This window comes from Kineococcus anabasis (assembly GCF_054590795.1).
Genome location: NZ_BAAIHU010000009.1, coordinates 337,384 through 449,669, shown reverse-complemented (window position 1 = coordinate 449,669; position 112,286 = coordinate 337,384). Strand labels below are relative to the sequence as shown.

The following is a 112,286-nucleotide window of genomic DNA, read 5'->3' as shown; positions in this document are numbered from 1 at the left end:
GCGGGCGCCCACCTGCTGGGGCCCAGCGGGATGATGGACGGGCAGGTCGGGCACCTGCGGGCCGTGCTGGACGCCGGCGGCTACGCGGGGACGGGGATGCTGGCGTACGCGGTGAAGTACGCCTCGGCGTTCTACGGGCCCTTCCGCGAGGCCGTGGACTCCCAGCTGACCGGGGACCGGCGCACGTACCAGCAGGACCCCGCGGCGAACGTCGCGGAGGCGCTGCGGGAGGTCCGCCTGGACCTGGCCGAGGGCGCGGACCTGGTCATGGTGAAGCCGGGGCTGCCGTACCTGGACGTGGTGCGCGCCGTGGCGGACGTCGCGGACGTGCCGGTCGCGGCGTACCAGGTGTCGGGGGAGTACGCGATGGTCGAGTTCGCGGCGGCGGCCGGTGCGATCGACCGGGAGCGGGCGGCGCTGGAGAGCCTGCTGGCGCTGCGCCGGGCGGGTGCGCAGGTGGTCCTGACGTACTGGGCGCTGGAGGCCGCGCGGCACTGGCTGGGCTGACGCCCGCACGCAGCGTTCCCCGTCGCCCTCTTTCCTGCCGTCCCCGGGTCCTGCCGTCCCCGGTTCCTGCCGTCCCCGGTTCCTGCCGTCCCCGGGTCCTGCCGTCCCCGGTTCCGGGTGGGGCTCGGGCTCCTCATCCCGCCCTTCTCCGGGTTCGGGCGCGTTTGAACGACGTCTCCGCGCCCGAACCCGGAGAAGGGCGGAGGGAGCGGGTGTCTGCGCGCCCGAACCCGGAGAAGGGCGGAAGGGAGGGGGTGTCTGCGCGCCCGAACCCGGAGATGGGCGGGGGGGAGGGGGTGTCTGCGCGCCCGAACCCGGAGAAGGGCGGGGGCGCTCAGGCCCGCAGGGCGGTGACGAGGCGGGTGAGGACCTCCCCGGCCTCGGCGAGGGCGGCCGCGGGGTCCTCGGCGGCGGCGGTCCACAGGGCTGCCTCGTTGAGCGCGCCGGAGAGCAGGGCCGCCGCGGCGTCGGGCGAGCGGACGGTGAGCCGGCCGGCGGCAGCGAGCTCGCGCATCGCGCCGGTGAGCAGCCGGGCGGAGTTCTCGGCGTCGTGGCGGCGCCACACGTCCCAGCCGAGGACGGCGGGGGCGTCCACGAGCACGATCCGCCGCGCGCCGGCGGTGGAGCTGGCGGTCAGGAAGGCGCGGCAGCCGGCCTCCAGCGCCCGCCACGGGTCGCTCTCCTGCGCGGCGGCCTGCTCGACGGCCGCGGCGACGGTGCGCTGGACGTCGGCGAGGACGGCCTCGAACACCCCGAGGCGGCTGGCGTAGTGGTGGTAGACGGCGCCGCGGGTGACGCCCGCCGCAGCGGCGACCTCTTCCAGGCCGACGGCGGCGTAGCCGCGGGTGGCGAACAGCTCGCGTGCGGTGGCGAGCACGCGGGCCGCGGTCTCCTCGCTCTGCGCCCTCGACGCCCGTGGCACCGCCCCTCCCCGATCCCGTGGATCCCACCCTGGCTTTTACATACAGACTGTACGTATCGTGGTGCCGACCGCCACCCGCGAGGAACGGAGCCGACCGTGGCCCTCACCAGCGTCTACCCCGTCCTGCTCAGCGACGACGTCCCCACCGCCGCGGAGTTCTACCGCACCCACCTCGGCTTCGAGCCGGTGTTCACGTCCGACTGGTACGTCAGCCTCCGCCGCGACTCCTGGGAGCTCGCCCTCGTCGACGCCCAGCACCCCACCGTGCCCGGGTGCGCCCGCCGCCCCACCGCCGGCCTGCTCCTCAACCTCGAGGTCGACGACGTGGACGCCGAGTACCGCCGCCTCGTCCTCGACGGCCCGCTCGAGGCCGTCCTGCCGCTGCGCACCGAGCCCTTCGGGCAGCGGCACTTCATCGTCGCCGCACCGGAGGGCGTCCTCGTCGACGTCATCACCCCCGTGGACCCCGCGCCGGAGTTCGCGGCGGCGTTCGCGGCGGGGCCCGCGGCCGGGAACCCCTGACCCCCGGGGCGGTGACCTCAGGCGGGGCCGAGCAGGTCGTACGCCTCGGGGGTCACCAGCTCCTCCAGCACGTCCCAGCTCACCGTGTACTCCCGCACGCCGTGCCCGCCGAGCTGGAAGTCCTGGAACGAGACGGCCATCCCCTCCGGCGTCGTCTGCCAGGCGCCCCAGTTCTCCGGGTCCGGCGCGAGCCCGGCCGCCTCGACGTCCTCACCGCGCTCGCCGGCGAGGCGCTCGACCTCCATCGCCAGCGTCGACAGCGCGGAGCCCTCGTCCTGGAACAGCTCGCCGAGGGTGATCGGGGAGCCGTCGTCCGCGCGCAGCGCCACGGTGCGCACCGAGCCGGTGGGGTGCGCGGTGCCCTCCGTGAAGTCGGTGAGCCCGTAGCGCACCTGCACGGTGCGCCCGTCGTCCGTGGTGACCGTGCCGGTGCCCTCCAGCCGCCGGGGCGCATCGCCCGCCCGCACGCTCGCGCGGGCCTCGTCGACGGCGTGCTGCGCGGAGGTCCGCACCCGGCGGTCCACCTCCGCGGGCCGGCCGGGGAACCGGGGGACCCGCACGTCCCAGGTGAAGGAGCCGGCCGAGCCGCGCAGGGACGTGGTCGTCGCGGCAGGCGCGGGGGTGCCGGTGGTCCCGGGGGTGCCGGTCGGGGTCGGGGTCGCGGTGGCGGTCGGGGTGGCGGGGGCCGTCACCGTCACGGTCTCCGCCGGCACCGCCCCGGGACCCTGACCGCACCCGGCGAGCACGCACGCCAGGGCCACCACCGCGAGGCGTCGTCCGTCCACGGGCGCACGCTAGTGCGCCCGGCCCGCGGTTTCCGGGAGTTCGGCGGATCCGCTCCCGGACCGGTCGCGGCGGGAGGGGATCATGTGCGCCATGACGACTCCCGAGAGCGCTCCCGCGACCACCGACCCCTACGCCGGCCGCCCGGTCCGCTGGGGCATCGCCGCCACGGGCGGGATCGCCTCCAGCTTCGCCGCGGACCTGCCGCTGGTGGGGGGCAGCGAGCTGGTCGCCGTCGGCTCGCGCAGCGCCGCGCGCGCCGCGGAGTTCGCGGCGAGCGTCCCGCGCCGCGACGGTGCACCCGCCCCCCGCGCCCACGGCAGCTACGCGGAGCTGTTCGCCGACCCCGACGTGGACGTCGTCTACGTCGCCACCCCGCACGCCCAGCACCACGAGGTGGCGCTCGCGGCGGTCGAGGCCGGCAAGCACGTCCTGGTGGAGAAGGCGTTCACCCTCACCGGCGGGCAGGCCCGCGAGGTCGTGGCCGCGGCGCGGGCGCGCGGGGTGTTCGCCTGCGAGGCGATGTGGGCGCGCTGGCAGCCGGGGGTGGTGCGCCTGCGGGAGCTGCTGGCCGCCGGGGAGATCGGCGAGGTGCGGCACGTGAGCGCCTCGTTCGGCTTCCCCCTGCCGTTCGACCCGGCCCACCGGCTGCTCGACCCGGCACAGGGCGGTGGGGCCCTGCTGGACCTGGGCGTCTACCCGCTCTCGTTCGCCTCGATGGTGCTCGGGGTGCCGCAGGAGGTCCGCGCGACGGGGACGGTGGGGAGCACGGGGGTCGACGAGGCCGTCGCGTTCACCGCCGCCCACCCCGGCGGGGGCCTCTCCACGGGGCTGGCCACGCTGCAGGCGTCCGTCCCGGCGGCCGCCGTGGTGGCCGGGACCCGCGGGCGCGTCGTGGTGGAGGAGCTGTTCTTCCGGCCCTCCAGGCTGCGGGTGGAGCGCTCGGGGCAGGACGCGGAGGTCCTGGAGTTCACCTGGGAGGGCAGCGGCTACCAGTTCGAGGCCGCCGAGGTGGAGCGCTGCCTGCGGGCCGGGCTCGCGGAGAGCCCGGCGATGCCGCTGGAGGAGACCGTGGCGCTCATGGAGGCGATGGACGCGATCCGCCACCAGGTCGGGGTGCGCTACCCCGGGGAGTGAGCGGCCGCCCCGCCGGTGGTCAGCAGCGTCTCCAGCTCCCCGGCGGGCATCGGCCTGCCCAGCAGGAAGCCCTGGGCGTGGGCGCAGCCCAGGCCCGTCACGGCCTCCAGCTGCGCGCGGGTCTCCACGCCCTCGGCGATGCTGCGGATGTCGAGGCGCCGGGAGAGCTGCGCCAGGGCGTGCACCACGGCGCTGGCACCCTCCGCGGGCAGCCCCACGACGAGGGAGCGGTCCAGCTTGAGGGTGTCGAAGGGCAGCTGCTGCAGCCACGCGATGGCCGTCTGCCCGGCCCCGAAGTCGTCCAGGCTCACGTGCACCCCCGACTCGCGCAGCCGGTGCAGGGTGCGGACGAGGGCCGGCTGGTCGTGCGCGAGCAGCCGCTCGGACACCTCCAGCTCGATGCCGTCGGCGGCGGGCCCGAGCTCGGCGAGCAGGTCCTCCACGTCCCCGGCGAAACCGGCCTCGTGGAGCTGGCGCCCGGCGACGTTGAGGCTGACGCGGGGGGCGCCGGGGACCTGCCGCTGCCAGCGCGCGGCCTGCTCGAACCCGGTGCGCAGCACCCAGCGGCCGATCTCGACGATGAGGCCGGTCTCCTCCGCGACGGGCAGGAACTCCCCGGGCTGGACCAGCCGCCCGTCCGGCTGCTGCCAGCGCAGCAGCGCCTCGACGTGGCTCGTGCGCCCGTCGCGCAGGTCGATGATCGGCTGGTAGTGCAGGCACAGCTCGTCACCGGCGAGGGCGCGGCGCAGGCTGGCCTCGGTGTCCAGCCGGTGCCGCCACTGCTGGCGCATGCGGGGGGTGAAGGCCTCCACGCGGGCCCGGCCGGCGCGCTTGGCCTCGAACAGCGCCGCGTCGGCCTCGGACAGCGCGTCGGGTGCGGTGCTGCCGGGGTGCAGCACGGTCACGCCCATCGAGGTGGTGACCGCGGCCGCCCGCCCGTGCAGGTGGTAGTCGCCGTGCAGGGCGTGCTGCAGCCGCTCGGCGACGGTGAGGGCGTCGCTCTCGTTCTCCAGGTCCTCGCAGAGCACGACGAACTCGTCGCCGCCGAAGCGGGTGACGACGTCGCTGGGGCGCAGCGCACCGCGCAGCCGCTGGGCGACGTCCCGGATCAGCGCGTCGCCGGCGTCGTGGCCGAGGCTGTCGTTGACGACCCCGAAGTGGTCCACGTCGCAGAACAGCAGGGCGCTGGCGTGGTCGGCGCGGTGGGTGCGGGCGATGGCGCGGGTGAGCAGCTCGTCGAGGAACTGCCGGTTGGGCAGGCCCGTGAGGGGGTCGTGCAGGGCCTCGTGGGCCAGCCGGCGCTCCAGCGCGCGGTGCTCGGTGACGTCGCGCCAGTTGGCGAGGACCCCGGCCACGGAGGGCTCGTCGAGGCGGTTGCTCAGCTGTGCCTCGATCCAGCGCGGCTCCCCGGTGGCCGTGAGGACCTGCAGCTCGACGGTGGTGACGGTCTCCGGGCCGGCGGCCAGGACGGTGGCGAAGGCCCCGTCGGCGGTGGGGTGCTGGTCGGGCACGACGAGGTCCCGGTAGTGCCTGCCGGTCGCGGACCCGGCGGGGTGGCCGAGGATCCGCTCGAAGGACGGGCTGACGTAGGTGGTGCGGCCCGCGGCGTCGAACACCGCGACGACGTCGGTGGCGTGCTCGACGAGGGCGCGGTAGCGCCGCTCGCCGGCGGCCAGCGCCTGCCGGGCGTGCTCGCGGGCGGTGACGTCGTGGAAGAGGAGCACGAGCAGGCCGTCCGCGCCGCAGGCCTCGACCTCGAAGTCGTGCTCGTCGACGGCGGGGTGGCCGGGGGAGGCGAGGCGCACGCGGCCGGAGCGGGTGGTGCCGGTGGCGAGCGCCTCGCGGTAGAGGGGGTGCAGGTCGCCGGAGCGTCCCGCCTGGGCGGGGAACACCTCGTGCAGGCGGCGGCCGAGGAGGGAGCCGACGGGCAGCTGGGCGCGGGAGGCGGCGTTCTCGTGGACGACCTCGAAGTCGGTGGTGGGGCTGCCGGGCTCGACGGGGCGGCAGACGAGCAGCGCGGTGCTGCTGCGGGCGGTGGCGGCGAGCACGGCGGCCGCCACGTCGGGGCCGGGATCCACGCCGGGACCCACGCCGGTGCCGGTGCCGGTGCCGGGGTCCGGGTCGGGGAGCCGGGTCGCCGTCACCGCTCCTCCCCGTCCACGCCGCCACGTTACGTCATCTTCATGTGACTCTGCGGAATCGAGTGGGGGTCCGCGGTGGTCCGGGCGCGGAGGTGGTGCTCCACGGCCCGATGCGCGAGGCTCGTGCCGTGAACCGACCTGCGGTGGCGCCCGGGACCGTCGTGCTGCTGGCCGGGCCCTCGGGGTCGGGCAGGTCCACCCTCGCCACCCGCTGGTGCGCCACCCGCGAGGTCGCCGCCCACGTCCGCGTCGCCGACGTCTGGGGCCTGCTGTGCTCCGGCCGGGTCGACGCCCGGGACGTGCGCGACCCCCGCCAGCCTGTGCAGTGGCTCGCCGCCGTGCGCGCCACCTGCGCCCTCGTGCGCTCCCTCGCCACCTCCGGGCTCGACGTGGCCGTCGACGACGTGCTGCGGCCCAGCGACGCCCGCGGCCTCTGGGAGCCGGAGCTGCGCGGCCTGGGCGTGCGGCTCGTCACCGTGCTGCCCTCCCTCAGCACCTGCCTGGAGCGCGGCGCCGCCCGGGCGCGCGCGGGCGGGGAGGACGTGCCGGAGGCCGTGGTGCGGCTGCAGTACGAGGCCTCCCGGCGCTGGGAGTCCGAGCGGCAGCTCGACACCACCGGGCAGGACGTCGAGCACAGCCTCGCGGCGCTGCTCGCCCTGCTGGCGGACCCCGCCTCGGCCTGGCTGGAGCCGGCCTCGGCCTCGCTGGAGCCGGACGGGACGTGAGGGCGCGCACGTCGGCGGCGTGGGGGAGCGCGGCCGTCCTCCTCGCCGCGCTCGCCGTGTCGCTGTGGCGCAGCACCTCCCTGGTCCTGGCGCAGGTGGCGGCCGGGCAGCCGGAGAGCCCCGGGCAGTACGTCCAGGGCTGGCCGCTGTCGCAGTACTGGCTGGACCACGGGGACGGGTTCGTGCGCCGCGCCCTGCCCGGGGAGCTGCTGGCGCGGGCCACCGGGGGCGTGCCGACCCTGGAGCAGGCGCAGCGGACGGGCCTGGGGCTGACGCTCGCCGGTGCCGCCGGGGTCCTCGTCCTGGTGGCGCTGCTGGTGGCCGCGGCCAGGGGCGCGTGGCGGCGCGCGGCGCTGGCCGCGGTCCTGCTCACCTCGCCGCTGACGCTGTCCCTGCCCGCGCGCGACCTCGGCCGCTACGACGCCGTGGCGCTGGTGGCCCTGCCGCTGCTGGCCCTGCTGCCGTGGCGGCGCGGGCGCGCCGGGGCGTGGGGGTCGGCCGCCGTGGCCGGGGTGGTGGTGGCGGCCGCCGCGGGCAGCCAGGAGTTCCTCGTCGCGGTGCTCGCCCCCGTCGTGGTCCTCGGGCTGCTCCGCGCGCCGCTGCCGCGGGCCGCGCGCGCCGCCGCCGCGCTCGTCGCGCTCGGGCCGGGGCTGGCCGTGGCGGGAGCCAGCGCGCGGCTGCCGGTGCCGCCGGGTGCGGTGGCGGGCGCGGTGGCCGAGGGGGAGCGCGCCGGGGCGTTCCTCGGGGCGGTCAACGCGGTCACCGTGATCGGGCAGCCGTGGGACGCGCAGGTGCAGATGGTGCGCGGCCTGCACCCGGCCACCGTCGCGCTGAGCCTGCTGGTGCTCGGCGGCCTCGCGGTGCTCACCGGCCTGCTCGCCTGGGTCCTCACGGGGCGCCGCCGCGGCCGGGCGGCCCTGGCGGCGGGGGCGTGCTGCGCGGCGGTGGCCCTGGCGCTGGGCGCCGTCGGGGTGGACCACCGCCGCTGGTGGATGCTGGGGCTGCTGGCGTTCCTGGCGTGCCTGGTCCGCCTCGTGCGCGACGCCGCCGGGAGCCCCGCCGGGACCCGGGGGGCCGCGCCGGGGCTGCGGCTGCAGGCGGCCGCGGTGCTGCTCGCGGTGGCGGGCCTGCCCGTGCAGGACGCGCCGCTGTACCCGCGGTGGGACCCGGGCGTGCCGGGCACCACCGCCGCGCAGGACGCCGCCGACGGCCTGTCGGTGCCGCGCGCGGCGCTGCACCACCTGCTCGGGGAGGGCCCGGCGCACCCCCTGTTCGGCCGGGGCCTGCTGCGCGGCGCGTGAGACTGGACACACGCACCGTCGCAGGGTCCCCCGGGCGCGCCCGCACACCCCGCGGCTTGCGACACTGGAGGACGTGAGCGCCGCGCCGCACGTGCCCCCCGCCGAGGTCTACCCGTCGTCCGCGCCCGCCTCCGAGGCGCTGTTCGAGCGGGCCGGGCGCGTCATCCCCGGCGGCGTCAACTCGCCCGTGCGCGCGTTCCGGGCCGTCGGCGGCACCCCCCGCTTCGTCGCCGGCGCCTCCGGGCCGTACCTGCGCGACGCCGACGGGCGCGAGTACGTCGACCTCGTCTGCTCCTGGGGCCCGATGATCCTGGGCCACGCCCACCCCGACGTGCTCGCCGCCGTGACGGCCGCGGCCGCCGGCGGCTTCTCCTACGGCACCCCCACCGAGCGGGAGGTGGTGCTCGCCGAGGAGATCGTCGCGCGCGTGGAGCCGGTGGAGATGCTGCGCCTGGTGAACTCCGGCACCGAGGCCACGATGAGCGCCCTGCGCCTGGCGCGCGGGTTCACCGGCCGCCCCGCGGTGGTGAAGTTCGCCGGGCACTACCACGGCCACGTCGACGCGCTGCTCGCCTCCGCCGGCTCCGGCCTGGCGACGTTCGCGCTGCCCGACACCCCCGGTGTGCCCGCGGCCGTGGCCGCCGACACCCTCGTCCTGCCCTACAACGACGTCGAGGCGCTGGAGGCGGTGTTCGCCGCCCACGGCGAGCGCATCGCGTGCGTCGTGACGGAGGCCGCCGCGGGCAACATGGGCGTCGTGCCGCCCGCGCCCGGCTTCACCGCCGCGCTGCGCCGGGTCACCCGCGAGCACGGCGCGCTGCTGATCTCCGACGAGGTCATGACGGGCTTCCGGGTCTCCGCGGCCGGCTGGTACGGCCACGAGGGCCTGGGCCGCGAGCACGCCCCCGACCTGATGACGTTCGGCAAGGTCATGGGCGGCGGCTTCCCCGCCGCGGCCTTCGGCGGGCGCGCCGACGTCATGGCGCACCTGGCCCCGGCCGGGCCCGTCTACCAGGCGGGCACCCTGTCGGGGAACCCCGTGGCCACCGCCGCGGGCCTGGCCACGCTGCGGGTGTGCACCCCCGAGGTGTACGCGGCGGTCGACCGGGCCGCGGACGTCGTCGCCCGCGGTGCCTCCGACGCGCTGGCGGCGGCCGGTGTGCCGCACCTGCTGTCCCGGGCGGGCAGCATGTTCAGCGTGTTCTTCACCACCCGCGACGAGGTCGCCGACTACGACGGCGCAAAGCAGCAGGACCTCGCGGCGTTCCGGGCCTTCTTCCACACCATGCTGGAGCGCGGGGTGCACCTGCCGCCCAGCGCGTTCGAGGCGTGGTTCCTCTCCGCCTCGCACGACGACGCCGCGCTCGACCGCGTCCTCGACGCCCTGCCGCACGCCGCGCGCGCCGCCGCCGGGAGTCTCGCGTGAGCGCCGCGCCGACGACCACCGTCCACCTCGTCCGCCACGGGGAGGTCCACAACCCCGACGGCGTGCTCTACGGGCGCCTGCCCGGCTTCCGGCTCTCCGAGCGCGGCCGGGCGATGGCCGAGCGCCTCGGGGAGCACTTCGCCTCCCGGGACGTCGCCAGCGTCACCGCCTCGCCGCTGCAGCGCGCGCAGGAGACCGCCACCCCCATCGCCGCCGCCCACGGCCTGCCCCTCGGCACGGACGAGCGGGTCCTGGAGGCGGAGAACTCCTTCCAGGGCAAGGTCCTCGGGCAGGGCTTCACGGCGTTCCGCGACCCCCGCACCTGGCTGGTGCTGTGGAACCCGCTGCGCCCCTCGTGGGGCGAGTCGTACTCCCGGCAGGTGCGGCGGATGACCGCCGCGGTGCGCGACGCCCGCGACGCCGTGCCCGGCCGCGAGGCGGTCCTCGTCAGCCACCAGCTGCCGATCTGGGTGACGCGCTGCACCGCCGAGGGCCGCAGGCTCTGGCACGACCCGCGCCGGCGGGAGTGCGCGCTGGCGTCGGTGACGTCCCTGCGCTTCGAGGGGCAGCGGCTGGCCGGCGTGTCCTACTCCGAGCCGTGCGCCGACCTGCTGCCCGCCGCCCCGCAGGTGCCGGGGGCGTGATGCACCGACCCGCCCGCCGCCCCCTCCTCCGCCTCGCCCGCGCCCTGGCCGCCGCCGTCCTGCTCGCCGGCTGCGGCGGTGACGACCTGCCGCCCGCGGGGTACGCCGCCGCCGGTGAGGCGGTCGTGGAGCGCGCGCCGGGCGAGCGCGGGGAGCCCCTGGAGCTGTCGGGCACCAGCGCCGAGGGCGAGCGGGTCGACCTCGCGGACCTGCGCGGCTCCGTCGTCGTGCTGAACACCTGGTACGCCGACTGCCCGCCCTGCCAGAAGGAGGCCCCGGTGCTGGCCGCGGCGGCCCGGGAGCACGCCGACGAGGGCGTCCGCTTCGTCGGCGTCAACGTCCGCAACGACAGCGCCGAGGCGATCGCCGCGTTCCAGGACGGCCACGGCATCGACTACCCGAGCATCCGCGACGGGGACGGCAGCGCCCAGCTCGCCCTGCGCGGCGTCGCGCCGAACGCCACCCCCTCCACGCTCGTGCTGGACACCGCCGGGCGGGTCGCGGCGGTCGTGGCCGGCGAGGTGGAGGGGTCCACCCTCACCGCCCTGCTCGCCACGGTGCTGGCCGAGGGGGCCGGGGCGTGATCGGGGAGCTGCAGGCCACCGTCCTGACCGGCTCGCTGGCCCTGGCGCTGCCCGTGGCGCTGCTCGCGGGGCTGGTCTCCTTCCTCTCCCCGTGCGTGCTGCCCCTGGTGCCGGGGTTCCTCGGCTACGTCAGCGGCATGTCGGGCGTGGACCTGGAGCAGCAGCGCCGCGGCCGGCTGGTGGCCGGTGCCGCGCTGTTCGTGGCGGGGTTCTCCGCCGTGTACGTGCTCATGGGCTGGAGCTTCGGGGCCGTCGGCGGGGTGCTGGCGGCCCACCAGTGGGCGCTGCGCCGGGTGCTGGGCGTCCTCGTCGTCGCGATGGGCGTGCTGTTCCTCACCGCGCCCACCTGGGCGCAGCGCGACGTGCGCTTCCGCTGGCGCCCGCGCGCGGGCCTGCTCGGCGCGCCGCTGCTGGGGGCGGTGTTCGGGTTCGGGTGGCTGCCGTGCTCCGGGCCCGTGCTGGCCTCGATCGGCCTGCTGTCCGTGGACAGCGGCACGGCCGGGCGCGGTGCCGCCCTGGCGGTGGCGTACTCCGCGGGCCTGGGGGTGCCGTTCCTGCTGGTGGCGCTGGCCTTCGCGCGGGGCATGCGCGCCCTCGACGTGCTGCGCCGGCACCGCTTGGCCGTCAACCGCGCCGGCGGTGCGCTGCTCGTCGTGGTCGGCCTGCTGCTGGTGACCGGCACGTTCGACGCCGCCACCGGCTCCCTGCAGGGCTGGATCGGCTCCTTCGAGACGGTGATCTGAGGTGGGACCGGCCAGAGCCGACGCCACCCACCTGGACCGGCTGGGCGCGGACACCGCCGCGGAGACCGAGCCCGCCGCCGGCGAGCCCCGCGCGCTGGGCCCGGGGGAGCTGCTGCGCTTCGCGTGGCGGCAGCTGACGAGCATGCGCACCGCGCTATTCCTGCTGATGCTGCTGGCGGTGGCGGCGGTGCCCGGCTCGCTGTTCCCCCAGCGCGGCATCGACCCCGTCGCGGTGCGCGCCTACCTCGCCGAGCACGAGAGCGCCGGGCCGTGGCTGGACCGGCTGCAGGTGTTCGACGTGTACTCCTCGGTCTGGTTCTCCGCGATCTACCTGCTGCTGTTCGTCTCCCTCGTGGGCTGCGTGCTGCCGCGGGCCAGGGTGCACTGGCGCGCCGTGCGGGCCCGCCCGCCGCGCACCCCCGCGCGGCTGGCGAAGCTGCCCGAGCACCGGGAGCTCGCGCTGCCCGGCGCGCCGGGCGAGGTGGCCGCCGCGGCGCGGGAGGTGCTGCGCGGGGCCCGCTACCGGGTGGACGTGCGCGACGACGGCGCCGGCGTCGAGGTCGCCGCGGAGCGCGGGCACCACCGCGAGAGCGGCAACCTGCTCTTCCACCTCTCCCTCGTGGGGCTGCTGGTGTCCGTGGCGTCCGGCTCCCTGCTCGGCTACGAGGGCCAGCGCCTCGTCGTGGAGGAGGAGACGTTCGTCGGTGCGGGCACCGCGTTCGACTCCTTCTCCTCCGGCCCGTGGGCCGGCCGGGACGACGTGCCGCCGTTCTCCCTGCGCCTGGACGACATGCGCGTGCGGTTCGAGGCCCGCCAGACCAGCCAGATCGGCCAGCCCCGCCAGTTCGAGGCGGACGTGACGTTCACCCCCGCCCCCGGGGAGCCCCCGCGCCGGCAGACCGTGCGGGTCAACCAGCCCGTGGAGGAGGACGGGGTGCAGATCTCCCTGTCCGGGAACGGCTACGCGCCCGTCCTGACCTTCCGCGACGGGCAGGGCCGGGTCGTGAAGACGGGTGCGGTGCCGTTCCTGCCGCAGAACGCCAACTACGACTCCCGCGGCGTGCTGAAGGTCCCCGACGCGCGCGACGCCGCCGGGGAGCCGGTGCAGCTCGGCTTCCAGGGCGTGTTCCTGCCCACGATGACGACCGGCGCGGACGGCGTCGCGGTCTCCGGCTTCCCCGACGCCGCCAACCCCTTCCTCGCCCTCGTCGCCTACACCGGCGACCTGGGCCTGCGCGACGGCGTGCCGGAGTCCGTGTACGTCCTCGACCTCGGCGCGATGAACGCCGTGCGCGGGGAGGACGGCCGCCCGCTGCCGCTGCGCCTGACCCCCGGGCAGAGCGCCACCCTGCCCGACGGGCTGGGCACCCTCACCTTCGAGGGCGTGCGCCGCTTCGCCTCCTTCGACGTGCGGCACACCCCCGGCCAGCGGGCCGCGCTGACGTTCTCGCTGCTGGCGACCCTCGGGCTGACGGCGTCGCTGTTCCTGCCCCGCCGCCGCGTGTGGCTGCGGGTGCGCCCCGTGGCCGGCGGGATGGCCGGCGGGGTGGGCGGCTCGGCGCTGAAGGTCGCGGGTCTGGCGCGCGGCAACGACGCCGGCCTCGGCGCGGAGGTCGACGCCGTCGTGGACCGCCTCCGCGCACGGCTGGGGGACGATGGGACGGCACACCCCCCGACAGGTCCCACGACAGGCCCCACGACAGGCTCCACGACAGGCTCCACGACGGATTACCCAACGGGTTCCGCACCAACGGCAGGCAGCAGGGAGACGACGTGACCGTCGACGAGAACCTCGCAGGGCTCAGCAACGTCCTGCTCTACGGCGCCATGACGGCCTACCTGGTCTCGCTCGTGGCGTTCGCCATGGACCTCGCCGACGGGCAGCGCACCGCCAAGGGCGAGGCCGCCCGGCAGGCCCGCCTGGCGAAGGAGGCGCAGCGCACCGGCGGCTCCGTCGCCCTCGCCCCGCCCGCCCCGCCCGTCCGGGGCCGGCGCCGCTCCGCCGCCATCGCCACCTCGGTGCTCGCCGCGGCGTTCGTGCTGCACCTGGCCTCGGTGCTGGCCCGCGGTGTCTCCGTGGGCCGCGTGCCGTGGGGCAACATGTTCGAGTTCGCCGTGACCGGCGCCGTCGTCGTCACCGGCGTGTACCTCGCGGCGCTCGTGCAGGCCCGCCGCAGCGGCATCGGCGGCGGCCGGGACCTGCGCTACCTCGGCACCTTCGTCGTCGGTCCCGTCCTGCTCACCCTCGGGCTGGCGCTGCGCACCTTCTACGTCGAGGCCGCCGAGCTCGTCCCCGCCCTGGACAGCTACTGGCTGATCATCCACGTGGCCGTCGCGTTCCTCGCCAGCGCGCTGTTCACCATCGGCTTCTCCACCACGGTGCTCCAGCTCGTGCAGGACTCCCGGGAGACGAGGCGCCGGGAGGGCCGCACCGTCGGCGCCTCCTTCATGGACGCGATGCCGAGCGCGCAGGAGCTGGAGCGCACCTCCGCCCGCCTGCACGCCGTGGCGTTCGTGCTCTGGACGTTCACCCTCATCGCCGGCGCCATCTGGGCGCAGAAGGCGTGGAGCCGCTACTGGGGCTGGGACGCCAAGGAGGTGTGGACGTTCGTCATCTGGGTCGTCTACGCCACCTACCTGCACGCCCGCGCCACCCGCGGCTGGGACGGGCGCCCCGCCGCGTACCTGTCGATGGTGGGCTTCGCCTGCCTCATCGCGAACTTCACCCTGGTGAACCTCGTGTTCGACGGCCTGCACTCCTACGCGGGGGTGTGAGCGTGAGCCGCCAGGGTGTCAGCCCCTACCTGAAGTACACCGTCCTGCGCCTGAGCGTCTTCGTCCTCGCCCTCGTGGTCCTCACGTGGGCGGGGGCCCGCAGCTGGCTGGCCCTCGGGCTGGCCGCCGTCATCTCCGTGCTGCTGTCCCTGGTGCTGCTGCGCCGCCAGCGCGAGGAGATGGCCGCCGACATCCAGCGGCGCATCGAGGCGCGCACCTCCGCGCCGCGCCCGAGCCGCTTCGGCAAGGCGTACGACGCCGACAACGACGCCGAGGACGCCGAGGTCCGCGGGGACGGCACGCACCGGGACGGCACCCAGCGCTGACGCGGGGGTGCCGACCGGGGTGCTCGCCGTGGTTGCCGGCCGCTCCAGCGGTGCCGGTCGCTCCAGGGGTGCCGGTCGCTACAGGGTGGCGCGCAGGCGCACGGAGCGCATGAGCTCCGGGTGCTCCTCGTGCAGCCGGGCGAGGTCGATGACCTCCGGCAGCTCCCCGCGCGGGGCGCCGATGGCAGCACCGCCGCCCGCCGAGACGACCAGGTGCTCCAGGGTGCGGCGGACGAACAGCGGCTCCTCCACGGGGCCCAGACCGAGCTCCGCGAGCAGGTCGGGGTCGCACAGCACCGTGTGCTCGGTGCTCGTGCCGTCGGACAGGGTCGCGGTGGCGGCGTAGCGGTGCTCGCCGGCCGCGCGGACGTCGAGTGCGCTCATGGGCGCCGATGCTAGGACGGCGGAGCGCTCCCGGCAGCCGGAGAGCGCTTGCGACACGCCCCCCGCGCCCGTCCCGCGCCCGTCCCGCGCCCGTCCCGCGCCCGTCCCGCGCCCGTCCCGCGCCCGCCCATCTCCGGGTTTCGGCGTCCAGCAATCGGTTTCCGGTCGCCCGAACCCGGAGATGGGCGGGCTGGGGGAGGGTGCCGGTCGCCCGAACCCGGAGATGGGCGGGCTGGGTCAGGACACCGCCAGGCCCACGCCCAGCAGCACCCCCACCGCCAGCTCGAGCAGCCCCGTGCCCTGCAGCACCGGCACCAGGTCCCGGCCCGCGGCGCCGCCCAGGACCGTCCGCACGGGCCGCACCGCCAGGGGCGCCGCGAGCAGCACCAGCGCCGCCGCCGGGTGCACCACCGCCGGCGCCAGGGCCGCCGCGAAGCCCACCCCGACGAGCCCCGCGAACAGCGCCCTCGTCCGCGCCGCGCCGAGGCGCACCGCCAGGGTCCGCTTGCCCGCGACCTCGTCGGTGGGCACGTCGCGCAGGTTGTTCGCCACGAGGATCGCGCAGGCCAGCGCCCCCACCGACACCGCCGCCGCCAGCGCCGGCCAGCTCGCGCGCCCCGCCTGCGTGTACGTCGTGCCCAGCACGGCCACCAGGCCGAAGAAGACGAACACGAAGACCTCGCCGAGCCCGGCGTAGCCGTAGGGGCGCCTGCCGCCGGTGTAGAACCAGGCCGCGAGGATGCTCGCGGCGCCCACCGCCAGCAGCCACCACGCCTGCGACCACGCCACCAGCGCCAGGCCCGCCGCCCCCGCCACGGCGAAGGCCGCGAACGCCGCGCGCCGCACCGCCCGCGGCTCGGCGGCCCCGGAGCCCACGAGCCGGAACGGACCGACCCGGTCGGCGTCGGTGCCGCGGATGCCGTCGGAGTAGTCGTTGGCGTAGTTCACGCCCACCTGCAGCGCCAGGGACACCGCCAGCGCCAGCAGCGCTCGCCCGGCGTGCGCCCCGCCGAGGGCGGCGGCCGCGCCCGTGCCGGCGGCGACGGGTGCCAGCGCGGCGGGCAGGGTGCGCGGGCGGGCACCGGCCAGCCACTGCGCCGCAGTGGGGCGGGCGGTCGGGCGGGCGCCGGGGCGGGCGGTCGGGCGGGTGCCGGGGCGCTGCGGATCGGGGGCTGCCACGGTCGGCAAGTCTCCCAGCCGCGCGCGGTGCCCGGGTGCCGCCGTGCTCCCGCCGTGCGATCGAGGAGCCCGGCCCCGAGACTGGGACCTCACCCCGGAAGTCAGGAGCACCTCCCCGCGTGGACCTCGCCCCCGTCCTGTTCGCCCTCGCCGGCGGTAGCGCCCTCCTCGCCGCGGTCCTGCCCCGGTTCCTGCACGACAAGCCGTTCAGCCTGCCGATGGCGTTCCTCGGCGTCGGTGTCCTCCTCGGCCTCGTGCCCGGGCTGCCCGACGTCGACCCGATCGCCCACGACACCGTCACCAAGCACGTCACCGAGATCGTCGTGATTATCTCGCTGATGGGCGCCGGCATCGCCCTGGACCGCCCCGTCGGGTGGCGGCGCTGGGCCACGACGTGGCGGCTCATCCTCATCACGATGCCGGTGTGCATCGTCCTGGTCGCGCTCGCCGGGTGGGCGGTCGCCGGGCTGCCGCTGGCCGCGGCGGTCCTGCTGGGTGCGGTGCTGGCGCCCACGGACCCGGTGCTGGCCAGCGACGTCCAGGTCGGCGAGCCGGCCGGGGACGAGACCACCGAGGACGAGGTGCGCTTCGCGCTGACCAGCGAGGCGGGGCTCAACGACGGCGCGGCCTTCCCCGTGGTGCACCTGGCCGTCGCGGCCGCGGCGGCGGGGGCCTTCGGGCTGTCCGAGCTGGGCTCGTGGGCGCTGGAGGACGTGCTGTGGCGCGGGGTCGTGGGCGTCCTGGTGGGCTGGGGGATCGGCAAGGTACTCGGCAGGCTGTTCTTCCGCGCGCGGCTGCGGGTGCTGCGCCTGGCCGACGACGTGGAGGGCTTCACGGCCCTGGCGGTGACGTTCCTCGCCTACGGGGTGGCGGAGCTGCTGCACGGCTACGGGTTCGTCGCCGTGTTCGTCGCCGCCTGCACCATCAAGGCCTCGGAGCGCTCGCACGACGCGCACGAGGTCGCCCACGGGTTCATCGAGCAGGTCGAGCGGATGCTCACCGCGTGGCTGCTGCTGCTGCTGGGCGCGGCGATGGCCGACGGGCTGCTGGCGGCGCTGACGTGGCAGCTGGCGCTCGTGGGGGTGCTGCTCGTCGTGGTGATCCGCCCGGTGGTGGGGGTGCTGAGCCTGGCGGGGACCTCGGCGGGGCCGTGGGAGCGCCGCGTCATCGGGGCGTTCGGGGTGCGCGGCATCGGCTCGCTGTACTACCTGGCGTACGCGCTGGGGGAGGCGGACTTCCCGGCGGAGCCGCTGTGGGCGGTCGTCGGGTTCACGGTGGCGCTGTCGGTGCTGCTGCACGGTCTGAGCGCCACCCCGGTCGTCGCGCGCCTCGACGCGGCCCGGGAGAGCCGGCTGCACCGCGTCGCGCACGACGACGTGGGCCGCATCAACCTCTGAGCCGGCCCGCGGGACCCGGGCCGGGCGGGTCTGGCGGGTCCTAGGCCGGGCGGGTCTGGCGGGTCGCGCCCGCGGTGCGGCAGGCTGGGGCACCCGCCCGGAGGTGCCCGCGATGGCCCGCTTCCTGCTCGCCTCGATGCCCGGTGCCGGGCACGTCGCCCCGCTGCGGCCGGTCGCCCGGGCACTCGTCGCCGCCGGGCACGACGTGCACTGGTACACGGGCCGGGGGTTCCGCGCCTCCGTGGAGGACACCGGCGCCGTGTTCGAGCCGATGACCGCCGAGATCCCGATGGTCCGCGAGGCGGACGACACCCGGCAGGGGCTGGCGCAGATGACCGACAGCCTGAAGAAGATCTTCCTCGACCCGGTGCCGGGGCAGGTGGCGGACCTGCGCGGGATCACCGCGCGGCTCGGCACCGAGGTCGTGGTGGCCGACATGACGGTGCTCGGCGCGGGCGCGTGGGCCGAGGTCACCGGCGGGCTGTGGGCGAGCGTGGGCGTCTCGCCGCTGCCGCTGTTCAGCCGGGACGTCCCACCGTTCGGGCTGGGCCTGCCGCCGTCGTCGACCCCGCTGGGGCGCCTGCGCAACCGGGCCCTGCAGCAGCTCGTGACGAAGGTGGTGTTCCGGGGGGTGGGCCGCCACGACGCGCAGGTCCGCGCCGCCGTCGGGCTCCCCCCGCGCGCGGACTTCCTCATGTCCGGCATCTCCCCGCACCTGCACCTGCAGAACGGCGTACCCGAGCTGGACTACCCGCGCAGCGACCTGCCGCCCCACGTGCACTACGTGGGCAACCTCGCCGATCCGCCGCGCACCGCGGACCTGCCGCCGTGGTGGGCCGACGTCGTCCCCGCGGGGCGGCCCGTCGTCCACGTCACGCAGGGCACCGTGGCGAACGCCCGGCTCGGCGACCTCGTGGTGCCGACCCTGCGGGCCCTGGCGCGGCGCGACGTGCTCGTCGTGGCCACCACCGGCGGCGCGGACCCCTCGGCGGTGGGGCCGGTGCCCGCGAACGCCCGCGTCGCCCGGTTCGTCGACCACGACGCGCTGCTGCCGCACGCGGCCGCGATGGTGACCAACGGCGGGTACGGAGGGGTGCAGAAGGCGCTGGCCCACGGGGTGCCGCTGGTGGTGGCGGGGACCACGGAGGACAAGCCGGAGGTGGCGGCGCGGGTGGCGTGGGCGGGTGCGGGGATCCGGCTGCGCACGCAGGCCCCCTCGGAGGCGGCGCTGGACCTGGCGGTGGGGCGGGTCCTGCACGAGCCCTCGTTCCGGGCGGCGGCGCGGCGGCTGGCCGGCGCCTACGCCGCCGTCCGCCCCGGTGAGGTCGTGCTGGACCTGCTGGAGCGCCTCGCGGGAACCCGCCGCCCCGTCGTGCGCGCCTGAGCCGTGCGCGCCCGGGCGGTGCTCACCTCCCGCCGGGGGTGGTCGCGGCGCGCGGGTGGGGGAAGCCCGGGGCCGGCCGCCACGACCAGATCCCGGCCGCCTGCCGGGACGCCAGGCGGGCCGGCGTCAGCCGCAGCGCCGCGTCGCGCGCGGCCACGGCGAGCGGGGTGCGCAGCAGCGTGAGGCGCCCCACCTGCCGCGAGCGCGCCAGCAGGGCGGCCACGCGGGGGCGGCGCTCGCGGTCGTAGGCGGCGAGGGCGGCGCCCACGTCCCCGCCCGGGTGGGCCGCGGACAGGTGGTGGGCGAGGACGGCGGCGTCCTCCAGCGCCAGGCAGGCGCCCTGCCCGAGGTTGGGCTCCAGGGCGTGGGCGGCGTCCCCGAGCAGCACGAGGCGGCCGGTGTGCAGGCGGGGCACGGCCGGCAGGGCGGCGACGCGGTCGTGGTGCCACGGGCCGGCCGCGTCCAGCAGCGCGGGGAGCGGGTCGTGCCAGCCGGAGAAGCGGGTGCGCAGGTCGGTCCCCGCACCGTCGCCGGGCGCGGCCGGGGCGGTGGCGTAGACGTAGGCGGCGGTGGGCCCGAGGGGGACGGCGCCGACGCGCTCGCCGTGGCCCCAGGTCTCGCTCGCGCCGCCCAGCGGACCGGGCAGGTCCTCGGCGAGGGCCCGCCAGGCGCTGTAGCCGGCGGAGCGCGGGATGGCGTCGGGGTCGACGAGGGCGCGCAACGGGGAGGCGATGCCGTCGGCGGCGACGACGAGGTCGGCGGTGAGGGTGCCCGTGGTGGTCCCGGTGCTGGTCGCGGTGGTGGTCGCGGTGGTGGTGCGGACGAGGGCGGGCCGGCCGGGGCCGCCGGGGTGGGCGCCGGTGACGGTGGTCCCGGTGCGCAGGGTGCCGGCCGGCAGCGCTGCGGCGAGCAGTGCGGACAGGTCGGCGCGGCGCAGGCAGCGCAGGGGCGTCCCGGCGGGTGCGGGGCGGGTGAGCCGCGAGCCGTCCGGCCGGCGCAGGCTCATCGTGCCGACGGCGGAGCCGAGGGTGCGCACCTGCCCGCCGACGCCGAGGGCGTCGAGGACGGCCAGGGCGTTGGGGGACAGCACGAGTGCGGTGCCGCCCGCGAGGGGGTTCGTGCGCCGCTCCAGGACGTGCACCTCCCACCCCGTGCGGTGCAGCGCGAGCGCGGCGGCCAGGCCGCCTGTCCCGGCGCCGCAGACGATGGCCGTACCGGTCACGGTGTCCCCTCCCGATGTACCTCTACATCTGTAGAGGATCGAGGAGCACTCTACACCTGTAGAGTGCCGGGGTGGCAGAGGTGTCCCGCACGGAGCGCATCGCCGACGCCGCGGTCGGGCTCGTGGCCGCCGGCGGCACCCGTGCCCTCACCCACCGCGCCGTCGACACCGCCGCGGGCCTGCCCGCAGGTTCCACCTCCTACTACCTGCGCACTCGCAGCGCCCTCCTCGGCGCCGCCGTCGACCACCTCGTCCGGCTCGACCTCGACGAGCTGGCCGGCGCACCCGCCCCGGCCGGGCCGCCCACCCGGGAGCACGTCACGGCCTGGCTGGCCGCGCTGCTCGCCCGCTGGAGAGGACCCGGCCGCGACCGGCACCTCGCCCGCTGGGCCCTGTCCCTCGAGGCGCGCTCCGACCCGGACCTGCGCCGCCGCCTCGACGCCGCCGGCACCCTGCTGCGCGAGCACCTCGCCGCCACCCTCGCCGCCCTCGGCGCCGACGAGCCGCAGCGCCGGGCCCGCTGGCTCGCCGCGGCCTGCGACGGGCTGCTCCTCGACGAGCTCGCCGGGCACGGCAGCACCCGCCCCCTCGACGCCGCGGGCCTGCACGCCGCCGCCGCCGACCTCGTCGCCGCCGTCCTCGGCCCGCCGGGCTGACACCCCGCACCGGCACCCGCGACGGGCACCGCTGCGATGCTCCTCGCCGTGGACGCCCCCCGCCCCGCCCCCGTCGACGTGGAGCTGGCCTTCCGCCCGCCCCTGCACCCGGGCAACCTGTTCGGGCACCTCGCCGCCACCGCCGTGCCCGGCGTGGAGGAGTGGCGGGACGGCGCCTACCGCCGCACCCTGCGCCTGCCGCACGGGCCGGCGGTCGTGGCCCTGCGGCCCCCCGCGCCCGGCGCCGTCGCGGTCCCCGCCCGCCTGCTGCTCGCCGACGCCCGCGACGCGCCCGCAGCCGTGGCGGCCTGCCGCGACCTGCTCGACCTGGACGCCGACCCCGCCGCCGTCGACGCCGGCCTGCGGGCCGACGAGGTGCTGCGCCCGCTCGTGGACGCGGTCCCCGGCCGCCGCGTGCCGGGCGCCGCGGACGCCGCCGAGCTCACCGTGCGCGCCGTGCTCGGCCAGCAGGTGTCCACGGCCGCGGCGCGCACCCACGCCGCCCGGCTCGTGCACGCCCACGGCGAGCGGGCCGCCGACCCGGAGGGCGGCCTGACCCACCTGTTCCCCCCGCCGCGGGCGCTGCTGGAGCTCGACCCCGCCGCGCTGGCGCTGCCGGCCGCGCGGCGCGCCACGCTCCTCACCGTCGTGCGCCTCCTCGCGGACCTGCCCGACCCGGCCGCCGACCCCGCCCGCACCCTGGCGCTGCTCGGCGGGCTGCCCGGCGTCGGCCCCTGGACCACCGGGGTCGTGGCGATGCGGGCGTTCGGGGACCCGGACGCGTTCCTGCCGACCGACCTGGGCGTGCGTGCCGCCGCCCGCCGCCTCGGCCTGCCCACCACCCCCGGCGCACTCACCCGCCGGTCCGCGCCGTGGCGGCCCTGGCGTGCGTACGCCGTGCAGCACCTGTGGGCGACCGGGGAGCACCCGGTGAACTCGCTGCCCGCAGCCACCCCGGGAGGGTGAGTCCCCGGAGAACCGGGCTGCGCCGCGCGGCCGTCCCTCTACGCTTCGGCCCGTGGGAGCGCCTGGTCCGGAGCCCGGCGGCACGAGCGTGCCGCCGGGCTCCCGCCCGCGCATCGCCTGCCTCACCAGCAGCCTGCAGAGCTGCCACCAGGAGCACTGGCTCGGTGTGGTGGAGGAGGCCGAGCGCCTCGGCGTGGACTGCCTCACCGTCGTCGGCGGCGAGCTGGGGGTGCCCGGCCGGCCCGGCTCGGAGGCGAACACCGCCTACGACCTGCTCGGCCCCGGCGCCTTCGACGCGTTCGTGCTGTGGACGACCAAGCTGGAGCTGAGCGCCGGGCGCCCCGCCGTGGAGGAGCTCGCGCGGCGCTTCGCCGGCCGCCCCCTCGTCAGCGTCGAGGCGGTCCTGGACGGCGCGGTCACCGTGTCCGTCGACGAGGAGGGCGCCACCCGCGACCTCGTGCGCCACCTCGTCGACGTCCACGGCAAGCGGCGCATCGCCTACGTGCGCGGTCCCCTCGCCCACAGCGGCGGGGTGCTGCGCTTCGCCGGGTACCGGCGGGCGCTGCGGGAGGCCGGCCTGCCGGAGGACCCCCGCCTCGTCGTCGGCCCGCTGCCCTCCTTCCACCCCCTGGAGACCTCCGCCCTCGGCGGCCTGCGCGAGCTGCTGGCCGGGCTGGACGGGCCGCCCGACGCGATCGTCGCGGCCAACGACAGCCTCGCCCTGGGCGCCGCGTCGGCGCTGCTGCGCGCGGGGCTGCGCGTCCCGGAGGACGTGGCCGTCGCGGGTTTCGACGACTTCGCGAACCTCGACCACTTCGACCTCGGCACCGTCGACGGCTCGGGCGGCGGGGAGTCCCTGCACATCGGGGCGGCCGGCATCCCGCTGACGACGGTGCGCTCGCCGTTCCGCGACATCGGTGCCCGGGCGGTGCGCGCGGCCGTCGGCCTGGTCACCGGCCGTCCCGTCCCCGAGCGGGAGGTGCTGGGCTGCGAGGTGGTGGTGCGCCGCTCCTGCGGGTGCCCCGCCGTGCTGCCGCGGCTGCCCGCGGCCGACGACTCCGCCCTCGCCGCGGCCCTGCGCAGCACCACGGGACGCAAACCGGTGGACCCGGGCAACCTCGACTGGGCGGAGGACCTCGTCACGGGCCTGCGCACCGCCCGCGCCGGCGGCGGGGAGCGGCTGCTGGCCGCGGCGGAGCGGCTCTTCCGGCACACGGTCGCCCTCGGTGAGGCGCTGCACGTGTGGGGCGAGGTGATCACCGTGCTGCGCGCCGCCGCGGGCGACGACCCGGCCACCGCCCGCGCGGTGCTCGACGTGGAGCAGCTGTGGCTGCACATGCGCCGCCTCGTGGAGCGGCAGGTCGCGGTCGTGCGCGAGGTCGGGCAGGAGGTCGTCTCCGCCAGCGCCCTGCAGCGCTGCATCCCCACGCTCGCCGAGCAGCTGCCGCGCCTGGGCATCGACACCTGTTTCGTGGCGGCGTACGAGGCGTCCGCGGAGGCGCTGGACGACGGCCCGGACCGGGGCCCGGCGCCCACGTCCCGGCTGCTGCTGGGCTACGAGCGCGGCCGCCGCACCGACCTGCCCGGCCGGGAGGAGTCCTTCCGCACCGCCGACCTGCTGCCCGCCGCCCGGTGGGAGCCGCTGGCCGGGCGCAACACGGTGCTGCTGCCGCTGCACGTGACGTCGCACCACCTGGGGTACGCCCTGTTCACGGTGGGGCCGCGCTCGGGGGCGGTGTACGAGTCGGTGGCGCACCAGCTCTCCACGGGCCTGCACACCAGCCTGCTGCTGGAGCAGCAGGGCCGCGCCCGCAGCGAGCTGGAGCGCCGCGTGGCCGAGCGCACCGCCGAGCTGGCCCTGGCCAACGCCGAGCTGCGCGAGCAGATGGCCGAGCGGACCCGCGCGGAGCTGGCGCTGGCGCACCAGGCGATGCACGACAGCCTCACGGACCTGCCCAACCGGCGGCTGCTCCACGAGCGGCTGGAGGCGGCCGTGGGCAGGCTCGCGGCCACCGGCACCCCCGTGGCGGTGCTGTTCTGCGACCTGGACAACTTCAAGTGGATCAACGACCACCTCGGGCACGCGACCGGTGACGAGCTGCTGCGGCAGGTGGCCCGGCGCCTGCGCCGCGCGACCCGCCCGGAGGACGTCGTGGCCCGCTTCGGCGGCGACGAGTTCGTGGTCGTGGCGACCGGCCTGCCGGGTGCGGCGGAGGTTGAGGTGGTCGCCGAGCGGGTCCTGGCGACCTGCGGGGGCGCCTACCAGGTCCAGGGCCGGGAGGTGTTCGTGAACGTGTCCATCGGCGCGACGGTGGCGGTGGGCGGCACGACGTCGGCGGACCAGCTGCTGTCCGAGGCGGACTCCGCGCTGTACCTGGCCAAGCGGCGCGGGCGGGGCGTGGTGGCGATGTTCGACGCCGACCTGCAGGCGGAGATCAGCCGCCGGGTGGCCGTCGAGACGGGCCTGCACGACGCGCTGCGGCACGACGCCCTGGAGCTGTACTACCAGCCGAAGATCGACCTGGCGACGGGCCGGATGCGGGCCGTGGAGGCGCTGCTGCGCTGGCGCCACCCGCGCCGGGGGCTGCTGACGCCGTCGGCGTTCCTCGACATCGCCGAGGAGTCCGGCCTCGTCGTGGAGATCGGCACGTGGGTCCTGCACGAGGCGTGCCGGGCGGCGCGGGAGTGGGAGCTGACGTGCGAGGACCCGCCGGAGGTGCAGGTGAACCTGGCGGCCCGCCAGCTCACCGACCCGCACCTGCTGGACCACGTCGACGCGGCGCTGGCGACCACGGGCCTGGACCCGCGCCACCTCGCCGTGGAGATCACCGAGAGCCGGCTGCTGCCGGACCTGGCGCACACCCGCTCGGTGCTGCGCCGGCTGGCCGAGCGCGGCATCCGGGTGTCCCTGGACGACTTCGGCACCGGGTACTCGTCCCTGAGCTGGCTGCAGCAGCTGCCGGTGCAGGAGGTGAAGCTGGACCGCAGCTTCATCGCGCAGATCGTGGACGACGACCACGACCAGCGCATGGTGCGCTCGGTGATCGACCTGGCCCACGTGCTGGACCTGGTGGTGGTGGGGGAGGGCATCGAGACCCCGCAGCAGCAGCGGCTGCTGACGGCCGCGGGCTGCGACTACGGGCAGGGCTTCCACCTGGGGCGGCCGATGCCGCGGGAGGAGCTGCGGCGCAGGCTCCGGGCGGCCGCGCTCGTGCCGGCACAGCCGTCGCCCGCGCACGAGGGCCAGGGCCGCAGGTAGGTCGGGGCCGCAGGTAGGTCGGGGTCGCCCGTAGGTCGGGGTCGCCGGTAGGTCAGGGCCGCAGGTAGAGGCGCCGGGTGTGCAGCAGGCACGCCAGCGCCGTCCACGCCACCACGGCCAGCACCGTCCAGGTGACCTGTGGGTGCCCGGCGACGGCGACGGCCGCCGCGGCGCGCTCCACGGGCGCCGGGCCCCTGCCCGCGCCGCCGTCGGCGCCCTCCGGCCGGCGCAGCAGCAGCGCCGTGACGACGTGGGAGCCGAAGTACACGAGGAGACTGTTGCGGCCCAGGGCGAGCAGCGGCCAGGACGCCGCACGCAGCGCCCGGGAGGTCCGCTCCCGGTCCAGCAGCAGGTGCCCGGCCAGCAGCGCGACGGCCACGGCGGCGGCGACGGGCAGCGCGAAGGGCGCCGTCCACAGCCGCTTCATCGCGGGCACGGGGCCGCCGCCGAGCAGGGGTGGCAGGACGGCGGCGAGCAGGCCGGCCGCCGCGAGCGCCACGGCCAGCGCCAGCACCGGCCCGGCCGCCGCGGCCGGTCCCGCCGCGCGCTTCCGCACGGTGCCCGATGCGCGCTCCCGCACGGACAGCAGCAGGTGACCCACCGCCGCCCCGGCCGCCGCGGAGACGAACGCCCCCAGCAGCGCCACGACGCCCTCCGGGTCGTGCCCCGCCGCCCCGCCGCCGTAGACGTGCGCCGCGCCGAACAGCACCGGGTCCACCGCCCCCGAGGGGTTGCACCCCCGGGTGAGCACCCCGCCGGGGCAGCCTCGCGCCCAGCCCGACAGCAGGGCGGTGTGCGCGGCTGCGGCGAGCGCGGCCAGCAGCGCCCAGCCCCGCCACGTGCGGGTGAGCAGGTGCCCCAGGGAGACGAGGACGACGAGCCCGGCGTACAGCTGCAGCACCCCGGTCACGCGCCACGTCGCCGGGTCCCACGCGCGGGGGTCCGGCCCCGAGGTGGTGACGGCGTTGTACAGCAGGCCCGCGGCGAGCAGCACGAGGAAGCGGCGCAGCAGGGGGCGGGCCCGCACGCGCCGGTGCATCGCGAACGCCAGGCCGCAGCCGGAGAGCGTGACGAACACGGGGAAGACCAGGTCGACGGGGTGTACGCCCTCCCAGCGGGCGTGCCCGAACCACTCCGGGGCGGCCCACAGGCTGTTCACGGCGACGCTCACGACGAGCATCCAGCCCCGCGCCCAGTCCAGGCTCGCGAGGCGGGGGAGGGAGGAGGTGCCCGCGGCGGCCCGGCCGGGGGCGGTGTCGGCTGCCCCGGGAGGGGTGTCGGCTGCCACGGGGAGGGCGGGACGCCGGGTCAGGCCTGCGGGCGCCCGCCGTCGGAGCCGGGGGCGCTGTCCCCGTCGGTGCGCTCGCGGCGCTCGCGCTCCACGTTGAGGTTGCGCAGGAAGTCCGGGTCGTCGTCCGGGCCGCGCGGGGCCTGCTTCAGCCGCCGGGGCGGCGTGGTGCCGGAGGCGCGCAGGGGCCGGCCGGCGATGAAGTAGGCGAGCGGTCCCGCGACGGGCATGACGAACATCAGCAGGATCCACGCCCACTTGGGCAGGTGCCGGACACCGCCCTCGGCGGCCTGGATGCAGTGCACCAGGCCGTACACCAGCAGGGCGAGCTGGAGCAGCGACATGAGGATCACGACGCGGGGCACGGACCACCTCCTCGGGGCGCTCCCAGCATCTCAGGAGCGCCGGGTTCTCGCTGTCACAACGACCGGGCCGGCCCTCGAGTGCCCGAGGTGCCCGCAGCACCCGGGGTGCCCGGGGCGCCGGGGGCGTGGCGGGCGAGCTCGCGCAGGGCCCGGCGGTCGGGCTTGCCGGGCCCGCGCAGCGGGAGGCCGCGCAGCACCACGAGCTGGCGGGGTGCGGCGTGGGCGGCGAGGCGGGCGGTGACGAAGGCCCGCAGCTCCCCGAGGGCCGGCTCCCCGGCGCCCTCGGCGGGCACGACGACGGCGACGAGCCGCTGGCCCCAGCGGGCGTCCTCCACCCCCACGACGGCGGCCTCCGCGACCCCGGGGTGCTGGACGAGGACGCCCTCGACCAGCGCGGGGGCGACCTTCAGCCCGCCGGTGGTGACGAGGTCGTCGAGACGGCCGAGGACCTCCAGGCGGACGGGGCCGCCGGGCCCGGTGGACAGCACCCCCGCGTCGTCGGTGGTGAAGGTGCGCCGGCCTGCGGGGTCGGTGCCGAACGCGGGGTCGCCGGGCCGGGCGCGGTAGCCGCGGGCCACGACGTCCCCGGCGAGGGTAAGGCGGGAGGTGGTGGGGTCGGCGCTGACGTGGACGCCGTCGAGGGGGACGCCGTCGTAGACGCAGCCCCCGCAGGTCTCGCTGGCCCCGTAGGTGGTGACGACCCGCACCCCCGCCTCCCGGGCGCGCTCCAGCAGCACCGGCGGGGTGGCCGCGGCCCCCACGAGGACGGCGTCGAAGGAGGCGAGCGCCTCGGTGGCCGCGCCCCCGGCCTCGAGCAGCCGCAGCAGCTGGGTGGGCACGAGGGAGGTGAACCGGCGGGAGGCGGTGCAGCGGGCCGCGGCGGCGGCGAAGGCGGTGGGGGTGAAGCCGCCGGTGAGGTCGCACACGGCGGGCTCGGTGCCGGCCGGCAGCGAGCGCAGGAGGACCTGGAGGCCGGCGACGTGGTGCGCGGGCAGGGCGAGCAGCCACCGCACGTCCCCGCCCTCCCCCGCGCCGTCGCCGGGGCCGGCGCCGAGCCGGGCGTGCGTGGCGATCCCGGAGGCGCGCAGCGCGGCGGCGGGCAGCAGGGCGCCCTTGGGGTCGCCGGTGGAGCCGGAGGTGGCGACGACGACGGCGGTGGGGTCGGACTCCTCGTCCTCCCCGGGCGCGAGCGGCTCCCCGGGCCGCAGGGCCGCGGGCGGGGCGGCGTCCGCGGCGTGGGGCAGCAGGGCGGGGCCGGAGCCGTCGAGGGCGGCGCGCAGGGCGGGCAGGGCGCCGAGCACCGCGGTGCCGGGGGGCAGGGGCAGGGGGCGCAGGAGCCGGGCGGCGCTCACCGCGCCACTGTGCCACCGTCCGCGGGCGGAGGGCGGCATCGCCCGGCAGCGCCGTTCGGCGGAGCCGGTCACCCCGCAGGGTGGACGCGCCGCGAGGGACCGGCTACCTAGCGTCGCGCCATGTCCACGATCTCCGCGGGTCCTCCCGCATTCCCCCCACCCGGCGCTCCCGTGGACGGCGCCCCGTCCCGGAACGCGGTCCGCGCCGTGCCGCTCGCCGAGCGCTCCCTCGCCCCGGACGTCGCCCGCGGGTCCATGCTGCTGCTCATCGCGCTGGCGAACGTCCACCTGTACCTGCGCGGGACCCCGCTCGGGCCGCGCGGCTACCCGATCCCGGACGGCGCCCTGGACCGGGTGGTCACCGCCGCGCAGCTCACCCTCGTCGACGGCCGGGCGTACCCGCTCTTCAGCCTGCTGTTCGGCTACGGGATCGTGCAGCTGACGCGGCGCCGGGTGCGGGCGGGGGACACGCCGCAGGCGGTGCGGCGGCTGGTGCGCCGCCGCGGCTGGTGGATGCTCCTCATCGGCGGCGCCCACGCCCTGCTGCTGTTCTCCGGCGACATCATCGGCGCGTACGGCCTGGTCGCGGTGCTCTTCGCGGGGGTGCTGGTGCGGCAGCGGCGCGGGCGCGGGGTGCTCATCGGGGTGGGGCTGGTGCTCCTGGCGCCCCTGGGCCTGCTGCTCGGGGGCGTGGACGGGACGGGTGCGACGGCGGTGATGCCCTCCGGCGCGCAGGGGTCGTACCTCCTCTCGCTCGGCCTGCGGGCGCCGGAGTGGGTGGTCGGGCTGCTGCTGGCCCCGTTCGCGGTGGCGGTGACCGTCGCGATCGGCGCGTGGGCGGCGGAGCGCGGGCTGCTGGACGAGCCGGGGCGGCACCTTCCGCTGCTGCGGCGCACGGCGGCCGCCGGCCTGGGCCTGGCCGTGGCGGGCGGCCTGCCGACCGGGCTCGCGGCGGCGGGGGTGTGGGAGCCGGCGGCCGGCTGGACCGCCGGTGCCGTGGCCTCGGCCCACCTGGTCACCGGCTACGCGGGCGGCCTCGGGTACGCGGCGCTGTTCGGGCTGGTGGCGGCACGGGCGGCGGGGCGTCCCGCGGGCGGCCGGGGACCGGTGCTGCGGGTGCTGGCCGCGGGCGGGCAGCGGTCGATGTCCTGCTACCTGGGGCAGTCGGTGGTGTTCTGCGCGCTGCTGCCGGCGTGGGCGCTGGGGCTGGGCGACGACCTCGGGGTCGCGGCCGTCTCGGGGCTGGCGGTGCTGACGTGGGCCGTGCTGCTGGCGGGGGCGGGCGTCCTGGCGCGCGCGGGTCGGCGGGGCCCGGCGGAGGTGCTGCTGCGGCGCCTCACCTACGGGAGGTGACCGCGGCGGCGTCCACCGGACGGTGGAGGTGTCCGCGGGTGGCGCGGACCTAGCGTCGGGCCATGATCGAGACCTCACCCCTCCACGCACCGGCGGGCACGCCGGTCTCGCAGCGGGCGCCGGGCCCCGACGTGGCGCGCGGCGCGATGCTGCTGCTCATCGCCCTGGCCAACGCCCACGTCTACGTCACGGGCCACGACATCGGTTTCCGCGGCTACCCGGAGGCGGAGCTGATGGGCACGGGGGAGCGGGTGCTCACCGCCGCCCAGCTCCTCCTCGTCGACGGCCGGGCGTTCCCGATGTTCTCCCTGCTGTTCGGGTACGGGATCGTGCAGCTCGCGCGCCGGCACGAGGCCGCGGGAGCCGAGCCCGGGGCGGTGCGGCGCCTGGTGCGCCGGCGCGGCTGGTGGATGGTCCTCATCGGCGCCGTCCACGGGGTGCTGCTGTGGCCGGCCGACATCATCGGCGCCTACGGCCTCATCGCCGTCCTGTTCGCCGGGGTGCTGCTGCGCGGTCGGATCCGCCGGCTGGTCGTGCCCGGTCTGCTGCTGCTGGCCCTCACGGGTGCCGGGCAGGGGTTCCGCGACCCGAGCGACGCGACGACGCTGCTGCCCTCGCTGGGGCAGGACTCGGCGCTGCTGGCGCTGGCGTACCGCGTGCCGGAGTGGCTGCTCCTCGGGGTGCTGCTGCAGGTCCTGCTCCTCGTGGCGGCGGTGGCGGTGGGGTCGTGGGCGGCGCGGCGGCGGCTGCTGGAGGAGCCGGAGCGGCACCACACCCTGCTGGTGCGCGTCGCGGCCGGCGGCCTCGGCGCGGCCGTGCTGGGCGGGCTGCCGCTGGCAATGATGGCGACGGGCGTGTGGGCGGAGCCGGGGATCGTCGCCCAGCCGGTGGCGGGGCTGCTGCACGCCCTGGGTGGTTACGCCGGCGGGGCGGGGTACGCGGCGCTGTTCGCGCTGGTGGCCTCGCGCGCGGCGGCCCGGCGGGGGCCGGTGCTGAGGGCGCTGGCGGCGACGGGACAGCGCTCGATGACGAGCTACCTGGCGCAGTCGGTGGTGTTCTGCGCGCTGCTGGCCTCCTGGGGCGGGGGCCTGGGCCCGCGGCTGGGGATGTCGTGGGCGGCGCTGATCGGGGTGGGCACGTGGCTGCTGACGGTGCTGGCGGCGACGTGGATGGCCTCGGCCGGCGTGCGCGGCCCGGCGGAGGTGCTGCTGCGGCGCCTCACCTACGGGCGCCGACCCGCGACGGCGACCACGGAGCGTGCGTGAGCGTGCGCGGATCCACCAAACGGTTGAGGCGGCCGCGGCACCCGCGCCCCTAGCGTCGGATCGTGGTCGAGACCTCACTCGCGCAGGCACCGGCGGGCACGCCGGTCTCGGAACGCGCGCCGGGCCCTGACGTGGCGCGCGGCGCGATGCTGCTGCTCATCGCCCTGGCCAACGCCCACCTGTTCGTCACCGGCCGCGACGTGGGGTTCCGCGGCTACCCGGAGCCGGGGCTGCTCACCGGTGCGGAGCGGGCGGTGACCACGGCCCAGCTCCTGCTGGTGGACGGCCGGGCGTTCCCGTTGTTCTCCCTGCTGTTCGGCTACGGGATCGTGCAGCTCGCACGGCGCCGGGAGGCCGCGGGGGCCGAGCCCGGCGCGGTGCGGCGGCTGGTGCGCCGGCGCGGCTGGTGGATGGTCCTCATCGGCGCCGTCCACGGGGTGCTGCTGTGGCCCGGCGACATCATCGGCGCCTACGGCCTGATCGCGGTGCTGTTCGCGGGGGTGCTGCTGCGGGGCCGGATCCGGGCGATGGTCGTGGTGGGCCTGACGCTGGTGGTGCTGGCGGGGGCGGGGCAGGGGTTCCGCGAGACCGCCGGCGCGACGACGCTCATGCCCTCCCTGGGGCTGGACTCCCCGCTGCTCGCGCTGGCGTTCCACGTGCCGGAGTGGCTGCTCATCGGGCTGCTCCTGCAGACGACGGGGCTGCTGGCGGCGGTGGCGGTGGGTTCCTGGGCGGCGCGGCGGCGGCTGCTGGAGGAGCCGGAGCGCCACTCCGGCCTGCTGGTGCGGGTGGCGGCCGGCGGCCTCGGGGCGGCGGTGCTGGGCGGGCTGCCGCTGGCGCTGATGGCCTCCGGTGCCTGGTCGGACCCGGGGCCGGGCGCGCAGGCGTCGGCGGGGGTGCTGCACTCGCTGGGCGGTCACGCCGGCGGGGCGGGGTACGCGGCGCTGTTCGCGCTGCTCGCCGCCCGGGTGGCGCAGCGGCGGGGCCCGGTGCTCACGGCGCTGGCGGCGACGGGGCAGCGCTCGATGACGAGCTACCTGGCGCAGTCCGTGGTCTTCTGCGCGCTGCTGGCCTCCTGGGGCGGGGGCCTGGGCCCGCGGCTCGGCCTGGGGTGGACGGCGCTGGTCGCGGTGGGCACGTGGCTGCTGACGGTGCTGGCCGCGTCGTGGATGGCCTCGGCCGGGCGGCGCGGCCCCGCGGAGGTGCTGTTGCGGCGGCTGACGTACGGGCGCCGGCCGGCCTGAGGGCCCTCCCACCTCCCCGCCGCGCGGGAGGACCCCCTCCGGGCCGTCAGGCCGCGGCGCGCACGACGTCGTCGAGCGGGGTGAGCGGGCGCCCGAGCAGTTTCTCCAGGTCGGCGCTGCGGTCGTCGAGGGCCCCGGCGGCGATGCCGGCGTCGAGGGCGGCGACGAAACCGGCGGTGCCCTCGTCGAGCCCGGCGGCGGTGAGGGCGGCCACGAGCCCGGCGCTGTCCACGGTGCGGTGGGTGACGGGGGTGCCGGTGACGCGGGTGACGGCCTCCGCGAGGGCGTCGAGGGTGAAGCCGGTACCGCTCAGCTCGTACACCGCGCCCTCGTGGCCCTCGCCGGTGAGGACGGCGGCGGCCGCCCCGGCGTAGTCGGCGCGGGCGGCGGCGCCGAGGTGGGCGCCGCCGGTGGCGGAGAGGATCTCGCCGGTGGCGAGGAATTGGGCGAGGCGGCCCGTGTAGTTCTCGGTGTACCAGTTGTTGCGCAGCACGGTGGCGGGGATCCCGCTGTCGCGCAGGGCGGCCTCGGTGGCGACGTGCTCGGCCGCCAGCGGCAGCGGGGAGGTGTCGGCGTGCACGAGGGAGGTGTAGACGACGCGGCGGACGCCGGCGGCGCGGGCTGCGGTGAGGACGTTGGTGTGCTGCTCGAGGCGGTGGCCGACCTCGGAGGCGGAGACGAGGAGGAGCCGCTCGACGCCGTCGAGGGCCGCGGGCAGGCTCTCCGGTTCGGAGTAGTCCCCGCGGCGCACCTCGACCCCGCGGGCGGCGAGGTCGGCGGCCTTCGCGGGGGTTCGGACCACGGCGACGACGTCGGCGGGGGCGACCCCGCGGGCGAGGAGCGAGCCGACGGCGAGGCGGCCGAAGGGTCCGCTGGCTCCGGTGACGGCGTAGGTGGGCACGGGGTCTCCTCCGGGTCTGCGCACAGCGGGCACTGTGCGTCCGGAGGGCACTAACCGATCGAAAGCGCTGTGTGTTCCGCCGGTTCGTATGCTGGTCGCGTGACCACAGGTGCTGGGCCCTCCGCCGCGTTCGTCGCGGACGTCTTCGCCCGCGCCTGCACCTCCCGCTCGGCCTTCGAGGACGTCACCTCGAAGTGGGCGGGCCTGGTCCTGCTCGCGCTGGGGGAGGGGGACCACCGCTTCAACGCCCTGCGCCGCCGCGTCGACGGGGTCAGCGAGAAGATGCTCTCGCAGGCCCTGCACACCCTGGAGCGCGACGGCCTGGTGGTGCGCACCGTGGTCAGCGCGATCCCGCCGAGGGTGGAGTACTCGCTCACGCCGCTGGGGTCGCAGGTCGCCTCCCGGCTGCGGGACCTGGCGGACCTGCTGGAGCGCTCCGCGCCCGCCGTCGCCGCGGCCCGCGAGGAGTACGCCCGCCGGCAGGGGTGAGGCCCGGCCCCGCCGTCCTCCCGCGGCGGGCTCAGAGCCGCGCGGTGGCGGCGAGCAGTTCCGTGAACGCCGCCGCCAGCGGGTCGGGGTCCTGCCGGGTGAACGCGCAGACCTCCCGCCGCACCGGCGGGTCCGGGCGCCGCACGTGCCCGCCGAAACCCCCGGGGACGACGTTCGCGGGCAGCAGTGCGGGGCCCAGTCCCGCCGCCACGAGGGGCGCGGCGGCGGCGGTCTGCTCCAGCCGGACGGCCGCCACGGGTGAGAAACTTTCCCGGGCGCAGGCCGCGTCGAGCACCGCGGACAGGCCGTTGTCCGGCGCGAAGTGCACCCACGGGCGGTCGGCGAGGTCGCGCAGGCGCACGCTCCCGCCGCCGGGAGGCGCCTGGCCCGGTGGCAGCAGCACCACGAACTCCTCCGTCCCCAGGGTCCGCACGGTCCCCTCCCAGCCGGGTGGGGGCGGTCCGAGGCCGACGTCGGCCCGGCCGGCGGCCATCCCGGCGTGCAGCTCGCCCGCGGAGCGGTGCTCGTGCAACCGCACGCGCACCTGCGGGTGCGCCTCGCGCCAGGTGTGCAGCACGGCGGGCAGCACGCCGAGGACGAGGGAGTACAGGGCCGCCACGTGCAGCTCGCCGCCGTCGAGGCCGAGCACGCGCCGCGCCGCCGCCCGCACCCGCCCGGCGTCCGCCAGCGCCGCGCGCGCGTGCGGCAGCACCTCCCGGCCCAGCGGGGTCAGGTGCACGCCCCGGGGCAGGCGCTCCAGGAGCCGGCCGCCGAGGGCCCGCTCCAGCGCCTGCACCTGGGAGGACAGGCCGGGCTGGGTGACGTGCAGCAGTTCGGCGGCCGCCGTGAACGAGTCGGTGTCCACCACGGCGGTGAGGTACTCCAGCTGCCGCAGCGTCGTCATGGGCGCAGCTTATGGAAACCAGAGCACCTAGGAGTTGGACTTCTGGGATGCCGGCGCTGCAGGCTCCCGGTACCACCGCACCCGACCACGGAGGAGTTCCCGTGTCCACGCTCACCGCCGACCTGCGCGGGCAGCGCCTCGTCGTCCTCGGCGCCGGGTCGAACACCGGCCGCCGCATCGCCGAGGTGGCCTCCGCCGCCGGCGCCGACCTCGTCCTCGCCGGCCGGGACCCGCGCACGCTGGAGGAGACCGCGGCGCGCCTGCCGGGGGCGGTGGGGACGGTGCGCGCCGACATCACCGACGAGTCCTCCCTCGCGGACCTCGCCGGGCAGGTGGGGGACGTCGACCACGTCGTCTCCACCGCGGCGGTCCCCGCGAACGGCCCGCTGGCGGAGCTGGACCCGGGGTCGGTGCACCGCGCGTTCGCCGCGAAGGTCGTCGGGCCGCTGTTCCTCGTCAAGCACCTCGCCCCGCAGGTGCGCCCGGGGGGTTCCTTCACGTTCTTCGCGGGGGTGGCGGCGTGGCGTCCCGTCCCCGGCCGCACCGTCATGGCCGCCACGAACGGCGCGCTGGCGTTCGCCGTGCAGGCCCTCGCGGTGGAGGTCGCGCCCGTGCGGGTGAACGCGGTGTCCCCGGGGGTCGTGGACTCCGGCGCCTGGGACCGCCTGGGTGCGGGCAAGGAGGAGTTCCTGCGCGGTGTGGCCGCCGAGAACCCCGCCCGGCGCGTCGGGTCGGCCGACGACCTGGCCGACGCGGTGCTGTTCGCCACCCAGAACCCCTACGTCACGGGAACGGTGCTACACGTCGACGGTGGCGGGCGCCTCGTCTAGGTCATCTCGCTGGATGAGATGACCGTTTCGCATCGTGGACACTTCTCGCTACGGTGGCGGCCCGCCGAGAAGGAGGAGACGGCCATGACCGCACCCGCCCGGTACCTGCACGGCCACGCCCCGGCCGTGCTGCGCACCTACGACACCCGCACCGCGCAGAACTCCGCCGCGTACCTGCTGCCCCACCTGCGGCCCGGGACGTCCGTGCTCGACGTGGGCTGCGGGGCGGGTTCCGTCACCGCCGACCTCGCCGCGCTGGTGGCCCCCGGCAGGGTGGTCGGCGTGGACACCTCCGCCGGGGCGCTCGGCCTGGCCCGCGACCTGGCCGCCGCGCGCGGCCTGGGGAACGTCACCTTCGCCACCGGCGACGTCGGCGCCCTGGACTTCGCCGACGGGGAGTTCGACGTCGTCCACGCCCACCAGGTCCTGCAGCACCTGCCCGACCCCGTGGCGGCCCTGCGCGAGATGCGCAGGGTCTGCCGCCCCGGCGGTCTCGTCGCCGCCCGCGACGCCGACTACGCGGCCATGACGTGGTTCCCCGCGGTGCCCGCGCTGGAGGAGTGGCGGACCCTCTACACCACCGTCGCCCGCGCCGCCGGGAACGAACCCGACGCCGGCCGCCGCCTGCTGTCCTGGGCGCGCGCGGCGGGTTTCGAGGACGTGCAGGCCGGCGCCTCGACGTGGTGCTACGCCGACGACGGGGGCCGGGAGCTGTGGGGCGGTTCCTGGGCGCGGCGCGTCCTGGAGTCCGGCACCGCCGAGGAGGCCCTCGCCACCGGCGTCGCCACCCGCGCCGACCTGGAGCGCATCTCCGCGGGCTGGCGGGAGTGGGCCGCCGACGAGGACGGCTGGTTCACCATCCTGCACGGCGAGGTCCTCTGCCGGGCCTGACGTCCACCCCCTGCGGCGATGATGTCCCGGTGCGCGCGGAACGGCTGGTGGCCCTGCTCTTCCTCCTGCAGCGGCGGCGCTCGGCCACGGTGGGGGAGCTGGCCCGCGAGCTGGGGGTCTCCGAGCGCACCGCGCACCGGGACGTCGCGGCCCTGCGCGAGGCCGGCGTGCCGCTCTGGACGGAACCCGGCCGCCACGGGGGCGTGCGGCTCGTCGACGGGTGGCGCTCGCACCTGGACGGGCTGACGTCCCGCGAGGCCGTCGCGCTGTTCGCGATGGGCGTGCCGCGGGCCCTGGCGGACCTCGGCCTGGGCACCGCCGTGTCGGCCGCCCACGCCAAGGTCGCCGCGACCCTTCCGGGGGAGCTGCGCGAGCACGCCCGGCTCGTCGGCCAGCGGTTCCACCTCGACGCCCCGGGGTGGTTCCGCCGGGAGGAGGACGCGGAGCACCTCGCCCCCCTGGCCCGCGCGGTGTGGGCGCAGCGGCGGGTCCGCGTCACCTACCGGCGCGACGGCGGTGGGGTCGAGCGCGTCCTGGAACCGCTCGGCCTCGTCCTGAAGGCCGGGACCTGGTACCTCGTGGCCCGCCCCGCGGATCCCGACTCCGCGCAGGAGCCGGCGCAGGAGCCGGCGCGGAACCCGCGCACCTACCGCGTGGCGCGGGTGGTCGCCACGGCCGAGCTGGACGAGCGGTTCCACCGGCCCGCGGGTTTCGACCTGGCCTCGTGGTGGGAGCGGTCCTCCGCGGAGTTCGAGCGGACCCTGCAGCAGGTACCGGTGCGGGTGCGGCTCAGCCCGCGCGGGTTCCGGGCCCTGCCCGCCGTCCTCGACGAGGACGTGGCCGCCGCCGCGCTCGCCGGCGCGGGGGCACCGGGCGCCGACGGGTGGCGGGAGGTGGAGCTGCTGCTGGAGGACCCCCTCGTCGCGGCCGGGCGGCTCCTCGCCCTCGGGGCGGAGGTGGAGGTCCTCGCGCCACCCGCCGCGCGCGCCGCGTTCGCGGACACGGCGCGGCGGATGGCCGGGCGTCACCGGTAGCCGGCCGGGTCCCCGGGCCTCCCCGCGGCCACCACCTCCCTCATGTACCGCCAGCCGTCGGGGCGGCTGCCGTCGACGTCGTCGATGCCGTACTCCCGCGCCAGCCGGCCGCTGTCGAGGGTCTGTCCCGCGAACCTCGCCCGGTCCGGGTCGGCCGCCAGCGCCGCCACGGTGCGGCCCGTGAACACCGGCGACTCCGAGATCGCGAAGTGCGGCTCCTGCGCGATCGCGTCCCGCCAGTTCTCCTCGCGCACCCCGAAGGTGTCCAGCATCGCCTCCGAGCGCAGCCAGCCCGGGGTGAACGCCACCGCGGTGCAGCCGTGCGCGCGCAGCTCCGCGGCCTCGGCGATCGCGAGGGAGTGCGCGGCGGTCTTGGCGACGTAGAACGCCAGCGACGTGCCCTCCCGGAACCGCGCGTTGTACTCGGCGGTGCCGTCCGTCAGCTCCACGACCAGCCCGCCGGGGCGGCGGACGAGCAGGGGCAGCAGGTGGTGGCTGGTGATGACGTGCGCGTCGATCCCGAGCCGGATCATCCGCAGGCTCGCCTCCAGGGAGTGCTCCCAGACCGGCCTGCCCCACTGCAGGTGGTGGTCGCCGCCCCAGAGCCCGTCCACGAGCACGTCGAGGCGGCCGTGCGCGTCGTCGACGCGGCGCGCCAGTGCGGCGACCTGGCCGGGGTCGAGGTGGTCGACCCGCACGGCCGTCGCCGTCCCCCCGGCCGCACGCACCAGCTCGGCGGTCTCCTCGATGGTCTCGGGGCGGTCCACCTCGGAGCGCGAGCCCCGGGTGGAGCGGCCGGTCACCCAGACCGTCGCCCCTCTCCTGCCCAGCTCCACCGCGATCGCGCGGCTCGCACCGCGCGTGGCGCCGGCGACCAGCGCCACCGTTCCCGCCAGGTCCCCTCGCCCGTTCCCCTGCACGTCCCGTTCCATGCGGCCACCGTGCCGCCGAACCCTGTCAGGACGCGGCAGGGTTTCCGCCGACCGCTCCCCACCTGGCCGGCACGGTCTGCGGTGCCGGGCCGGCCGGCACGCACCCCGTGCCCGCGTCGCGCGCCAGGGGTTCCAGGGCCGCCCCGTCACGGCCGGCGCGCTTGGCGCGGTAGACGGCCCGGTCGGCGGCGGCGAGCAGGTCGGCCACCTCGCACGGCCGGTCGGTGGAGGCCGCCCCGACGCTCACGGTCAGCCCGTGCGGGCGGACCTCGGCGGCGACGCGCTCCGCCACGCGCAGGACCTCCGCCGGTCCGGCGCCGGGCAGCAGCAGGGCGAACTCGTCCCCGCCCAGGCGCCCGGCGAGGTCGCCGTCGCGGCCGGTGCCGCGCAGCAGCCCGCCGATGAGGGCGAGGGCGGCGTCACCGGCCTGGTGCCCGGAGGTGTCGTTGACCTGCTTGAAGTGGTCCACGTCCACGAGCAGCAGGCCCACCGGGGCCCCGGGCGCCGCCGCGGCCACCGCCCGGTGCACCTCCTCGTGGAACGCGCGGTGGTTCAGGCAGCCCGTCAGCCCGTCCCGCTCCGCCAGCACCGCGAGCTGCTGCGCGATGGCGGCGGTGCGCCGGTTGAGGCGGACGTGGTTGGAGGAGGCGAAGGCGCAGGTCGCCGTGGCGACGACGAGCGTCAGGACCACGGGCAGCACCTCGTGCGTGCCGCCGTGGCCGCCGAGCCCCGCCACCACCAGGTAGCCGAGGACGTTGCCGCAGCCGGCGATCACCATGCCCAGCGGCGGGTAGGCCAGCGCGGCGTGGGCCAGGCACACGAAGAACGACATCACGAACGGGCTGCCCACCCCGCCGTCGAGCAGGCAGAACGCCGTGATCAGGGCGATGCCCAGGGCCTCCCAGGCGTCGAAGAACCAGTGCCCGCGCGGGGAGCGCACCAGGCGCTCCACCGGCACCCGCAGCAGCAGCGGGGACAGGCCGGCCACGGCGGCGGCGAGGACGTACACGGCGAGCGGGTGGGCGGCGTCCGGGGACAGCCACGTGCTCAGGGCGAACAGGGCGGGCAGCACCACGCACAGGGCGACGCCGGACCACAGGTGGCGGCGCCAGAACCGCACCTGCTCCTCGGCCTCGTCGGGGATCCGCACATCCTCTGATCGGGCCGGAGTGGTGCCTCCTTGAGGAGGCGGTGCGGTCCCTCCGCCGGGAGGGGCACCGCACCGCCTCCCGGGGGAGGGCCGCTCAGGCCGTGCCGGTGCCCGCGGTGGTCGCGCCGCCGGAGGCCAGCAGGAAGTCCCGCAGCCCGGCGAGGTCGTCGGTGTTGACGTGGTCCACGCCCGCGGCGAGCAGCTCGCGCCACACCGCCTCCCGCTGCGCGCCGGGCGCGTCGGGCGTGGCCCAGAACCGCACCCGGCGGCCGTCGAGGTGCGCGGTGCGGACGATCTGCCGCAGCCGGGCGCGCTCCGCCTCGGGCATCGGGCCGGTGCCCGTCCACGTGAAGTTCCGCGTCCAGTTGTCGCTGACCAGGGGCATGAAGTCCGCGTCCGCGCCGCTCGTCAGGTCGCCGAGGCGCCCGTCGTAGCCGGCGTAGCGGACCCGCTGCAGCGCCATCAGGTCCATCGGGCGGTTCCCGGAGACGACCGCCGTCACGGCGCCCTCGCTGGCCCGGTACCCCTCGCCCTGCACCCGGAAGGTGGTCAGCACGTCGCGGTAGCGGGCGAGCACCCGGTGCAGCGCGGCGTAGGTGGCGCGGCCCTCGGTCTTGATGTCGACCAGGAGCTGGAAGTCCGCGCCGGAGTGCGGGTACACGCTGCCGCCGTTGCGGCGCACCCGCTCGGCGAGGGGGTCCAGGTACAGCGACTGCAGGGTGCGGTCCGGGCGCAGGTCCTCCGGGTCGTGCGCCACGAGGAGCTCTCCGCCGACGAGGTAGATGTCCGCCTCGACGCTCGTGAACCCGTGGTCCAGCGCGTCGAGCAGGGGGCGGGGGTGCTCGTAGTCGTTGTGCGCGTGGGCCTGCGGCAGCGGCCGCACCCCGGCGGGGGCGGGGGCGGCGGCGGAGGTCGTGCCGGAGGTGGTGAGCAGGCCGGCGGTCAGCAGCGCGGCCAGCACGGTGCGGCGGACGGGGCGCACGGGGGCTCCTCGGGTCGGGTCGGCGGGGTCCCCGCGACGCTAGGCGCCGGGGGTTGCCGGGCCCTGAACGGCGGGCGACGCGGGCACGGCGGTGGACGGCCCCGGCGGGTGGCCCTCGACGGCGGCCTGCGGGCGGCGGGACGATGCGGCAGGAGCCGTTCGGAGACCGTTCGCGAGGACCGGGAGCCAGCCGTGAGCCAGCACACCGCCACCACCGCGCACCCGGCCGGCCCGTCGACGGCCGCTGCGCTGCGGCGGGCCGCCGGGACACGCCGCCGGGTGCTGCTGCTCACCACGACACCGCTGCTCGGGGCGCTCGCCGCCGCCGCCCTGGCCGCGGGGCTCCCCGCCGGGCAGCGCACGTTCGCCGCCGTGTCCGCGACCGTGCAGCTGCTGATGTCCGTCCCGCTGCCGTTCACCGGGGTGCTGCTCGCCACCGACCTGCGCCGCTCACCCGGCGCGGCACCCGGCGGGGTGCTGCCCACCCTGGCGGCGGCGGTGCTGCTCGCCGGGGCCGTGGGCCTCGCCGGTGCGCTGCTCGCCGCCCTCGCGCTCCTGGCGGCCGGTTCCGGCGCCGCCGACCCGTGGGCCTCCGCGGTGCCGCTCGTGGCGGGCGGGGTGCTGGTGCAGGTCGTCGCGCAGCTCGTCGGGACCGGGCTGGGCCTGCTGGTGCGCCGTCCCGCCCTCGCCTCGCTCGGCACCGTCGTGCTGCCGCTGGGCGTGTACGCGCTGCTCGGAGCGGTCGAGGTCCTCCGCCCCGCCCGGGAGTGGCTCACCCCCTACGCCACCTCCCAGGACCTGCTGTCCGGGCGGGCGGGCCCGGTGGACCTCGCGCGGGAGGGCGTCGTGGTCCTGCTGTGGTGCGCGGGGCTCAACGCGCTGGGCGCGGCGCGCCTGCGGCGGGACGCCTCACCGCGGCCCTCGCCCGCGCTCCCGCAGGGGTAGCAACCGGACCCCGGCGGCCGCCCCGAGGGCACCGCCCAGGGTGTTCAGCAGGACGTCGTCCACGTCCGCCGCCCGGCCCAGCACCGACTGCACCACCTCCACCGCGATCGAGAGCCCCGCGCAGGCCGCGGTGGAGGCGGCGAGGCGCCGGCCCGTCGCCGGGGGCAGCAGCAGGCCGATCGGGACGAACATCGCGATGTTGCCCAGCAGGTTCAGCGCCCCCACGCCGGGGGACACGTTCAGCCACGCGCTGCGGATCCCCGCCCCGGGCACCAGGTTCACGCCGCTGCCCCCGTAGCCGGTGACCAGCGTGACGCTCAGCGCCGCCAGCACCGCACCGGCCAGCAGCACCCGCACCACCGCGAGCGCCGCCGCGGCCCGGTCCCCGCGGCGCAGGCCCGGTACCGCCGCACCGGCCGCGGCGAGCAGCGCCGCCCCCACCGCGAGGGCCAGCAGCTCCACGGGCACGTAGCGCAGCAGGGACACCGGCGCATCGTGCCGCACCGGCGGTCACCGCGCTCCGGTTGCCGTACCGGCAACAGAACTTGGTCCCCCCGTCTCCCGCGCCGCACGCTTCTCCCGTGACCGCACCCGTGGACCGGACCCCTGACGCCGACGAGTGGGACGAGCGCTACGGCGCCTCCGACCGCATCTGGAGCGGCGAGCCGAACGGCGCCCTCGTCGCCGAGACCACCGACCTGCCGCCCGGCCGTGCCCTGGACGTGGGCTGCGGGGAGGGCGCCGACGCGGTGTGGCTGGCCCGCCGCGGCTGGCGGGTCACCGCGCTGGACGTCTCCGGGATCGCGCTGGAGCGGGCGCGGCGCCACGCCGACGACGCTGGCGTGGAGGTGGGGTGGGTGCACGCCGGGCTGGTCGAGGCGGACCTGCCCGCCGGGGGTTTCGACCTCGTCTCCGCGCAGTACCCGGTGCTGCGGAAGACCCCGGGCGCGGTGGCCGAGCGCGTCCTGGCCGGCCTCGTCGCGCCGGGCGGCACGCTGCTGTTCGTGCACCACGACCTGTCGGGACACGACGCGGCGCGTCACGGTGCGCTGCAGCACGACCCGGCGCACTTCGCGTTCCCCGCGGACGTCGCGGCGGTCCTCGGCGAGGAGTGGGTGGTCGAGGTCGACGAGCGCCGCCCCCGGGTCGTCCACGGCGGTGCCGGGGCGCACCACGTGGCCGACCTGGTGCTGCGCGCCCGGCGGCGGTGAGGGCGGGGAGCCGTCGCCCCGCGGGGCGCCGGCTCCCGGTCGTGCCCCGCGCGGCACCGTCCGGACGGCCGCCCTCAGCCGGAGCGGTCCGCCGGCCGGTTCTCCCGGTGCCACAGGACGGCCCCGCACACCCGGTAGGCGATCCAGGCCGCCGCACCCGTGAGGAGCAGGGTCGAGCCGAGGGCCAGCAGCAGCACGCCCACCGCCCCGCCCTCGCCCTGGCCCACCAGGAGGGCGGCGACGAGGGACAGCAGGCCCCCGGCGCCGAGGCCGAGCGCGGCTCCCGAGCTCAGCGACTCCAGGTGCGGGTTGCCCATCGCCGCGTCCTCGTCGGCGGCCGGGTCGTCCACGTCGGTGCGCTCGCTCACCGGGACATCATGGCGGTGCGCCGCGGCTCGCGGGGCCGGTCCGGGGGAACGGCCCCGCCCGCCGGGGGGTCCGCTCAGGCGCCGACGTAGGCCGCGAGGTGCTCGCCGGTGAGGGTGGAGCGGGCGGCGACGAGGTCGGCGGGGGTGCCCTCGAACACGATCCGGCCGCCGTCGTGACCGGCGCCGGGACCGAGGTCGATGATCCAGTCGGCGTGCGCCATGACCGCCTGGTGGTGCTCGATGACCAGGACCGACGTGCCGGAGTCCACGAGCCGGTCGAGCAGGCCGAGCAGCTGCTCGACGTCGGCGAGGTGCAGGCCGGTGGTGGGCTCGTCGAGGACGTAGACGCCGCCCTTGCCGACCATCTGGGTCGCCAGCTTGAGGCGTTGGCGCTCGCCGCCGGAGAGCGTGGTGAGCGGCTGGCCGAGGCTGAGGTAGCCGAGCCCCACGTCGGCGAGGCGGCCGAGGATCGCGTGCGCGGCGGGGGTGCGGGCCTCGCCGGAGCCGAAGAACTCCACGGCCTCGCTCACCGGCATCCCGAGGACCTCGCTGATGTTCTTCCCGCCGAGCAGGTAGGTGAGCACCTCGGCCTGGAACCGCCTGCCCTCGCACTCCTCGCACGTGGTGGCGACGCCCGCCATCACCACCAGGTCGGTGTAGATGACGCCCGCGCCGTTGCAGGCGGGGCAGGCGCCCTCGGAGTTGGCGCTGAACAGGGCGGGTTTCACCCCGTTGGCCTTCGCGAACGCCTTGCGGACCGGCTCCAGCAGCCCGGTGTACGTGGCCGGGTTGCTGCGCCGCGAGCCGCGGATCGCGCTCTGGTCGACCGAGACCACCCCCTCCCGCCCGGACACCGAGCCGTGGACGAGGGAGCTCTTGCCGGAGCCGGCGACCCCGGTGACGGCGACGAGCACCCCGAGGGGGATGTCGACGTCGACGTCGCGCAGGTTGTGGGAGTTCGCGCCGCGGACCTGCAGCGTGCCGGTGGCGGTGCGCACCCGCGGCTTGAGCGAGGCGCGGTCGTCGAGGTGGCGGCCGGTGAGGGTGCCGCTCGCCCGCAGGCCCTCGACGGTCCCCTCGAAGCACACGGTGCCGCCCGCCGTGCCGGCGCCCGGGCCGAGGTCCACGACGTGGTCCGCGATGGCGATGGTCTCGGGTTTGTGCTCCACGACGAGGACGGTGTTGCCCTTGTCCCGCAGCCGCAGCAGCAGCTCGTTCATCCGCTGGATGTCGTGCGGGTGCAGCCCGATCGTCGGCTCGTCGAAGACGTAGGTGACGTCCGTGAGCGAGGAGCCGAGGTGGCGGATCATCTTGGTGCGCTGCGCCTCGCCGCCGGAGAGGGTGCCGGCGGGCCGGTCGAGGCTGAGGTAGCCGAGGCCGATCTCGACGAAGGAGTCGAGGGTCTCCCGCAGCGCCGTCAGCAGCGGCGCCACCCCCTCGGTCACCCGGGGGGCGCCGTCGGCGCGGGCGCCGCGCCCACCCCGCCGGGGGGCGCCCAGGTCGCGCACCCAGCCGGCCAGGTCGCTGATCTGCATCGCGCTGGCGTCGGCGATGCTGATGCCCGCGATCTTGGAGGAGCGGGCCGCCTCGCTGAGCCGGGTGCCGTCGCACTCCGGGCAGACGGTGAACGTCACCGCCCGGTCGACGAAGGCGCGGATGTGCGGCTGCATCGCCTCCCGGTCCTTGCTGAGGAACGACTTCTGGATCTTCGGGATGACGCCCTCGTAGGTGATGTTGATGCCGTCGACCTTGATCTTCGTGGGTTCCCTGCGGAGCAGGTCGTGCAGCTCGCGCTCGGTGTACTCCCGGATCGGCTTGTCCGGGTCGAAGAAGCCGCAACCCCGGTAGATGCGGCCGTACCAGCCCTCCATCGTGTAGCCGGGGATCGTCAGCGCCCCCTCGTTGAGCGACCTGGAGTCGTCGTAGAGCTGGGTGAGGTCGAAGTCGGTGACCGAGCCCATGCCCTCGCAGCGCAGGCACATGCCGCCGGTGATGCTGAAGCTGCGCTTCTCCCTGACCGTCTCCCCGCCGCGCTCGATCGCGACCGCGCCCGACCCGCTGATGGAGGCGACGTTGAAGGAGAACGCCTGGGCCGAGCCGATGTGCGGCTCCCCGAGCCGGCTGAACAGGATGCGCAGCATCGTGCTGGCGTCGGTGGCCGTGCCGACCGTGGAGCGGGGGTTGGCCCCCATGCGCTCCTGGTCGACGATGATCGCCGTCGTCAGCCCCTCGAGGACGTCGACGTCGGGCCGGGACAGCGTCGGCATGAACCCCTGCACGAAGGCGCTGTACGTCTCGTTGATCATCCGCTGGGAGTCCGCGGCGATCGTGCCGAACACCAGCGAGCTCTTGCCCGAGCCGGAGACCCCGGTGAACACCGTCAGCCTGCGCTTGGGGATGTCGACGCTGACGTCCTTGAGGTTGTTCTCCCGCGCGCCGTGCACCCGGATCAGGTGGTGGCCGTCGGCGGGGTGCGGCGCGTGCGGGTGCGGGTCCGTGGTCGTGGCGGTGCTCATCGCGTCTCCTCCGTCGGGCGGGGCCGCCAGTGCGGTCGCCGTCGAACTCGCCGGGCTCGGTCGGGCCAGCCAACCACCCGGACCGTCCCCGGGGGAACGGTCGCGGGTGGGACGGCCGGGGGCGCTCAGCGCCGCTGCTGGATGCGGACCAGGTTCCCGGCGGGGTCGCGGACGGCGAAGTCGCGCACCCCGTAGGGCTGCTCGACGGGCTCCTGGACGACCTCGGCGTCACCGGCCTGGAGCCGCTCGAAGGCCTTGTCGAGGTCCTCGGTGGCCAGCAGGAGCGCCGCGTAGGTTCCCTTGGCCATCATCTCGGTGATCGTGCGGCGCTCGTCGTCGGTGATGCCCGGATCGGCGGCCGGCGGTGTCAGGACGATCGACGTGCCGGGCTGGTCGGGGGGGCCGACGGTGAGCCAGCGCATGGTGCCGTACCCGACGTCGTTGCGGACCTCGAAACCCAGGGTGTCGCGGTAGAAGGCCAGGGACGCCTCCGGGTCGTCGTGGGGGAGGAAGCTCGCGTGGATGGTGATGTCCATGGCGGTCACGCTAGGGGCGGCCCGGCGGCCGCGGCTTCTCGATTCCTGACCGGTCTGGTGACCTGTTTCGCCACGCACGGCGGCACCCCCGCGGCCGCGTCCGCCGCGGTGCGCCGGTAGGTGCTCGGCGGCACGCCGACGAGCTCGGTGAACCGGGTGCTGAAGGTGCCGAGCGAGGAGCAGCCCACCGCGAAGCACACCTCGGTGACGCTGAGGTCCCCGCGGCGCAGCAGCGCCATCGCCCGCTCGATGCGCCGGGTCATGAGGTAGGAGTAGGGCGATTCGCCGTAGGCGGCGCGGAACCGGCGGCTGAGGTGCCCGGCCGACATGTGCACCCCGCGGGCCAGCGCCTCCACGTCCAGCGGCTGGGCGTGCTCGCGGTCGATCCGGTCCCGGACGCGGCGCAGGAGGACCAGTTCCCGCAGGTGCGCCGCGCCGCTGGTGGATCCGCTGCTCACCCGGTGGATGGTGCCACGCGGCACCGACGCCGGGGCCGTCCGTCAGCCCGCGACCGGCCCACTGCCGGCCGGGCCGGTGCGCAGCAGCCACGCCGCGAGCCAGGCGACCCCGGCCGCCAGGACGACCAGCCCGAGGTCCAGCACCAGCTCGGGGACGAACGCGCGCAGCGCGACGGGGACGGCGCCGGCCGCGTAGAGCGCCAGGGCGCCGCGCGGCGGGATGCCCGTCCGCGCCAGCGCGGCCGTGAAACCCAGCGACCCGACGAGGAAGAGGAGCGACGTGGTGGTGAGGGCGATCCCCAGCGGGCCGGCGCGCAGGTCGGCGATCTGTGCGGGGTCGAGCCGGGGGAACACCAGGTTGAGGACGAACTCCACACCGACGAGCGCCGCGAGCGCGAGGTGGTTGACCCCGAAGGCGATGCTGCCGGCCCGGCCGATCCGGGAGGCGCAGGCCAGGTAGAGGGCGGTGACGAGGGCGAGGGCGAACACCTCGGCCAGCGGGGCCGCGAGCTGGGTGAGCGCGGTGGCCGGGACGAGCTGGGCGCGCTTGGCGGCGTTGACGGCCAGCACGGCGGCGCTGAGGAGGCCGGCGATCCCCGCGGCGGTGCGCAGGGGGACCTGCGGGCCGGTCGCGGCGGTGGCGAGGACGGTGGTCGAGGACACGGGAACCTCCAGGGGTCGAGTTGATGCACTATCGCAGCGATCGCTGCGAAATTGCAATACCCGTCGATATGCTCGTCCCGTGCCCGGCCCCAAGAACCTGCTCGTCGACATCTGGCTGCTGTCCTGCGTGTCCACCTCCCTGGTGGCGGAGGAACTGGCCGACGACCCGCTGTCGGTCGACGAGTTCGCCCTCTACGGCCTCATCAGCGACCTCGGGCCCGTGACCGCCACCCAGCTCTCCCAGTGGACGGGGATGTCCGCGACCACCCTGTCGGCGCTGCTGCGCCGCTGCCAGGCCCGCGGTGAACTGGCCCGCACCCCCAACGCCGCGGACCGGCGCAGCGTGTTCGTGGAGCTGACCGGACAGGGCCGTGCGGTCTACCGGGCGGCGCTGCCCGCGCTGGCCCGCGCCCTCGAGCGCGTCCACCACCACGCCGACCCGGCCGTGGAGGACGCGCGGCACGTGCTGCAGCGCGTGGACGGCGCGGTGCGCGCCGCGCTGGACCTGCCCGCGAGGCCGTACTCCGTGGAGGTCCCCGACGGGGTGGGCGACGACGGCGGAGCGCCGCTCACGCCCGCGCAGGAGGCCGAGGTGCGGCGGTTCGCCGCCTGGGTCCGGTACCGCGACTCCACCGGCACCTGAACCGGCCGGACGTGCCGTCGCTCAGGAGGCCCGGTACTCCTCCAGCAGCACGCCGGCCCGGGTGGCGGTGGCCCGCAGGTGGCCGAGCTCCGCGGCGGTGAAACGGCGCGGCGAGGTGCCGATGACGCAGGCGGAGGCGATCGCCAGCCCGTGCGGGTCGTGCACGGGGATGCCGGCGTAGCAGGACAGGCCGTAGTGGGTGACGAGGGGGTTGCCGCCGTAGCGGGGGTGCGCCGCGAGGTCCGCCACCACGTTCTCCGCGGCCGTGAGCACGGTGTCGGTGCAGAAGGCCAGCTCGGCGGGGACCGCACCGAGGCGGGCCATCCAGCCGCCGAGGCCGTGGTGCCCGGCGAACACGGCCACGTCCTGCGCCAGGAACGTCACCGCGGCGACGGGCGCCCCGATCGTGGCGGCGGTGTGCCCGGCCAGCTCGTCGAGGCGCTCCCTCAGCCGCGGGTGCTCCAGGTCGTACCCGCGGGCCACCTGTCCGCGGTCCAGCTCCCGCACTCCTGCTGCGCCGATCCCCACGCCCTGCTCCTCGGTCCGTGCCCCTCGTGCGCCCCGCTGTCTCCGGGCTCTCCGGTTGTCGAGGCCCGCGTGGTGCCGCTGGAGGCGCAACGGGGGTTGTCACCCGCTCGGCGGCGCCGCGCCACCCGAACGCCCGCACACGCGCTGTCGGCGACCGCCACCGGCCAGGCGGGTGGCGCGCCCCGCCGCCCGGGTGTCCCCGGTCGGCGCTAGCGTCCCGGTCCCCGCACGACCACGACCGGAGGCCGCTGGTGACGACCCCGCTGACCGACGCCCTGACCGTCCGCGCCGTCCACGCCTACGAGGTGGCGGATTCCTCGGCTCCTCCAGGGCTGCGCCTGCTGGGGGCGGTGATGGGCCTGCACGGCATCGCGGAGAACGGGGGGCTGGTCGGCGGAGGCGTCGAGAACCTCCTGCTCGGCGGACGGCGGCGCGCGGTCGACGACGCCATCGACGGCTTCCGCTGGCTCGGCCTGGCGGACGTCGCCGCCCTCGTCGCCCGCGCCCGCGACGAGTACCTGCGCTTCCGCCCGACCGGCCACGAGGACCTCTCCGGGGAGGACGAGCTCCTCTGGCAGCGGCTCGACGCGGACTGGTCGGGGGCCGCCACCGGCGACCGGATCGAGGCGGCGGTGTCCGCCCGCCTGCAGGAGATCGCCCCCGGGTGGTCGAGCACGACGTCACCCCGCTGATCGTGCTGGGGCGCGCCGCCACCGGCCCGGCAGGTGGTGCGCCCCGACCGCCCGGGCGCCCCCGGTGTGGGGGAAGTGCGCCCGTCTCCGGTGGGCCCCGCTCCGGTGGGCCGGGTCGCGGTCCCGCCCTGGCAGCATCCCGTGGGTGAGAGCTCTGCGCGGTGGCTGGTCGGTGCGGGTGCACGCCCTCGCGGAGCGCCTGACCCCCTCGGCTGCGGTGCGGCTGGCCGTGGCCGGGCTGGGCTGCTGCGTGCTCGGGCTCACCGGGTGGCTGGCGTTCCCCGGCTCCTCCGGTGGGCAGGTGCGGTCGGGGTGGGAGCTGGTGGTGCCGGCGCTGTCGGTCTGGCTCGGCCCGGCGCTGGTGTCGGTGGGCGCCGTCGCCCTGCTGCGGGACGGCGGGGTGCTCGGCGCGGCGGGCAGCGTCGGTGCCGCCGCCTCCTCGGTGGTGGCGTGGGGGACGGCGCTGCTGTCGGCCGCGTCCTGGGGCGCCGGCTTCGACGAGGCGGACGCGGGCCTGCCGCTGTCGCCGTTCAGCGCGGCCTTCCCCGCCTTCCTCCTCGCGGCCCTCGCGGCGGGCACCCTGGCCGCCGCCCCGGTGTGGAACGGGCTGCTGCGGCGCAGCGGGCACCGGCGGGGGCGCCGGCTCCTGGCCGCCCTGTGCGCCGTGCCCACCGCCGCCGCCCTCGGGGTGGGCGCGCTGAACCCCGCGACGGCCCCGGCGGCGGCGGTGGGCCTCGTCGTCGTCGCCCGGCTGCGCGCGGCCCGGCGGATCCCCCGGCGCGCGGCCGCGACGCCGGCAGCCGATCCGGGGCCGGGTGCGCGGCGAGCGGTCGCGCCCGCGCGGCTGCGACGCACCGTGGTGCGGCTCAGCGCGCTCAGCGCCGCGCTGGGGTTCCCGTGCGCCGCGTACGCCGTCCTGGGGGAGACGTGGGCGCCGTCGCCGGGCGGGGTCACCTCGCTGCCGGCCATGAACGCCGGCCTGGCGGCAGGGGCGCTCGCCGCCCTCCCGCTCGTCCTGGCGGCGGGGCTGCTGGCCGCCTCCCGGTGGGGGCGGCGCGCTGCCGCGTCGGCGGCGGCCGTCGCCGCAGCGCTGGTGGTGGTGTGCGCCGCCCAGCTCCAGGGGCCCGCCGGCCCCTTCGGCACCCTCCTCGCCGCCTCGTTCCTCGTCGGGGTGGTGGCGGTCGTCCCCCTCGCCTCGCGGCTACCCGGTGGACGGGCCGGACGCGGGGGCGTGGCGGCGCTCGTCGCCGTGGCCGCGAGCTGGGCCGCGCTGCCGCTGCCGGTGGTCTTCCCCCTCGTCGCGCCGTTCTGCGCCGTCGTCCTCGCGCTCGCCGCCTCGGGGAGGCTCCCGTCCGGGGGACACCGGTGGAGCGTCGCAGGGCGACCCGGCGGGGCGGCCGGTACCTGGCCGGGGCGGCGCGGCGGTGGCAGGCTGCGGCGGTGACCGAGCAGACCGAGCAGCCCGAGCAGCCCGAGAGGTCCCGGCACCTGGGCGTGCACGTCGCCCGGCCGGCCGCGGAGGTCTACGCCTTCGCCGCCGACCCCGCCAACCTGCCCCGGTGGGCGCCCGGCCTGGGCACCTCCGTGGTGCAGGAGGACGGCAACTGGTTCGTCGGGACGCCGGAGGGCCGCGCCCGGGTGGTCTTCGCCCCCCGCAACGACTTCGGCGTCCTCGACCACGACGTGGTGACGCCCTCCGGGGAGACGGTGCACGTCCCGCTGCGGGTCCTCCCCGACGACGGGGGGTGCGAGGTGGTCCTCACGCTGCGCCGCCGGGAGGGGATGACCGACGAGGAGTTCGAGCGGGACACCGCGCTGGTGAGGAGCGACCTCGCGCGCCTGGCGGAGGTGCTGGAGGCGGGGGTGCGAGGTCAGGTGTCCACCCGGTAGGGGAGCGTGAGCTCGTCCCCGGCCCGGCCGCGGATGCCCCAGTCATGCCGTGGTGTCTCGACGACGATGATCTCCAGGTCCTGCGGGGGGATCCCCAGGTGCTGCTCGAAGTCGGCGAACAGCCGCTGGTAGAACGCCTTCTTGGTGGGGACGGTGCGTCCGCTGAACAGGAGGATCTCGACGATCGTGTAGCGGTCGGTGCGCTCCTCGGGGACGGGGAAGTCCTCGGCCGACATGGGGAAGAACCGGTGGAACCGCTTGGCGGGCGGCAACCCCAGAACCTCGACGGCGGCGGTCTGCAGGACGTCGGACATCCTGCCCCGCAACGGCTCCAGCACGTGCCGCTGACCGTAGACCTTCACCTGGGCCACGCTGCCCCTCCCGGACCTCGCCGTCGGCACCACCCTAGCCACCCGTCGCCGGACCGTCCCGGTCGTGGCGGGGCGCCCCCGCGCCCCAGCGGGTCGCGAGGGCCTCGTGCGGGAGCCCGACCGAGACGTGGGGGGCCAGCGCGTGCAGGAACTCCGCCGCGTCGAACACCGCGCCGGCCGACGCGACACCCGTGGTCCGCGTGCGCCCGTCGAGGACCCGCTGGACCGCTTCCACGACCAGTGGTGCGGTGACCGCGTAGATGTCCTGTCCGTGGGCCGTCGCGCGGCGCTCGACGCCACCCGAGCGGACCACGGCGTCCACGACGAACAGCTGGTCCGAGCGGCCCAGCGCGTCGACCGGCTCCGGTGGGGGCGTGTCGGCCCGGGCGAGGTCCCGGGCGGCCTCGAGGCCCATGTGGGTGCGGACCTCGGGCGGCAGTTCCGCGCGGCGGTCGGGCAGACCCCGCTCCAGTGGCTCCTGACCCAGCGTGTGCGCCGCGCGCAGGAACTGCTGGAGACGAGCGGCCAGGGCATCGAGGCGATCGCCCTCGCCACCGGCACAGGCACCGCCACGACCCTGCGCCGCCGGTTCAAGCGGATCGTCGGGGTCTCCCCGGACACCTACCGCCGCTCGTTCCGCAGCACCGGGGCGCCACCGCACGGGTCGTAGTGCTGCGCGACCCCGGTTGCGGGGGAGTGCGGCGATGCCTGCGCCGGGCGGGTGCTCGCCCTGCGGTGATCCCACCCCTCACCTGCCGTGTGCACCCTCTCCCCGAGCCGGCACCGGCACGGTCGGCGCCGCAGCGCCCCTGGGTGGTCCAGCTGCCCGGGTGTGACGGCAGCCCCCCGCCGCCGCGGCGCTCCGCCGTCAGAAGTACCAGGGGAAACCCGACCAGTCCGGCTCGCGCTTCTGCAGGAACGCGTCGCGCCCCTCCACCGCCTCGTCGGTCATGTACGCCAGCCGCGTGGCCTCCCCGGCGAACACCTGCTGCCCGACCATGCCGTCGTCGACGGCGTTGAAGGCGAACTTCAGCATGCGCTGCGCGGTGGGGGACTTGCGGTTGATCTCCGCCGCCCACACCAGCGCGACCCGTTCCAGCTCGGCGTGGGGGACGACCTCGTTGACCATGCCCATGCGGTGGGCGTCGGCGGCGGTGTAGGGGCGGCCGAGGAAGAAGATCTCCCGGGCGAGCTTCTGCCCGACCTGCCGGGCGAGGTACGCGGAGCCGTAGCCGGCGTCGAAGGAGCCGACGTCGGCGTCGGTCTGCTTGAACCGGGCGTGCTCGGCGCTGGCGAGGGTGAGGTCGCACACGACGTGGAGGCTGTGACCACCGCCGGCCGCCCAGCCGGGCACGACGGCGACGACGACCTTCGGCATGAACCGGATGAGGCGCTGCACCTCCAGGACGTGCAGCCGTCCGCCCTCGGCCTTCGCGCGCATCTCGTCGACCGTGTCGGCGGTCTCGCCCCCGGCGTACTGGTAGCCGGAGCGGCCGCGGATGCGCTGGTCGCCGCCGGAGGAGAACGCCCACCCGCCGTCGCGGGGGCTGGGGCCGTTGCCGGTGAGCAGGACGCAGCCGACGTCGGGGGTGCGGCGGGCGTGGTCGAGGGTGCGGTGGAGCTCGTCGACGGTGCGGGGGCGGAACGCGTTGCGCACGTCGGGGCGGTCGAAGGCGATGCGGACGGTGCCGCGGGCGGGGCCGTCGAGGACGCACCGGTGGTAGGTGACGTCGGTGAGGTCGCCGAACCCGGGGACCTCCGCCCACGCCGCGGGGTCGAAGGTCTCGCTCACACCGTCCAGGGCACTCACGTCCGCCGACGATAGGGGTTGCGGCGCGCCCTGCCCGACCCGCCGGGCCCCCGCGGGCGGGGTGCGGGGAGCATGACCGGGGTGAGACCCGACCTCGCCGACGTCCTGGCCTCCGCCGCCGTGGTCCGCCTGCCGCTGCGCACCCGGTTCCGCGGCCTGCTGGAGCGCGAGGCCGTCCTGCTGCGCGGCCCCGCCGGCTGGGGGGAGTTCGCGCCGTTCGACGGGTACGGCCCGCCCGAGGCCGCCCGCTGGCTCGCCGCGGCGCTGGAGGCCGCCTGGCAGGGGCCGCCGCCCGCCGTGCGCGGGCACGTCCCCGTCAACGCCACCGTCCCCGCCGTGCCCGCGGCGCAGGTGCCGCAGGTGCTGGCCCGCTTCGAGGGGTGCACCACGGCGAAGGTGAAGGTCGCCGAGGCCGGGCAGTTCCTCGCCGACGACGTGGCGCGGGTGCGGGCCGTGCGGGAGGTGCTGGGTGCCTCCGGCCGCATCCGCGTCGACGCCAACGGGGCCTGGAGCGTGGAGGACGCCGCCCGGGCCCTGGCCGCGCTGGCGGCGAGCGGGCTGGAGTACGCCGAGCAGCCCTGCGCGGACCTCGCCGACATGGCGCGGCTGCGGGTGCGCCTGGCCCGGGACGGGGTGGACGTGCCGCTGGCCGCCGACGAGAGCATCCGCCGCGCGGAGGACCCGCTGCGGGTCTCCGCCGCCGGTGCCGCCGACGTCGTCGTCCTTAAGGTCGCCCCCCTGGGCGGGGTGCGCGCGGCGCTGGCAGTGGCGCAGGCGTGCGGCCTGCCGGTGGTGGTCTCCAGCGCGCTGGACACCTCCGTCGGGCTGGCGGCGGGCGCCGCGCTGGCCGGGGCGCTGCCCGGGCTGCCGTTCGCGTGCGGGCTGGGGACCGCAGCCCTGCTCGCGGCGGACGTCACCTCCACACCGCTGCTGCCGCGGGCCGGCTCGGTGCCCGTCACCGCCGTGGCGGCCGAGCCCGCGCTGCTGGCCGAGCACGCGGCCCCGCCGGAGCGGCAGCGGGCGTGGCGGGAGCGGATCGCCGCCTGCTGGGAGCTGCTGCCCCGCTGAGCGCCTCCCCGCGGGGTGTGCGGGTGCGCCGCCGGGCGGGCGGGCGCACGATGGGCCGGTGCGCCCCGTGCCCCTGCCCGCCGGTCCCGGCCGGGAGTCGGTCTGGGACTACCCCCGGCCCCCGCGCCTGGAGCGCAGCACCCGCCGCGTCCTGCTCACCGCCGGCCCGCCCGGCCCCGGCGGGGACGGCCCGCTGGTGCTGGCCGACACCACGCGCAGCCTGCGGGTCCTGGAGACCAGCCACCCGCCGGTGCACTACGTCCCCCGCGAGGAGCTGGACGTGTCCCTGCTGCGCCCGGCGCGGGGGCGCAGCTGGTGCGAGTTCAAGGGCGGGGCGGAGTACGTGGACCTCGTCGGCCCCGACGGCAGCCTGCTCGCCGCCGACGCGGGCTGGACGTACCCGCACCCGGAGCCCGGCTACGAGGAGCTCGCCGGGGCGGTCGCGTTCTACCCGGGGCGCCTGACGAGCTGCCGCCTCGACGGGCACCTCGTGCGGCCGCAGCCGGGCGGCTTCTACGGCGGGTGGATCACCGACGACGTGGTCGGGCCCTTCAAGGGAGGATCCGGCACCACCGGCTGGTGAGGGCTCAGGAGCCCTGGGGCCGGGGCCGCACCAGGTTCGTGATGCGGGCGGTGCACACCCTGCGGCCCTGCTCGTCGGTGATGACGACCTCGTGGCTGCACACCGTCCGGCCCAGGCTCAGCGCGGTGGCGGTGGCGGTGACCACCCCGGAGGAGACGCTGCGGTGGTGGGTGGCGTTGATGTCCGTGCCGACGGCGACGGCGTCCGGCCACACGTGCAGCATCGCGCCCACGGAGCCGAGGGTCTCCGCCAGCACGCAGCTCGCCCCGCCGTGCAGCAGGCCCATGACCTGCGTGTTGCCCTCCACCGGCATGGTCGCGACGACCCGGGAGGCGCTGGCCTCGAGGAACTCGATGCCCATGCGCTCGATGAACGTGCTCACCGGGAAGGGCAGCTCGGGCAGGGGGCTCTGCGGTCCGCTCACCCCGGGCACCCTGCCACACCGGCCCTGCGGATCCGGCGTCGCGGCCCCTCCCGCGGGCCCGGGAGGCGGGGCAGGATGGGTCCCGTGGACACGGCGGGGCAGGCGGCGCTCGTGGGGCGCCTGGCGCGCGGGTACGCCCGGCTGCTCGGGGCCCGCCACGAGCGGCACGGCGACCTGCACGTCTGCTGGGGCCTGCCCCGCCGCGCCTACCCCCGCGGCGGGGTCACGCTCGGCGACACCTACCTGACGGGCTCCTCGCCCGGCACGCGCACCGCGCGGCGCCTGCGGCACGAGCTGGTCCACGTCGGGCAGTGGCGCCGGTTCGGGTTCTCCTTCGCGTGGCGCTACCCCCTCGCGGGCCGGCGCGCGGTCCGCAACCGCTTCGAGGTCGAGGCGGGCCTGGCCGACGGCGGCTACCTGCCCGACCGGCCCCCGCGGCCCTGACGGGTCCCACCCGGCGGGCCGGCGGACGCCGCCGGGGGGTCAGCCGAAGGTGCGGGCCAGGCGCGCCGGGATGGGGGAGGGCACGGCGATCACGGCGCGGTCGTCGAACCACATGAGGCTCACCAGCCCGAACTGGCGGGCGCGCTGCTGGCACAGGACCAGCGCCTGCTCGCTGCGGGCGCTGTTCGCGGTGTTCTCCCCGCCCAGGTGCGCACCGGCGCGCGGCGCGATGCGGGCCAGGTAGCCGATGGGGCTGACGTCGCGGTCGGAGGTGCCGAACTCGGGGCCGTCCAGCCAGGTGGCGTAGGCGACGTAGCGGCGGGCCGGCTCGGCGGCGCGGTAGGCGGCCACCCGGCCGGTCAGACGGGCGAAGTCCACGCCCTGCACGAGCTCGGAGTAGCGGGTGCTGCTGCGGCGCAGGCCGTTCGCGGCGGCGGCGGCCTCGTCGCCGGGACGCACCCCGTAGGAGGGGAACATCAGCTGCAGGTCGCCGGAGAAGGCGCCGCGCACGGCGGTGACGAGGAAGTCCTGGTAGCCGGCGAGGCTGTCGAGGTACCAGCGCAGGAACGCCGCGTCCCTGGTGGCGGAGCGGGGGGAGATCCCGGGGCGGTAGCCGCGCACGGGGGAGGAGGCCTGGGCGGCGGGGCTGAAGGCCCACCAGCTGCCGACGGCGGCGTGGCGGGAGCGGTCGGTCGGCAGGCGCAGCTCGCCGGTCAGCAGCCCGCCGACCCGGACGGCGGTGAAGGCGTCGCGGCCCAGCGCTGCGCCGAGGGCGCGGACGTAGTCGGCCTGCGCGGCGCGCACCTGCGGGTTCCACACCGCGTCGGCGACGTTCTCGCCGGAGGCGCTGGTGTTGCCGAACGCGGTGCCGAACTGGTCCACGAAGCGGGCGCCGGGGAGCTGGAACACCCAGCCGGGGGTGTACTGCAGGCCCGTGTCGAGGACGACGGCCAGGCCCCGGGCGCGGTACTCGGCGTGCTGGCGGCGCAGCTCGGCGACGTAGGGGGCGGACAGGGCCGCGCCCGGCGCCGGCTGCGCACGGTCCCAGTGGGCCTGCAGCATGACCGTGGTGAGCCCGGCGGAGGCGATCTGCGGGGCCCAGCGGCTGTCGGAGCCCAGGACGCCCAGCGACCGGGCGGGGGCCGCGGCGGCCGCGCCGGGGGTGACCACGACCGCCAGGACGCTCAGCGCCACCGCGAGCACGACCTGCAGGGCGCCCACCCGTCCCCGCGTCGTCGCCGGGACGGTGCTGCTGCGCGCGAAGGTCATGCCTCCTCCTCGGTACGGGGAGTGTGGTGCTGAACACGCACCCTGGCACCCCTCACACCGCCGGTCTAACCGGGCGGAGGGCGACACGCCGCGCCCTCGTCCGAACAGGTGGTGATTGCTGAAGTTCACCCCTACCGGTCCCGATCCCTCCAGGGAGCTGCTAGTGCGCCCGCTGCGTGGCGCCGCGACCGAAGGAGGAGGACATGACCGAGGACCTGGACGTCCTGGCCGGAGCGGACGGAGCCGCGCCCGCGGCGACCCCCTCCGCCCTCATGCCGAGGCAGGCCCGCCGCGCCGGGGACCGCGCCCCCGCGGACCGCGCCCCCGGGGACCGCCGCAAGCCCGCCGTCGCCAGCCTCGACCTCGTCATCCCCGCCTACAACGAGGAGGGGCGCATCGGCCCCACCCTGGAGGCCATCTGCCGCCAGATCGCCGCGTCCCCCTACCGGGTGCGGATCCTCGTCGTCGACAACGGCAGCGTGGACGCCACCGCCGACACCGTCGACCGCGTCGTCGCCACCGGCGTGCGCGTGCAGGTCATCGGCTGCAAGGACAAGGGCAAGGGCGCCGCCGTGCGCGCCGGCGTCGCCCACGCGAGCGCCGAGTACGTCGGCTACGTCGACGCCGACCAGTCCACCCCGCCGGACGCGCTGCTCACCGGCATGGCGATCCTCACCAACGGCTGGGACGCCGTCATCGGCTCCCGCCGGGTCCTCGGCGCCCGCTACGTCGTCCCGCAGCCGGTCGTGCGCCGCCTCGGCAGCCGCGTGTTCAACATGGCCGCCTCCACCGTCGTCGGCCGCATCAGCGACACCCAGTGCGGCATGAAGCTGTTCCGCACCGCGGCCGCCCGCGAGGTGTTCGCCGCCGCGCGCCTGACGGGCTTCGCGTTCGACGTGGAGATCCTCGCCCGCTGCAACGCCGCCGGGCTCAAGATCATGGAGATGCCGGTCGAGTGGTCCGACGACGAGGGCTCCACCCTGCGCCCCGTGCGCGACGGCCTGGGCGCCTTCGCCGAGCTGTACCGCGTCCGCCGCATGCTGCGCGCCGGCCGCTGACCCACCACCCACCACGCCCCCGGCGGGNNNNCCCGCCACCACCGGCCACCCGCCGCGGAAGGACACCACCGTGCTCGTCATCACCAACTGGCGTGACTCCCGCCACCCGGAGGCGGGCGGCGCCGAGGTCGTCTGCCACGAGCTGGCGGAGCGCTTCGCGGCACGCGGCGAGGACGTCGTCCTGCTCTGCGCGGCCGTCGCGGGCGCCCCCCGGGCCGAGGAGCGCGACGGGTACCGCATCGTGCGCGCCGGCGGGCGGTTCACCGTCTACCTGTTCGCGCTGCTGTGGCTGCTGCGGCACCGCCGCCAGGTCACCGGCGTCGTGGACTCCCAGAACGGCATCCCGTTCTTCACCCCGCTGGCCGTGCGCCGCACCACCCCGGTCCTGCTGCTGCTGCACCACATCCACCAGGACCAGTTCGAGAAGTACTTCCCCGCCCCCGTCGCCGCGTTCGGCCGCTGGCTCGAGGGCCCGGCCAGCCGCTTCGTCTACGGCCGCCGCGGCATCGTCACCGTCTCCCCGTCCACCCGCACCGGCGCCCGCCGCCGGCTGCGGCTGCGCGGCGACATCTGGGTCACCCCGCCGGGCTGGTCCGTCACCGAGTCCGTCCGCACGGACCCGCCCGCCCGCACCGCGCACCCGTCCGTGGTGTGCCTGGGCCGCCTCGTGCCGCACAAGCGCACCGAGCTGGTCGTCGAGGCCTTCGGCGCCGTGCTGCGCGAGCACCCCGAGGCCACCCTCACGGTCGTCGGCCGCGGCCCCGAGGCCGGGCGCCTGCACCGCCTCGCCGCCGACCTCGGCCTCACCGGCAGCGTGACGTTCCGCGACGACCTCGACGACGTGCAGCGCGACCGGGTGATGGCCTCGGCGTGGCTGACCGTCAACGCCTCCCAGGGCGAGGGCTGGGGCCTGTCCGTGGTGGAGGCCAACGCCCTCGGCGTGCCCGCCCTCGCGTTCCGCCGCCCCGGCCTGCGCGACTCCATCGTCCCCGGCGAGACCGGCTGGCTCCTCGACGACGACGCCGACCTCGGCGCCGCGATCGCCGGCGCGCTCGGCGAGCTGCGCGACGAGGGCTCCGCCCGCCGCACGGCGCAGCACGCCCGCCGCTGGGCCGCCCGCTTCACGTGGGACGTGATGACCGAGCGCATCGGCCACGCCCTGGCCTCCGAGGCCCGCCGCCTGTCCCTCGGCGAGGACGACCAGCGCGTCTCCTCCGACCTGTCCACGGTGGTCACCCTCCCCGTGCGCGTCCTGCCGGAGAACTGGCGCTCCGCCGTCCGCGACACCGACGTGTGGGAGCTCACCGGCGACACCGTCACCATTCTGTGCCGCAGCGCCGACTCCCAAACCGTGGAGAAGCTGCTGGGCCGCCTCGGCGTCCTCGACACCGCCGAGCTCGGCGAGGGTTTCTCCGTGTCGGTCGCCCGCACCGCCGACCTGCTGCGGCTGTCCTCGCCCGGCGCCGGCAGTGCCTGAGCAGCGCGGTCCCCGGCGCGGCCTGCGCCGGGGACCGTCCGTCCCCGCGCCCGTCGCCTCGAAGGTCGTCTGGAACTTCCCCCGGCCCTTCGTCGCGGAACCCCCGCCGCCCCTGAAGCCGCTGCGCCCCGAGGGGGAGCGGGTCCCGGGGGCGCGGGCCCCCCGCACCGTCCGCCCCGCCGCCGTCGCGGCGCCCGCCGGTGACCTGCTGCCCCGCCACGAGGACCCGTCCCCGGAACCGGTCGCGGCCGCGGACCCCGCCGCGCGGCCCGCGTGGCTGCGCCGTCCCTGGCTGCTCGCCGTGCTCCTCGGCGTCGGTGCCCTCGTGGTGCGCCTGTGGAACATCGACACCGCCTACAGCGTGTTCATCGACGAGGCGACGTACGTGGAGATCGCCCGCAGCGTCGGCAACGGCGAGGGCGTGAAGCTGCACGGCGAGCCGTTCATCCTGCACCCGCCGCTGTCGTTCCTGCTCATGGGCGTGGCGTCCTGGTGGTCGGGGGAGCAGAGCATCCTGCGTCTCGTCCTGGACCTGCGCCCGTACGCGGCGGTGTTCGGCGCGCTCGCGGTCGTCGTGACCACCGCCGCGGTGTGGGCGGCCGGCGCCCGCCGCGCCGCCGTCGTCACCGGCCTGCTGCTGGCGCTCGACCCGTTCGGCCTCTCGTTCGACGGCCGGGTGATGCTGGAGTCCACCGCGCAGGTGTTCGCGGCGCTGACGTTCCTGGCGCTCGTCCTCGCCACCCGCGACGGCGGCACCGGCCGGTGCTGGCCCGCCGTGGCCGCCACCGCGGGAGCCGCCACGTTCGTCACCAAGGAGACGTTCGGGCTCGTCGTGTGCGCGGCGATCTTCCTGCTCTTCCTGCTGCGGGTCGGCCTGCCCCGGCGCGCCACCCTGATCGCCACGGCCGGCGCGTCGGCCGGCTACCTGGCGGTCAACGGCGTGGTGGCCTCCGCGGTGGGCCTGGGCGTGTGGTGGGAGTCGCGCACCGCGGGCCTGGCCCGGCTGCTCGGCACCCACAAGATCACCGGTTTCGGCGCCCCCGGTGTGAAGGTCAGCCTGTGGTCGCGCGTCGCCGACCTCGTCGGGGAGTTCGGCGTCAGCTACCTGCTGCTGGCCGCCGGCGGCCTCGGCGCGCTGCTGGTGCTGTTCCTCGCCCGGCGCCGACCGGACTCCTGCGAGCGGCTGTTCGGCCGGGCCCTCGTGCCCGGCGCCGTCGTGCTGTCCGCCTGGACCGTCGCGGCGTGCTGCTACCTGGCCTACGCCGTGGGTTTCGGGTCGCTGGAGGAGCAGATGTTCTACATCCCCCTCGCCCCGTGCGTGGCGTCCAGCGCCCTGCTGGGCGTGGCGTTCCTGCGCCGCACCCGGGTCCGCCGCGTCGCCGGCTGCGTCGCGCTCGCCGCGGCCCTGGCGGTGCAGACCGTGCAGTACGTGCACGTCCGCACCCAGCCCGACGCCGCCTACCTGGACTTCATGGCGTGGCTGCCGCAGCACGTCGCCCCGGGCAGCCGCATCGCCGCCACCGAGGAGACCGCGCAGTTCATCGTCGAGGACCAGCAGGTCGGGCAGTGGAACACCCTGGAGCAGATCCGCGAGCAGCGTGTCGACTACGTGCTCATCGCCTCCGTCCTGGTGGACCAGGGCTACGGCCTCGCCGGCCCGGAGTTCGCCGCCCAGCTGGACCAGCACGGAACCCTCGTCGGCAGCTTCGGCGGCCGCTCGTGGGGCCACCTCAAGATGTACGACGTCCGCGCCTACACCGGAGGCTCCCGATGAGCGCCCTGAGTTTCCCCTCCCCGCGCGGCACGCGCCCCCGCGTCCTGCACCTGGGGTACGAGGACCCGCGCAAGCCCGGCGCGGGCGGGGGTTCCGTGCGCACCGCCGAGATCAACTCCCGCCTCGCGGCGGAGTTCGACGTCCTCGTGGTGTGCGCCCCGTTCCCCGGGTGCGAGCCGTACGAGCAGGACGGTGTGCGGTACGCCCACGCGGGCGTCGGGTCCACCTACAACGCGCAGGTCATGAGCTACTTCGCCGCGCAGCCGGCGGTCGTGGCCCGGACCCGCCCGGACCTGGTGGTGGAGGACTTCGGTGCGCCGCTGTCCACGTTCGGCCTGCCGTGGCTGACCCGCCGCCCCGTCGTCGGCGTCGTGCAGTGGTTCTTCGCCGAGGAGAAGGCGGCGCAGTACCGCCTGCCGTTCGGCCACGTCGAGCGCGTGGGGGTGCGGGCGCACCGCTCCCTCGTCGCCGTCTCCGACGACCTCGGCGCGCGGCTGCGGGAGGCGAACCCCGCGGCGGCCGTGCACGTCGTGCCCAACGGCCTGCCGCCGGAGGCGTTCGCCACGCCCCGCCCGGCCCGCGGGGGCGGCGACCTGCGTTTCCTCGGCCGCATCGAGGACGCGCAGAAGGGCATCGGGATGCTGCTGGAGGCGTACGCGCGTGTCGCCGGGCGCCTGTCGCAGGACCTGCTGATCGCGGGGGAGGGCCCCGACACCGCCCGCATGCAGAAACTGGCCGCGGAGCTCGGGATCGCCCACCGGGTGCGTTTCGCCGGCACCGTCGGCCTCGCGGAGCGGTTCTCCTGGCTGGCCGCCGCCGACGCCGTCGTCATGCCCAGCCGGTACGAGACGTTCGGCATGGTGGCCGCGGAGTCCCTGGCCGTGGGCACCCCCGTCGTCGCGTTCGACATCCCGTGCCTGCGCAACCTCGTCGGCGACGAGGTCGGCCGGCGCGTGCCGGCGTTCGACGTGGACGCCCTCGCCGGTGCCGTCGCGGAGCTGGGTGCCGACGCGGGCCTGCGCGCCCGCCTCGGCGCCGCCGGCCGCGACAGCGTCGCGCACCTGACCTGGGACCACGCCGCGCACGCCCAGGCGCAGGTGTACCGCGCCGCGCTGGAGACCGCCCGCCCGACCCGCCGCCCGACCGTGAGGAACCCGCGATGACCGACCTGGACCTGCGCCCGGCCGCCCCCGCCCTGCCGCGGCCCCGCGCCCGGCGGCGGTACCCCTCGTTCCTGCACCTGCTGCAGCGGCGCGCCGCCGCGCAGCCGGACGCCGCCGCCGTCGTCGACGACGCGGGCACCGCCACCTACGCGGAGCTCCTCGGCGCCGCCCGCCGCGTCGCCGGCGCCCTCGCCGCGCGCGGGGTCGGCACGGGCGACACGGTCGGGGTGCAGCTGCCCCGCACCCGCGAGGCCCTCGCGGTGTTCCTCGGCGCCATGCTCGCCGGGGCCGCATACGTCCCGCTCGACCCCGCGCACCCCCTGGCCCGGCGCCGGCAGATGGTCGCCCGCGCCCGCTGCGCCGCCCTCGTCGTCGACCCGCTCGCCGCCGACCGCGGCGAGCTGGCCGGCGACACCGTCCTGCTGGCCCCCGCGGACGTCCTCGCCGGCCCGGAGGCCACGGCGCCCGCGATGCCCGCGGAGGACCAGCTCGCGTACGTGCTGTTCACCTCCGGCTCCACCGGCGAGCCGAAGGGCGTGCAGGTCACCCACGGCAACGTGGACGCCCTGCTGGCCTGGACCGCCTCCACCCTCACCGCGCAGGACGTCGTCCTCACCAGCGCCTCGACGTCCTTCACGTTCGACCCGTCCGTGCTGGAGCTCTACGGCACCCTCGTCCTCGGCGGCACCCTGCACCTGCTCGGCTCCGCCGTCGACCTCGCCGCCACCTCCCCGGAGCTGACGTTCCTCTTCAGCACCCCCTCCGTGCTGGGCGAGCTGGCCCGCGCCGGTGTGCTGCCGGGCACCCTGCGCACCGTCATGGTCGGCGGGGAGGCGCTGCCCGCCCCCGTCGTGGAGGCCGTGTTCCGCTCCTGCCCCGACGCGCGGCTGCTGCACGTGTACGGGCCCACCGAGGCCACCGTGTGGGTCACCTGCCAGGAGCTGCGCCGCGGCGACGGGCAGGAGATCCGCCTCGGCGCCGAGCTGCCCGGCACCCGCCTGTGGGTGCTCGCCGCGGACGGCACGCCCGCACCGGCCGGGGAGCCCGGGGAGCTGTGCATCGCCGGCGACCAGGTCGCCGTCGGCTACATCGGCCGCCCGGACCTGACCGCCGAGCGCTTCGTGCCGTGGACCACGCCCGACGGCGACCCGGAGCGGATCTACCGCACCGGTGACCTCGCGGCGCGCGACGCCGACGGCGGGCTGCGCTTCCTCGGCCGCATCGACCGGCAGGTCAAGCTGCGCGGGCACCGCATCGAGCTGGACGAGGTGCAGAAGGCCCTGCTGCACCACCCCGGCATCGCCGAGGCCGTCGTCGTCGTCGGCGGGGAGGGCGCCCTGGCCCACCTCGTCGCCTTCGTCGTCCTCGACCCCGCGGCCCGCGACCTGCCCGACGCGGAGCTGCTGGCACCGCTGCGCGAGCGCGTCGCCGGCTACATGGTGCCCTCGGTGGTGCGCCGGCTGGAGGAGATGCCGCGCACCGTCTCCGGCAAGGCCGACGCCAAGACCCTCGCCGAGCAGGTGCGGCACGGCTCCGCGGCCCCGGCCGCGCAGGACGCGCAGGCCGCGCAGACCGCGCTGACGGAGACGGAGCAGCTCGTCGCCGCCGCCGTCGCGGAGGTCCTCGGGCTGCCCACCCCGCCGGCGGCGGAGGCGGACTTCCTGCTGGAGCTGGGCGGCACGTCCCTGGCGCTGCTGCGCCTGCTCGGCGACCTGGAGCGCACCACCGGCACCCGTGTCGCCCTGGACGGCGTGCTCGCCGACCCGACCGTGCGGGGCATCGCCGCCCAGCTCGGCGGGACGGGCCCGGCGGCCGGCACCTGGCTGGACCGCGAGGCCCCCGGGGTGCCGCTGGTCCTGCTGCACGTCTACGTGGGCGGGCTGCTGAAGTACCGCTCCCTGGCCGGGCGCCTGGGCCGGCCCCTGCTGCTCGTGGACCCGCTGGCCGACGGCGGCACCACGCAGGGCCTGACGCTGCGCTCGATGGCCGAGCGCGCCGCGGCCGTCGTGCGGGAGCAGGTGCCCACCGGCCCGTACGTGCTGGCGGGCCACTCCGCCGGCGGGCTGCTGGCGCTGGAGGTCGCGCACGTGCTGCGCGAGCAGGGCGCCGAGGTCGCCGAGGTGGTGCTGCTGGACTCCCCGAGCATGCGCAGCCGCGCGGTGCACTACTGGGGCGAGGTCGTCCTGCACGCGCCGGAGTTCTGGCACGGCAGCTGGGCGGAGCGGGCCCGCAAGGCCGGGGTCATCCTCGCCAAGCGCTCGCGCGCGCTGCGCGGGGGCGCCGCCGCGCAGGGCGTCGTCTCCGCCGTGTACGAGCGGGAGAACGCCAGCACCGCGGCGGTCGTGCAGACCCGCAGCCGCGTCTACGACGGCCCCGTGAGCGTCCTGCGCACCGCGCAGGGCCGCGTCATGGCGCTGGGGCGCGCGGACCTGGGCTGGGCGGGGCTGCTCACCGGCCGGGTCCGGGTGCGCCGGGTCCCCGGCCTGCACAACGGGATCTTCGAGGCCGCGCACGTCGGTGCGCTGGCCACGGTGCTGCGCGAGCGCGTGGCCGAGGCGCTGGTCGAGTCGCAGGAGCGGGCCGAGCAGGCCCGCGGGACGGGGAACGCGCGATGAGCACCCTCGACCTCCCGGTGGTGGGCGTGCCCACCACCGGGAGCCGGTACCCCTCCTCCGTGGGGCACTCCTCCGTGGGGCGCCTCTCGTCCGTGGGGCACCTCTCCTTCGTGGAGCGGATCGCGGCGCAGGCCGCGGCCCGCCCGGACGCGGTGGCCGTCGCCGACGCCACGGGCGCGACGACGTACGCGGAACTGCTGGGCACCGCCCGGCGCGTGGCCGGTGCCCTCGCCGCCCGCGGGGTCGGCCCCGGCGACCGGGTCGGCGTGCAGATGGGGCGCACCCGCGCCACCGTCGCGGTGTTCCTCGGGACGCTGCTGGCCGGTGCGGCGTACGTGCCGCTGGACCCGGCGTACCCGGCGGCGCGCCGGCGCGCGATGGTGGAGCGCTCCGACTGCGCCCTCGTCGTCACCGACGGCACCCCCGCGGCCGGACCGGACGGGCAGCCCGGCGGGCAGGACGGGACCGACCCCGCGCGCCTCGTCGACGTGGCGCACCTGCTGGCCGGCGAGGCCCTGCCCGCGGTGCCGGCCGACCCCGCCCGCGTGGCGTACGTGCTCTTCACCTCCGGCTCCACCGGGGAGCCCAAGGGCGTGCAGGTCACCCACGGCAACGTCGACGCCCTCATCACCTGGGCGGTGGGCCTGCTGGGCCCGCAGGACGTGGCGCTGACCGGCGCGGGGATCTCCTTCAACTTCGACCCCTCCGTGCTGGAGCTCTACGCGACCCTGGCCCTCGGCGGCACCGTCCGGGTGCTGACCAGCCCGCTGGACCTGATCGGCGCCGACCTGCCCGTCACGTTCACCATGAGCACCCCCTCCGTCTCCTGCGAGCTGGCCCGCGCCCGGAGCCTGCCGCCGACGCTGCGGTACCTGGCCGTGGGCGGGGAGGTGCTCGGCGAGGCCGCGGCGCGGGAGATCTTCGAGGCCTGCCCCGACGTGGCGCTGCTGCACTCCTACGGCCCCACCGAGGCGACGGTCCTGGTGACCTGCCAGGTGCTGCGCCGCGAGGACCTCGCCGCGCGGGGCGCGGCCGGCATCCACCTCGGCGAGGTGCTGCCCGGCACGCAGGTGTGGGTCCTCGACGCCGACGGTGCGCCCCTGCCCGACGGGGTGCCCGGGGAGCTGTGCATCTCCGGGGACCAGGTCGCGCTCGGCTACATCGCCCGCCCCGACCTGACCGCGCAGCGCTTCCTCGGCTGGACGGCCCCCTCGGGCGAGCGGGTGCGGATCTACCGCACGGGTGACCGGGTGGTGCGCGACGCCGGTGGGGCGCTGCGCTTCCTCGGGCGCATCGACCGGCAGGTCAAGGTGCGCGGCCACCGCGTCGAGCTCGGCGAGGTGGAGCGCGCGCTGCTGGCCCACCCGGCGGTGTCGGAGGCGGCCGTCGTCGTCGCCGGGGAGGGGCCGCTGGCCCGCCTCGTCGCGTTCACCGTGCTGCGCCCGCAGGCCGGGGACGCCGGGGACGTCCCCGCCGACGCGGACCTGCTCGCCCCGCTCGTGGGGTCCCTGCCGCGGTACATGGTTCCCTCCGCGGTGCACCGGCTGGGGTCGATGCCGCTGGCCGTCACCGGCAAGGTGGACGCCGCGGCCCTCACCGCCCTGGCCGGTGCCGGGCGCGGCCGCGGGCAGGACGGCCCCGCCGCACCCGCCGGCTGCCCCGTGGACGTCGTGGCCGCCGCGGCCGCGGACGTCCTCGGCCTGGCGGGACCCCCGCGCGGCACCGACGACTTCCTCGCCGACCTCGGCGGCACGTCGCTGGCGCTGCTGCAGCTGCTGGGCCGGCTGGAGAAGGAGACGGGCACCCGCATCAGCATCTCCTCCGCCATGCGGGACACCACCGTCGGCGGGCTGGCGGCGCTGCTGGGCGAGACCGGCAGCGAGCTGGCGACGTGGCTGGACGCGGGCGAGGGCACCCCCGTGGCGCTGCTGCACATCTACCTCGGCGGCGCGCTGAAGTACCGCGCCCTGCGCGGGCGCCTGCCCGGGCACCCCGTGCTCGTGGTCGACCCGATGGCCGACCACACCGCCACCGCGGACGACGGCGGGCACCTGACGCTGTCGTCGATGGCGCAGAAGGCCGCCGCGACGCTGCGCGCGGAGGTCCCCTCCGGCCCGTACGCGCTCGTGGGGCACTCCGCGGGCGGGCTGCTGGCCCTGGAGGTCGCGCACGTCCTGCGCCGGGAGGGCCAGGAGGTCTCCGAGGTCGTCCTCATCGACACCCCCTCCCTGCACGACCGCCTCAGCTACCTGTGGGGCGAGCTGGTCCTGCACGCCCCGGAGTTCTGGGCGGGCACGTGGGCGCAGCGCCGGCAGAAGGTCTCCGTCATCCTCGCCAAGCGTTCCCGGACGGCGCGCCGGCGCCTGGCGGGGGAGGGCGTCGTCTCGGACGTGTACGTCCGCGAGGCCGCCGCCACCGCCGCCCTGATGCGCACCCGCCGGCGCGGCTACGACGGGCCGGTGACGATCCTGCGCACCCGGCAGGGCCGCGCGATGGCCCTGGGCCGCGCCGACCTCGGCTGGCGGGGCCTGCTGACGGGACGGGTCCGCATCCGCGAGGTCCCGGGCCTGCACACGGGCGTCTTCGACCCCGGCCACGTCGACGCGCTCGCCGCCGCCCTGCGCGAGTGCCTGCCCGGACAGGGGGACGCGTCGTGAGGCACGCCGGCCACGAGCAGCCGCAGGCGGCCTCCGCCCCCCGCCCGGCCCCCGCCGCACCCGTGGCGCAGGTGCCCGCAGCAGCTGCGGCGCAGGGCATCAGCGACCGCGCCGTGCAGCGGCAGGCGGCGCTGGTCTCGCTCGTCACGGTCGTCGTCTCGGCCGCGAACTACGGGTTCTCCCTGCTCGTGATCCGCCTGCTGTCCGCCGCGGACTACGTGCAGTACGCCTCCGTGCAGAGCCTGCTGCTCGTGCTCGGCACCGGCTGCATGGCCGCCGTGCCGTGGGCGGTGGCCCGGCACGTCGCCCTGTCCCACGACCCCCGTGCGGCGGGCGAGGCGCTGGGTTTCGGCCTGCTCGCCTCCACCGCGCAGGGCCTCGTCTTCGCCCTGCTCGCCCTGCTCGTGGTGGTCCCCGCCAGCGGCTGGGCGATGGGCGGGGTCACGGCGCTGGCCGCCCTCGCGCTGTCCCTGGTCGCCGCGCCCCTGGGTTTCCTCCAGGGCCGCCAGCGCATCGGCACCATCTCCTGGCTGCGCCTGCTGGAGACGGCCGTGCGGCTGGGTTCCTCGCTGCTGCTCCTGCTGGCCGTCGCGGCGAGCCCCACGGCACCGGTGCTGGGTTTCACCGTCGGCAGCCTCGTGCTGCTCGTGGTGGGCCTGGCGCTGTGCCGGGAGGGCTGGCCGCTGCTGCGCGCCTCCGCCGCGACGTTCTCGAAGCTGCTGCGGGAGAGCATGTCCCTGGCCGTGGTGCAGATCGCGCTGGCCGCCGTGGGGGTCGTGGACACGGTCGTCATCGTGTTCGCGGCCCTCGGCGACGGCCCGGCCAGCGCCTACCAGATCGCCGCGCTGCTGGGCCGGGTGCCGCTGTTCCTGTCCGCCGCGGTGGCGCTGAGCTACTACCAGCGGATCGCGGGCGCCGCGGACGAGGCGCAGGCGCGGGAGCGCGCCGCGGGCTCGCTGCGGCTGTTCGCGCTGCTGGGGGTGCCGGCCGCGGCGCTGCTGGCGGGTTTCCCGCAGGTGCTGCTGGAGCTGGTGGCACCGGGGCGCTCGGCGGAGGTCTCCGCGCTGCTGCACCTGACGGCGGTGACCGGCCTGGGCGTCGGCCTGCTGACGGTGCTGTCCACGGTGCACCAGGCGCGCGGTGAGTTCCGCCGCTCCGCGCGGGTGCTGGTGCCCGCGGCGCTGGTGCAGCCGGTGCTGCTCGTCGCCGCCGGGCACGCCTGGGGCGCGGCGGGTTACGCCGCGGCCGGGCTGGTCCTGGTGGCGGTGGTGCTGGCGCTGTTCGTGGCGGACCTGCGGGGCCGCTGGCTGCTGGCGATGGGCCGCGGGGAGTTCCTGCCCCTGGCCGCCGGTGCCGTGCTGGCCGTCGCCGCGCGCGGGGAGCCGTGGCTGTGGCCGGTGGCGGCGCTCGTGCTCGGGGTCGTCGGGGTGCGCGGGGTGCTGGGCGGTTCAGGTCCCGCGCAGGCCGGCGAGGAGCCCGGCCGGGTCGAGGGCGCCGGGGTCGAGGACGCGCACGCGCGGGGCGCGGGGGGCGAGGACGGCGGCGCAGGCGGCCGCTGACCCCGGCTCCAGGACGGCGTCGAGGGCGGGCGCCAGGTCCAGCAGCCAGGGGTGCGCGGGCGGGCGCAGCGCGGCGTCCAGCTGCGGCGGCCACGCCGAGAGGACACCCCCCGGGCCCGCGCCGGTCCCCCCGGTCCCGGGGGCGCCGACGACCAGCGCGGACGGCGGCACGGTGAGGCCGTGCCCGGTGGCCTTGAGCACCGCCTCCTTGCGCGCCCACCACAGCGCGCGGGCGGCGGGGCGCGCCCCCTCCGGCAGGGCGGCCAGCGCCGTCCGCTCCGCCGGGGCCAGCGCCAGGTCGTCGAACCCGGCGAAGGCCGTGCCCGCGTGCTCCTCCACGTCCACCCCGACGGGGCCGTCGGCGCCGGCCACCGCGAGCACCGCGCCCGCGGAGTGGGACACGCTCACGTGCACCCGCCGCCCGCCCGGCCCCGGCGCCACGACCACCGGCCGGCCGTGGTCGCCCGGCCCGCACTCCAGGCACTCCCGGCGCAGCCCGACCCCGCGGGCCTCCAGGCCCGTCCAGCGCGCCGCGAGCAGGCGCAGCAGGGCCCGGCCCGTCACCGCCCGCGCCACGTCCGGCGCGTTCCGCTGGCGCGCGGCCCGGGCGCGCTCGGCGTCGTCGAGGAGCGCGAGGACCTCCGGGGTGGCGCCGGGCGCGGCGACGGCGACCTCCAGGACCCCCGGCCCCGGTGCCGCGGGCTCCGCCGCCCGCGTCGTGTCCGCGTCTGCCGGCACCCCCCGACCGTAACGCGGGCGGTGCGCCGGGGGCAGACTGCAGCGGTGAACCCCTCGACGGCGCTGGCGACGGTCGTCGTCGACACCCTGGTGCGTCTCGGCGTGCGCGCGGTGGTCCTGTGCCCCGGCTCCCGCAGCGCCCCGCTGGCGTACGCCCTGGCCGCCGCGGAGGCCGCCGGGCGGCTGCGCCTGCACGTGCGCGTCGACGAGCGCAGCGCCGCGTTCTGCGCGCTGGGCCTGGCCCGGGCCCTGTCGGCGGAGGGGCCCGGCGGCGGGCTGGCGGCCGTGGTGACGACGAGCGGCACGGCGGTGGCGAACCTGCACCCCGCGGTGCTGGAGGCGCACTCGGCGGGGGTGCCGCTGCTGGTGCTCACGGCGGACCGCCCCCACGAGCTGCGCGGCACCGGCGCGAACCAGACGAGCGACGTGCAGGCCGCCGTGTTCGGGCGGGCGGTGCGCCTGGCGCTGGACGTGCCGGCGGCGGAGCTGCGCGCGGGGCAGGCCGCGGCGTGGCGCTCGTCGCTGGCGCGGCTGGTGGCGGCGGCGCGCGGCACCCGCAGCGGCGACCCCGGGCCGGCGCACGCGAACCTGGCGTTCCGCGAGCCGCTCGTGCCGGACGGCGACGGCCGGGCCGGTGGGGACGGCGGGAACAGCGGGGACGGGGACCTCCTGGGCACGGCGGGCCTGCCGGAGGTGGCGCCCGCGTCCGCGGCCCTCCCCGTGCCCCTGCCGCGCGGCCCGCGCACCGTCGTGCTCGCCGGGGACGGCGCGGGCCCGGGCGCCGCGGCGCTGGCGCGCTCGGCCGGCTGGCCGCTGCTCGCCGAGCCCGGGTCCGGCTCGCGCACCGCCGGCGCCGTGGGGCCCTACCGGCTGCTGCTGGACGTGCCGCACCTCGGCGGGCGCACCGAGCGGGTCGTGGTGTTCGGCCGGGCCACCCTGTCGCGGCCGGTGTCGCGGCTGCTGGCGCGCGCCGACGTGGAGGTCGTGGTCGTCTCCCCGGGCGGTGCCTGGCCGGACGCGGGTTTCCGCGCCTCGCGGGTGCTGCCGGCCGCGACGGTGGCCCCGGACGCGGGACCCGGTGCGGGGGAGGCGGAGTGGCTCGCGGGGTGGACGGGCGCGGGGGGCGCCGCGCAGCGCGCCGTCGACGGCGTGCTGGACGCACTGGCGGCCGAGGGCGTCGCCACCGGGCAGCTCGTGGCCCGCGCGGTCGCCGCGGCGTCCCGGCGCGATGGCGCCGCCCTGGTGGTGGCGGCCAGCAACCCCGTGCGGGACCTGGACCTGGCCGGCGGTGAGCTGCCGGTGCCGGTGTTCGCCAACCGGGGCCTGGCCGGGATCGACGGGACGCTGTCCACGGCGTCCGGGGTGGCGCTGGCGCGCGGCGGGCCGACCCGGCTGCTCGTGGGGGACCTGGCGTTCCTGCACGACGTCAACGGCCTGCTGGTGGGTCCCGGGGAGGCGCGGGCGCACCTGCAGGTGGTGCTCGTCAACGACGACGGCGGCGGGATCTTCGAGGTGCTGGAGCACGCCGACGCCGCACCCCGGGAGGTGTTCGAGCGGGTGTTCGGCACCCCGCACGGGGCCGACGTGGCGGCCCTGTGCCGCGGGTACGGGGTCCCGCACCGGCTCCTGGGGGTGGGGGAGCTGCCCGCGGCGCTGGCGGACCCGCCGCCGGGCACGAGCGTGGTGGAGGTGCGGGTGGACCGCGCGCGGGTGCGCCCGGTGCAGCGCCGCATCGCGGAGGCGGTGCGCGCCGCCGTGGAGGGCTGAGCTGGCGGGCTGAGGTGGCGGGGGTGCGCGCCACCGCGCCGGTCGCCTGCCACCATCGGCGGGTGAGCACCCCCGAGCCCGTCCGGGCCGACCTCGGCAAGCGCCCCGACGAGGTGTCGGCCATGTTCGACGACGTCGCCGAGCGCTACGACCTCACCAACGACCTGCTCTCCCTGGGGCAGGACCGGCGCTGGCGCCGCGCCGTCGTGCGCGCCGTCGACGCCCGCCCCGGTGAGCGCGTCCTCGACCTCGCCGCGGGCACCGGCACCTCCACCGAGCCCTTCGCCGACGCCGGGGTGCACGCCGTGCCGTGCGACTTCTCCCTGGGGATGCTCCGCGTCGGCAAGCGCCGCCGCCCCGACCTGCCCTTCGTCGCCGGTGACGGCACCCGCCTGCCCTTCGCGGACGCCACCTTCGACGCGGTGACGATCTCCTTCGGCCTGCGCAACGTCGTCGACCCCGACGCGGCCCTGCGCGAGCTGGCCCGCGTCACCCGCCCCGGCGGGCGCCTCGTCGTCGCGGAGTTCTCCACCCCGGTCCTGGTGCCGTTCCGCACGCTCTACCGGGAGTACCTCGTGCGCGCGCTGCCCGTCGTGGCGCGGCGTTTCAGCTCCCACCCCGACGCCTACGACTACCTCGCCGAGTCCATCCGCGCCTGGCCCGACCAGGCCGCCCTCGCCGCCCGGGTCCGGGTCGCGGGCTGGTCCGACGTCGCCTGGCGCAACCTCTCCGGCGGCATCGTGGCCCTGCACCGGGGCCGCCGCGCCTGACGCCCCCGCCCGCCCGCCCTTCTCCGGGTTCGGGCGGTCTGAAGGCACCGCGGGAGCGCCCGGACCCGGAGACGGGCGGGAGCGGGGCCACCCGGGAGCGCCCGGACCCGGAGACGGGCGGGGGGGAGCGGCATCCCGCGTCCACCTCCGGTTGCCGCCAGGAGCGCCCGGGGCGAGGGTGAGGTCGACCCGCGCCCCGTCCCGGGCGCGCCGACCGCGGAGGTTCCCGTGCCACCCGAGACGGACGACGAGCAGGGCCGCGAGGGTCCCGTGCAGCGGGTCGTGACCTCGACCAGGGCCGCGACGAGGGCGGTGGCCGGCGCGGTCGTCGACGCCGCCCGCTCCCTCGGCCCCGGCACCCCGCAGGACCTCCACCGCTGGCAGGTCGTCACCGTCCTGCGCGCCCCCGGGGAGGTCCTGCCCGGCGGGGCCCGGCCGCAGCCGCTGGCGGACCTCGGCGACGCCGTGGAGGTCGAGACCCGCCTCGCGCCCGGCGACCGCGGCACCGAGCTGGCCGCCCGGCTGCGCCCCGGCGCCGCCCTGCCCGGCGAGCAGGACGCGCGCCGGGCGGTCCGCACCGCGCTGCGCGAGTCGAAGATGCTGCTGGAGGTGGGCGAGATCCTGCGCCGGGACCCGCAGCCGGAGGGCACGCGGAAGGCGACCCCCACCGGGGCGCTGCTCGACGCCGTCGTCCACCGCTCGCAGGGGGAGGGTGCGCTGTGAGGGCGCTGTGCTGGAACGGGGTGAACGACCTGCGGGTCGAGGACGTGCGGGACCCGCAGATCCTCAACGACCACGACGTCATCCTCAAGGTGCGCCTCAGCACCGCCTGCGGCTCGGACCTGCACCTGCTCGGCGGGTACATCCCGTTCGTGCGCTCCGGGGACGTCATGGGCCACGAGTTCATGGGCGAGGTCGTCGAGGTCGGCAGGGCCGTGCGCAAGCACGCCGTGGGCGACCGGGTCGTCGTCACCTCGTTCATCGCCTGCGGGAAGTGCTGGTACTGCCGGGAGGAGCTGTTCTCCCTCTGCGACAACGGCAACGTGAACCCCGGCATCACCGAGGCCACCTGGGGGCAGTCGCCCGGCGGCTGTTTCGGGTACTCCCAGGCCGTCGGCGGCTACGCCGGTGCCCACGCCGAGTACGTCCGCGTCCCCTACGCCGACGTCGGTGCCTTCCCGGTCCCGGAGGGGATCCCCGACCTCTCGGCGCTGTTCGTGTCCGACGCGGTGTCCACCGGCTGGATGGGCGCCGACCTCGGCGGGGTGAAGCCGGGTGACGTGGTCGCCGTGTGGGGGGCCGGGGCCGTGGGGCAGATGGCCGCCCGCGCCGCGATGCTGCTCGGCGCCGCCCGCGTGGTCGTGGTCGACCGGCTCCCCGAGCGCCTCGCCCAGGCCCGGGACGTCATCGGCGCGGAGGTCCTGGACTACACCGACGTGGACGTCCTCGGGGAGCTGCGGGAGCTGTCGGGTGGGCGCGGGCCCGACGTGTGCATCGAGGCCGTGGGCATGGAGGCGCACGCGCAGGGCGTCCAGGGGGCCTACGACCAGGTGAAGCAGCAGCTGCGCCTGCAGACCGAGCGCGGGGCGCCCGTGCGCGAGGCGGTCATGTCCTGCCGCAAGGGCGGCACGGTCTTCGTCCTCGGCGTCTTCGCCGCGCTGATGGACAAGTTCCCGCTCGGGGCGCTGATGAACAAGGGCCTCACGCTGCGCGGTGCGCAGATGCACGGGCAGCGCTACGCGCCGATGCTGCTGGACCGCATCGCGCGCGGGGAGATCACCACCGACCACCTCGCCACCCACGTGATGCCGCTGGAGCGCGCCCCGGAGGGCTACCGCATGTTCAAGGAGAAGGAGGACGGCTGCGTGCGGGCGGTGTTCGACCCGGCGCTGTGAGACCCCGGGCGGCCGCGGTGGGCGCGGTGACGGCGCTCACGCCCGCGGGCACGGCAGGAACCCCGCCGGAGCCCTAGACTCGCTCGTGAAGCAATTCACGAAGTGCCCGCGGAGGACCCCGTGCGGGCGGGAGGCGGCGAGGACATGGCGCAGGCGCTGGTGGATCCCCCCACCGCTCCCGCACGCGGGGACGGGCGCGACGCCGACGTGATCGTGGTCGGTGCCGGCCCTGCGGGCAGCACCGCCGCCGCGTACCTGGCGGGCACCGGCCGCCGCGTCGTGGTGTGCGAGAAGACGTCCTTCCCGCGCGAGAAGGTGTGCGGCGACGGCCTCACCCCGCGCGCCGTGCGGGAGCTGGACCTCCTCGGCGTGCCGACCCCCCGCGAGGAGGGGTGGCTGCCCAACCGGGGCCTGCGGCTCATCGGCGGCGGCGTGCGGATGGAGGTGCCCTGGCCGGAACTCGCCGAGTTCCCCGGTCACGGTTTCGTGCACACCCGGATGGGCTTCGACGCGGCCCTGGTCCGGCACGCGCGCGGCCGCGGCGCGCAGGTGCTGGAGCGCACCGCGGTGACCGGCCCGGTGCTGGACGAGCGCACCGGCCACGTCGTCGGGGTGAGCGTGCGCGACGTCGACGACGCCGGGCGCCGCACCGGTCCCGAGCGCACCCTGCGCGCCCCCGTCGTGGTCGCCGCCGACGGCGTCTCCGGGCGGATGGCCCTGGCCCTGGGCATCCGCAAGCGCGAGGACCGCCCCCTCGGTGTGGCCGTGCGCACCTACTTCCGCAGCCCCCGCACGCACGACGACTGGATGGAGAGCTGGCTGGAGCTGCGCGAGGAGGGCCGGGAGGACCTGCTGCCGGGCTACGGCTGGGTGTTCGGGGTGGGCGACGGCACCAGCAACGTCGGGCTCGGCGTGCTGGACTCCACCGCCGGAGCGGGCCGCGTCGACTACCGGGAGCTGCTGCGGCGCTGGCTGAGCAGCATGCCGCCGGAGTGGGGCTTCACCCCGGAGGAGCAGGTCGGGCCCGTGCGCGGGGCGGCCCTGCCGATGGCGTTCAACCGCACCCCGCTCTACAGCCGCGGCCTCGTCCTCGTCGGCGACGCGGGCGGCATGGTGAACCCGTTCAACGGCGAGGGCATCGCCTACGCCATGCAGTCCGGGCGGATGGCCGCCGACGTCGTCGACGCCGCCCTGGACGCCCCCGGCGACCGCTCGCGGGAGCGGGTCCTGCAGGGCTACCCCGACGCGGTTCGCGCGGACCTCGGCGCGTACTACACCCTGGGACGTGTGTTCGTACTGCTCATCGGCCATCCGGAGGTCATGCGCGTGGCCACCCGCTTCGGCCTGCCCCGCGCGGGGGTCATGAAGCTGGTCGTGAAGCTCCTCGCCAACCTCGGCGAGCCCCGCGGCGGCGACGCGGCCGACCGGGTCCTCGCCGCCCTGACGCGACTGGCGCCGGCCGCATGAGCCGCCACCAGCTGCAGGCGCGGGTGCCGGCCGGCCCCACCGCCGGCGGGCTGCCCACGGCCGACGCGGACCTGGAGCCGTCGCTGCGGCGCGGCCTGGAGGTGGTGGAGGCGCGGCTGCGGGAGGCCGTCGCCAGCACCGACGCCCTCGCCGACTCCGCCTCCCGCCACCTCGTGGAGGCCGGCGGCAAGCGGGTGCGGCCCATGCTGACGCTGCTGGCCGCCCACCTCGGGGACCACCCCGCGGACCCGCGGGTGGTGGAGGCCGCCGTCGTGGTGGAGCTGACGCACCTGGCCTCGCTGTACCACGACGACGTCATGGACTCCGCCCCCACGCGGCGGGGTGCGCCGGCCGCCCACCAGATCTGGGGCAACAACGTCGCCATCCTCACCGGCGACCTGCTGTTCGCCCGCGCCTCGAACCTCGTGGCGGACCTGGGGCCGGAGGCGGTGCGCATCCAGGCGTCCACGTTCGAGCGGCTGTGCCTGGGGCAGCTGCACGAGACGGTGGGCCCGCGTCCCGACGAGGACCCGGTGCGGCACTACCTGCGGGTGCTGTCGGACAAGACGGCCTCCCTCATCGCCACCGCCGGCCGCTTCGGCGCCCTGTTCGCCGGCGCCGACGCCGCGACGGTCGACGTGCTGGTCCGCTACGGCGAGGACGTCGGGGTGGCGTTCCAGCTCGCGGACGACGTGCTGGACCTGACGAGCGAGGTCGCCGAGTCGGGCAAGCGCCCCGGCACGGACCTGCGCGAGGGGGTGCCCACCCTGCCGGTGCTGCTGGCGCGGCAGGCCGCCGCCGCGGGGGACGCGGCGGCCCGCCGGGTCGTCGACGTGCTCGACTCCGGGCGCCTGGACGACGACGACGTGCTCGCCGAGGCCGTCGCCCTGCTGCGCGCCCACCCCGCCACCGCGGCGGCGCGCGACGCCGCCCGCCGGTGGGCGCAGCGCGCCCGCGAGGAGCTGGCGCCGCTGCCGGAGTCCGCGGCGGCGCGGGCGCTGGCGACCTACGCCGACTCGGTGGCGGACCGGGTGGCCTGAGCCGGCACCGCGCGGGTGCCGGCCCCGGCCGGGTCGGCCTGAGCCGGGCCGCTCACAGGGGCGGGGGCAGCGGGTGCCCCTCCTCCGTGGCCCGCTCACCCGGGGACAGCGCCAGCACCACCGCGGCCACGAGCACCCCGAGGACCCCCAGGAACGCCGTCGGCTCCCACCCCTCCCGCACGCGGTCGCCGAGCAGCAGCAGACCCGCGAGGGCGGAGGCCACGACCTCCACGCCCCAGAGCATCGCGGCGGCCCGGCCCACGCCGCCGTGGTGCATCGCCGCGGCGTAGGCGCGGATGCCGAGCACCCCGGCGACGACCACGAGCCACACCAGCGGGTCGCTCAGCAGCTCCGGCAGGGGCGGGCCGTTTCCCGGTGGCCCGTGCCCGCCGGGAGGCCCGTTCGGGCCGGAGCCGGGCGGGGCGCCGGGCCGCTCGGCGTGCAGGGCGCGGGCGGCGACGGCGGCGCTGGAGAACGCCAGGCCCGCCACGACCGCGTACGCCCACCCGGGCAGGCTGCGCCCGCCGGGGCGGCGCTCGACGATCCCGGCGCAGACGTAGGCGACAGCGAGGACCCCGATCACCACCGCCAGCCCCACGGTGCCCGGCAGGCCGAGAGCGCTGGCGCGCTGCTCGTGCCCGGCCCCGCCCACCGCGGCCAGGGAGCACACCATCACGGCCACCGCCACGGCGTCGATGCGGCGCAGCCGGCTGCCCAGCACGAGGCGTGCCAGCACCACGGTCAGGGCCAGGGAGCCGGCGAGGATGGACTGCACCGCGAACAGCGGCAGGCGCTTGAGCGCCACGAGGGAGAGCAACCACGCCGCCCCGTCGCCGACCAGCGCCAGCAGGTACCAGGGGGAGCGGGCCAGGGCCGCCGCACCGGCGCCGTGGTGGCGCACGGCCACCGCCTGCAGGATCGCGGCGAGCGCATACCCGGTGGAGGCGCCGATCGCCGCCAGCAGGGCCGCCGTCACGTGCCCTCCCGTCCCCGTGGGCGCCGCCCGTCGCGGTACCCGCCGCGGCGAACCTACCGAGGTCGGCGCCCCGCGGCAGGTCGTGCCCCGTCGCGCCGGCGACGCCGCGGGGGCCTCAGCGGGAGAAGACCCACACCTTCAGCAGCAGGAAGTGCAGGATGCCGGCGCCGGCGTTGGCGGCGACGAGCACCGCGCTGCGCAGCCACGGGTCCATGCCGCTGCCCTCGGCGAGCGCGATGCAGCCGCTGGTCAGGGCCATCGACAGCAGGCACGTGAACAGGCCCTGGAGCTGGTGGCGGCCCACGTCGCGCCTGCCGTGCACGCCGAAGCTCAGGCTCCGGTTCCACGCGGTGTTCCACACGGAGGTCACCAGCACGGACAGGATGTTGGCGGGGTAGCTGCCGATGAGGGGCTCCAGCACCAGCAGGAGCCCGAGGTAGGCGCCGGTCGTCACGGCGCCGACGAGGACGAAGCCCAGCGCCTCGCGGGTCAGGCCGGGGCGGCGCCGGCGGCCGGGGTCGCGGCGCCCGCCGCCGGGCCCGCCGGTGCTGCGGGGGCAGGGCAGGGTGACCGCGGCGCCCAGGCGCCTGCGCGCCGACGCCGCAGGTCCGGGGGTCGTCCACGATCGCTGCATCGGGGAGGGAGTGCCCCGTCGCGTCCTTGATCACACCTCGGGGCCGGCGGGACCCTCCCGCAGGTGCCGGGCGAGGACCTCCACGGCGCCGGGGATCTGGTCCTCGGCCACGGCGCCGAAGCTGAGCCGCAGGTGGGGGGCGGGGGCCTCGCGGGCGAAGTAGCCGCGGCCGTCCCCGACGACCACCCCGTCGGCGCGGGCGGCGCGGGTGACGGCGGAGCTGTCCAGCGCGGCGGGCAGGCGGACCCACAGGTGCAGGCCGCCGCGCGGCGGGGGCGGCAGGCAGACCTCCGGTGCGGCGGCGGCCAGCCGCGCGGCGAGCAGGTCGCGGCGGCGCTGGAGCGCGGTGCGCAGCCGGGCGAGGTGGCGGGGCCAGCCGGGCGCGGCGAGCAGTTCCGCGGCGGTCTCCTGCAGCGGTCGCGGCACGAACAGGTCGTCGGCGGTGCGGGCCGCGCGCAGCCGCTCCAGGGCGGGGCCGCGGGCGACGAGCGCCCCGATGCGCAGGCTGGGCGCGGCGGGCTTGGACAGCGACGTGATGTGCACGACGTGCCCGTCGGGGTCGTCGGCGAGCAGGGGGGCCGGTGCGGCACCGTCCAGGGACAGGTGCCGGGCCCAGTCGTCCTCCACGACGAAGGCGTGGTGCCGGGCGGCGGCGTCCAGGACGGCGCGGCGGCGCGCGGCGCTGGTGACGGTGCCCGTGGGGTTGGCGTAGGTGGGCTGCAGGTAGACCAGGCGCGCGCCGGTGCGGGCGAGGAGGTCGTCGAGGAGGTCGGCGCGCACGCCCTCGGCGTCGGTGGGCACGGGGACGGGTGTCATGGCCGCGGCCTGCGCGGCGGCGATGGCTCCGGGGTAGGTGGGGTCCTCCACGAGCAGCGGGGAGCCGGGGGTGCCGATGGTCCGCAGCACGACGGACAGCGCGGCCTGCCCGCCGGGGACGACGAGGACCTCGGCGGGGTCGGCGTGCACGGCGGAGGCCAGCAGGCGGCGCAGCCCGGGGATCCCGGCGCTGGGGGCGGTGTCCCACGCGTCGCCGCGCCGGCCGGTGCGGGCGGCGGCGGCCTGCAGCTCCCGGCGCGGCTGCAGCTCGGGGGCGAGGTAGCCCCACGAGAGGGGCACGGCGCCGGGGGTGTGTCCGGGGTCGAGCGCGGTGGTGCGGCCGGCGTCGATGCGGGGCTCACCGAGGGCGACGGCCTGCCAGGACGGGTCGGGCTCGCGCCGCACGGGCCGGGGCAGGACGTAGGCGCCGCGGCCGGGCTCGGTGCGCACCAGCCCGGCGGCGGCGAGGGAGGCGAGGGCCCGGGCGACGGTGCCGGGGCCCGCGGCGAACTCCGCGCGCAGCTCGCGCGAGGACGGCAGCGCCTGCCCGGCGGGGGCGCCGCGCAGCCGGGTGGTGAGCTCGGCGGCGATCTGCGCACTCCTGCTACCGTCGTTCATGAAGCTGGACAGTAGCGCTACCCGCACGATGCCGGAACCGGTACCGCGTCGGTCGGTGCGGGACGTCTCGCCGGCCGCGGTGGTCGCCGGGCTCGTCGCGGTGGCCGTCTCCTACTCCGGTCCCTTCGCCCTCGTGGTGCAGGGGGCGCAGGTGGCGGGGCTGGACGCGGCCACCACCGCCTCGTGGGTGTGGGCCCTGGCCCTGGGCAGCGGCCTGTCCGGTCTGGTGCTGAGCCTGGTGACCCGCACCCCGGTCGTGGGGTCCTTCTCCACCCCCGGGGCCGCGCTCCTGCTGGCATCGCTCGGGCAGCACCGCTTCTCCGACGCCGTCGGCGCCTACCTCGCCGCGAGCCTCGCGGCGGCCGTGCTGGGCCTGACCGGCTGGTTCGGGCGGCTGCTCGCGCTGGTGCCGCAGGCGCTGCTGTCGGCCCTGCTGGCCGGGGTGCTCCTGCCGTTCGTGGCGAGGGGCGCGGGCGCCGTGGCCGCCGCGCCCCTCGTGGCGGGCGTCACCGTCGCCTGCTTCCTCGCCGGGCGCCGGCTGGCCGAGCGCTACGCGGTCCTGCTCGCGCTGCTCGGCGGCACCCTCGCGGCCGCCCTCACCGGTTCCCTGGCGGGGGTGGCCGGCTCCTGGGAGGTGACCAGGCCGGTGTGGACGACGCCGACGTTCGACGCCTCGGCGCTGCTGGCGATCGGGCTGCCGCTGTTCCTGGTGACGATGGCCGGCCAGAACGCGCCGGGCCTGGCGGTGCTGCGCTCGTCCGGGTACCGCCCCGACGACCGCCTGCTGGTGGGCTCCACGTCGCTGGTGTCGGCGCTGCTGACGCCGTTCGGCGGGCACGCGACGAACCTGGCGGCGCTGTCGGCGGCGATCTGCACGGGCCCGGACGCGCACCCGGACCCGGCCCGCCGCTACGTGGCCGGGGTGGTGTGCGGCCTGGGCAACCTCGCGGTCGCGGTGTTCGGGGCGGGGCTGGTGGCGGTGTTCACGGCCCTGCCGCAGCCGCTGGTGGTGGCGCTGGCGGCGACCGCGCTGCTGGGCCCGCTGTCGGGTGCGCTGCGCGGGTCGCTGGACGCGGACCCGGCCACCGGCACGGCGGCGGTGGTGACCGTCGCGGTCGCCGCGTCGGGGGTCGTGGTGCTGGGGGTCGCGAGCGCGTTCTGGGGACTGCTCGCGGGCGTCGTGGTCTGGCTGGTGCTGCCGGCGGACCGGACCCCGCAGCCGGTCCGGGAACCCGGCCCGGCCCCGGCCCGGCAGGTCCGCGACGCGCCCGCGGACGACGGTTCCCGTGCCACCGGTGCGACCGCGGTGCGCTGATCCGTCGCAGCGCGACCCGCGGTCGGGAGTTTCCTTGCTCCGAACGGGTGACAGGTTTACTGTGAGTAACGCGCACTCGGGAGGGTGCGCGCGCACCTGGGGGGGTGCGCCCGACCACACATGGGGGGAACCATGAAGCGTCGCCGTTCTCTGGCGCTCGCAGTCACCGTCGCGTCCGCCGCCGCGCTCACCTGCGCGGGCTCGGCCCAGGCCGCGGCACAGCCCGACCTGGTCGTCACGGCCGTCGGCTGGACGCCCGCGAACCCGGTGGCCGGACAGCCGGTCACGTTCACCGCCACCGTCCGCAACCAGGGCACCGCGCCCACGCCCGCCGGTGTCGTCCACGGGGTGGGTTTCCAGGTCGACGGGGTGCTGCGGACGTGGTCCGACAATTCCACCGCCTCGCTCGCGCCCGGGGCCTCCGTCACGCTGAAGGCCGTCGGCGGGCCCGCGGGGTCGACGTGGAACGCGGTGCAGGGCAGGCGGAGCATCACCGCGCACGTCGACGACGCCAAGCGCATGGCGGAGTCGAACGAGAACAACAACCTGTTCTCCCGGCCGCTGGACGTGGCCGCCGCTCCGGCGGCCCCCGCGCTGTCGTCGCGGGTCCGCATGGTGAACGGCTCGTCGGTCGCCGTCGCCTCCACGGCGGGCGCCCACCCGGTGCTCACCGGACTGGCCAGCTCGCTGAAGGGTTCGGTCCACGCGGGCTGCCTCAAGCCCCCGGCGAGCCCGGAGCCCGGGACACCGGGGACGCTGGTGCAGGGCACCGAGCGGTTCCTGTTCGACACCACGGTGGGCAGCGAGGGCTACACCCCGGGTGCCGGTTCCTGGGGGACCGACGGCCTGGTGACGGTGCCCGCGAACGCGGCGCCCACGCAGGTGGTCTCGAAGGGCATCTCGTTCTTCGGGCCGATCGCGCGGTGGAACTACGGCGCGCTGGACACGATCACCTGCCCGGCGGGCTCCAGCGCCGCCTTCACCCGGTTCCAGGCGAAGTCCCTGACGACGAAGCGGTTCGTCATCACGGGCGAGTGGACCTCCGGCGGCGCGCTGGTGTCGAGCACGACGGTCCCGGTCGACTTCGACGCCGCGGGCGTGTGACGTGCGGGTGGGTAACCCGCACGGGGGCGGGTTCCCCACCCGCGCCGGCACCGGAGGGTCCCGTGCGGGTCAGCGGGTGCGGTCGCGTCCCGGTGTGGTGCCCCAGGACGCCAGGGTGTCGGCGTAGGAGTCCACGAGCCGCCGGAAGGTGGCGCCGGTGTCCTGTGGCAGCGCGAAACCCCCGGCGAGCTCCAGGCTGACGAAACCGTGCAGCAGGGCCCGCAGGCCGCGCACCGCGTCCACCGCATCGTCGTCGTCGAGCCCGTACCCCGACAGCGCCGTCAGCACGACGTCGAGCAGGCGCCCGGCGGCGGCGGTGTGCTCCGGGTCCGACCCCTCGGGTGCCCGGAGCGTCGCCGCGTACGCGCCGGGGCGGCGCAGCGCCCAGGAGCGGTACGCCAGGGCCGTCCGCAGCAGGGTGTCGCGGGAGGAGTCGGTGCCGTCCCCGCCGGGTCCGCCCGGAAGGGCCGCGGCGAGTTCCGCCGCCAGTTCCGCGCAGGCCGCCGCCGCGAGGTGGGAGTGCAGCGCGTCCAGGCCCGCGACGTGCTTGTAGAGGCTGGGCAGGCGGACCCCGGCGCGCCCGGCGACCGCCGCCAGGGTCAGCCGCTCCAGGCCGGTCTCGTCGGCCACGGCGGCGGCGTGGGCCACGACGACCTCCCGGTTCAGCCCCGCCCTAGGCACGGGCGTCCAGGGTCGCGAGGAACTCCACCACCGCGGGGGCGACGACGTCGGGGCGCTGCGCGGCCGGGTAGTGGCCGGCCTCCTCCACCAGCAGCGCCGTGCCGCCCAGGGCGCCGGCGGCCCAGCGCGCCTCCGCCGCGGGGTCGGGGAAGTCCGGGTCGAGCGCGCCCACCACGACGAGGGCGGGGGCGCGGACGGCACCCAGCGACGCCTCCGTCTCGCGGTGGGAGGTGCGGGTGGTGCGGCTGAACGCGCGGCGGCGGGCGGGTTCGCGCAGGTTCGCGGACACCTCCCGCAGGTACGCGTCGTGGTCCGCCGGGACCCGCCCCGCGTAGAGCCTCGGCAGCCAGGCGCGCCAGGCGGCGGCCGCCCACGGCCCGCCGGTCAGCACGCGGAACGCCAGGCGCGCGGGGGCCGGGAGCTGGGGGTCGCGCAGGAACGGCCCGCACAGGACGAGGGCGCTGACGTCCTGCGGGGAGCGGGCCGCGACGAGGGCCGCGACGCTCGCGCCGAGCGAGTTCCCGACGAGGACCGCGGGCCCGCCGAGCTCGGCGACGAGCGCCTCGACGTCGCCCGCCGCCGCCTGCGCGTCGTAGGCGTCGAAGGTGGTGTCGGACCCGCCGTGCCCGCGCAGGTCGACGGTGGCCACCCGGTACCCGGCCTCCACCAGCGCGGGGACGAGGTGGCGGAACGTGCCGCGCAGGTCGCCCATGCCGGGGACGCACACGAGCAGCGGGCCGCTGCCGCGCACGTCGTAGGCCAGACGGCCGCCGGGGCGCCGCAGCCGGCGGGAGAGGGTTCCAGGAGTTTCCACGACCCCAAAGCTAATTGTATTAGCCAGTACCGTCAAGGGCGCCGTCCCGACCCGCCGGGCCACCCCGGGCGGGCTCAGCCCCTCGCCTTCGACGGCTGCACCCGCTTCGGCTCACCCGGCATCTTCGGGTAGTTCGGCGGGTAGGGCAGGTCGCCCAGCCCGCCGGCCTCGTCGCGGTCGGCGAGCTCCAGCAGCGGCTCCAGCGAGTGCTCCGCGCCGTCCCGACCGGCCCACACGTCGCCGACCTCCGCCAGCCGCGCCGGCACGGTCGCGATCGTCAGGTCGTCCGGGTCCACGTCCACCAGCTCCTCCCACGTCACCGGCGCCGAGACCGTCGCCCGGGCCGTGCGGCGCAACGACCAGGCGCTGGCGATGGTGCGGTCGCGGGCGTTCTGGTTGTAGTCCACGAAGATCTGCGCACCGCGCTGCTCCTTCCACCACGCCGTCGTGACCAGCCCGCCCGCGCGGCGCTCCACCTCCCGCGCCAGGGCGATCGCGGCCCGGCGGACCTCGGTGAACGTCCAGCGCGGCTCGATGCGCACGAACACGTGCAGCCCGCGGCCACCGCTGGTCTTCGGCCACCCCGTGTGGCCGAGCTCCGCCAGCAGCGGGCGCAGGTGCTCCAGCGCCACCGTGCGCGCCTCACCGAAACCCGTGCCCGGCTGGGGGTCGAGGTCCACGCGCAGCTCGTCCGGGTGGTCCACGTCGGGGCAGCGTGCGTGCCAGGGGTGGAAGGTGATCGTGGCCTGCTGCGCCGCCCACACCAGCGCGGCCGCCGAGTCCGGCCGCAGGGCCTCGGCGCTGCGGCCGGAGGGGAACGTGACCTCGCAGCGCCGCACGAACTCCGGGGCGTGGGCGGGGACGCGCTTCTGGTAGACCTCCTCGCCCTCGATGCCGTCGGGGAACCGCTGCAGGTAGGTGGGCCGGTCCCGCACCGCCTCGAGCAGGGCGGGGGCGACGGCGCGGTAGTACTCCAGCACCGCGCGCTTCGTGCCCGCCCCGCCCAGCGCCGGGAAGTACTGCTTGTCCGGGCTGGTGACGCGCACCGCGACCCCGTCGACGTCGATCTCCTCCGCTGCGGACCTGGCCATCTCGGGGCTCCTCCCGGTCGGGACGCGACGGGTCCGGCGGGGCCCGCGCGGACCATGCTGCCGCCCACCGCCCACACCGGCAGCGGGGACGCGAGGGTGCGGCCCGCGCCCGGCGGTGCTTGCATCGGGGCGTGACGAGCACAGGGGAGCAGCGCCTCGTGGGGGGCCGGTACCGGCTCACCGCGCCCCTGGGCAGCGGCGGCATGGGGACCGTGTGGGACGGCAGGGACGAGGTGCTGCGGCGCCCCGTCGCCGTGAAGGAGGTGCTGCCGCCCGTGGGCCTGTCCGACGAGGAGCGCGACCTCCTCGTCGAGCGCACCCGCCGGGAGGCGCGGGCGGCCGCGGCCGTGGCCTCGCCGTCGGTGATGACCGTCTTCGACGTCGTCGAGGAGGGCCGGCGCACGTGGATCGTCATGGAGCGCCTGCCGCCGCGGACCCTGGCCGACGTCCTGCGCGAGGAGGGGCCGCTGCCCCCGGCGGAGGCGGCCGCCGTCGGGCTCGGCGTCCTCGACGCCCTGGACGCCGCCCACGCGGCCGGGGTGCTGCACCGGGACGTCAAGCCCGCCAACGTCCTGTGGGGACCGGGTGGGCGGGTCGTGCTGGCGGACTTCGGCATCGCCCAGGCGGTGGGGGAGACGTCGATCACCCGCACGGGGACGGTCCTCGGCTCACCGGCCTACCTGGCCCCCGAGCGCGCCCGCGGGGCACCGGCCGGCCCGGCCTCGGACCTGTGGGGTCTCGGCGCGCTGCTCTTCGCGGCGGTGCAGGGCCACCCGCCCTTCGAGCGGGGGGACGCCCTCGCGACCCTCACCGCGGTGGTCTCCGAGGAGGTGCCGCCGTGCCCGCGCGCCGGGGAGCTGCGGCCCGCCGTGGAGGGCCTGCTGCGCAAGGACCCCGCGCAGCGGATGACCTCCGCGCAGGTGCGCCCCGTCCTGCAGCACGCCGTGCGGGGCCGGTCGGCGCGCACGGTGCCCGGACCTCTGCCCGGACCTCTGCCCGGACCTGCGTCACCGCACGCCGCAGCCGTCGCCGCGGGGGCTGCGGCCGGTGCGCCCTCCGCCTCCTCCACGCAGCCGCTGCCGCTGGCGCAGGTGCGGCAGCGGGCGCAGGGGCGGGTGCAGGGGCGGGTGCAGCAGGACCCGGCGGCCTCCGCCCCCCGCCGCCCGCGCGCCGTCGTGCCGCTGGTGCTGGCCGGCGCGCTGGGCGCCGGCGCGCTCGCCGTCCTGCTGCAGCAGGGCCCGGACGACCCCGGCGCCGCACCCGCGGGGGGCGCGTCGGCGAGCGCACCGGCGGCTCCCGCGGACCCGGACGGGCAGGCCGCAGCGCCGGGCGGCGCCGCTCCCGGGGCGCAGGACCCGGCCGCGACCGGTGGGAAGGCGCAGGAGCCGGCCGCGACCGGTGGGAAGGCGCAGGAGGAGGCCGCGAAGTCGCGGGAGGAGGCCGGGAAGGCGCAGGAGGAGGAGGCGGAGAGGGCCGAGGAGGCGGTGGAGAAGGCGGAGGAGGGGGAACGGGACGGCGGGGAGCCGGCGACCGGCTCCCGCGGGTCCGGCTCCCCGACCGCGGACGCGCAGCGACCCCGCCAGGAGGGGGCCGCGGGCCTGCCCGCCGGCTGGGAGCGCCACACCGACGACAGCGGCTTCAGCATCGGCGTGCCCGCGGGGTGGAGCACCGAGCGGAAGGGTTCGCGCGTGTACCTGCGCGATCCGGACTCCTCCCGCTACCTCCTGGTGGACCAGACCGACGACCCGGAACCCGACGCGCTGGCCGACTGGGAGGCGGTCGAGCCGGCCATCGCCGAGCGGCTGGACGGGTACCGGCGCGTCCGGCTGGAGCGGGTGGACGTCGGCTACGCCGAGGACGCCGCCGACCTGGAGTTCCGGCACGGCCGGGACGGCCGGGTGCACGTCCTCGACCGGAACCTCATCACCGGCCCGGACCGCGCCTACGCGCTGTACTGGTCGGCGCCGCACGCGAGCTGGCCGCAGGAGCGGGAGCTGTTCGACGACCTGGCGGCCACGTTCACCCCGGCCGGCGGCTGACCCGGCCGCCGGTCAGCCCCGGGCGCCCGCCGCCCCGGACAGCACGTCGGCCAGGTCGTACCGCGCGGGGACGTCGAGCTGTTCCCTGGTGCACTGCAACGCCTCCCGGTCGGGCCGCCAGCGCAGGAACTGGGCGGCGTGCCGGAACCGCTCGCCCTCCATCTGGTCGTAGGACACCTCGGCCACCAGCTCCGGGCGCAGCGGCACCCAGGAGTCGTCCTCCCGGCGGTGCCAGCGGTTCGGCTCACCCGCGGCCGTGACGTCCGGCCCCACCCGGTGCTCCTGCAGCTGCGCCAGGAGCTCGCGCCGCCGCACGGCCGTGAACGCCGACGCGCCGCCCACCATCTGCAGCTCACCGCCGTCGTAGAGGCCGAGCAGCAGCGAGCCGATCCCGTCCACGCTCTTGTGCGGGCGGTACCCCATGACGACGCAGTCCGCGGTGCGCAGGTGCTTCACCTTCGTCATCGTCCGCTGCCCGGGCGCGTACGCACCGTCCAGGGGTTTGGCCACCACCCCGTCCAGGCCGGCGCCCTCGAAGCGCTCGAACCAGTCAGCGGCGCGGGCGGCGTCGGTCGTGGCGGTGGTGACCCAGAAGGTCGGCCCACCGCCGGTGACGAGGGCCTCCAGCCGGGCCCGGCGCTCGGCGAAGGGCCGCGCGGTGAGGTCCTCCTCGCCGCACGCGAGCAGGTCGAACGCCACGAACCGGGCGGGGGTCTGCTCCGCGAGCAGCGCGACGCGGCTCGCGGCGGGGTGGATGCGCTGCGACAGCGCGTCCCAGTCCAGCCGCTGGGCGCCGGGGGCGGTCACGAACAGCTCCCCGTCGAGGACGACGCGGGCGGGCAGCTCCCGCAGGGCCGCCGCCACGACCTCGGGGAAGTAGCGGGTCAGCGGCTTGGAGCCGCGCGAGCCGAGCAGCACCTCGTTCCCGTCGCGGAAGACGATGCAGCGGAAGCCGTCCCACTTCGGCTCGTAGGACCACCGCGGCGCGGCGCCCGGCGGCTGCTCCGGCAGCGCCTTCGCGGCGCGGGCCAGCATCGGCTGGACGGGGGGCTGCACGGGCAGGTCCATGGCGCCCATGCTGCCCGTGCCGTGCGACACCGTGCGACACCGTGCGAGGCCGCCCACCGGGGCGCGTCGTGGCGCGGGGCCCGCCCTGCTGCGACGCTGGCGCCCGGGACGGGCGGACGGCGGGGAGGGCGCGTGGCGGGCGGGGTCGTGGTGCTGGGGTCGGTCAACCGGGACGTGGTCGCGGAGGTCCCCCGGCTGCCGCGGCCGGGGGAGACGCTCACGGCCGCGGTGGTGCGGCTGCAGGCCGGGGGCAAGGGCGCCAACCAGGCGGTCGCGGCGCACCGCTGCGGCGCGGACGTCGCCCTGCTCGCCCGCACCGGCGAGGACGAGGCCGGGGTGTTCTTGCGCGAGGCGCTGGCCCGCGCGGGCCTGGGACTGGCGCGGGTGCGGGCCGTGCCGGGGGTCGCCAGCGGCACCGCCTACATCACCACCGCGCGGGGCGAGAACGTCATCGTGCTGGACCGCGGCGCCAACCACGCCTGGCCCGGCGGCGTCGGCCCCGACCTCGACGCGGTGCGCGACGCGGCCGTGCTGGTCCTGCAGCTGGAGGTCCCCGGCTCCCTCGTGCGCGAGGCGGCGCTCGCGGCGCGGGGGCGGGTCGTGCTCAACGCCGCCCCCTCGGCCCCCGTGCCGCCCGAGGTGCTCGCGGTGTGCGACCCGCTCGTCGTCAACGAGCACGAGCTGCGCGACGTCAGCGGTGAGGACGACGTGGCCGCCGGGACCGCGGCGGTGCTGGCGGCCGGTGCCCGATCGGTGCTCGTCACCCTGGGGGCCGCCGGCGCCGCGTGGGCCACCGCGGACGGGCGGCGCGGCAGCGCACCGGCGCCGCGCGTGGACGTGGTGGACAGCACCGGCGCCGGGGACGCGGCCGTGGGTGCGCTCGCCGCGCGGCTGGCCCGCGGCGAGGACCTGGCGCGGGCCGTGCCGTGGGCGGTGGCGGCGGCGTCCCTGTCGGTGCGCCGGCCCGGCACGCACGACTCCTACCCGGACGCCGCCGCGGTCGGGGCCGCCCTGGCCGGGGTCCGCTAGGAGCGGCTCAGGACGCCGGGGGGCCCTGCGTCCCGCGCAGGAACCTGCCCGCCCAGCCGTCCAGGTGCGCGCGCAGCTCCGGGGGCGAGAGCACCGTGAACTCCTCGTCGAGGACGCCGAGGGCGAACGCCGCCCAGTTCAGGTCGTCCGCCTGCATCCGCACCAGGCAGCCGCCGTCGCGCTCCTCCACGTGCGCCCAGCGGCCGATCCGCTCGCGCGCCACGGCTGCGGGCGCGGCGACCAGCACCTCGACGGGCCGTGGGCGCCGCATCCCCTGCAGCCCGGCGCTGACGAACTCCGCGGCGTCCTTCGCGGGCAGCTGCCGCGGCGCGAAGCGGGCTCCCGTGCGCGAGGGCCCGGTGAGGCGGTCCAGGCGGAAGCTGCGCCAGTCCCCGCGGTCGAGGTCGTAGGCGACGAGGTACCAGCGCCGGCCCAGCGGCACGAGGCGGTGCGGTTCGACGTGCCGCTCGGCCAGGCCGCCACCGGCGTAGCCGAACCGCAGGCGCTCGTGGTCGCGGCAGGCCAGGGCGACCGTGGTGAGCGCCTCAGGCGCCACGCCCGGGTCCTGGCCGGGCGCCTGCGGCACGGTCACCGAGCGCAGCGCCTCCACCCGGTGCCGCAGCCGCGGCGGCATCACCTGCACGACCTTGGTCAGGGCGCGCAGCGAGGACTCCGCGATGCCCTCGACGGGCGCCGAGGTCGCGGACTGCAGCCCGACGGCGAGCGCGACGGCCTCCTCGTCGTCGAGCACCAGGGGAGGCAGTGCCGCGCCCGGGGCGAGCTGGTAGCCGCCGTCCACGCCGCGCTGCGCCTCGACCGGGTAGCCGAGGGTGCGCAGGCGGTCCACGTCGCGGCGCAGGGTGCGCACGGAGACCTCCAGCCGCCCGGCGAGGTCGGAGCCGGACCAGTAGCGCCGCGACTGCAGCAGCGACAGCAGGCGCAGGGTGCGGGAGCTCGTGTCGGCCACACCGGAAGTCTCCTCCCATTGAGGACAGGAACTGGCACCTGCCCTCCGTAGTGTCGTCCTCGCCGGAGAAACCCCGAGGGAAGGACGAGACCGTGAGCACCCAGACCCAGAGCACCGACGGCACCACCACCACCGCCACCACCACCGCCACCGCGCCGGCCGGTGAGCGCGCCGACCTGCTGAGCGCCCTGGCCACCCACCGGCACTTCCTGCGGCACACCGCCCGCGACCTCACCGACGCCCAGGCCGCGCAGCGCAGCACCGTCTCCGAGCTCTGCGTCGGCGGGCTGGTCAAGCACGTCACCGAGGTGGAGCGCATGTGGGTCCGCTTCATCCAGGAGGGGCCGGACGCCATGCCCTCCATGACCGACTTCGACGACCCCGCCGTCGCCGAGGCCTGGGGCGAGGAACACCGGGTGCTCCCGGGGGAGACCCTCGCCGGGCTCCTCGCGGGCTACGAGGAGGTGGCGCGCCACACCGAGGAGGTCGTCGCCGCGCTGCCCGACCTCGACGTCTCGCACCCCCTGCCGGAGGCCCCCTGGTTCGAGCCGGGCGCCCGCTGGTCCGCGCGCCGCGTCCTGCTGCACGTGCTCGCCGAGACCACCCAGCACGCCGGGCACGCCGACATCATCCGCGAGTCCCTCGACGGGGCGAAGACGATGGGCTGATCCCGCCGCGGCCGGTTCCCCGGAACCCGGCGGGTTCCCCGGGAACCTCGCAGGACACCCGGAAACCACGGAGAGTTTCCGGCGGTCCACGTGGAGTTCACAGAAGGCGACGCAGGGTTCTGAGGGTGCCACGCAGAGTTTTCCTCCGGTCGGTGGTGAACGCGCCCGTCCCCGGGCGCGTACCCACCACCGACCCCGGTACGGAATCGGGGCCGAGCAGGGAAGAGGAATCTCATGCGCAAGAGCGTCAAGATGCTGGCCGTCACCGCGAGCGCGGCCGCCCTCGCCTTCGGGGCGGTCCCGGCCGCCTCCGCCACCGGTGGCGGTTCCGCGCAGGACAGCGGCGTCCGCGGCCTGCACGCGGTCGGCCTGGTCGGCGGCACCGAGCTGGTCCGTTTCCACCTCGACGACACCAAGCGTCTCCGCACCACCGGCACGGTCTCCGGCCTCACCGGTGGGGACACCCGCCTCGTCGGCATCGACTACCGCGTCCAGGACGGCAAGCTCTACGGCGTCGGCGACAAGGGCGGCATCTACACCCTCACCGACTCCGGCGCCGCCACGTTCGTGCAGCGCCTGACCGTCGCGCTGCAGGGCACCGCGTTCGGCGTGGACTTCAACCCCGCCGCCAACGCGCTGCGCGTCGTCAGCGACACCGGCCAGAACCTGCGCCAGCCGTTCGCGACCGCCGGTGCCGCGACCGTCGCCGACACGCCGCTGAGCACCCCGCCCGCCGCCGGCCCCACCGCGGGCGTGACGGCCGCGGCCTACACCAACAACGACACCGACGCCGCCACCGGCACCACGCTGTACGACCTCAACACCGCCACGGACACCTTGGCCCTGCAGGCCCCCGCCAACGCGGGCACCCTGTCCACGGTCGGGAGCCTGAAGGTCGACGCGACCGGCGACGCCGGTTTCGACATCTTCTCCCGGGTCAAGGACGGCAGCACCGTCGACGTGCACGGGTTCGCTACCCTCTCCGTCGGCGGCAAGCGCGCCCTGTACGGGGTCAACCTGTTCACGGGCAAGGTCTCCAAGACCGGGGACCTCGCGAAGGACGTCACCGACATCGCGGTCCAGCTGCGCACGTCCTGACGCAGCCGGCGCGGACGGGTCCCCCTCGGGGTGGGCCCGTCCGCGTCACCGCACACCAGGGGGAGGCGCGTGTGACGTGGCGCGGTGAGCCAGGCGCGGACGCGCCGCCGCGCCGGCACAGCGACGGCGCCGTCCCCGCACCCCGCACCGAGGTCGTCTCCTCGCTGCGCGACGAGCAGGACGTCGCCCGCGCCTACGACGCCTACGGCGCGGAGCTGTACCGCTTCGTGCTCCGCTTCCTGCGCGACCCCGGCGCCGCGCAGGACGTCGTGCAGGAGACCTTCCTCCGCGCCTGGCGCGCCGCCGACCGCTACGACCCCTCGCGGGCCAGCGTCCGGGTGTGGTTGTTCGCCATCGCCCGGCACACCGTGCTCGACCACCTGCGGGCCGCCGGTGTCCGCCCCTGGCAGGCCACCCTCCCCGGGGAGGCGGGGGTGGAGTCCGCGGCCGCGCCGGCCGAGGACCACAGCGAGCACCTCGTGCGGGGCTGGGTCGTGGAGGAGGCGCTCAGCCGCCTCTCCGACGAGCACCGCTCGGCCATCGTCGAGACCTACCTCAAGGACCGGCCGTACGCCGAGCTCGCCGACCAGTACGGCGTCCCCGTGGGCACGGTGCGCAGCAGGGTTTTCTACGGTCTGAAGGCGCTCCGCGCCGCGATGAGGGAGATGGGGGTGCAGCAGCCGTGACGCTTCCCGAGGACCACCGGCCCGGTGGGCACCCCGACGGCGTGCGCGAGCAGCTCGGCGCCCACGCCCTCGGCGGCCTGCCCGACGAGCTCCTCCCGCCGCTCCTGGCCCACCTGGAGACCTGCGCGGACTGCCGCGCGGAGCTGGCCGACCTGCGGGAGCTCGCCGGCGACCTGCGCCTGGCCGACCCCGCCGCCGTCGAGGCGCCGCCGCAGCCACCCGCCGACCTCGGCGCGCGCATCACCGCCGCCGTGCGCCGCGAGGCCGAGCTCCGCGATCGCCGGGAGAGGCGCGACGCGGTGCCCGCCCGCCGCTCCCGGGTGCGCGCGCTGCTCGCCCCCCTCGCCTCCGCCGCGGCCGCGGCGGTGCTCACCGCGCTCGTCCTGCAGCCGGACGCGGCCCCGCCGCCCAAGGCGCCCGTCCCCGTCGAGCAGCTCACCGTGCGCAGCGCCGCCGCGGGGCTGTCCGGGCTGGAGGCGGAGCTGATCCCGCACACCTGGGGCGTGGAGGTCACGCTCGTCGCCACCGGGTTCGAGCAGGGCGGCGCCTACCGGGGCGTGGTGCGCGCCCGCGACGGGCGCACGCTGCCGGCGGGGGAGTTCCTCGGCACCGGGGACAAGCGCATCGTGTGCAACATGCAGGCGGCCCTGCTCCGGGCCGACGCCGTCGGCTTCGCGGTCGTCGACAGCACCGGCACGCCCGTGGTGGACGTCGAGCTGCCGCCGCTGCGGGGCTAGGCCTGGCAGGGGCGGCGCCGCGTCAGATCGCGCAGCCGTCCGGGCCGCAGGCGCCGTCGCCCGCAGCGCCCCCGGCGGGCGTTCCGGTTCACTCCACGACGGGCTCGACCACCTGCACCCGCGCGCGCTGCCCGCGCCGGGCCGCCCGCAGCGTGTCCGCGGTGAGCAGCACCAGCGCCACCCACACCAGCGCGAAGCCCACCCAGCGCGCCGCGGGCATCGTCTCCCCGAGCAGCAGCCCGCACACGAACTGCAGCACCGGGGCGAAGTACTGCAGCAGCCCGATGGTGGTCAGCGGCACCCGCCGCGCCGCCACCGCGAACAGCAACAGCGGGACGGCCGTCACCACGCCCGTCACCACCATCAGGGCGGTGTGCCCGGCGCCCGCCGTGCCGAAGACCGCCCCGCCCGTGGCGCCGATCAGCACGAGGGCCGCGCAGGCCGGCACGAACAGCAGCAGCGTCTCCGCGGTCAGGCTGGACAGCGCGTCCACGCCCCCGCCGGCCCGCCCCACGCGGTTCTTCACCAGCCCGTAGACGGCGAAGGAGAACGCCAGCACCAGCGCGATCCACGGCAGGCGCCCGTACGCCACCGCCAGCACCGCCACCGCCACCGCGCCGGTGCCCACCGCGGCCCACTGCACGGGCCGCAGCCGCTCGCGCAGGATGAGCACGCCGAACAGCACCGTCACCAGCGGGTTGATGAAGTAGCCCAGCGACGCCTCGATCACGTGCCCGGCGTCGACGGCGTAGATGTACACGCCCCAGTTGACGGCGATGAACACCGCCGCCACCGCCAGCAGCCCCGCCTGCGCGCGGTTGCGCAGGACCCGCAGCAGCACCGCCCAGCGCCGCGTGAGGGTCACGACGAGCGCGCACACCGCGAGCGACCACACCACCCGGTGGGCGAGGACCTCCACCGGCCCGGCCGGGGCGAGCAGCACGAAGAACAGGGGGAAGACGCCCCACAACGCGTACGCACCGGCGCCCGCCAGGACGCCGGTGCGCTCGGCCGACCCGCTGCGGGCAGCGGGTCGGGGGGAGCCGGGGGCCGCCTCCGCGGAGGAGCCCCCGGGCCTCACGCCACCGACCAGGTGTCGTTGCCCGCCAGCAGGGCCGCCAGGTCCGCGTCGGTGGCGGGACCGCCGGCCTTCGCCTGCGCCGCGGCCACCTGCTCGCGGGCGAGGTCGTCGTACGTCGGGCGCGACACCGAGCGGAAGACGCCCATCGGCACGCTGCCCATGCCCGGCTCGGACAGCCGCGCGATGGCGAACGCCTGCGAGGGGTCCGGGCTGGACACGTCGTGCACCAGCGGCTCGCGGCCGGCCAGCTCCGCCTCGGGCACCATCTCCACACCCCCGGAGGCCGAGCGCACGGCCACGCGGTCGCCGCTGCGGACGACCTGGCCGTCCTCCAGCCGCACGATCCGCGCCTCGGCCTGCTCGCGGTCCTTGAGCACGTCGAACGCGCCGTCGTTGAAGATGGGGCAGTTCTGGAAGATCTCCACCAGCGCCGCGCCGCGGTGCTCGGCCGCGGCCCGCAGCACCGCGGTCAGGCCCTTGCGGTCCGAGTCCGTCGTGCGGGCCACGAAGGTGGCCTCCGCGCCCAGGGCCAGGGACACCGGGTCGAACGGGGCGTCCACGCTGCCCTGCGGCGTGGACTTGGTGACCTTGCCCTGCTCCGACGTGGGCGAGTACTGCCCCTTGGTGAGGCCGTAGATCCGGTTGTTGAACAGCAGGATCGTCATGTTCACGTTGCGGCGCAGCGCGTGGATCAGGTGGTTGCCGCCGATGGACAGGGAGTCCCCGTCACCGGTGACGATCCACACCGACAGGTCCGGGCGGGACGTCGCCAGGCCCGTCGCGATCGTCGGGGCGCGCCCGTGGATCGAGTGCATCCCGTAGGACTCCAGGTAGTACGGGAAGCGCGAGGCGCACCCGATCCCGGAGATGCAGACGATGTTCTCCCGGCGGATGCCCAGCTCCGGCAGGAAGCCCTGCACGGCCGCGAGGATCGCGTAGTCACCGCAGCCGGGGCACCAGCGCACCTCGGAGGCGGACGTGAAGTCCTTCTTGCGCAGCGCCACGCCCTCGTCGAGGTGCGGGACGTCGCGCAGGCCCTCGGTGGAGCCGCGGTAGGTGGGGATGTCCAGGGGGATCGAAGGGCTCACCGGCCCGCTCCCGTCGCGTCGTAGGTCTCGGCGTCGCCGATCGTCTCGTCGGCGAGCTCCTTGGCGAGCCCGTCCAGGTGGGTGTGGATGACCTCCGCGAGCTCCGCGGAGGTGAACGGCAGACCGCGCACGCGGTTGTAGCCGACGACGTCCACGAGGTACCGCGCCCGCAGCAGCATCCGCAGCTGCCCCAGGTTCATCTCCGGCACGATGACGCGCCGGTAGGAGCGCAGCACCTCCCCGAGGTTGCCCGGGAAGGGGTTGAGGTGGCGCAGGTGCGCGGTGGCCACCCGCTCGCCGTCCGCGCGCACGGAGCGGGCCGCCGCGGCGACCGGGCCGTACGTCGAGCCCCAGCCCAGCACGAGCACGTCGGCGGGGGAGCCGGTGGCGGCACCGGGGTCGTCCACCTCGACGTCCGGCACGTCGACGCCGTCCACCTTGGCCTGCCGCAGCAGCACCATCTTCTCGTGGTTGTCCGGGTCGTAGGAGATGTCCCCGGAGCCGTCGGCCTTCTCCAGGCCGCCGATGCGGTGCTCCAGGCCCGGGGTGCCCGGCACGGCCCACGGGCGCGCCAGGGTCTGCGGGTCGCGCAGGTAGGGCCGGAAGACGGGCGTGCCGTCCGCGGCGGTCGCGTTCGGCTGGGTCGTGAACTCGACCTCCATCTCCGGCAGCGACTCCACCGCCGGCAGCAGCCACGGCTCGGAGCCGTTGGCCAGGTAGCCGTCGGACAGCAGCATCACCGGCGTGCGGTACGTCAGCGCGATCCGGGAGGCCTCCACGGCCGCGTCGAAGCAGTCCGCGGGGGAGCGGGGCGCCACGACGGGCAGGGGGGCCTCGCCGTTGCGGCCGAACATGGCCTGCAGCAGGTCCGCCTGCTCCGTCTTGGTGGGCAGGCCCGTGGACGGCCCGCCGCGCTGCACGTCCACGACCACCAGCGGCAGCTCCAGCATGATCGCCAGGCCGATCGCCTCGCTCTTGAGCGCCAGACCCGGCCCGGAGGTCGTGGTGATGCCCAGCGCCCCGCCGTACGACGCGCCCAGGGCGGCGCCGATGCCGGCGATCTCGTCCTCGGCCTGGATCGTCGTGACGTCGAAGCGCTTGAGGGTCGAGAGGGTGTGCAGGATGTCCGACGCCGGGGTGATGGGGTAGGAGCCCAGCACCAGCGGCAGGCCCGCCCGGTGCGCCGCCGCCACGAAGCCGTACGCCGTGGCGGTGTTGCCGGTGATGTTGCGGTACGTGCCGGTCGGCGCCGGCGCGGGGGCGATCTCGTACGTGACGGCGAAGCCCTCGACCGTCTCGCCGTAGTTGTAGCCCGCGCGGAAGGCCGCCAGGTTCGCCTCGAGGATCTGCGGGCGCTTGCCGAACTTGCTCCGCAGGAAGCGCTCGGTGCCCTCGGTGGGGCGGTTGTACAGCCAGGAGACCAGGCCCAGGGCGTACATGTTCTTGCTGCGCTCGGCGTCCTTGCGGCTCAGGCCGAACTCCGCCAGGGCCTCCACCGTGCGGGAGGTCAGCGGCAGCGCGTGGAGCTGGTACGCCTCCAGGCTGCCGTCCTCCAGCGGGTTCGCGTCGTAGCCGACCCGGGCCAGGTTGCGCTTGGTGAACTCGTCGGAGTCCACGATGAGCGTGCCGCCGCGCCGCACGTCGCCCACGTTGGACCTCAGCGCCGCCGGGTTCATCGCCACGAGCACGTCGGGGTGGTCGCCGGGCGTCATGACGTCGTGGTCGGCGAAGTGGAGCTGGAAGCTCGAGACGCCCAGCACGGTCCCGGCGGGTGCGCGGATCTCGGCGGGGAAGTTGGGCAGGGTCGCCAGGTCGTTGCCCAGCGCGGCGGTCTCCGCGGTGAAGCGGTCACCGGTGAGCTGCATCCCGTCGCCGGAGTCCCCAGCGAAGCGGATGACGACGCGGTCGACGCGCTGGACCTGCTTGACGCTCATGAGGGCTGTGGCCGTCCTTCGCTCGGGATCTGCCAACTGTAAGGCGGACGGCGCGGTGATCCTTCCCCGCCGGGGCCGCGGAGGAGGGGGGTCTCACCCTGTGAGAGCACAACCGGCGCTTGTGACCGGGCGGGCCCGCGGGTGCCCGGGTGCGGCCGGCGCGGAACGGCGCGGCACCGGCGCGCGTTGCGGGAGTGCCCCCACCGGGGCACGCTGCGGACGCACCGCACGCGCGGCAGGCGGAGGAGGGGGAGCGCGCCGATGGGGCACCGGCACCACAACGGCCTGAAGACCGCAGCCCTGTTCGGTGCCATCTGGGGCGTGCTGCTCCTGCTGGGGTACCTGCTCGCCAGCTCCCTGCGCGTCCCCGCCCTGCTGCTCGTCTTCGCCGCCCTCGGCCTGCTCAGCACCGTCTACGGCTACTGGTACAGCGACCGGATCGCGCTGCGGGCCATGCGGGCCCGGCCCGTCTCGGAGGTCGAGCAGCCCGTGGTGCACCGCATCGTGCGGGAGCTGTCCACCGCCGCCGGCCAGCCCATGCCGCGTCTCTACGTCTCCCCGACCGCCGCGCCCAACGCCTTCGCCACGGGCCGCGACCCGGCCAACGCCGCCGTCTGCTGCACCGAGGGCATCCTGCAGCTGCTCACCGAGCGGGAGCTGCGCGGCGTGCTGGGCCACGAGCTGATGCACGTCTACAACCGCGACATCCTCACCTCCTCCGCCGCGGCGGCCGTCGCGGGGCTCGTGACGTCCCTCGCCCAGTTCGGGGTGCTGTTCGGCGCGATGGGCGGGCGCGACGGGGAGCGGGTCAACCCGGTGGCCGTCCTGCTGACGTCGCTGATGGCGCCCCTGGCCGCCACCGTCATCCAGCTCGCCATCAGCCGCACCCGCGAGTACGACGCCGACGAGGACGGGGCGCGCCTGACCGGGGACCCCCTCGCGCTGGCCTCCGCGCTGCACAAGCTGGAGATGGGCACCCGCGCGCTGCCGCTGCCCCCCGAGCGCGAGCTGGTCAACGCGAGCCACATGATGATCGCCAACCCGTTCCGCGGGCAAGGCGTGGCCCGGCTGTTCTCCACCCACCCCCCGATGGCCGAGCGCATCGCGCGCCTGGAGGCGCTGGCCGGCTACCGCCGCTGACGCAGGCCGGCGCTCGGGGAGGACCCGTCCGCCACTCAGCGTGACCCGAAGGTGGCTGCGGGTGCAGAGTGGAACGAGAGGCTCGAGGGAGAGCCGCCCGTCCGCCGGAGGTCCCCGTGGCCCGTCCGTACCTGCCGATCGCCGAGCACGGCGTCGTCGGCGACCTGCGCACCGTCGCCCTCGTCGGCACGGACGGGACCGTCGACTGGTACTGCCCCGGCCGCTTCGACGCCCCGTCGCTCTTCGGCTGCCTGCTCGACGCCGGCAAGGGCGGCTGGTTCTCCCTGTGCTGCCCCAGCGCCACCCAGCAGAAGCAGCTCTACCTGCCGGACACGAACATCCTGCTGACCCGCTTCCTCGCACCCGAGGCCGTCGGGGAGGTCGTGGACTTCATGGTCCCGCAGATGCGCCAGTTCCGGGCGCCCGCGGGCTCCCTCGTCCGGCAGGCCTCCGCCGTCCGCGGCACCGCCACCTTCGACCTGCACTGCCGTCCCGCCTTCGACTACGGCCGCGTCCCGCACACCACCGAGGTCGTCGAGGGCGTCGGCGCGGTCTTCGACTCCCCGATCGGCCGCGCCGTGCTGCGCACCCGCCTGCCGCTGCGGATCAGCGACGAGGGCGCGGGCGTGCGGGCCACCGTGGACCTCGCCGAGGGCGAGCACGTCGACGCCGTCCTGGACTGGCAGGGGGAGGTGCGCCCCCCGGCGCCCGGGGAGACCGACCGGCAGTTCCGCGCCACCTCCGAGTTCTGGCAGCGCTGGCTGAGCGGCTCGCGCTACCAGGGCCGCTGGCGGGAGACGGTCAACCGCTCCGCCCTGGCGCTGAAGCTGCTCGTCTACGAGCCCACCGGGGCGCTGGTCGCCGCCCCCACCACGTCCCTGCCCGAGGAGATGGGCGGCGTCCGCAACTGGGACTACCGCTACGCGTGGCTGCGTGACGCCGCCTTCACCGTCTACGCCCTCATGAGCCTGGGCTTCCTGGAGGAGGCCACCGCCTTCATGACGTGGGTGCAGGCCCGCTGCGAGGAGGTGGCCGGCGACCGTGACCTGCACATCATGTACGCCGTGGACGGCAGCGCCCACATCCCCGAGGTGGAGCTGACGCACCTGGAGGGCTACTGCGGCTCCGGGCCCGTGCGCATCGGCAACGACGCCATCGGGCAGACCCAGCACGACGTGTACGGCGAGCTCATGGACTCCGTCCACCTCTACAACCGCGAGATGCCCATCTCCTACGACCTGTGGACCGCCCTGTCCCGGCGCCTGGACTGGCTGGCGCGGCACTGGGAGGAGCCCGACGAGGGCATCTGGGAGATCCGCGGCCCCCGGCAGCGCTTCACGTACTCCGGCCTCATGACGTGGGTGGCGTTCGACCGGGCGCTGCGACTGGCCCGCGACCGGGGGCTGCCGGCGCCCGAGCAGAAGTGGCGCAAGCTCGCCGCGAAGGCGTACCGCTTCGTGCAGCAGGAGTGCTGGGACCCGCGGACGGGGGCGTTCATGATGGCGCCCGGCAGCTCCCTGCTCGACGCCTCGGTGCTGTGCATGCCGCTGGTGAAGTTCTCCGGCCCCACCGACCCGCGCTTCCTCAGCACGCTGGACCGCGTCCGCGCGGAACTGGTCTCCGACAGCCTCGTCCACCGCTACGCCCGCACGGGGCACGACGGCCTGGCCGGCGACGAGGGCACGTTCAACCTGTGCTCGTTCTGGTACGTGGACGCCCTGACCGCCGCGGGCCGGCTCTCCGAGGCGCGGCTGGTGTTCGACAAGATGCTCACCTACGCCAACCACGTCGGCCTCTACGCCGAGGAGATCGGCCCCTCGGGGGAGGCGCTGGGCAACTTCCCGCAAGCCTTCACGCACCTGGCGCTCATCAGCGCCGCGCTCAACCTCGACCGGGCGCTGGGACGCTGAGGCGCAGGGCTCACAGCCGCTCCCGCAGGAACGCCGCAGCCGTGCGCCACACCCGCGAGGACGGGTCGAGGTGGGCCGTGTGGTCCTCCCCGTCGACGACCTCGAGCCGGACCTCGTCACCGGCCGCGGCGGCCGCCTGCGCCAGGCGGCGGGACTGCTCGGCCGGGACCACGTCGTCCGCGGCACCCGTGACCGCCAGCAGCGGCACGCCCAGCGGCACCAGCCGCACCGGGTCGGCGAGCAGGTAGCGCTCCGGCACCTGCGGCGCGTGCCCGCCCAGCAGGGCCGCCACCGCCCCGCCGGCGAAGCCGGGCCTGCCGGCCTCGGCACCCAGGCGCAGCGCGTCCGCGGCCTGCAGGTCCGCCACCGCCGCCTGCGCCACCACCAGGGCGGGGCGCAGCGCCGGACCCGCGCCCGGTGCCCCGGCGGGCAGCCGGTGCCGGGCCGCCGCCCACAGCGCCAGGTGGCCTCCCGCCGAGTGCCCGACGAGCGCGGTGCGCACCGGCCGCACACCGTGCGCGGGCGCCACCCCCGCCAGGGCGTCCACGGCCGCGGCGACGTCGGCCAGCGTGCCCGGCCAGCCGCCGCCCTCGTCGTCCGCGGCCCGGTAGTCCACGTTCCACACCGGCCGGCCGGCCGCCAGCAGGTCCCGCACGAGCAGGTCCTCCAGCGAGCGGTCCCAGCCGGCCTTCCAGAACCCCCCGTGCACGAGCACGACGGCGCTCTCGCGGTGCCCGCCCGCCGGCACGTGCAGGTCCGCGACCTGCGCGGGGTGGGGACCGTAGCGGTGCCGGTGCACCGCCGGGCTCACCCCAGCCGCTCCTGCAGCCAGGCGCGGGTCAGCTCCCACATGCGCGAGGAAGGGAACAGCGGGGTCCCGTGCCCCTCGCCCGGCACCTCCTCCTGCCGCACGTCGTCCCCGGCGGCGCGGGCGGCCTCGGTGAAGCTGTCCGCCTGGGCCGGTGGCACGACGTCGTCGTCCGTGCCGTGCACCGCCAGCAGCGGGATGCCCAGGGGCAGCAGGTTCGTCGGGTCCCCGGCGGCGTAGCGGTCGGGGACCTCCGCGGTGGTGCCCCCGAAGAACTTCGTGACGTTGGGGTCGCCGGTCTGCGGGTCGGCCAGCAGCGAGGGGTGCAGCACCCCCGCCAGGGACGCCGCGGCGATCGGGCGCACCGCGGGGGAGGCCCCGGGCGCCCCCGCGGGCAGCCGGTGCCGCGCCGCTGCCCAGACGGCGAGGTGCCCGCCCGCGGAGTGGCCGACGATCACGCTGCGTGCCGCGTCCAGGCCGTGCTCGGCGGCCGCGCCGGCCAGCACGTCCACGGCCGCCGCCACGTCGGTGAAGGTGCCGGTCCAGCCACCGCCGTCCCCGACACCGCGGTAGTCCACGTTGAGCACGGCGTGGCCGCGGCCGACGAGGTCCGCGACGAGGGCGTCGGTCTCGCTGCGGTCCGCGACCGGCCCCCACCCCCCGCCGTGGACGACGACCACGACCCCGGGGCGCCGCTCGGTCCCCTCGCCGGGCAGCCACAGGTCCGACACCTGCCGCGGGTGCTCCCCGTACGGGTAGGCGCTGCGCTGGGAGGCGTCCAGGCCCTCGGGGACGGTGGGGGTGCCGGGGGTGCGGGTGGGGCTGCCCGAGGAGGTGGCGGGGGCGGGGGGCGGGGTGGTCGCCGGCGTGGTGGGCTCACCGCCGCAGGCGCCGATCCCGGCGAGCGTCCCGGCGCCCACCAGCGCGCGCAGGACCACGCGGCGCACCGGGTGGGGGCTCACCGGTAGTTGACGAACTGCAGGGCGGCGTCGAGGTCGGCGCCCTTGAGCAGGGCGATGACCTGCTGCAGGTCGTCGCGGTTCTTGGAGCTGACGCGCATCTCCTCGCCGGTGACCTGGGTCTTCACGCCCTTGGGTCCCTCGTCGCGGACGATCTTGCCGATCTTCTTGGCCAGCTCCTGGCTGAGGCCCTCCTTCAGGGTGGCGTCGATCCGGTACTCCTTGCCGGACTGGCGCGGCTCGCCGGAGTCGAGGGCCTTGAGGGAGATGCCGCGCTTGACCAGCTTGGTCTGGAACACGTCGAGGACGGCGTTGACGCGGTCCTCGGAGGTGGCCCGCATGAGGATCGTCTCCCCGCTCCAGCGGATCTCCGCGTCGGTGCCCTTGAAGTCGTAGCGCTGGGAGATCTCCTTGGCCGCCTGGTTCAGGGCGTTGTCGACCTCCTGCCGGTCGACCTTGCTCACGACGTCGAACGACGACTCGCTGGCCACGGGGGTTCCTCCGCACTGGTGGGGCGACTGCTGGGCGCCGGTGCCGGGCACCGGGTGGGACGACGTGCCGGGGCGCGCGGGTGCTGTGCACGCGGCCCCCGGCCTCCTTGCTATCGTGTCACCTGCGTCCGCGGCACCCCAGGGGTGTGGCGGTGTGCACGGCGGGTTGCCCGAGCGGCCAATGGGAGCTGACTGTAAATCAGTCGTCGTAAGACTACGGAGGTTCGAATCCTTCACCCGCCACGCTGAGGGTCCCGGTGCCGGAGACGGCGCCGGGATCCTGCGCGTCACGCGTGCCCGCCTGGGTGGGAGCCACTCCCGCCGAGCGTGTACTCTCGATGACGCACCGCCCCGATAGCTCAGTGGTAGAGCACTTCCTTGGTAAGGAAGAGGTCTCGAGTTCAATCCTCGATCGGGGCTCTCTGCACCGACCGGCCCGGCCGGTGCGGTGTGCGGCGGAGTAGCTCAGTTGGTAGAGCAAGCGGCTCATAATCGCTGTGTCGTCGGTTCAAGTCCGGCCTCCGCTACCAGGGCGGCCCCTTCGGGGGAGCGTCCCGTGGGGGGTGCGTCCCGTACCCTGGGGGTTTTGGCGCCGACCGGCGCCACCCGTCAGACCGACCAGCTGAGAGAAGGCACCAGCCGTGGCCGCGAAGAGCCAGGACGTCCGCCCCAAGATCACCCTCGCGTGCACGGAGTGCAAGCACCGGAACTACATCACCAAGAAGAACCGGCGCAACGACCCCGACCGCCTGGACCTGAAGAAGTACTGCCCCAACTGCAACACCCACCGCGCGCACCGCGAGACCCGCTGACGACGCCCGCGGCGGAGGACGGCGTCGTGAGCGCGCCCACCGGCATCGACGCCTCCTTCGCCGGGCGCAGCTACCCCGCCACCCGGCCCTACGAGGTCGGCCGTGAGGAGCTGCGCGAGTTCGCCGAGACCGTCGGTGCGAGCCAGCCCGCGCACTCCGACGTGGTCGCGGCCCGTGCCCTCGGCTACGCCGACGTGGTGGCACCCCCGACGTACGCGGTGAAGGTCGCCCAGCTGGCCGACCGGCAGTTCGTCACCGACCCGGCCGCGGGCATCGACTACTCCCGGGTCGTGCACGGCGAGCAGTCCTTCACCCACCACCGGCCCATCGTCGCCGGCGACAGCCTCGTCGCCGTCCTCCACGTCGACTCCGTGCGCGTGGTCCGCGGCAACGCCATGGTGACCACCCGCAACGAGATCAGCACCGTCGACGGCGAGCCCGTCAGCACCGTCGTGTCCATGCTGGTCGTCCGCGCCGACGGCTGACCCGCGCGCCCACCGGCCCGGCTCCCGCGGGCTCCTGCCAGCGGGTGCGGCACGGTGGCGCACCCGCCGCCCAGGAGTGACGAGGACACCGCATGAGCACCGCTGAGACGACGGCACCCGACGGCGCCGCCCGCCCCCGCTTCACCGACGTCGAGGTCGGCCACGCGCTGCCCGCGCGCGAGGTGCGGGTCACCCGCGCCGACCTCGTGCGCTACGCCGGTGTCAGCGGCGACCGCAACCCCATCCACTGGGACGAGCGCTTCGCGCGCTCCGTCGGCCTGCCCGACGTCATCGCCCACGGCATGTTCACGATGGCCCTCGCCGGGCAGCTCGTCACCGACTGGGCGCAGGACCCCGGCGCCGTCGTCTCCTACACCACCCGCTTCACCAGCCCGGTCGTCGTCGACCACGGGCAGGGGGCCGTGGTGGAGGTCGGGGGCGTCGTGGCCGAGCGCGACGAGCAGGCCCGCACCGTGCGGGTCGACCTCACCGTCACCAGCGCCGGCGCCAAGGTCCTCGGGCGCGCCCGGGCCGTCGTCCGGCTCCCCTGAGCGGGCCGCCCCTCCCCGGGCGCGGTTAGGGTCACCCCGTGCCCGTCCCCACCACCGTCCCGGCCGCCCGCACCGACGTCCCGCTGGCGCCCCTGACCACCTTCCGGGTGGGCGGGCCGGCGCGGCGCCTCGTCGAGGCCACGACCGAGACCGGGCTCGTCGCGGCCGTGCGCGCCGCCGACGAGGCCGGCGAGCCCCTGCTGCTGCTCGCCGGCGGCTCCAACGTCCTCGTCGCCGACGCCGGCTTCGACGGGACGGTCGTGCGCATCGCCACCCGCGGCGTCCACGTCGACTCCGAGGACCTGTGCGGCGGGGCGGTGGTCACCGCCGCCGCGGGGGAGTCCTGGGACGGGCTGGTCGCCCTCGCCGTCGAGCGCGACCTCACCGGCCTGGAGGCCCTCTCCGGCATCCCCGGCACCGTGGGGGCCACCCCCGTGCAGAACGTCGGGGCGTACGGGCAGGAGGTCTCCCAGACCACCGCCTCCGTGCGCGTCTACGACCGCCTCGACGCCCGGGTGCGCACCCTGGCCTCGGCCGACCTGCGGTTCGGCTACCGCACGTCGCTGCTGAAGCGGACCCGCACCGCGCCGGCCGGCGGGCACGCCGAGAGCCGCTACGTCGTGCTCGACGTCACCTTCCAGCTGAAGCCGGGCACCCTCTCGGCGCCCGTGGCGTACCCGGAGCTGGCCCGCGAGCTCGGGGTCGACGTCGGCGGCCGGGTGCCGCTGGCCGAGGTCCGCGAGGCGGTGCTGCGGCTGCGCGGGCGCAAGGGCATGGTGCTGCGCGAGGACGACCCCGACACCTGGAGCGCCGGGTCCTTCTTCACCAACCCGGTGCTGCCCGCCGCCGAGGCCGGCCTGCTGCCCGAGGGCGCGCCGCGCTTCGACGCCGGGGACGGCCTGGTGAAGACGAGCGCCGCGTGGCTGATCGACCACGCGGGCTTCGGCAGGGGGCACGGGCTGCCCGGCCCCGCGGCGCTGTCGACGAAGCACACCCTGGCCCTGACCAACCGCGGCGGCGCCGGGGCGGCGGACCTGCTGGCGCTGGCGCGGCAGGTGGCCGACGGGGTGCAGGAGCGCTTCGGCGTCCGGCTCGTCAACGAGCCGGTGCTGGTGGGCTGCTCGCTGGAGGGGCACCCAGCCAGTCGTCCACCTCGGCCAGCAGGCGCCGCTTCGTCGCCTGCGGTGCCCGCGAGGCCGTGATCGAGGAGCGCGCCAGGGAGGCCAGCGCCCCGTCGTCGAACCCGTGGTCCTCCCGCGCGCTGCGGTACTGCGCGGCCAGCCGCGGCCCGAACAGCAGCGGGTCGTCCGCCCCGAGCGCCACCTGCGCGCCGGCTGCCACGAGCCTGCGCAGCGGCACGTCCCCCAGCTCCGGGTAGACCCCGAGGGAGACGTTGCTCGCCGGGCACACCTCCAGCGCCACCCCGGCGTCGACGACGGCGGCGAGCAGCCCCGGGTCCTCGCTGCTGCGCACCCCGTGCCCGAGCCGGTCCGGCCGCAGCGTGGCGAGCGTCCGCCGCACGTGCTCCGGCCCGAGCAGCTCCCCGCTGTGCGGCAGGGACGCCAGGCCGGCGCGGCGGGCGATGTCGAAGGCGGGTGCGAAGTCCTCGGTGCTGCCGCGCCGCTCGTCGTTGGAGAGCCCGAAGCCGACGACCGCCCCCGCCCCCTCACCGGCGTAGCGCGCCGCGAGCCGCGCCAGCGCCCGGGCGTCCAGCGGGTGCCGGATGCGGCTGGCGGCCACCACGACCGCGACCTCGGTGCCCGTGACGGCCGAGGCGCTGCGCGCGGCGTCGAGCACGATCTCCAGCGCGGGCGTGATGCCGCCGACGTGCACGGCGTAGGAGGTCGGGTCGACCTGCAGCTCCAGCCAGCGCGAGCCCTCCGCGGCGTCGTCCGCGGCGGCCTCCAGCACCAGCCGCTGCATGTCCTCCGGCGTGCGCACGCAGTTGCGGGCGGCGTCGTAGAGGCGCTGGAAGCGGAACCAGCCCCGCTCGTCGGCGGACAGGCTCACCATCTGCGCGCTGCGCAGCGCCGAGGGCAGGCGCACCCCGTTGCGCTCGGCCAGGTCCAGCAGGGTGGACGGGCGCATCGAGCCGGTGAAGTGCAGGTGCAGGTGCGCCTTCGGCAGGGTCTCCACGCTGCGCGGTCCGGGGCGCTCGCCGCGTGCTCCGTCACCGTGCGTGCTGTGCGTCACGTTCTGGAGTCTGCCAGCGGGAGCGGTGCGACCTCATGCCGGCGGCGGCAGCAGACCCAGTTCCATCGCGACGGTGACGGCGCGGGTGCGGTCGTCGACGCCGAGCTTGGCGAAGGTCCGCAGCAGGTGCGTCTTGACCGTGGCCTCCCCGATGAACAGCGCGCGGCCGATCTCGGCGTTGGTGCAGCCCCGGGCCACCAGTGCCAGCACCTGCAGCTCGCGCGGGGTCGGCGCCTCCACGGGCGCGCTGCGCCTGCGGGCGACGAGCCGGGCGGCGACCCCGGGCGCCAGCACGGTCCCACCCCGGGCGGCGGCGCGCACCGACTCCACGAGCTGGGCGTGCGGGGTGTCCTTGAGCAGGTAGCCGCCGGCGCCGGCGCCCACGGCCCGCACGATGTCGGCGTCGGTGTCGTAGGTGGTGAGCACGAGCACGTGCGTCCCGGGGTGGCGGGCCCGGATGCGCTCGGTGGCGCCGGCGCCGTCCAGGACCGGCATGCGCAGGTCCATGAGCACCACGTCGGGGGACAGCGCGGCGACCTTCTCGAGCGCCTCGGCGCCGTCCGCAGCGGTGCCGACCACCTCGATGTCGGTCTCGACCTCGAGCATCCCCTCCAGGCCGGTGCGCACGACGGGGTGGTCGTCCACCACGAGGACGCGGATCACGACTGCCCCCCGGCGCCGGTGGGCACGGTGACCGTGATGCGGGTGCCGCGGCCCGGGGCGGAGTCGACCCGGGTGCTGCCGCCGGCGTCGGCCACGCGCCCGACCATGCCGGACAGCCCGTAGCCGCCCGTGGAACCGGGAGCCCGCGCCGCGGTCGTGTCCACGGCGAAGCCGACCCCGTCGTCGGCGACCTCCAGGGTCGTGGAGCCCTCCGCCGTGGACAGGCGCAGCCGTGCGGTCGTGGCGGCGGCGTGCCGGCGCACGTTGCCCAGCGCCTCCTGCGCCGCGCGCAGCAGCACCACCTCCTGCGCCCTGGTCAGCGCGGCGCCGGCGGACAGCTCCACCCGCACGTCGACGCCGGACTCGCGGCCGACCCGCTGCGCGAGGCTCTGCAGCGCCTCGGCGAGGGTGGCGTCCGCCAGGTCGACGGGGGTGGTGGCGGCGACGACGGTGCGCGCCTCGGCGAGCCCGTCCCGGGCGGTGCTCTCGACCAGGTCGATGCGCTCGGCGATGCGCTCCAGCGCGCGGGCCGGGTCGGCGCCGGGGGTGCGTGCCAGCGCCGAGGCCGTCTGCGCCAGCAGCACGATGCTGGTGAAGCTCTGGGCGAGGGTGTCGTGGACCTCCCGGGCGAAGCGCTCGCGCTCGGCGGCGACCCCGGCGTCGTGGTGGGCGCGGCCCAGTTGCTCCCGGGTGGCCTCCAGCTCGGCGATGAGCTCGCTGCGCTTCCGGCTCTGCTCGATGATCGAGGTGATCCAGAGGCCGAGGACCAGGCTGAACAGCACGCTGACCCCGAGGCTGACCGCCACCTCGCGCAGCGAGCCGGGGCCGTGACCGATGACCATCCCGGCGCTCGCGCAGGTGGCCAGCAGCACCGTCCACAGAGCGCCGTCGCGGCGGTCGCGCGTGAAGAACCACGCCTGCGGGAAGGCGATGAAGAGGAAGAAGTCCAGCTCGGGGCGCAGCGCGAGCAGCGCTCCGGTGCCCACCGCGAGCGCGGCGAGGTACGCCCGCGCCCGCCAGGTGTCCTCGCGGCCGGTGGCGGGGACGCCGAGCACCGCGTAGGCCGCCGCCAGGGCGGCGAGGACGAGCCAGGGCCCGGCGGCGGTGTCCCCGCGGACGGCCAGGGCCGCGGCGGCGATGGCCAGCATCCCGGCGAAGACGACGTGCCAGCCGACGGCCGTGGTGATCCACACGGACGAGCGGTCGTGCTCGCCCGCACGCCCGTCCGCCGCCGGCGCGCCGCTCTCCCGGCCGCGGGGGTGGGGCGGCTCCCCGCTCCCGCCGGGGCTCACCGCGGGCTCACCCCGCCTCGGCGAGGAGCCGCTGCAGGCGCCCGACCCCCTCGGCGAGGTCGTCGTCGCCCAGGGCGTAGGACAGGCGCACGTACCCGCTGGGCCCGAACGCCTCACCGGGCACGACGGCGACCTCCGCCTCGTCCAGCGCGATCGCGGCGAGGTCGGCGGAGGAGGTGATGCGCCTGCCCCGCAGGGTGCGCCCGAGCAGGCCCTTGACGCTGGCGTAGGCGTAGAAGGCCCCCTCGGGGGTGGGGCACTCCACGCCGTCGATCTCGTTGAGCATCCGCACCATCGTGCGGCGGCGGCGGTCGAAGGCCTCGCGCATGGCGTCCACGGCCTGCAGGTCCCCCCGCAGCGCCACGAGGGCAGCCTGCTGGGAGACGTTGGCGACGTTGGAGGACAGGTGCGACTGCAGGTTCGTGGCGGCCTTGACGACGTCCACGGGGCCGACCATCCAGCCCACGCGCCAGCCCGTCATCGCGTAGGTCTTGGCCACGCCATTGAGGACCACGCAGGTGTCGGCCAGCTCGGGGACCTCCACGGGCATCGACGCGGCGCGGACGCCGTCGTAGGTGAGGTGCTCGTAGATCTCGTCGGTGACGACCCACAGGCCGTGCTCGTGGGCCCAGCGGCCGATCGCGCGGACCTGCTCGGGGGGGTAGACGGCGCCGGTGGGGTTGGAGGGGGAGTTGAAGAGCAGCACCTTCGTGCGCGGGGTGCGCGCCCGCTCCAGCTGCGCCACGTCCACGCGGTAGCCGGCCTCCTCGCCGGCGAAGACCTCGACGGGCACGCCGCCGGCCAGGCGGATCGCCTCGGGGTAGGTGGTCCAGTACGGGCTCGGCACGATCACCTCGTCGCCCGGGTCGAGCAGGGACGCGAACGCCTGGTAGACGGCCTGCTTGCCGCCGTTGGTGACGAGGACCTGCTCGGGGCGCACCGCGAGGCCGGAGTCGCGCAGGGTCTTGTCGGCCACGGCGGCGCGCAGGGCGGGCAGGCCGGCGGCCGGGGTGTAGCGGTGGTTGGCCGGGTCGGTGCAGGCGGCGACCGCGGCCTCGACGATCGCCTGCGGGGTCGGGAAGTCCGGCTCGCCGGCGCCGAAGCCGATGACGGGGCGCCCGGCGGCCTTCAGCGCCTTCGCCTTCGCGTCCACGGCGAGGGTCGCCGACTCGGCGATGCTCGCGACACGGGCGGAGACGCGGGAGGGGGCGGTGACGGTCTGCTGGCTCACAGGGGCCATCGTGGCACCCGTGGGCCCGGCGCGGGCGGTGCCCGGCCGGGATGTCGGCGTGCGCGGCGCCGGACCCGGGTTCGACGCCGCCTCGCCGATGCGCCTACACTCCTGCGAGGCGGTCCACGCCGCCATGCCGACGCGCGCCTCCCGCGCGCTGAAGCGCACAGGGCAGTGGCGCAATTGGTAGCGCTCCGGTCTCCAAAACCGGTGGTTGGGGGTTCGAGTCCCTCCTGCCCTGCGAGATCAACCCGAGGGAACCGACGAGCACCAGCCGGATCGAGGACGAGTTGAGCGAGACGTCGACCACCGCGGATCGCGAGACGTCCGGGCGCCGGCCCGGCGTCGGTCTCTTCCTGCGTCAGGTCATCGCCGAACTGCGCAAGGTCGTCTGGCCCACCCGCAGCGAGCTGCTGTCCTACACGGGCGTGGTCCTCGTGTTCGTCCTGGTGATGATGTTCCTCGTCCTGGGACTGGACTACGGCATCGGCAAGCTGACCCTGCTCGTGTTCGGCTCGGGTTCCTGACGCACCGAGCACCCGACCCCGAAGGAAGCAGGTCAGCACCGTGTCCGAGCAGTGGGCTCCGTCCGGCGAGCGCCCCCGGCCGAGCGACGACCCCTTCGCGGTCGCCCAGACCTACGACGCCGAGGACGTGACCGCCGACCTCGAGGCGGACGCCGAGGCCGCCGCCGAGGCGGCCTCCGTGGGCGGCACCGGCGAGGACGCCCCCGGCGAGCCGCCGCTGGTCGAGGAGCCGCAGGCCGTGACCGACGACGCCGTGGCGGACGATGCCGTGGCCGGTGACGCCGTGGCCGGTGACGCCGCGGTGGAGGACCTCCTCGCGGACGCGGCAGGGCCGGTCGGTGACGAGGACGAGGCCGTGCCCGCGGGCGACGACGTGCCCGCCGACGAGGTGGCCGCAGAGGACGCAGCGGGCGAGGACGACGACGTCGACGAGGTCGCGGAGTTCCGCGCCAAGCTGCGCCGCCTCCCCGGTGACTGGTACGTCATCCACTCCTACGCGGGTTACGAGAACCGGGTCAAGGCCAACCTCGAGACCCGCATGACGAGCCTGAACATGGAGGACTTCATCTACCAGGTGGAGGTCCCCATGGAGGAGGTCGTCGAGGTCAAGAACGGCCAGCGCAAGCAGGTCCGCCGGGTGCGCATCCCCGGCTACGTCCTCGTGCGCATGGACCTGACCGACGAGTCGTGGGGTGCCGTGCGGCACACCCCCGGGGTCACGGGCTTCGTGGGCAACACCCACCAGCCGGTGCCGCTGTCGGGCGACGAGGTCTTCTCCATGCTGGCCGCGACCCTGCAGCCCAAGGAGAAGCCGAGCGCCGCCAAGGCGGCCGCCGCCGAGGTCCGGCTCGTCGACTTCGAGGTCGGGGAGTCGGTCACGGTCATGGAGGGCGCGTTCGAGACCCTCCCCGCGACGATCTCCGAGATCAACGCGGACCGCCAGAAGCTCACGGTGCTGGTCTCCCTCTTCGGCCGCGAGACGCCGGTGGAGCTCAACTTCAACCAGGTCGCCAAGATCTGAGGCGGCCCCCCGTGCCCGGCGCAGCGCCCGACGACGTGCGCTGCGCCGCGTAGTATCGACTGCCGCGGCCACAACCCCTCGTCGCCCGACCCGCGGGCACCGACAGGGCCGCTCTGCCTGGAAGGACACCGTCATGCCCCCCAAGAAGAAGATCACAGCGATCATCAAGCTGCAGATCAAGGCCGGCCAGGCGACGCCGGCCCCGCCGATCGGCCCCGCGCTGGGTCAGCACGGCGTGAACATCATGGAGTTCTGCAAGGCGTACAACGCCCAGACCGAAGGTCAGCGCGGCAGCATCGTGCCCGTCGAGATCACGGTCCGGGAGGACCGCTCCTTCACCTTCATCACGAAGACCCCGCCGGCCTCCGAGCTCATCAAGAAGGCCGCGGGCGTGGACAAGGGCTCGGGCGTCCCGCACACCACGAAGGTCGGCAAGCTCACCGGCGCCCAGGTGCGCGAGATCGCCGAGACGAAGATGAGCGACCTGAACGCGATCGACATCGAGCAGGCGGCGAAGATCATCGCCGGCACCGCCCGTTCCATGGGCATCACCGTCGAGGGCTGAGCCCCCGGCACCGGACGGGCCCGCGACCCGCGGGTCCGGTGGCAGGGCCGTGCGCGGCCCGCAGGACCACGACTCCCACCCCACCAGGAGCAGAAGTGAAGCGCAGCAAGGCATACCGCGCCGCAGCGGAGAAGATCGACAGCGAGGCGCTGTACGCGCCCCTGCAGGCCGTCCGCCTGGCACGGGAGACCTCGGTCACCAAGTACGACGCGACGGTCGAGGTGGCCTTCCGCCTCGGGGTCGACCCCCGCAAGGCGGACCAGATGGTCCGCGGCACCGTGAACCTGCCGCACGGCACCGGCAAGACGGCCCGCGTGCTCGTCTTCGCCGTGGGTGAGCGCGCCGCCCAGGCCGAGGCCGCCGGGGCGGACATCGTCGGCGGCGACGAGCTGATCGACGAGGTCGCCAAGGGCCGCCTCGACTTCGACGCCGCCGTGGCCACCCCGGACCTCATGGGCAAGGTCGGTCGTCTGGGCAAGGTGCTGGGCCCCCGCGGCCTGATGCCGAACCCGAAGACCGGCACGGTGACCATGGACGTCGCCAAGGCCGTCAACGAGATCAAGGGCGGGAAGATCGAGTTCCGCACCGACAAGCACGCGAACCTGCACTTCATCATCGGCAAGGCGTCCTTCACCGAGCAGCAGCTCGTGGAGAACTACGCCGCCGCCCTCGACGAGGTGCTGCGCCTGAAGCCGTCCGCGGCCAAGGGCCGGTACCTGCGCAAGGCCACCGTGGCGACGACGATGGGCCCGGGCATCCCGGTCGACCCGACCGTCACGCGCAACGTAACCGAGGAGTCCGCCGCGGTCTGACCGGGGCTGGGCACGGGGGG

General features: G+C 76.7%; 107 protein-coding genes, 4 tRNA genes and 3 pseudogenes (1 of these 114 running past the window's edge). 69 read left to right on the top strand and 45 right to left on the bottom strand.

What is annotated here, in order from left to right:
* A protein-coding gene (hemB, locus tag ACYQBY_RS16660; RefSeq protein WP_459644984.1) for a porphobilinogen synthase crosses the window boundary here: on the top strand, positions 1–507 show its 3' portion. The gene continues 522 nt to the left of window position 1, outside the view; 507 of the gene's 1,029 nt are visible here — the last part of the coding sequence; the start codon falls outside the window, past its left edge; it ends in the stop codon at positions 505–507.
* Between the two features lie 334 nt (positions 508–841).
* Here hemB and ACYQBY_RS16655 read toward each other — a convergent pair whose 3' ends face one another.
* Positions 842–1,384, bottom strand: a complete 543-nt coding sequence (locus tag ACYQBY_RS16655) for a TetR/AcrR family transcriptional regulator (RefSeq protein ID WP_459644983.1) — start codon at positions 1,382–1,384, stop codon at positions 842–844.
* Between the two features lie 141 nt (positions 1,385–1,525).
* Here ACYQBY_RS16655 and ACYQBY_RS16650 point away from each other — a divergent pair, with 141 nt between their 5' ends.
* Positions 1,526–1,951: a VOC family protein gene (locus ACYQBY_RS16650; protein WP_459644982.1), complete on the top strand. Its 426-nt coding sequence runs from the start codon at positions 1,526–1,528 to the stop codon at positions 1,949–1,951.
* Positions 1,952–1,968: 17 nt separating this feature from the next.
* Here ACYQBY_RS16650 and ACYQBY_RS16645 read toward each other — a convergent pair whose 3' ends face one another.
* A complete protein-coding gene (locus ACYQBY_RS16645) occupies positions 1,969–2,736 on the bottom strand; it encodes a hypothetical protein (RefSeq protein ID WP_459644981.1) in 768 nt (255 codons plus the stop codon).
* A gap of 91 nt (positions 2,737–2,827) precedes the next feature.
* Here ACYQBY_RS16645 and ACYQBY_RS16640 point away from each other — a divergent pair, with 91 nt between their 5' ends.
* Positions 2,828–3,871: a Gfo/Idh/MocA family protein gene (locus tag ACYQBY_RS16640; protein WP_459644980.1), complete on the top strand. Its 1,044-nt coding sequence runs from the start codon at positions 2,828–2,830 to the stop codon at positions 3,869–3,871.
* Here the strand turns inward: ACYQBY_RS16640 and ACYQBY_RS16635 are convergent.
* Positions 3,856–6,015 (bottom strand): putative bifunctional diguanylate cyclase/phosphodiesterase, encoded by a 2,160-nt coding sequence (locus tag ACYQBY_RS16635; RefSeq protein WP_459644979.1) that lies wholly within the window; start codon positions 6,013–6,015, stop codon positions 3,856–3,858. The two genes, ACYQBY_RS16640 and ACYQBY_RS16635, sit on opposite strands and share 16 nt — an antisense overlap.
* 125 nt (positions 6,016–6,140) lie before the next feature.
* Here ACYQBY_RS16635 and ACYQBY_RS16630 point away from each other — a divergent pair, with 125 nt between their 5' ends.
* The 9 genes from ACYQBY_RS16630 (at position 6,141) to ACYQBY_RS16590 (ending at position 14,536) form a co-directional block, all read left to right on the top strand.
* Positions 6,141–6,737, top strand: coding sequence for an AAA family ATPase (locus ACYQBY_RS16630; protein ID WP_459644978.1), 597 nt, complete (start codon positions 6,141–6,143; stop codon positions 6,735–6,737).
* Positions 6,734–8,038, top strand: coding sequence for a hypothetical protein (locus tag ACYQBY_RS16625; RefSeq protein WP_459644977.1), 1,305 nt, complete (start codon positions 6,734–6,736; stop codon positions 8,036–8,038). The genes ACYQBY_RS16630 and ACYQBY_RS16625 overlap by 4 nt, the downstream gene beginning before the upstream one ends.
* A 73-nt stretch (positions 8,039–8,111) precedes the next feature.
* Complete coding sequence (hemL, locus tag ACYQBY_RS16620; RefSeq protein ID WP_459644976.1) at positions 8,112–9,464, top strand: glutamate-1-semialdehyde 2,1-aminomutase; 1,353 nt, start codon at positions 8,112–8,114, stop codon at positions 9,462–9,464.
* Positions 9,461–10,108 (top strand): histidine phosphatase family protein, encoded by a 648-nt coding sequence (locus ACYQBY_RS16615; protein ID WP_459644975.1) that lies wholly within the window; start codon positions 9,461–9,463, stop codon positions 10,106–10,108. Before hemL ends, ACYQBY_RS16615 begins: the two co-directional genes overlap by 4 nt.
* Complete coding sequence (locus tag ACYQBY_RS16610; RefSeq protein ID WP_459645115.1) at positions 10,108–10,692, top strand: TlpA disulfide reductase family protein; 585 nt, start codon at positions 10,108–10,110, stop codon at positions 10,690–10,692. The genes ACYQBY_RS16615 and ACYQBY_RS16610 overlap by 1 nt, the downstream gene beginning before the upstream one ends.
* Positions 10,692–11,435 carry a cytochrome c biogenesis CcdA family protein gene (locus ACYQBY_RS16605; protein ID WP_459645114.1) on the top strand — a complete coding sequence of 248 codons (744 nt, stop codon included), beginning with the start codon at positions 10,692–10,694 and terminating at the stop codon, positions 11,433–11,435. Before ACYQBY_RS16610 ends, ACYQBY_RS16605 begins: the two co-directional genes overlap by 1 nt.
* 1 nt (position 11,436) lies before the next feature.
* A complete protein-coding gene (gene resB, locus ACYQBY_RS16600) occupies positions 11,437–13,212 on the top strand; it encodes a cytochrome c biogenesis protein ResB (protein WP_459644974.1) in 1,776 nt (591 codons plus the stop codon).
* Complete coding sequence (ccsB, locus tag ACYQBY_RS16595; RefSeq protein WP_459644973.1) at positions 13,209–14,210, top strand: c-type cytochrome biogenesis protein CcsB; 1,002 nt, start codon at positions 13,209–13,211, stop codon at positions 14,208–14,210. Before resB ends, ccsB begins: the two co-directional genes overlap by 4 nt.
* Before the next feature lie 2 nt (positions 14,211–14,212).
* Positions 14,213–14,536 (top strand): DUF4229 domain-containing protein, encoded by a 324-nt coding sequence (locus tag ACYQBY_RS16590; RefSeq protein WP_459644972.1) that lies wholly within the window; start codon positions 14,213–14,215, stop codon positions 14,534–14,536.
* Positions 14,537–14,614: 78 nt separating this feature from the next.
* Here ACYQBY_RS16590 and ACYQBY_RS16585 read toward each other — a convergent pair whose 3' ends face one another.
* Together ACYQBY_RS16585 and ACYQBY_RS16580 are read right to left on the bottom strand one after the other, a co-directional pair.
* Positions 14,615–14,920: a hypothetical protein gene (locus tag ACYQBY_RS16585; RefSeq protein ID WP_459644971.1), complete on the bottom strand. Its 306-nt coding sequence runs from the start codon at positions 14,918–14,920 to the stop codon at positions 14,615–14,617.
* Positions 14,921–15,157: 237 nt separating this feature from the next.
* On the bottom strand, positions 15,158–16,009 hold the full coding sequence (locus ACYQBY_RS16580) for a 1,4-dihydroxy-2-naphthoate polyprenyltransferase (protein WP_459645113.1): 852 nt from the start codon (positions 16,007–16,009) through the stop codon (positions 15,158–15,160).
* 209 nt (positions 16,010–16,218) lie between these two features.
* On the opposite strand from ACYQBY_RS16580, the gene ACYQBY_RS16575 reads away from it, so the two are divergent.
* Entirely contained in the window at positions 16,219–17,496 is a 1,278-nt protein-coding gene (locus ACYQBY_RS16575) for a cation:proton antiporter (protein WP_459644970.1), read from the top strand.
* A 112-nt stretch (positions 17,497–17,608) separates the two neighbouring features.
* Positions 17,609–18,880: a glycosyltransferase gene (locus ACYQBY_RS16570; RefSeq protein ID WP_459644969.1), complete on the top strand. Its 1,272-nt coding sequence runs from the start codon at positions 17,609–17,611 to the stop codon at positions 18,878–18,880.
* A 22-nt stretch (positions 18,881–18,902) separates the two neighbouring features.
* Here ACYQBY_RS16570 and ACYQBY_RS16565 read toward each other — a convergent pair whose 3' ends face one another.
* The gene (locus tag ACYQBY_RS16565; RefSeq protein ID WP_459644968.1) at positions 18,903–20,102 is read right to left on the bottom strand and encodes an FAD-dependent monooxygenase; all 1,200 of its coding nucleotides are present in this window, start codon (positions 20,100–20,102) and stop codon (positions 18,903–18,905) included.
* Positions 20,103–20,173: 71 nt separating this feature from the next.
* On the opposite strand from ACYQBY_RS16565, the gene ACYQBY_RS16560 reads away from it, so the two are divergent.
* From ACYQBY_RS16560 to ACYQBY_RS16550, 3 genes and pseudogenes are all read left to right on the top strand, one after another.
* Positions 20,174–20,758, top strand: a complete 585-nt coding sequence (locus tag ACYQBY_RS16560) for a TetR/AcrR family transcriptional regulator (RefSeq protein WP_459644967.1) — start codon at positions 20,174–20,176, stop codon at positions 20,756–20,758.
* Positions 20,759–20,800: 42 nt separating this feature from the next.
* Positions 20,801–21,724: pseudogene (locus tag ACYQBY_RS16555) on the top strand (DNA-3-methyladenine glycosylase family protein); the annotation flags it as partial.
* A gap of 52 nt (positions 21,725–21,776) precedes the next feature.
* On the top strand, positions 21,777–24,983 hold the full coding sequence (locus ACYQBY_RS16550) for an EAL domain-containing protein (protein ID WP_459644966.1): 3,207 nt from the start codon (positions 21,777–21,779) through the stop codon (positions 24,981–24,983).
* Positions 24,984–25,035: 52 nt separating this feature from the next.
* Here the strand turns inward: ACYQBY_RS16550 and ACYQBY_RS16545 are convergent, their stop codons facing one another.
* The 3 genes from ACYQBY_RS16545 to menE are packed head-to-tail and all read right to left on the bottom strand — an operon-like array spanning position 25,036 to position 27,988.
* On the bottom strand, positions 25,036–26,271 hold the full coding sequence (locus ACYQBY_RS16545; RefSeq protein WP_459644965.1) for a heparan-alpha-glucosaminide N-acetyltransferase domain-containing protein: 1,236 nt from the start codon (positions 26,269–26,271) through the stop codon (positions 25,036–25,038).
* 20 nt (positions 26,272–26,291) lie between these two features.
* Positions 26,292–26,636, bottom strand: coding sequence for a PLD nuclease N-terminal domain-containing protein (locus ACYQBY_RS16540; RefSeq protein ID WP_459644964.1), 345 nt, complete (start codon positions 26,634–26,636; stop codon positions 26,292–26,294).
* Between the two features lie 53 nt (positions 26,637–26,689).
* Positions 26,690–27,988 carry an o-succinylbenzoate--CoA ligase gene (menE, locus tag ACYQBY_RS16535; protein WP_459644963.1) on the bottom strand — a complete coding sequence of 433 codons (1,299 nt, stop codon included), beginning with the start codon at positions 27,986–27,988 and terminating at the stop codon, positions 26,690–26,692.
* A gap of 120 nt (positions 27,989–28,108) precedes the next feature.
* On the opposite strand from menE, the gene ACYQBY_RS16530 reads away from it, so the two are divergent.
* The 3 genes from ACYQBY_RS16530 (at position 28,109) to ACYQBY_RS16520 (ending at position 31,850) form a co-directional block, all read left to right on the top strand.
* Positions 28,109–29,341 (top strand): DUF418 domain-containing protein, encoded by a 1,233-nt coding sequence (locus tag ACYQBY_RS16530; RefSeq protein WP_459644962.1) that lies wholly within the window; start codon positions 28,109–28,111, stop codon positions 29,339–29,341.
* Between the two features lie 62 nt (positions 29,342–29,403).
* The gene (locus ACYQBY_RS16525; protein ID WP_459644961.1) at positions 29,404–30,606 is read left to right on the top strand and encodes a DUF418 domain-containing protein; all 1,203 of its coding nucleotides are present in this window, start codon (positions 29,404–29,406) and stop codon (positions 30,604–30,606) included.
* 62 nt (positions 30,607–30,668) lie between these two features.
* Complete coding sequence (locus ACYQBY_RS16520; RefSeq protein WP_459644960.1) at positions 30,669–31,850, top strand: DUF418 domain-containing protein; 1,182 nt, start codon at positions 30,669–30,671, stop codon at positions 31,848–31,850.
* A gap of 46 nt (positions 31,851–31,896) precedes the next feature.
* Here the strand turns inward: ACYQBY_RS16520 and ACYQBY_RS16515 are convergent, their stop codons facing one another.
* On the bottom strand, positions 31,897–32,751 hold the full coding sequence (locus ACYQBY_RS16515) for an NAD(P)H-binding protein (RefSeq protein ID WP_459644959.1): 855 nt from the start codon (positions 32,749–32,751) through the stop codon (positions 31,897–31,899).
* Positions 32,752–32,850: 99 nt separating this feature from the next.
* Here ACYQBY_RS16515 and ACYQBY_RS16510 point away from each other — a divergent pair, with 99 nt between their 5' ends.
* Positions 32,851–33,240, top strand: coding sequence for a winged helix-turn-helix transcriptional regulator (locus tag ACYQBY_RS16510; protein WP_459644958.1), 390 nt, complete (start codon positions 32,851–32,853; stop codon positions 33,238–33,240).
* Positions 33,241–33,271: 31 nt separating this feature from the next.
* On the opposite strand, the gene ACYQBY_RS16505 is transcribed toward ACYQBY_RS16510, so the two are convergent.
* A complete protein-coding gene (locus ACYQBY_RS16505) occupies positions 33,272–34,144 on the bottom strand; it encodes a LysR family transcriptional regulator (RefSeq protein ID WP_459644957.1) in 873 nt (290 codons plus the stop codon).
* Between the two features lie 101 nt (positions 34,145–34,245).
* On the opposite strand from ACYQBY_RS16505, the gene ACYQBY_RS16500 reads away from it, so the two are divergent.
* The 3 genes from ACYQBY_RS16500 (at position 34,246) to ACYQBY_RS16490 (ending at position 36,899) form a co-directional block, all read left to right on the top strand.
* Positions 34,246–34,974 carry an SDR family oxidoreductase gene (locus ACYQBY_RS16500; protein WP_459644956.1) on the top strand — a complete coding sequence of 243 codons (729 nt, stop codon included), beginning with the start codon at positions 34,246–34,248 and terminating at the stop codon, positions 34,972–34,974.
* A gap of 84 nt (positions 34,975–35,058) precedes the next feature.
* On the top strand, positions 35,059–35,865 hold the full coding sequence (locus tag ACYQBY_RS16495; protein WP_459644955.1) for a methyltransferase domain-containing protein: 807 nt from the start codon (positions 35,059–35,061) through the stop codon (positions 35,863–35,865).
* A 29-nt stretch (positions 35,866–35,894) separates the two neighbouring features.
* Positions 35,895–36,899: a helix-turn-helix transcriptional regulator gene (locus ACYQBY_RS16490; protein WP_459644954.1), complete on the top strand. Its 1,005-nt coding sequence runs from the start codon at positions 35,895–35,897 to the stop codon at positions 36,897–36,899.
* Here the strand turns inward: ACYQBY_RS16490 and ACYQBY_RS16485 are convergent.
* From ACYQBY_RS16485 to ACYQBY_RS16475, 3 genes are all read right to left on the bottom strand, one after another.
* Positions 36,890–37,831, bottom strand: coding sequence for an SDR family oxidoreductase (locus tag ACYQBY_RS16485; RefSeq protein ID WP_459644953.1), 942 nt, complete (start codon positions 37,829–37,831; stop codon positions 36,890–36,892). The genes ACYQBY_RS16490 and ACYQBY_RS16485 overlap by 10 nt on opposite strands.
* Positions 37,832–37,856: 25 nt before the next feature.
* Positions 37,857–38,981: a GGDEF domain-containing protein gene (locus ACYQBY_RS16480; protein WP_459644952.1), complete on the bottom strand. Its 1,125-nt coding sequence runs from the start codon at positions 38,979–38,981 to the stop codon at positions 37,857–37,859.
* 94 nt (positions 38,982–39,075) lie between these two features.
* Positions 39,076–39,942 (bottom strand): phosphatidylinositol-specific phospholipase C/glycerophosphodiester phosphodiesterase family protein, encoded by an 867-nt coding sequence (locus ACYQBY_RS16475; protein WP_459645112.1) that lies wholly within the window; start codon positions 39,940–39,942, stop codon positions 39,076–39,078.
* Between the two features lie 213 nt (positions 39,943–40,155).
* On the opposite strand from ACYQBY_RS16475, the gene ACYQBY_RS16470 reads away from it, so the two are divergent.
* The gene (locus ACYQBY_RS16470) at positions 40,156–40,908 is read left to right on the top strand and encodes a hypothetical protein (protein WP_459644951.1); all 753 of its coding nucleotides are present in this window, start codon (positions 40,156–40,158) and stop codon (positions 40,906–40,908) included.
* On the opposite strand, the gene ACYQBY_RS16465 is transcribed toward ACYQBY_RS16470, so the two are convergent.
* Complete coding sequence (locus ACYQBY_RS16465; RefSeq protein ID WP_459644950.1) at positions 40,873–41,394, bottom strand: VanZ family protein; 522 nt, start codon at positions 41,392–41,394, stop codon at positions 40,873–40,875. The genes ACYQBY_RS16470 and ACYQBY_RS16465 overlap by 36 nt on opposite strands.
* Before the next feature lie 95 nt (positions 41,395–41,489).
* Between ACYQBY_RS16465 and ACYQBY_RS16460 the strand changes: the two genes are divergently transcribed.
* Positions 41,490–42,119, top strand: a complete 630-nt coding sequence (locus tag ACYQBY_RS16460; protein WP_459644949.1) for a class I SAM-dependent methyltransferase — start codon at positions 41,490–41,492, stop codon at positions 42,117–42,119.
* Between the two features lie 74 nt (positions 42,120–42,193).
* Here the strand turns inward: ACYQBY_RS16460 and ACYQBY_RS16455 are convergent, their stop codons facing one another.
* The 5 genes from ACYQBY_RS16455 to ACYQBY_RS16435 all read right to left on the bottom strand — a co-directional run bounded on the left by ACYQBY_RS16455 (position 42,194) and on the right by ACYQBY_RS16435 (position 46,660).
* Positions 42,194–42,487: a hypothetical protein gene (locus ACYQBY_RS16455; protein ID WP_459644948.1), complete on the bottom strand. Its 294-nt coding sequence runs from the start codon at positions 42,485–42,487 to the stop codon at positions 42,194–42,196.
* A gap of 74 nt (positions 42,488–42,561) precedes the next feature.
* Positions 42,562–45,003, bottom strand: a complete 2,442-nt coding sequence (locus tag ACYQBY_RS16450) for an ATP-binding cassette domain-containing protein (RefSeq protein WP_459644947.1) — start codon at positions 45,001–45,003, stop codon at positions 42,562–42,564.
* A gap of 125 nt (positions 45,004–45,128) precedes the next feature.
* Entirely contained in the window at positions 45,129–45,539 is a 411-nt protein-coding gene (locus tag ACYQBY_RS16445) for a VOC family protein (RefSeq protein ID WP_459644946.1), read from the bottom strand.
* A 5-nt stretch (positions 45,540–45,544) separates the two neighbouring features.
* Positions 45,545–45,997 (bottom strand): helix-turn-helix transcriptional regulator, encoded by a 453-nt coding sequence (locus ACYQBY_RS16440; RefSeq protein WP_459644945.1) that lies wholly within the window; start codon positions 45,995–45,997, stop codon positions 45,545–45,547.
* 42 nt (positions 45,998–46,039) lie between these two features.
* On the bottom strand, positions 46,040–46,660 hold the full coding sequence (locus ACYQBY_RS16435) for a hypothetical protein (RefSeq protein ID WP_459644944.1): 621 nt from the start codon (positions 46,658–46,660) through the stop codon (positions 46,040–46,042).
* A 79-nt stretch (positions 46,661–46,739) separates the two neighbouring features.
* Between ACYQBY_RS16435 and ACYQBY_RS16430 the strand changes: the two genes are divergently transcribed.
* The gene (locus tag ACYQBY_RS16430) at positions 46,740–47,303 is read left to right on the top strand and encodes a MarR family winged helix-turn-helix transcriptional regulator (RefSeq protein WP_459644943.1); all 564 of its coding nucleotides are present in this window, start codon (positions 46,740–46,742) and stop codon (positions 47,301–47,303) included.
* Between the two features lie 21 nt (positions 47,304–47,324).
* Here ACYQBY_RS16430 and ACYQBY_RS16425 read toward each other — a convergent pair whose 3' ends face one another.
* Complete coding sequence (locus tag ACYQBY_RS16425; protein WP_459644942.1) at positions 47,325–47,831, bottom strand: GAF domain-containing protein; 507 nt, start codon at positions 47,829–47,831, stop codon at positions 47,325–47,327.
* A 251-nt stretch (positions 47,832–48,082) separates the two neighbouring features.
* Here ACYQBY_RS16425 and ACYQBY_RS16420 point away from each other — a divergent pair, with 251 nt between their 5' ends.
* From ACYQBY_RS16420 to ACYQBY_RS16410, 3 genes are all read left to right on the top strand, one after another.
* On the top strand, positions 48,083–48,523 hold the full coding sequence (locus ACYQBY_RS16420) for a DMP19 family protein (RefSeq protein ID WP_459644941.1): 441 nt from the start codon (positions 48,083–48,085) through the stop codon (positions 48,521–48,523).
* A gap of 145 nt (positions 48,524–48,668) precedes the next feature.
* Complete coding sequence (locus ACYQBY_RS16415) at positions 48,669–49,967, top strand: hypothetical protein (protein WP_459644940.1); 1,299 nt, start codon at positions 48,669–48,671, stop codon at positions 49,965–49,967.
* Positions 49,964–50,413 (top strand): SRPBCC family protein, encoded by a 450-nt coding sequence (locus ACYQBY_RS16410; protein ID WP_459644939.1) that lies wholly within the window; start codon positions 49,964–49,966, stop codon positions 50,411–50,413. Before ACYQBY_RS16415 ends, ACYQBY_RS16410 begins: the two co-directional genes overlap by 4 nt.
* Here ACYQBY_RS16410 and ACYQBY_RS16405 read toward each other — a convergent pair.
* Both ACYQBY_RS16405 and ACYQBY_RS16400 read right to left on the bottom strand, forming a co-directional pair.
* Entirely contained in the window at positions 50,395–50,775 is a 381-nt protein-coding gene (locus tag ACYQBY_RS16405; protein ID WP_459644938.1) for a tautomerase family protein, read from the bottom strand. The genes ACYQBY_RS16410 and ACYQBY_RS16405 overlap by 19 nt on opposite strands.
* A 43-nt stretch (positions 50,776–50,818) precedes the next feature.
* Positions 50,819–51,217: pseudogene (locus ACYQBY_RS16400) on the bottom strand (hypothetical protein); the annotation flags it as partial.
* Between ACYQBY_RS16400 and ACYQBY_RS16395 the strand changes: the two are divergent.
* Positions 51,209–51,454: pseudogene (locus tag ACYQBY_RS16395) on the top strand (helix-turn-helix domain-containing protein); the annotation flags it as partial. The pseudogenes ACYQBY_RS16400 and ACYQBY_RS16395 overlap by 9 nt on opposite strands.
* A 198-nt stretch (positions 51,455–51,652) precedes the next feature.
* Here the strand turns inward: ACYQBY_RS16395 and ACYQBY_RS16390 are convergent.
* Positions 51,653–52,594: a 1,4-dihydroxy-2-naphthoyl-CoA synthase gene (locus ACYQBY_RS16390; protein WP_459644937.1), complete on the bottom strand. Its 942-nt coding sequence runs from the start codon at positions 52,592–52,594 to the stop codon at positions 51,653–51,655.
* 72 nt (positions 52,595–52,666) lie between these two features.
* Between ACYQBY_RS16390 and ACYQBY_RS16385 the strand changes: the two genes are divergently transcribed.
* Together ACYQBY_RS16385 and ACYQBY_RS16380 are read left to right on the top strand one after the other, a co-directional pair.
* On the top strand, positions 52,667–53,662 hold the full coding sequence (locus tag ACYQBY_RS16385) for an o-succinylbenzoate synthase (RefSeq protein ID WP_459644936.1): 996 nt from the start codon (positions 52,667–52,669) through the stop codon (positions 53,660–53,662).
* A gap of 58 nt (positions 53,663–53,720) precedes the next feature.
* Positions 53,721–54,245 carry a DUF427 domain-containing protein gene (locus ACYQBY_RS16380; protein ID WP_459644935.1) on the top strand — a complete coding sequence of 175 codons (525 nt, stop codon included), beginning with the start codon at positions 53,721–53,723 and terminating at the stop codon, positions 54,243–54,245.
* Positions 54,246–54,249: 4 nt separating this feature from the next.
* Here the strand turns inward: ACYQBY_RS16380 and ACYQBY_RS16375 are convergent, their stop codons facing one another.
* On the bottom strand, positions 54,250–54,669 hold the full coding sequence (locus ACYQBY_RS16375) for a PaaI family thioesterase (RefSeq protein ID WP_459644934.1): 420 nt from the start codon (positions 54,667–54,669) through the stop codon (positions 54,250–54,252).
* A gap of 75 nt (positions 54,670–54,744) precedes the next feature.
* Between ACYQBY_RS16375 and ACYQBY_RS16370 the strand changes: the two genes are divergently transcribed.
* The gene (locus tag ACYQBY_RS16370; protein ID WP_459644933.1) at positions 54,745–55,113 is read left to right on the top strand and encodes a hypothetical protein; all 369 of its coding nucleotides are present in this window, start codon (positions 54,745–54,747) and stop codon (positions 55,111–55,113) included.
* 39 nt (positions 55,114–55,152) lie between these two features.
* Here the strand turns inward: ACYQBY_RS16370 and ACYQBY_RS16365 are convergent, their stop codons facing one another.
* Complete coding sequence (locus ACYQBY_RS16365; RefSeq protein WP_459644932.1) at positions 55,153–56,382, bottom strand: hypothetical protein; 1,230 nt, start codon at positions 56,380–56,382, stop codon at positions 55,153–55,155.
* A 203-nt stretch (positions 56,383–56,585) separates the two neighbouring features.
* Here ACYQBY_RS16365 and ACYQBY_RS16360 point away from each other — a divergent pair, with 203 nt between their 5' ends.
* From ACYQBY_RS16360 to ACYQBY_RS16330, 7 genes are all read left to right on the top strand, one after another.
* Positions 56,586–57,440 (top strand): glycosyltransferase, encoded by an 855-nt coding sequence (locus tag ACYQBY_RS16360; RefSeq protein ID WP_459644931.1) that lies wholly within the window; start codon positions 56,586–56,588, stop codon positions 57,438–57,440.
* Positions 57,441–57,510: 70 nt separating this feature from the next.
* Positions 57,511–58,917 carry a glycosyltransferase family 4 protein gene (locus tag ACYQBY_RS16355; RefSeq protein ID WP_459644930.1) on the top strand — a complete coding sequence of 469 codons (1,407 nt, stop codon included), beginning with the start codon at positions 57,511–57,513 and terminating at the stop codon, positions 58,915–58,917.
* A complete protein-coding gene (locus ACYQBY_RS16350; protein ID WP_459644929.1) occupies positions 58,910–60,691 on the top strand; it encodes an ArnT family glycosyltransferase in 1,782 nt (593 codons plus the stop codon). The genes ACYQBY_RS16355 and ACYQBY_RS16350 overlap by 8 nt, the downstream gene beginning before the upstream one ends.
* Complete coding sequence (locus tag ACYQBY_RS16345; RefSeq protein ID WP_459644928.1) at positions 60,688–61,854, top strand: glycosyltransferase family 4 protein; 1,167 nt, start codon at positions 60,688–60,690, stop codon at positions 61,852–61,854. Before ACYQBY_RS16350 ends, ACYQBY_RS16345 begins: the two co-directional genes overlap by 4 nt.
* Positions 61,851–64,469 (top strand): amino acid adenylation domain-containing protein, encoded by a 2,619-nt coding sequence (locus tag ACYQBY_RS16340; protein WP_459644927.1) that lies wholly within the window; start codon positions 61,851–61,853, stop codon positions 64,467–64,469. The genes ACYQBY_RS16345 and ACYQBY_RS16340 overlap by 4 nt, the downstream gene beginning before the upstream one ends.
* On the top strand, positions 64,466–67,126 hold the full coding sequence (locus ACYQBY_RS16335; RefSeq protein WP_459644926.1) for an amino acid adenylation domain-containing protein: 2,661 nt from the start codon (positions 64,466–64,468) through the stop codon (positions 67,124–67,126). Before ACYQBY_RS16340 ends, ACYQBY_RS16335 begins: the two co-directional genes overlap by 4 nt.
* On the top strand, positions 67,123–68,685 hold the full coding sequence (locus tag ACYQBY_RS16330) for a lipopolysaccharide biosynthesis protein (protein WP_459644925.1): 1,563 nt from the start codon (positions 67,123–67,125) through the stop codon (positions 68,683–68,685). The genes ACYQBY_RS16335 and ACYQBY_RS16330 overlap by 4 nt, the downstream gene beginning before the upstream one ends.
* Here ACYQBY_RS16330 and ACYQBY_RS16325 read toward each other — a convergent pair.
* Positions 68,575–69,423 (bottom strand): 4'-phosphopantetheinyl transferase family protein, encoded by an 849-nt coding sequence (locus tag ACYQBY_RS16325; protein ID WP_459644924.1) that lies wholly within the window; start codon positions 69,421–69,423, stop codon positions 68,575–68,577. The genes ACYQBY_RS16330 and ACYQBY_RS16325 overlap by 111 nt on opposite strands.
* A 45-nt stretch (positions 69,424–69,468) precedes the next feature.
* Between ACYQBY_RS16325 and menD the strand changes: the two genes are divergently transcribed.
* The 6 genes from menD (at position 69,469) to ACYQBY_RS16295 (ending at position 76,362) form a co-directional block, all read left to right on the top strand.
* Positions 69,469–71,190: a 2-succinyl-5-enolpyruvyl-6-hydroxy-3-cyclohexene-1-carboxylic-acid synthase gene (gene menD / locus ACYQBY_RS16320; protein WP_459644923.1), complete on the top strand. Its 1,722-nt coding sequence runs from the start codon at positions 69,469–69,471 to the stop codon at positions 71,188–71,190.
* Positions 71,191–71,252: 62 nt separating this feature from the next.
* Positions 71,253–71,960 (top strand): demethylmenaquinone methyltransferase, encoded by a 708-nt coding sequence (locus ACYQBY_RS16315; protein WP_459644922.1) that lies wholly within the window; start codon positions 71,253–71,255, stop codon positions 71,958–71,960.
* A gap of 228 nt (positions 71,961–72,188) precedes the next feature.
* On the top strand, positions 72,189–72,683 hold the full coding sequence (locus ACYQBY_RS16310) for a hypothetical protein (protein ID WP_459644921.1): 495 nt from the start codon (positions 72,189–72,191) through the stop codon (positions 72,681–72,683).
* On the top strand, positions 72,680–73,855 hold the full coding sequence (locus ACYQBY_RS16305) for a zinc-dependent alcohol dehydrogenase (protein ID WP_459644920.1): 1,176 nt from the start codon (positions 72,680–72,682) through the stop codon (positions 73,853–73,855). Before ACYQBY_RS16310 ends, ACYQBY_RS16305 begins: the two co-directional genes overlap by 4 nt.
* A gap of 144 nt (positions 73,856–73,999) precedes the next feature.
* Entirely contained in the window at positions 74,000–75,322 is a 1,323-nt protein-coding gene (locus ACYQBY_RS16300) for a geranylgeranyl reductase family protein (protein WP_459645111.1), read from the top strand.
* Entirely contained in the window at positions 75,319–76,362 is a 1,044-nt protein-coding gene (locus ACYQBY_RS16295; RefSeq protein WP_459644919.1) for a polyprenyl synthetase family protein, read from the top strand. Before ACYQBY_RS16300 ends, ACYQBY_RS16295 begins: the two co-directional genes overlap by 4 nt.
* A gap of 52 nt (positions 76,363–76,414) precedes the next feature.
* Here ACYQBY_RS16295 and ACYQBY_RS16290 read toward each other — a convergent pair whose 3' ends face one another.
* From ACYQBY_RS16290 to ACYQBY_RS16280, 3 genes are all read right to left on the bottom strand, one after another.
* A complete protein-coding gene (locus ACYQBY_RS16290) occupies positions 76,415–77,338 on the bottom strand; it encodes a hypothetical protein (RefSeq protein WP_459644918.1) in 924 nt (307 codons plus the stop codon).
* Between the two features lie 115 nt (positions 77,339–77,453).
* On the bottom strand, positions 77,454–77,972 hold the full coding sequence (locus tag ACYQBY_RS16285; RefSeq protein ID WP_459644917.1) for a GtrA family protein: 519 nt from the start codon (positions 77,970–77,972) through the stop codon (positions 77,454–77,456).
* A 30-nt stretch (positions 77,973–78,002) separates the two neighbouring features.
* Complete coding sequence (locus ACYQBY_RS16280) at positions 78,003–79,406, bottom strand: aminotransferase-like domain-containing protein (RefSeq protein WP_459644916.1); 1,404 nt, start codon at positions 79,404–79,406, stop codon at positions 78,003–78,005.
* Positions 79,407–79,461: 55 nt separating this feature from the next.
* Here ACYQBY_RS16280 and ACYQBY_RS16275 point away from each other — a divergent pair, with 55 nt between their 5' ends.
* Positions 79,462–80,721 (top strand): benzoate/H(+) symporter BenE family transporter, encoded by a 1,260-nt coding sequence (locus ACYQBY_RS16275; RefSeq protein ID WP_459644915.1) that lies wholly within the window; start codon positions 79,462–79,464, stop codon positions 80,719–80,721.
* Between the two features lie 132 nt (positions 80,722–80,853).
* On the top strand, positions 80,854–81,825 hold the full coding sequence (locus ACYQBY_RS16270; RefSeq protein ID WP_459644914.1) for a CARDB domain-containing protein: 972 nt from the start codon (positions 80,854–80,856) through the stop codon (positions 81,823–81,825).
* Positions 81,826–81,894: 69 nt separating this feature from the next.
* Here the strand turns inward: ACYQBY_RS16270 and ACYQBY_RS16265 are convergent, their stop codons facing one another.
* Genes ACYQBY_RS16265 through ligD form a run of 3 tightly spaced genes read right to left on the bottom strand, consistent with a single transcriptional unit; the run spans position 81,895 to position 84,411 of the window.
* A complete protein-coding gene (locus ACYQBY_RS16265) occupies positions 81,895–82,506 on the bottom strand; it encodes a TetR-like C-terminal domain-containing protein (protein WP_459644913.1) in 612 nt (203 codons plus the stop codon).
* The gene (locus ACYQBY_RS16260) at positions 82,499–83,356 is read right to left on the bottom strand and encodes an alpha/beta fold hydrolase (protein ID WP_459644912.1); all 858 of its coding nucleotides are present in this window, start codon (positions 83,354–83,356) and stop codon (positions 82,499–82,501) included. Before ACYQBY_RS16260 ends, ACYQBY_RS16265 begins: the two co-directional genes overlap by 8 nt.
* Positions 83,357–83,394: 38 nt before the next feature.
* On the bottom strand, positions 83,395–84,411 hold the full coding sequence (ligD, locus tag ACYQBY_RS16255) for a non-homologous end-joining DNA ligase (protein WP_459644911.1): 1,017 nt from the start codon (positions 84,409–84,411) through the stop codon (positions 83,395–83,397).
* A gap of 131 nt (positions 84,412–84,542) precedes the next feature.
* On the opposite strand from ligD, the gene ACYQBY_RS16250 reads away from it, so the two are divergent.
* Positions 84,543–86,450 carry a serine/threonine-protein kinase gene (locus ACYQBY_RS16250; RefSeq protein WP_459644910.1) on the top strand — a complete coding sequence of 636 codons (1,908 nt, stop codon included), beginning with the start codon at positions 84,543–84,545 and terminating at the stop codon, positions 86,448–86,450.
* A gap of 12 nt (positions 86,451–86,462) precedes the next feature.
* Here the strand turns inward: ACYQBY_RS16250 and ACYQBY_RS16245 are convergent, their stop codons facing one another.
* Positions 86,463–87,518 carry an ATP-dependent DNA ligase gene (locus ACYQBY_RS16245; protein WP_459645110.1) on the bottom strand — a complete coding sequence of 352 codons (1,056 nt, stop codon included), beginning with the start codon at positions 87,516–87,518 and terminating at the stop codon, positions 86,463–86,465.
* Positions 87,519–87,650: 132 nt separating this feature from the next.
* Between ACYQBY_RS16245 and ACYQBY_RS16240 the strand changes: the two genes are divergently transcribed.
* Positions 87,651–88,547: a ribokinase gene (locus tag ACYQBY_RS16240; protein ID WP_459644909.1), complete on the top strand. Its 897-nt coding sequence runs from the start codon at positions 87,651–87,653 to the stop codon at positions 88,545–88,547.
* Between the two features lie 7 nt (positions 88,548–88,554).
* On the opposite strand, the gene ACYQBY_RS16235 is transcribed toward ACYQBY_RS16240, so the two are convergent.
* Positions 88,555–89,514 (bottom strand): helix-turn-helix transcriptional regulator, encoded by a 960-nt coding sequence (locus tag ACYQBY_RS16235; protein ID WP_459644908.1) that lies wholly within the window; start codon positions 89,512–89,514, stop codon positions 88,555–88,557.
* A 92-nt stretch (positions 89,515–89,606) separates the two neighbouring features.
* On the opposite strand from ACYQBY_RS16235, the gene ACYQBY_RS16230 reads away from it, so the two are divergent.
* The 4 genes from ACYQBY_RS16230 to ACYQBY_RS16215 all read left to right on the top strand — a co-directional run bounded on the left by ACYQBY_RS16230 (position 89,607) and on the right by ACYQBY_RS16215 (position 92,703).
* A complete protein-coding gene (locus tag ACYQBY_RS16230; protein ID WP_459644907.1) occupies positions 89,607–90,182 on the top strand; it encodes a DinB family protein in 576 nt (191 codons plus the stop codon).
* 234 nt (positions 90,183–90,416) lie between these two features.
* A complete protein-coding gene (locus ACYQBY_RS16225) occupies positions 90,417–91,280 on the top strand; it encodes a DUF4394 domain-containing protein (RefSeq protein WP_459644906.1) in 864 nt (287 codons plus the stop codon).
* A 71-nt stretch (positions 91,281–91,351) separates the two neighbouring features.
* Positions 91,352–91,966 (top strand): sigma-70 family RNA polymerase sigma factor, encoded by a 615-nt coding sequence (locus ACYQBY_RS16220; RefSeq protein WP_459644905.1) that lies wholly within the window; start codon positions 91,352–91,354, stop codon positions 91,964–91,966.
* Positions 91,963–92,703, top strand: coding sequence for an anti-sigma factor family protein (locus ACYQBY_RS16215; protein ID WP_459644904.1), 741 nt, complete (start codon positions 91,963–91,965; stop codon positions 92,701–92,703). The genes ACYQBY_RS16220 and ACYQBY_RS16215 overlap by 4 nt, the downstream gene beginning before the upstream one ends.
* A gap of 88 nt (positions 92,704–92,791) precedes the next feature.
* Here the strand turns inward: ACYQBY_RS16215 and rarD are convergent, their stop codons facing one another.
* Genes rarD through ACYQBY_RS16200 form a run of 3 tightly spaced genes read right to left on the bottom strand, consistent with a single transcriptional unit; the run spans position 92,792 to position 96,806 of the window.
* Entirely contained in the window at positions 92,792–93,784 is a 993-nt protein-coding gene (gene rarD, locus ACYQBY_RS16210) for an EamA family transporter RarD (protein ID WP_459644903.1), read from the bottom strand.
* Positions 93,781–94,872 (bottom strand): 2-oxoacid:ferredoxin oxidoreductase subunit beta, encoded by a 1,092-nt coding sequence (locus tag ACYQBY_RS16205; protein WP_459644902.1) that lies wholly within the window; start codon positions 94,870–94,872, stop codon positions 93,781–93,783. The genes rarD and ACYQBY_RS16205 overlap by 4 nt, the downstream gene beginning before the upstream one ends.
* Positions 94,869–96,806, bottom strand: a complete 1,938-nt coding sequence (locus ACYQBY_RS16200) for a 2-oxoacid:acceptor oxidoreductase subunit alpha (protein WP_459644901.1) — start codon at positions 96,804–96,806, stop codon at positions 94,869–94,871. The genes ACYQBY_RS16205 and ACYQBY_RS16200 overlap by 4 nt, the downstream gene beginning before the upstream one ends.
* Before the next feature lie 261 nt (positions 96,807–97,067).
* Here ACYQBY_RS16200 and htpX point away from each other — a divergent pair, with 261 nt between their 5' ends.
* Both htpX and ACYQBY_RS16190 read left to right on the top strand, forming a co-directional pair.
* Entirely contained in the window at positions 97,068–97,946 is an 879-nt protein-coding gene (gene htpX / locus ACYQBY_RS16195; RefSeq protein WP_459644900.1) for a zinc metalloprotease HtpX, read from the top strand.
* Between the two features lie 116 nt (positions 97,947–98,062).
* Positions 98,063–99,856 (top strand): glycoside hydrolase family 15 protein, encoded by a 1,794-nt coding sequence (locus ACYQBY_RS16190; RefSeq protein ID WP_459644899.1) that lies wholly within the window; start codon positions 98,063–98,065, stop codon positions 99,854–99,856.
* 10 nt (positions 99,857–99,866) lie between these two features.
* On the opposite strand, the gene ACYQBY_RS16185 is transcribed toward ACYQBY_RS16190, so the two are convergent.
* The 3 genes from ACYQBY_RS16185 to ACYQBY_RS16175 are packed head-to-tail and all read right to left on the bottom strand — an operon-like array spanning position 99,867 to position 102,114.
* Positions 99,867–100,667, bottom strand: coding sequence for an alpha/beta hydrolase family protein (locus tag ACYQBY_RS16185; protein WP_459644898.1), 801 nt, complete (start codon positions 100,665–100,667; stop codon positions 99,867–99,869).
* Positions 100,664–101,626, bottom strand: coding sequence for an alpha/beta hydrolase family protein (locus tag ACYQBY_RS16180; RefSeq protein ID WP_459644897.1), 963 nt, complete (start codon positions 101,624–101,626; stop codon positions 100,664–100,666). Before ACYQBY_RS16180 ends, ACYQBY_RS16185 begins: the two co-directional genes overlap by 4 nt.
* Positions 101,623–102,114: a YajQ family cyclic di-GMP-binding protein gene (locus tag ACYQBY_RS16175; RefSeq protein ID WP_459644896.1), complete on the bottom strand. Its 492-nt coding sequence runs from the start codon at positions 102,112–102,114 to the stop codon at positions 101,623–101,625. Before ACYQBY_RS16175 ends, ACYQBY_RS16180 begins: the two co-directional genes overlap by 4 nt.
* A 160-nt stretch (positions 102,115–102,274) precedes the next feature.
* Between ACYQBY_RS16175 and ACYQBY_RS16170 the strand changes: the two genes are divergently transcribed.
* The 7 genes from ACYQBY_RS16170 to ACYQBY_RS16140 all read left to right on the top strand — a co-directional run bounded on the left by ACYQBY_RS16170 (position 102,275) and on the right by ACYQBY_RS16140 (position 105,164).
* Positions 102,275–102,357: transfer RNA gene (locus ACYQBY_RS16170), tRNA-Tyr, on the top strand.
* 105 nt (positions 102,358–102,462) lie between these two features.
* Positions 102,463–102,534: transfer RNA gene (locus ACYQBY_RS16165), tRNA-Thr, on the top strand.
* A 34-nt stretch (positions 102,535–102,568) separates the two neighbouring features.
* Positions 102,569–102,644 (top strand) — tRNA-Met (locus ACYQBY_RS16160).
* Between the two features lie 111 nt (positions 102,645–102,755).
* Positions 102,756–102,926 (top strand): 50S ribosomal protein L33, encoded by a 171-nt coding sequence (rpmG, locus tag ACYQBY_RS16155; protein WP_459644895.1) that lies wholly within the window; start codon positions 102,756–102,758, stop codon positions 102,924–102,926.
* Positions 102,927–102,952: 26 nt separating this feature from the next.
* Positions 102,953–103,411, top strand: a complete 459-nt coding sequence (locus tag ACYQBY_RS16150; protein WP_459644894.1) for an FAS1-like dehydratase domain-containing protein — start codon at positions 102,953–102,955, stop codon at positions 103,409–103,411.
* 92 nt (positions 103,412–103,503) lie between these two features.
* Complete coding sequence (locus ACYQBY_RS16145; protein WP_459644893.1) at positions 103,504–103,962, top strand: MaoC family dehydratase; 459 nt, start codon at positions 103,504–103,506, stop codon at positions 103,960–103,962.
* A gap of 38 nt (positions 103,963–104,000) precedes the next feature.
* Complete coding sequence (locus ACYQBY_RS16140) at positions 104,001–105,164, top strand: UDP-N-acetylmuramate dehydrogenase (RefSeq protein WP_459644892.1); 1,164 nt, start codon at positions 104,001–104,003, stop codon at positions 105,162–105,164.
* Here the strand turns inward: ACYQBY_RS16140 and ACYQBY_RS16135 are convergent.
* The 4 genes from ACYQBY_RS16135 to ACYQBY_RS16120 all read right to left on the bottom strand — a co-directional run bounded on the left by ACYQBY_RS16135 (position 105,058) and on the right by ACYQBY_RS16120 (position 109,350).
* Complete coding sequence (locus ACYQBY_RS16135) at positions 105,058–106,050, bottom strand: adenosine deaminase (RefSeq protein WP_459645109.1); 993 nt, start codon at positions 106,048–106,050, stop codon at positions 105,058–105,060. The genes ACYQBY_RS16140 and ACYQBY_RS16135 overlap by 107 nt on opposite strands.
* Before the next feature lie 138 nt (positions 106,051–106,188).
* Complete coding sequence (locus ACYQBY_RS16130; RefSeq protein WP_459644891.1) at positions 106,189–106,818, bottom strand: response regulator transcription factor; 630 nt, start codon at positions 106,816–106,818, stop codon at positions 106,189–106,191.
* Positions 106,815–108,110 carry a sensor histidine kinase gene (locus ACYQBY_RS16125; protein WP_459644890.1) on the bottom strand — a complete coding sequence of 432 codons (1,296 nt, stop codon included), beginning with the start codon at positions 108,108–108,110 and terminating at the stop codon, positions 106,815–106,817. The genes ACYQBY_RS16130 and ACYQBY_RS16125 overlap by 4 nt, the downstream gene beginning before the upstream one ends.
* 7 nt (positions 108,111–108,117) lie before the next feature.
* Positions 108,118–109,350 carry a pyridoxal phosphate-dependent aminotransferase gene (locus ACYQBY_RS16120; protein ID WP_459644889.1) on the bottom strand — a complete coding sequence of 411 codons (1,233 nt, stop codon included), beginning with the start codon at positions 109,348–109,350 and terminating at the stop codon, positions 108,118–108,120.
* A 159-nt stretch (positions 109,351–109,509) separates the two neighbouring features.
* Here ACYQBY_RS16120 and ACYQBY_RS16115 point away from each other — a divergent pair.
* The 5 genes from ACYQBY_RS16115 to rplA all read left to right on the top strand — a co-directional run bounded on the left by ACYQBY_RS16115 (position 109,510) and on the right by rplA (position 112,266).
* A tRNA-Trp gene (locus ACYQBY_RS16115) sits at positions 109,510–109,582 on the top strand.
* A 49-nt stretch (positions 109,583–109,631) separates the two neighbouring features.
* Positions 109,632–109,868: a preprotein translocase subunit SecE gene (gene secE, locus ACYQBY_RS16110; RefSeq protein WP_459644888.1), complete on the top strand. Its 237-nt coding sequence runs from the start codon at positions 109,632–109,634 to the stop codon at positions 109,866–109,868.
* Between the two features lie 217 nt (positions 109,869–110,085).
* Positions 110,086–110,889, top strand: coding sequence for a transcription termination/antitermination protein NusG (gene nusG / locus ACYQBY_RS16105; RefSeq protein WP_459645108.1), 804 nt, complete (start codon positions 110,086–110,088; stop codon positions 110,887–110,889).
* Between the two features lie 133 nt (positions 110,890–111,022).
* Positions 111,023–111,454, top strand: coding sequence for a 50S ribosomal protein L11 (gene rplK, locus ACYQBY_RS16100; RefSeq protein WP_459644887.1), 432 nt, complete (start codon positions 111,023–111,025; stop codon positions 111,452–111,454).
* Positions 111,455–111,549: 95 nt separating this feature from the next.
* Positions 111,550–112,266 carry a 50S ribosomal protein L1 gene (rplA, locus tag ACYQBY_RS16095; protein ID WP_459644886.1) on the top strand — a complete coding sequence of 239 codons (717 nt, stop codon included), beginning with the start codon at positions 111,550–111,552 and terminating at the stop codon, positions 112,264–112,266.
* The last annotated feature ends 20 nt before the right edge of the window (positions 112,267–112,286 follow it).

What these genes read in the sequence shown, in the direction of transcription:
- ACYQBY_RS16525 (WP_459644961.1), top strand. Translation starts at nt 29,404, where the DNA reads ATGATCGAGACCTCACCCCTCCACGCACCGGCGGGCACGCCGGTCTCG.
- ACYQBY_RS16280 (WP_459644916.1), bottom strand. Translation starts at nt 79,406, where the DNA reads ATGAACGACGGTAGCAGGAGTGCGCAGATCGCCGCCGAGCTCACCACC.
- ligD (WP_459644911.1), bottom strand. Translation starts at nt 84,411, where the DNA reads ATGGCCAGGTCCGCAGCGGAGGAGATCGACGTCGACGGGGTCGCGGTG.
- ACYQBY_RS16485 (WP_459644953.1), bottom strand. Translation starts at nt 37,831, where the DNA reads ATGGAACGGGACGTGCAGGGGAACGGGCGAGGGGACCTGGCGGGAACG.
- ACYQBY_RS16450 (WP_459644947.1), bottom strand. Translation starts at nt 45,003, where the DNA reads ATGAGCACCGCCACGACCACGGACCCGCACCCGCACGCGCCGCACCCC.
- ACYQBY_RS16245 (WP_459645110.1), bottom strand. Translation starts at nt 87,518, where the DNA reads ATGGACCTGCCCGTGCAGCCCCCCGTCCAGCCGATGCTGGCCCGCGCC.
- ACYQBY_RS16335 (WP_459644926.1), top strand. Translation starts at nt 64,466, where the DNA reads ATGAGCACCCTCGACCTCCCGGTGGTGGGCGTGCCCACCACCGGGAGC.
- rplK (WP_459644887.1), top strand. Translation starts at nt 111,023, where the DNA reads ATGCCCCCCAAGAAGAAGATCACAGCGATCATCAAGCTGCAGATCAAG.
- ACYQBY_RS16200 (WP_459644901.1), bottom strand. Translation starts at nt 96,806, where the DNA reads ATGAGCGTCAAGCAGGTCCAGCGCGTCGACCGCGTCGTCATCCGCTTC.
- ACYQBY_RS16570 (WP_459644969.1), top strand. Translation starts at nt 17,609, where the DNA reads ATGGCCCGCTTCCTGCTCGCCTCGATGCCCGGTGCCGGGCACGTCGCC.
- ACYQBY_RS16365 (WP_459644932.1), bottom strand. Translation starts at nt 56,382, where the DNA reads ATGACCTTCGCGCGCAGCAGCACCGTCCCGGCGACGACGCGGGGACGG.
- ACYQBY_RS16445 (WP_459644946.1), bottom strand. Translation starts at nt 45,539, where the DNA reads ATGGACATCACCATCCACGCGAGCTTCCTCCCCCACGACGACCCGGAG.
- ACYQBY_RS16385 (WP_459644936.1), top strand. Translation starts at nt 52,667, where the DNA reads ATGACCGGGGTGAGACCCGACCTCGCCGACGTCCTGGCCTCCGCCGCC.
- ACYQBY_RS16135 (WP_459645109.1), bottom strand. Translation starts at nt 106,050, where the DNA reads ATGCGCCCGTCCACCCTGCTGGACCTGGCCGAGCGCAACGGGGTGCGC.
- ACYQBY_RS16300 (WP_459645111.1), top strand. Translation starts at nt 74,000, where the DNA reads ATGGCGCAGGCGCTGGTGGATCCCCCCACCGCTCCCGCACGCGGGGAC.
- ACYQBY_RS16340 (WP_459644927.1), top strand. Translation starts at nt 61,851, where the DNA reads ATGACCGACCTGGACCTGCGCCCGGCCGCCCCCGCCCTGCCGCGGCCC.
- htpX (WP_459644900.1), top strand. Translation starts at nt 97,068, where the DNA reads ATGGGGCACCGGCACCACAACGGCCTGAAGACCGCAGCCCTGTTCGGT.
- ACYQBY_RS16530 (WP_459644962.1), top strand. Translation starts at nt 28,109, where the DNA reads ATGTCCACGATCTCCGCGGGTCCTCCCGCATTCCCCCCACCCGGCGCT.
- ACYQBY_RS16120 (WP_459644889.1), bottom strand. Translation starts at nt 109,350, where the DNA reads ATGGCCCCTGTGAGCCAGCAGACCGTCACCGCCCCCTCCCGCGTCTCC.
- ACYQBY_RS16145 (WP_459644893.1), top strand. Translation starts at nt 103,504, where the DNA reads ATGAGCACCGCTGAGACGACGGCACCCGACGGCGCCGCCCGCCCCCGC.
- ACYQBY_RS16285 (WP_459644917.1), bottom strand. Translation starts at nt 77,972, where the DNA reads ATGCAGCGATCGTGGACGACCCCCGGACCTGCGGCGTCGGCGCGCAGG.
- ACYQBY_RS16610 (WP_459645115.1), top strand. Translation starts at nt 10,108, where the DNA reads ATGCACCGACCCGCCCGCCGCCCCCTCCTCCGCCTCGCCCGCGCCCTG.
- ACYQBY_RS16295 (WP_459644919.1), top strand. Translation starts at nt 75,319, where the DNA reads ATGAGCCGCCACCAGCTGCAGGCGCGGGTGCCGGCCGGCCCCACCGCC.
- ACYQBY_RS16370 (WP_459644933.1), top strand. Translation starts at nt 54,745, where the DNA reads ATGGGTCCCGTGGACACGGCGGGGCAGGCGGCGCTCGTGGGGCGCCTG.
- ACYQBY_RS16270 (WP_459644914.1), top strand. Translation starts at nt 80,854, where the DNA reads ATGAAGCGTCGCCGTTCTCTGGCGCTCGCAGTCACCGTCGCGTCCGCC.
- ACYQBY_RS16585 (WP_459644971.1), bottom strand. Translation starts at nt 14,920, where the DNA reads ATGAGCGCACTCGACGTCCGCGCGGCCGGCGAGCACCGCTACGCCGCC.
- ACYQBY_RS16345 (WP_459644928.1), top strand. Translation starts at nt 60,688, where the DNA reads ATGAGCGCCCTGAGTTTCCCCTCCCCGCGCGGCACGCGCCCCCGCGTC.
- ACYQBY_RS16505 (WP_459644957.1), bottom strand. Translation starts at nt 34,144, where the DNA reads ATGACGACGCTGCGGCAGCTGGAGTACCTCACCGCCGTGGTGGACACC.
- ACYQBY_RS16360 (WP_459644931.1), top strand. Translation starts at nt 56,586, where the DNA reads ATGACCGAGGACCTGGACGTCCTGGCCGGAGCGGACGGAGCCGCGCCC.
- ACYQBY_RS16225 (WP_459644906.1), top strand. Translation starts at nt 90,417, where the DNA reads ATGCGCAAGAGCGTCAAGATGCTGGCCGTCACCGCGAGCGCGGCCGCC.
- ACYQBY_RS16640 (WP_459644980.1), top strand. Translation starts at nt 2,828, where the DNA reads ATGACGACTCCCGAGAGCGCTCCCGCGACCACCGACCCCTACGCCGGC.
- ACYQBY_RS16495 (WP_459644955.1), top strand. Translation starts at nt 35,059, where the DNA reads ATGACCGCACCCGCCCGGTACCTGCACGGCCACGCCCCGGCCGTGCTG.